Here is a 112,820-nt window from a genome sequence, read left to right as displayed (position 1 = left end):
ACTTAGGTTACCCTTTCCTTACTTGGCGCCCCGGACGGTCCCGGGGCGCCAATGTGCCGATGTGTGCCGACGCCCAGCGGCCGGCCGGCCGCTGACACGAACGCCGCACACGCAGGACCGGCCGGCCGACCACTACCGCGCCCCGCCGGCGAACGGGATCTCCGCTCCGCCGCCCGCACGGTGCTCGGGTCGAAGGGATGGCCGCGGGCCCCGGGGCCGCCCGACGCCTTCTAGGTCATCCGCCCGATGCCCGCCGACCGCCTTACTCCGCAGCATGAGCCGCACGGAGCGGGTGCGGAGCACGAGGCGGAGGAGGACGGGCGGCATGGGTGGCGCGGGCGGTTCGGCGGTGGGGCGGGTCCTGCGGGACCGGACGGCGGGGCGCTGTCTGGCGGGGGTGGTCGTCTCCGGGTTCGGCACGTCGGCGATGTGGCTCACGGCGGGCATCTGGGTCAAGTCGCTGACCGGGTCGAACAGTCTGGCGGCGCTGACGGTGTGCGCGATGTGGGCCCCGGTGCTCGCCGGGCCCGCGCTCGGCGCGCTCGCGGACCGGATGGACCGGCGGGGGCTGCTGGTCCGGGTCAACCTGGCGGTGGCCTGCCTGCTGGCCACGCTGGTGCTGGTCGACTCGGCCGGCACGGTCTGGCTGGTCTTCGTGGTGCTGGTGCTCTACGGGGCGGCCGGCGTGCTCCTCGACGCGGCGGAGGCGGCGCTCGTCGCCCGTACCGTGCCCGCCTCGCTGCTGGCGGACTTCAACGGGCTGCGGATGACCGCCAACGAGGGCATGAAACTGGTCGCCCCACTGGCGGGCGCGGGCCTGTACACACGGTTCGGTGGCCCGGCGGTGGCCCTGCTGGACGCGGCGACCTGTGCCCTGGCCGCCCTGGTCTTCGCCCGTCCGCCGGTGCGGGAAGCTCCTCGGGACCCGGCCCCGGCGGCGGCCCGGCGCGATGAACTCGCCGTCGGGCTGCGGCGGATACGCGCCTCGGCCGTGCTGCGCCCGCTGGTCGCGGCGGGGGCGGCGACGATGCTGCTGGCGGGGGTGAACGGGGCCGTGACGTTCGCGTACGTCGACGATGTGCTCGGCCGGGCGCCGGCGTACGCGGGGGTGCTGTACGCGGTACAGGGCGCCGGTTCGGTGGCGGTGGGGCTGCTGGTGGGGCCGTTGCTGCGCCGGCTGCCGGAGCGGGTGTTCGCGGCGGGCGGGATCGCGCTGTTCGCGCTCGGGGTGGGTGCGCGGACGGTGTCGCCGGACGGGGTGGCCCCGGCGGCGAGCGCGGCGATCGGTTTCGGACTGCCGTGTGTGCTGATCGCGGCGATGACTGCGGTGCAGCGGGAGACCCCGGACGCGGTGCTGGGGCGGACGGCGGCGACGGCGGGTTCGCTGATGACGGCGCCCAACGCGGTGGCCCTGGCGCTGGGGGCGGGGCTGGTCGCGGTGGTGGACGTACGGGTGCTGACGGCGGTGGCCGGGGCGGCGGGGGTGCTGGCCGCGGTGGTGCTGGCGTCGGGGGCGCGACGACACCACCGCCGTACCCCCGCGCCACCCCGGCCGTGAAGCGCGACACCGCCGTACCCCCGTCTCACCCCAGCCGTGAGAGCGCCGCGGTGACCGCTTTCAGGTCCGGGCCCGAGGCGAGTCCCGCGTGGTACAGGCGCAGTTGGTCCGCGCCGAGCGAGGCGGCGTGGGCCGCGTCGCGCTCCAGGGTGCGCGGGCTGCCGCCCATCCCGGTGACGATCCCGAAGTTGGCGGCGCGCACCCCGCCCCGCCCGGCGAACGGCCCGAGGACCGCCTCCCGGGCGGCGTCGGACCCGGTGCAGGGCAGCACCACACCGTCGGCCACGGCCAGGATGTGGTCCGCCTCGACGCCGACGTTGGCGCCGGTGCGGTACGGGGCGGGGTCGGCGTGCAGCAGCACCTGGAAGCCGGGCGGGGCCTCGGCCCGCACCGCGGCGACGGCGGCTTCCTGGAACGCGCGGGCGGCCCGGCCGCGCCACCGCAGCGTGGCGTCCGCGTGTTCGGGCCCGAGCAGCTTCTCGATGCCGTCCCGGCCCGACTCCGGGGAGCCCGCGCCGGACCAGGCCGGTTCCAGCGCGCGGCGTACGGCGGCGGCCAGTGCGCCGGGATCGGCGCCGCCCTCCTCGTAGCCCTGGCGGCACTCCGGGCAGAAGCACAGCGACATCAGATACTGCGCGGCGTCGCCGAGGCCCACCCCGGCTACCTTGTCGTGGGCGTGCAGATGGACGAAGCCGTACCAGCCGCAGGACTCCAGTTCGGTGCCGCGCGTGCCGGGCCGGGCGGCGGCCTCCGCCGCGAGGTCCACGAGGTGGTCGCGTACGGCGCGGCGGGCGATGCAGGGGGCCCACGGGTAGCGGTCCCCGTAGGCGTTGACCACGGAGGTGTCCGGGTGCTCCGCGCCGAGCCGTGAGTTGTGCGCGAGGACCACCCAGCTGTGCACCTCCAGGCCCGCGGCGGCCAGCGCCTCGGCGGCCTCCCCGTACGGATCGTCGCCGGGTGTCCAGCTCTGGCGGTACGGGGCGAGACGGCGTCCGGCCCAGCGGTCCGGGTCCGGCGGGTAGAGGACGGCGGCGTGCTCGGCGGTGACGATGCGGTGGGCGGGGTGGCGGGGGGTCAGGGCCCGGGTGGAGTGGTAGGCGGAGGCGAGGGTGACCTGCCGGACGCCGAGGTCCGCGATCCGGGCGGCGGCGTCCGGGTCGCCGACGACGTCCCACGGGTAGAGGAAGACGCCCGCCTTCACGCCCGGCCCCCCGAGGTGGTGTGCTCCTCCAGCAGGGCGCGGCCGCTCGCGATGATCTCGATGAGGTCCTTGACGTGTGCGGCGGGCGGTTCGGTGAGCGGGGTGCGTACCTCGCCGACGTCCAGGCCCTGGAGCCGGACTCCGGCCTTGACCAGGGAGACGGCGTATCCGCGGCCCTTGGCGCGTAGTTCGACGAGCGGCCGGTAGAAGTGGTCGAGCAGTGCGTCGACCAGGGCGTCGTCGCCGGAGTCCAGGGCCCGGTAGAAGGCCAGGGCGATGTCCGGGGCGAAGGCGAAGACGGCGGAGGAGTAGAGGGTGACGCCGATGCCCCGGTAGGCGGGGCCGGTGAGTTCGGCGGTGGGCAGCCCGTTGAAGTACAGGAAGTCGCCGCCGGGCCGGTGGGTGCGGACCGCGCTGACGATGCGCTGCATGAGGTCGAGGTCGCCGTGGCCGTCCTTGAGCCCGATGATGCCGGGGGTGCGGGCCAGGGCGACGACCGTCTCGGGGGTGAAGATCGCGTTGTCGCGCTGGTAGACGATCGTCTCCAGGCCGGTGGCCGCCGCGAGCGCCGCGTAGTGGTTCAGCAGCCCTTCCTGGTCGGCGACGACGAGATAGGGCGGCATGGCGAGAAGCCCGTCCGCGCCGGCCTCCTCGGCGGCCCGCGCGAACCGGACGGCGAGCGCCGTGCCGTAGCCGGCCCCGGCGACGACCGGGATCTGTCCGGCGGTCTCCTCGACGGCGGCGGCGACCGCGAGGCGGAACTCCTCGGGGGTCAGCGCATGGAACTCGCCCGTGCCGCAGCAGGCGAAGACCGCGGCGGCTCCGGCATCGATCCCGGCCCGCACATGGGCCCGGAAGACGTCGAGGTCGACGGCGCCGTCCGGCCCGAAGGCGGTCACGGGGAAGAAGAGCGGCCCGGCGACTTCGCTGAGCCGGGCGGCAAGGGGGGCTGAGGTCACGGGCGCTCCCTGAGCAGATTCAGGCGTGCACAATTCTGATCGGTGTCCATATTTCTGAACACCGTCACGCTAAGGCAGCTTCCGATGGCGGGTCAAGGCGGACGCAAGCTCTTGACGCACCTCACCTCCCCTCCCTAACTTGTCCACGCATGTGAATGCCAGCCAGGATTGCGCACAGCGCGCCTCGCGTACGCCCCGAGGAGACCCCCGTATGACCGCTCCCCGTACCGTCCTGCTCACCGGCGCCGCGGGCGGCCTCGGCACCCTGATGCGGGGGCTGCTGCCCGCGTACGGCTACGACCTGCGCCTCCTCGACCTGGTCCCGGTGGACGGCGCGCCCGACGCGATCACCGCCGACCTCAACGACCGGAAGGCGCTGCGCGAGGCCGTGCGCGGGGTGGGCGCGGTCATCCACCTGGCAGGTATCTCACTGGAGTCCACGTTCGACAAGATCCTCCGCGCCAACATCCAGGGCACGTACGAGCTGTACGAGGCCGCCCGCGAGGAGGGCGTCCGCCGCATCGTGGCCGCCTCGTCCAACCACGTCATCGGTCACACCCCCCGCCCCGGTCCGGGCGATCCGCTCATCGCGCTGGACACCCCGCGCCGCCCCGACACCTTCTACGGCCTGTCGAAGTGCTTCGGCGAGGACCTGGCCCAGCTCTACTGGGACAAGCACGGCGTCGAGACCGTCTCGGTACGGATCGGGTCCTGCTTCCCTGAGCCCACCTCGGTGCGGATGCTGTCGGTCTGGATGAGCCCCGGCGACGGCGCTCGGCTGTTCCACGCGGCCCTCACCGCCGAGGACGTCGGCCACACCGTCGTCCACGGCTCCTCCGCCAACACCCGCCTGTGGTGGGACCTGACCTCGGCACGGGCCCTGGGCTACGCACCGCAGGACGACTCGGAACCGTACGCGGCGAAACTCATCGCCGAACAGGGCGAGCTGGACCCGGACAATCCGGCGCACGCCTGCGTGGGCGGCCACTTCCTGACCGACCCGCCGATCTGGCAGCACTGAGTCCGCCCGGAAATCCGGGCGACGCGGGAGCGGCCGGGAGGGCAGGATACGGACATGCCGCGACCTTCCGGATTCCAGTACGAACAGCAGGGCGACCAGAGCGTCACCATCACCCACCAGGGCCGCCCGGCGGGCACCCTGCGCGGCGGGCGGGCGGAGAAGTTCCTGGCCGAGGTGACATCGGGCGACGCGCAGCTGGTGATGGCGCGCTGGACGGGCGCGTACAAGCACGGCAACGAGCGCACCGCCCGCAACCACCCGCGCAACCGCCGCTGAGGCGCTTCCGGGCCGCCGGGTGAACCGCTGCCGGACGGCCGAAAAGCCTCTGGCGGACAGGCACCGGGGCAAGGCAGCGGACGGACCGAAGGTAAGGGAACGGCAAAGCCGGGTCGTTCGTTACCCCGTTCATGACCGCTATGACCCCCGGCTCGAACATTCCTCTCTCCGCCGCCCGCGTGGCGGTGGACGTCGCCGCTCCGGTGCGGCTCGACGTCTCGGGCCTGCTGCTCACCGCCGACGGCAAGGTGCGCTCCGACGACGACTTCATCTTCTACAACCAGCCCTCAGGCCCCGGTGTGACCTACCGCTCCGGCGGGGGCTCCGCACCGGACGCGATCGTGGTGGACACCGCGGCCGTCCCGCCGGGCGTCGAGAAGATCGTCGTCACCGCGAGCCCGGACGCCGCCGGCCAGACCTTCCAGGGCATCGAGCCCACCGCCACCGTGCGCAACGCGGACGACGGCAGCGCGCTCGCCACGTTCACCCCGCCGCAGCTGGGCGCCGAGACGGCGCTCGTGGTCATCGAGGTCTACCGGCGCAACGGCGCCTGGAAGGCCCGCGCGGTCGGCCAGGGCTACGCCAACGGGCTGGCCGGCATCGCCACGGACTTCGGCGTCTCGGTCGAGGAGCCCGCCGCCCCGGCCGCCCCGCCGGTGCCGGTGGCCCCCGCCCCGGTCGCTCCGCCCGCGCCGCCGGCCGCCGCCCCCGTCGACCCTCGGATCGCGCCGCCCGCTCCCCCGGCGGCCCCCGCCGCGCCCGCGGGCTCCGGGAAGATCAACCTGGACAAGGGCCGGGTCAGCCTCCAGAAGAACCAGACCGTGTCCCTCGTCAAGGGCGGCGCCCCGCTGCTCTCGCGGGTCAGGATGGGGCTGGGCTGGGAGCCCGCGTTCCGCGGCAAGGACATCGACCTGGACGCGTCGGTGATCGCGTACGGCCCCAACCGCAACCACCTGGACAGCTGCTACTTCGGCAAGCTGACCATCCTGAACGGGGCGATCAAGCACTCCGGCGACAACCTCACCGGTGAGGGCGCGGGCGACGACGAGACGATCGTCGTGGACCTGGGCCGGATCCCGGCCGAGGCGACGGGCCTGGTCTTCACGGTGAACTCGTTCACCGGCCAGAAGTTCAACGAGGTCGCCAAGGCCTACTGCCGGCTGATCGACGACGCGTCCGGCGAGGAGCTGGTCCGCTTCGATCTCACCGGCGCCGAGCCGCAGACCGGCGTGATGATGGCCAAGCTCATCAAGCAGTTCACCGGCGAGTGGGAGATGACCGCGATCGGCGATTTCGTGAAGTCGCGCACCGTGCGGGGCATGGTGAAGCCCGCCGCCCAGGCCCTGTAGCCACCGTGGGCCCTCCGCCCGGAGGGTCACAACGGAGTCCGGGGCGCCTGAATCTCTTCAGGCGCCCCGGATCCGGAGAAGGCGGACGCTGCCCAGGAAGGGCACGGGACTCGTCTCGCGTCTCAGAGCTTGGTCAACTTGGAGTACGGGCTCAGGATCCTTCCCTGACGCCCCGAGAAGTCGATGAGGACTGCGTCGTTGTCGCCCTCGACAGCAAGAATCCTGCCGAGCCCGAACTGGTCGTGCGACACCCTGTCGCCCACATCGAAGCATTCGACCGGTGGGGCCTCCTGGGCCGGGCGGTTGAAGGGACTGGAAGGCAGGTGACGCCGGGATCCGGCTGACTGTTTCATTACGTCGAGTATGCGCCCTGTGAAGGCCCGACGCCATGCCCGCCGGTGCCCGGGGCCCCAGAAGTGCCGGATTCGTAATCAGCGCTCACCACGGCCAGTCAGCGCTTCCGCCCGCCTCCAGCAGCGGAACCATGCGGAACGCCGCGTCGGAAAGCCCCCCGAACGTGTGGCGGTTTCCATCGCCGGACGGGGCGTGGCCGAGGCGGTATCCGGCCAGATTCCAGGTGTAGACGGGCACCGTGTCCGGAACGCTCCGGGTCGCGTCGCCATCCCGGGTGTACGAGGCCTGCTCGTCGGTGACGACGATCACCCGGTCGTGGTCCCGGTAGTGCCGCCGTACCGCCTCCGCCGTGTTCGTACCGCCCAGGTCGCCGAATCGGTCCAGGACCCGCAGGACGGATTCGCCCCGGCGGAAGGACACCGGCGCGCTGGTCGTGCCGAACTGCACCAGGTCCGCGTCGGCGGCGCGCAGCGCCAGTGCCGCCCCGAAGACGGCCGCGGCGTCGGCCCGGTTCAGCCGCGAGCGCTCGGAGAGCGACGCCCACATCGAACCGGAACGGTCGACCAGGACCAGGGTGCGGCCGGGCAGCGCGGGCACCTGGCCCAGCGAGTGTCCGAGGGCCCGCTCCAGCGGGTGGGCCCAGCGGAGCGACGGCGCGTGCCGGTACGCGGCGAGGTAGCGGAAGGGGAACTGCCGCGACACGGCCACGGCCTCTGCGTCGCTGATCCGGGCCGCGGCGAGCGCGGCGACCTCGTCCCGTACGCCGGCCTCGTCGAAGTTCCGGAGGTTCCGGACGAGCGCCATCGTGCCCATCGACGGAATCACCGCCTCCCACACCGCCGCGTCCATCGGCCCCTGCAGCCAGCCCGCCAGCGCTTCCCAGGTCATCCCGGCCTCGGCCAGTCGCTCCGCGCCGCCGGGTCCGGTGACGACGGGGCGGCGCTCGGCGACCGGCAGCTCCATCAGCTCCCGGTGGGCGCTCAGGGTGCGGTCGGCGGCGGGCGGCTCGGCGCTCTCCGGCCGGTGCCTGCGGTCCAGCGCGTACCGGAACAGCTCGCCCTGCCAGGGCTTGGCGGGGTCGGGCGCGGCGTGCACCAGGTTGAGCACATCGCCGAACCGGAAGCCCTTGGACGCGGTGTCGTACTTCAGCAGCGCGCGGCCGGTGTAGAGGCGGCGCACGGCGTCGGCGGCGCCCCGCTTCACGGGCTTCGGCAGGGCGCGCCCGTAGCGGGAGGTCCAGTAGCCGAGCAGTTCGCCCGGCTCGTCGGCGCGCAGCAGTACGGAGTCGATGACCTGCCGGTTGGTGGGCCCCTCGGTGCGCCCGGCCGCCAGCCGCGCCGCCACGTACTCCGCGCCGCCGACCAGCGAGGCGGTCCGCATCTGCCCGTCGCGGCGCAGCCAGTGGAGCAGCCCCGCGGTCCACTCCGGGTCCTCCACGGCGAGCCGGCGCACGAGCGCGGCGAAGCGGTCGTCGCGCCGGTCCCCGCCCTCGTAGGCGGTGTCCTGGGCCACGAAGTCGGCGACGGCGAGCAGGAAGAGCTCGGAGCGGGCGTCGCGCACCTGTCCGATGCCGCCCTGGTGGTTGGGCGCGAGCGCGCCGGTGGTCGTGACGGGCGAGGTGGGCCCGGACCGGGCCGACCGGGGCCGGTGGGTACGGAAGTTGAAACGAGCCATGAGAAGAATTCCCCCGAATTCCTGGGGAAGGGCGCGGCGGCGGAACGGGGTGCCCGAGATCAGGAGTCGGCGACGGAGAACAGCCCGATGCTCTGACCCACTGAGCTACCGGCCGAAGCCGGGCGGGACTCGAACCCGCGACCGTCGGATCCAGAAGTATCCGTCGCCTGCGCACCGGGCACCCCGGCGCTCGCGCCTCCCGAGATCACCAGTGGCTGCGGCACATTTCGTTGGAAGGAAGGAGCCGCCGCCTTCGCACCGGGAGGTGCATGTCCATGACCTTAGGGAACGGCCCGCCCGCACGCGACGGAATTTCGGGGTGCAACCGAACCGATGGGCGCGGGCGTCGCACAGAATGGTTCCGGGGTGATCGTCCCCGGCCCGGACCGGCGGAGCGGAACATCGACACGGACCGGCGGCACGGACCAACGCCACGAGGGGGCGCACGGGATGGAGCAGGTCGCGCGGTACCGGCTCGTGGCGCTGCTCGGCGAAGGCGGTATGGGCCGGGTCCATCTGGCGCGTACGGCGTCGGGCCGGCTGGTGGCGGTGAAGACCGTCCATGAACACCTCGCCGCCGACCCGCAGTTCCGGGAACGGTTCCGGCGCGAGACGCTCGCCGCGCGGGCGGTCGCCGGCCCCTTCACGGCCGCGGTGCTGGACGCCGACCCCGGTGCCGTACGGCCGTGGCTGGCCACCGAGTTCTGCGCCGGTCCGACGCTCACCGAGACTGCCGGGGCGCTCGGGCCGCTGGACGCCGGGCCGCTGGCCGGGCTGGGGGCGGCGCTCGCGGAGGCGCTGGCGAGCATCCACCGGGCCGGGCTGGTCCACCGCGATCTGAAGCCGTCGAACGTGATCCTCACCCGGGGCGGCCCCAAGGTCCTGGACTTCGGCATCGCCCGGCGGGCGGCCGACGAGACCCTCACGGACACCGGGGAGGTGATCGGCTCCCCCGGGTTCATCGCCCCCGAACTGCTGACGGCCGACGACGAGCCGTCCCCTGCCGCCGATGTGTTCGCCCTCGCGGCCCTGCTCGCCCGGATGGCGACGGGCCGGGCCCCCTTCGGCTCCGGCCCCGCGCACCAGGTGCTGTACCGGACGGTGCGGGGCGAGGCCGATCTGGACGGGGCGCCGACGGACGAGTGGCGCGCGTTCCTCGCCTCCTGCCTGACGGGCGACCCGGCGGAGCGCCCCACGGTGGCCGAGGTGCTGAGCTGGTGCGCGCAGCGGTCACCGGCCGACGCGTGGTGGGAGCGGGATCCGGTGTCCGGCCTGGTCCGCGACCACGAGAACAGCGTCGCGGCGCTGGTGGCGGGCGACGGGCCCGAAGCGCGCGACCGGGGAGCCCGGGCCGACGCGGCGACCGCCGTACCCTCTCCGGCCGATACCGATGCCGGTGCCGGTGCCGATCCCACAGCCGTACCCGATCCGGGACCTGATCCGGCTCCCGCCGATGCCATCCCGGCCCCCGCCGACGCGGCACCCGGCCCCGCGACGCCCGCGACCGCGCCCACCCCGGCCGACGCCGTCCCGTACCGGACCCGCCCCGCCGTCCCGCCGCAGGACGCCGTCCCGTACGACAGAACGCCGGGCCGGGGCCCGACCAGGCGGCGGCTGCTCGCGTTCGGCGGGGTCGCGCTCGTGGCGGGCGGGGGCGTCGGCGGCGCGGCGCTGCTCCGGCTCACCGAGAAGGACGACCCGACCGGGTCGCGGCGGCCCGCACCGCCGCCGGGGACGCGCTGGAGCCGGGGCCGTCCGCTGTGGACCAGGACCGTCGGCGAACTCGGCCACACCGGCCGGGTGCTGCGCCACGGCAGCGCGCTCCTCATCACGGACGAGGCCGCGGTGACCGCGCTCGACGCGGCCACCGGCGCGGTGCGCTGGCGGTATCCGGCCCGGGGCGTCACGGCCGTCCGGCCGCTCGGCGAGCTGGTGCATCTGCTGCGCTCCGGGCTGCTCTTCGCACCGGAACTCCTCACGCTCGACGCCCGGACCGGCAACCGGCGCTGGTCGGCCGTGCCGGTCCGGCCGATCGAGGCCCGGACGTCGGACGCCCCCGACGGCCAGTCGGCGTTCTTCGCGGTCGACGGCGCGACGACGGCCCTGGTGACCTACGCCTCCGACGCGAGCCTGTGGGAGAAGCGCACCCTGGGCGAACGCCCTTGGCGGGCCTACGGATTCGACTCGCGTACGGGAAAGGCCCGCTGGTTCCACGAGGGGACGCGGGCCGCGGTGACCGGCATCGACGCGGCGGGCGGGCGGCTGGCCGTCGGGCTCCGCCCGCCGACCCGTTCCGGTGCTCCCGCCGAGGAACCGTTGCTCGTGCTGCGGACCTCCGGAGCGGCACCGGTGAGGGAGTCGGAGATACCCGGCGGCGCCCCGTACCCGCACGCCCACCCCGGCGCCTCGGGCACCCGGTACTACGCGAGCGGCAGCCGGGTCGTCCCGGTCGATCTGGCGACCCGGCGCACCGCCTGGCGCCGGAAGCTCGACGGATCGCCCACGGTCACGCCCACCGCGGTCGGCGGTGCGGTGTACGCCGCGACGCCGGGCGGGGTCACCGCGCTGGACGCCCGGAGCGGCCGGATCCGCTGGAGCCGCACCGACATCGGGCGGCTCGACGGCGACGACGGCAACAGCATCGAGGCCGACGGGCCGCCGCTGGTGGCGGACGGCACGCTGTACGCCACCGGGCCGCAGCCGGGCGACGGCGAGAAGGCCGGGGAGGGCGCGCGCTGGGGTGTGCACGCCCTGGACGCGGCCCGGAACCGCCGGCTGTGGTCGGTGCCCGTCGAGGCGGACGGGGCGCTGCGGGCCGCCGCGGGCGGGGGCCTCCTCCATGTCTGCGTCGGCGGGACCGTGCAGACCTTCACCGGGCCGGAGTCCGCGTGACGGGCCCCCTGCTCCCCGGCGACCCCGAACGGCTCGGCTCCATCCGGCTGCTGGGCCGGCTCGGTGCGGGCGGCATGGGCACCGTCTATCTGGGCCGGACGCCCGGCGGGCTGACGGTCGCGGTGAAGACGGTGCACGAACACCTGGCGGCCGACCCGCACTTCCGTGAACGGTTCCGCCGCGAGGCCGCCGCCGCCCGCGCGGTGACCGGTGCGCACACCGCGGCGGTGCTCGACGCGGATCCGGAGTCGTCGCGGCCGTGGCTGGCCACCGCGTATCTGCCGGGCGTCACGCTGCGGCACGCGGTGGCGGCGACCGGACCGCTGGAGCCCGCCGCCGTACGGTCCTTGGGCGGGGCGCTCGCCGAGGCTCTGGAGGCCGTCCACCGGGCGGGGCTCGTCCACCGCGACCTGAAGCCGTCGAACGTGCTGATCACCGCCGACGGGCCCCGGGTCATCGACTTCGGGATCGCCCGCGCGATCAGCGACCACGGGCTGACCGGGGCGGGCGATGTCATCGGCACTCCGGGGTTCATCGCCCCGGAACAGATCACCGGAACCGTCGTCACCGGGGCGGCCGATGTGTTCGCGCTCGGGGCGGTCCTGGTGTTCGCCGCCATCGGGGGCAGCCCGTTCGGTTCGGCGACCCCGGCGGTGCTGCTCTACCGGGCCGTCCATGAGGAGCCCGACCTCACCGACGTACCCGAGGAGGTGCGGGAGGTGGTGACGGCCTGCCTGGCGAAGGACCCCGGCCGCCGTCCGACGGTGGGCCAGGTGCTGCGGGCCACCACGGATCCGCGTCCGCCGCTGTGGTGGCGCACGGATCCACTGCGCTCGCTGGTCCTGGGCGAGGCGGCGGAGCACGCTCCCGGGAAACCGGCCGAGGAGAGCGGCGGGCCCGACGCCTCGGCCCCGGAATCGGCCCCCGCGACAGGCGGCGGGCACGACTCCCCCGCCCCGGAAACACAGCCCGCGACAGGTCCGACACAGCCGGCCCCCGAGCCCGCCCGCACCCGCCCCCTGCCCTCGCCGCCTCCCACGGTCACCGGGGAGAGTCCGGCCGCGCGGCGCGGGGAGCCGGCCCGGCGCGGTCTGCTGCTGGCCGGAGGCGGCGGACTCGCCTCGCTCCTCGCGTACGCCTTCCTGCGCGGCGGCGGCGAGGACGACCGGGAGCAGCAGGTGGAGGACCCGCTCCGGGTGCGGCCGGGCAGCACCCGGCCGGGTGCGCTGCGCTGGACCCTGGCCCCCGAGGACGACCGCACCACCGTGGACGCGCTGCGGGTGACCGGGGGTGCGCTGCTGGTGCACGGCGTCGCCGCCCAGGACGTCGGCGGCGCGGGCGGCGGTGGCGGTTACGTCAGCGCGCGACGGGTCCGCGACGCCGGGCGCCGGTGGCTGGCCGACGCCGAGGAGACCGCGCCGACGCAGTGGGGCGTGTCCGGGTCCGTGCTGGCGGCGGCGGACGTGGGGCTGGACGCGGTCGACCTGGCGACGGGCGCGGCGCACGGCACACGGGCGGAGCGCCCGACTCCGCTGTGGTTCACCGTCGCCTCCGGAGTCCTGATCTCCGGTTCCGCGACGATGAACGGCGACGGACCGACGCTGAACGCCGTGGATCTGCGCACCGGTGCGCGGCGCTGGACCGGGGGCACGGCGGAAGCGCGGCCGCCCGCCGTGCTGGACCGGTCGGTGCTGCTGGCCGACGACGGCGGTGACGACATCCGGTGCGTGGACGCGGTCAGCGGTGAACTCCGCTGGACGTACGAGGGGTTCGAGGGCCCGGTGGCCGCACTGGCGGCGGTTGTGGAGGCGGGCTGTTTCGCGCTGCTGGGCGGCGACGGCGCGCTGCACTTCGTCCGGGCGCGGGACGGCCGCCGTCTGGCCGCCGCCGTGCTGAAAGGCGGGGTGAGTTCCGGATCCAGCGCGCTGGCCGCCGTCGGCTCCACGGTGCTGGTGGCCACCGGGGGCCGGGTCCACGCCTACGCGCCCACCACCGGCCGCCCGCTCTGGTCGGCGGGCACGGTGGGCCTGGACACCAGCTGGCCCGCGGGCACGGGCGGCGTCCGGTCCCCGGTGACGGCCGGCGGATCGCTGCTGCACTGGGCGCGGGCGGGCGTCCTCCAGTGCCTCGACCTCCGCAGCGGCGAGGAGCGCTGGGCGGCGACGCTCGGCGGAGTCGGCCAGCTGCCGCCGGCCGTCGCCGGGGGCACGGTGTACGCGGCCACCGGCGAGCTGTGCCGGGCGCTGGAGGTGAACCGGGGCGCGGTGCAGCGCAGTTGGGCGGTGAGCGACATCAGGGACCTGGCGGCGGACAGCTCCGGCTGGTACGCCCGCATCGGCACGACGGCGATCCGGGCGTACCACCACACGGCTACGGCGCCACGGGGCTCCTGAGGCGGCTGGGTGTCGACGTCTGCTTGGCAAGAGCAGCGCTCTCCGCCTGAGCACCGCTCCGGGCGGGGCTCCTGAGGCCCGGGTCTCTCAACCCCCCGCGCGCGAGCGGGCCTTGAACGCCGCCTTGCGGGCGTCCTTCGCGGCCTTCTTGTCGCTGTGCAGCCGGCCCATGGCCTCCAGCACATCGGCGGTGGCCGGGTGGTCGACGCGCCAGACCTCGTCGAAGAAGCCGCTGTGCTGCGCGGAGAGGCCCTCGACCAGGCCCTGGAGCTCGTCCAGCTCGCCGTCCGCGTCCAGTTGGGCGGCGATGGTGTCGATGGCCAGCCAGAAGATCATGTCCTCCGGCGGGGCGGGCACATCGGCCGCGCCGCGCTCCGCGAGCCAGACGCGGGCCAGGCCGCCGAGTTCCGGGTCGCCGAGCACCGCGCGTACGGCGGGCTCCGCCTCCGGGCCCGCGAGGGCGAGAGCCTGCTGGCAGTGGAGGCGGCGCAGCGGCGCGCCCTCGTCCGTGCCGCGTGCGGCGGCCAGCAGCTCGGCCGCGGCCGCCACCGCGCCGTCGGCGCCGTACCCGTCGAGCCAGAGCTTGACCTCGGCGCGGGCGGCGGACTCCGGGTAGTGGGCGACGCCGTCGAGGAGGGCGTCGGCGCCCTTGCCCGCGAGGTCGCCGACGGCGGGGGCGTCCACCCCGGCCTCCAGCATCCGGGCCCGGATGCCGTACAGACCGAGGGGGGTGAGCTTGACCATGCCGTACCGGGTGACGTCCTCGTCGTCGGCCCCGGCGGCGTCCACCGACGCCTCGCCCTCCTCGACCAGCAACGCCTCGTCGACCGGCCGGTATGCGACGATCCCGATGGGTTCGAGGAGCCGGAACTGGTCGTCGAGGCGCATCATCGCCTCCGACACCTGCTCCAGGATGTCGTCGGTGGGCTCGCCCATGTCGTCGGGGACGATCATCGAGGCGGCGAGGGCGGGCAGCGGGACCGGGCCTTCGCCCGCGCCGTTGTCCGCGAGGGTCAGCAGGTAGAGGTTGCCGAGGACGCCGTCGAGGAATTCCGCCTCGGCCTCCGGATCCCAGTCCAGCGCGTCGAAGTCGACCGAGCCGTCCTCGCCGACGAGGTCCGCGAAGTCGTCCAGGACGGGCGCGGTGGCGTCGGCGTGCACGGCGTCCAGGCCGTCGAGCCAGATACCGAGAACGTCCTGCGGGGAGCCGGAGGTGAGCAGCGCCAGGTTCTCGCCCGCGGTGACGGTGCCCTCGCCGTCCTCGCCGTCCTCCTCCGGGTCGGTGACGTCGAGGAGGCCGGTGTCCACGGCGAGCCGCCAGGCCTCGCTGGCGTACGCGGCGCCGTCCTCGTCGGCCGCGAGCCCGAGGTGCTCGGCGGCCGCCGGGAGCTGCGCCTCGACGAGTTCGCCGCCCGCGCCGACCCGGGTGTCCGGTCCGGCCCAGCGGGCGAGCCCGACGGCCCGGACGAACAGCGGAGCCGCGAGCGCGTCCCGCGCCAGTTCGGCCTCGGAGTTCAGCCGCACCGGCGGCAGGGAGGGGCGCTCTGCGGACATCGGGGGTTCTCCTCGGTGCGGGCTCGGGGGCGTACGGGGTGCGTACGCGGTTCAGCCGCCCAAGCCTAGACGCAAGGGGAGGTCTGACGCCCGCCGCTTCTCCGCATGCCGCCCGCCCGCGCGGCTAGGCGCCCGCGCCCGGTGCCATGCTGAGCGCGGGGGTGTAGCGGTTCACGCCGCCTCCGGTCATGCCCGGGTACTTCTGGACGCGTTCCCAGAGCGGGGACGGGGATCCGACGCCTTCGCCGGGTGCGGCGAGGGCCGCGATGTGGTGTTCGGCGCTCTCCCACTCGGCGTAGTTGAGGACCCGGGTGCCGTCGGTGCTCGTGTGGAAGTGCGCGGCGATACCGCCGGCGGGCAGTTCGGCCTCTTCGCCGAGCGCCTCGAACACGGCGTCCACCCAGTCGCGTTGCCGGTCCGGGTCGGGCCCGTCGAACTCGACGTCGACGATGACGACGCAGCCGGTCTCCCGGGTGTCGCCCTCGGCCCGGAGTCCGGAGCGGTACAGCTCGTACGTGTGCAGGGCGAGGCGTTCGATGCCGGGGACGGCGGCGTCGATCTCGGCGTTGCGGCCGTCGCGGGCCTCGCGTACGAAGTCCTGGAAGGCCTGTTCGCCGGTCCACTGGGAGTAGTGGAGCAGGGTCGCGCCGTCCTCCCCGGCGTGGACGCTGTAGGAGAGCAGTCCGGGGTGCGGCCATTCCCGGCTCTCCCAGGTCTTCCGGATGGCGTCGACGGCCTCTCGTTGCCGTTGCGGCGTTCCGACGTTCCAGGTGCTGGCCTTGGCGATCCGGGCGTCGGTGCGGGCCGGGTCGGGGCGGTCGGTGAAGTGCGTGGTCATGGCGGTGCTCCCCTCGTCACGCGCGCCGGTCGGTGCGTCGTGGTCACCACCGTCACACCTCAAGTCCGGTCGAGGTCAAGGGCGTTCCCGTGGGCGCGCCCGCGTGTTCCGTTCGCCCACGGCGTGATCGGCCGCGGGTGCGGTCGGTGGCGGCCGGGAAGGCTGGCCGGCATGACCCTTTCCGTGGCCCACCTGAGCGACCCGCACCTCACCACAGGCTCCGCGGCGGCGGCCCCGGCGGCGGGGTTGCGGGCCGCCCTGCGCCGGGTGCTGACTCTGGACCCGCTGCCGGACTGTGCCGTGATCACCGGTGATCTCACCGAGCGCGGAGAGCCGGGCGAGTACGCGGCGCTGCGCGAGGAGGTCGGCGCGTTCCCGCTGCCGCTGCATCTGGTGGCGGGCAATCACGATGCGACACAGGCCCTGCTGGACGCGTTCGGCGGGACGCGGTTCCTGGGCGGGGGGACGCTCACGTCGTACGTGGTGGAGCACCCGGCGCTCACGGTCGTGGTTCTGGACTCGCGGGTGGCCGGTGCGCCCGGCGGGCGGCTGGGCGCCGGACAGCTGTCCCGGCTGGACCGGGCCCTCGCCCGGCGGCCCGGCGTACCGGCCCTCGTCTGTCTGCACCACCCGCCGGTCCCGGTCGGCATTCCGTTCCTGGACGCGATGGGCCTGTCGGACGGACCCGCGCCGGCCGAGGTGGTGGCCGCGCACCCCCGGGTCGTCCGGGTGCTGGCGGGCCATGTGCACCGCCCGGTCACGGCGCCCTTCGCGGGCAGCACGGTGGCCGTAGCGCCGAGCACGTACCGGCAGAGCGGTCTGGTGCTGCGGGAGGGTCTGCCGGGCTATCCCGACGAGCCCCCGGCCTTTCTGCTGCACCTGCGGCCCGAGGCTCCGCCGGGCGGGCCGCCCGGGTCTTCACCGGGTGCGCCGCCCGGGGCTTCACCGGGTGCGCCGCCCGGGTCTTCACCGGGTGCGCCGCCCGGGGCTTCGCCGGGCGCGGCCTGGGTCACCCACACCGTTCCCACCGCCCCCGCCGCACCGCGGCACTGAAGTCCGCTGCTCAGCCGCCGAGTTCGGTGCGCCAGGCCGTGGTGTTGAGTTCGTCCATCAGCCGGATGTCATGACCCTCCAGCGGGAAGACCCGCACCGGGAGGCCGGGGGCGGCGGAGATCGCCAGGGCGTCGCCCTCGATGAGATCGCCGCCCTCGGGGGTGGAGACCCAGGCCAGGATCGACTTCACGGTGAGGCCGGGGTCCAGCAGCAGCTTCTTCGGGCCGGGGTCGCCGCCGAAGTACGAGCCGTCCTCGTTGACCTTGACGGGCAGGGGTCGGCCGTCCTCGCCGAGCGCCCGGACCCAGGGGTAGCCGTCGACGGCGTAGGGCTTGTGGCCGCAGTTGGTGAGGGTGAGCACGACGGCCCGGTGCATCATTCCGGTCTCCACCGGGCCCATGTCCACCACGACTCCGGAGGCGGGGCACTTCCCGGGCGGGGCGGAGGTCGGGCCGGTCTGCGCGGGTGCGCCGTAGCCGGGCGCGCCGGCCCCCGGCGTGGGGGTCGGGGGCAGCGTCTCGGCGCGGACGAGGCCGGGCCGGGAGGCGGAGACGGTCGGCGTGGGGTCCGGCTCCTCGCCCTCGCCGGCCGGGACCAGGAAGCCGGAGCAGCCGGTCAGCGCCGTCAGCGTGGCCGCCAGCAGGACGGCCGAGGCCCGTCTCCGTACTCGTACGCACACACCCATGTCCCCCACCCCTCACCACGCGGCCCGGCCCCGCGAACCTGTCGTCCGTGCGTTCGATCATGTCAGACGCGGCCGCCCGCCTCGGGAGACTCTTCAGTGTCCCTTGCCGATCACTCCAAGAAGATCTAAGTGGACCTACGAGGTTCCAGGAGCCGACACTTCGGGCATGACCGCCACCGCACCGCGCCCCTTCGGCCGCGCACTCTGCGCCATGATCACGCCCTTCACCGCCACCGGCGCCCTGGACCCGGACACCGCCCGTGCGCATGCCGCGCGCCTGGTGGCCGAGGGCTGCGACGGGATCGTCCTCAGCGGCACCACGGGCGAGTCGCCCACCACGACGGACGCCGAGAAGTCCGCACTGCTGCGGGCCGTCCGGGCGGAGGTCGGCGACGGGGTGCCGCTGCTCTCCGGCATCGGCAGCCCGGACACCGCGCACACCCTGCGCCTGGCGCGGGAGGCCGAGGAGGCGGGCGCGGACGGGTTGCTGGTGGTCGGCCCGTACTACAGCCGCCCGCCGCAGGCCGCCGTCGAGGCGTACTTCCTGCGGGTCGCGGAGTCCACCGGTCTGCCGCTGATGCTGTACGACATCCCCGGCCGCACCGGCGTCCGGATCGAGCCGGAGACCCTGCTGCGACTGGCGGAGCACCCGCGGATCGTCGCGGTGAAGGACTGCTCCTACGACCTGCTCGGCGCGACGAAGGTGCTGGCCCGCACCTCACTGGCGTACTACTCGGGCTGCGAGGAGCTGAACCTGGCGCTGTACGCGGTGGGCGGCGCGGGTTACGTCAGTACGGTCGCCAACGTGGCCCCGCGCCAGGTACGGGCGCCCCTGGACGCGTTCGACGCGGGCCGCGCCGACGAGGCGGCCAGGCTGAACGGCCTCACGGCCCGGCTCGTCGAGCTGATGATGGCGAGCGGTCTGCCCGGGACCGTCACGGCGAAGGCCCTGCTGGACGGCGGCCCGGTCCGGGAACCGCTGCAGCCCGCCGGGCGCGGGGCGACCGACGGGCTGCGGAAGGCGTACGAGGCACTCCTCGCGGCCTGAAAAGGCGAGCGGGTCAGTTGTGGGCGTGCAGGACCTCGTTCAGCCCGCCCCACACCGCGTTGTTCGGGCGGGCCTCGACGCTGCCGGTGACCGAGTTGCGGCGGAAGAGGATGTTCGAGGCGCCGGACAGCTCGCGGGCCTTGACGACCTGACCGTCCGGCAGCGTGACACGGGTGCCCGCGGTGACGTACAGACCGGCCTCGACGACGCACTCGTCGCCGAGCGCGATGCCGACGCCCGCCTCCGCGCCGATCAGGCAGCGCTCACCGATGACGATGCGGACGTTGCCGCCGCCGGAGAGGGTGCCCATGGTGGAGGCGCCGCCGCCGATGTCGGAGCCGTCGCCGACGACGACGCCCGCGGAGATCCGGCCCTCGACCATGGAGGTGCCGAGCGTGCCCGCGTTGAAGTTGACGAAGCCCTCGTGCATGACGGTGGTCCCGGCGGCGAGGTGCGCGCCGAGCCGGACCCGGTCGGCGTCGGCGATGCGTACGCCCTTGGGGGCGACGTAGTCCGTCATGCGCGGGAACTTGTCGACCGAGGTGACCTGGAGGTGCAGGCCCTCGGCGCGGGCGTTGAGGCGCACCCGCTCCAGGTCGTCGACGGCGACCGGGCCGAGCGAGGTCCAGGCGACGTTGGCCAGGAAGCCGAACTGCCCGTCCAGGTTCAGTCCGTGCGGCTTGACCAGGGTGTGGCTGAGCAGGTGCAGACGCAGGTAGACGTCGTGCGCGTCGAGAGGCTTGTCGTCGAGCGAGGAGATGACCGTGGACACGGCGACGATCTCGACGCCACGCCGGGCGTCCACGCCGATCGCCTTGGCGGCGCCCTCGCCGAGCCGGTTGACGGCCTCGTCCGGGGAGAGCCGCGTCGTACCGGCCGGGCCGGGGTCGGAGGTCAGCTCGGGGGCGGGGAACCAGGTGTCGAGGACGGTGCCGTCACCGGCGACGGTGGCGAGGCCGGCGGCGACGGCGCCGGTGGTACGGGCAGAGCCCTGGGAAGTCGTGTCGGTCATGAACAGCAACCTAACCGGCCGGGGCCCGCTCGGGCGAACCGGTCTCAGCGTGCGGCCCCTTCCCTGCCACCCGCGCCCCCTCCCCCGGACCGGGCAGCCGCCGCGCCGCCAGCACCGCCGCTCCCGCGCCCGCCGCGAACAGCGCGCAGAGCGGCCAGAGCAGGGCGGGAGCGGCGGCGTACAGGGCGGCGCCCAGCGGCGGGGCGATCACCTGGCCGCTGATCGAGGCGCCGGCGTACAGGCTCTGGAAGCGGCCCTGGGCGTGGCCGGGCGCCTGGTCGGCGACGTAGGCGGTGGCGGGGGTCTTGTAGAGGATCTCGCCGAGGGTCAGCGAGACCATCATGGTGACGGCGAGGAGCACGCCCGCGCCGGGGATCAGGACGGCGTGGCCGAGCCCGACGAGCAGCATCCCGACGCCGACGAGGCCGAGCGGGGCGCGCCGGCGCAGGGCGTGGGCGGCGGGCAGTTCGAGGCAGAGGATGACGCCGCCGTTGACGGCGAGGAGCCAGCCGTAGAGCTGGGTGGAGTGCCCGTGGTCGGCGAGGAAGACGGGCAGGGTCGAGTACTGCTGCCGGTAGACGAGGTCGATCACGACGATCGCGGCGAGCAGCACCAGGACGGCGGGCCTGGACCGCAGTTCGCGCCAGAGACCCGGGGCGTCCGGGTCGTGGGCGGGTGCGGAGTGGACGCTGCCGCGGGCGGGCAGGATCCGGGCGGCGTAGAGGGCGAAGAGCAGGGTGCCGATGCCGTCGGCGACGAAGAGCCAGTCGTACGAGAACCGGGTGGCGACCAGGGCGCCGAGCGGCGGGCCGACGGCGAAGCCGCCGTTGGCGGCGAAGCGGAAGAGGGCGAAGCTCTGGCGGCGGCTTCCGCCCGCGGGCACGGAGACCGCGACGAGGGCGGCGTTGGCGGCCCGGACGACGCCGGCCGCGTACTGGGCGACCGGCAGCACCGCGTACAGGGCGGCGACCGGCAGGGCGGGCAGGACGACGAGCGCCGCCCCGCTGACGCAGGCGCCGGTCAGCAGGGCACGGCGATGGCCGATGCGGTCGCCGAACCAGCCGCCGGTGAAGTTCCCCGCGACCAGGCCGACGCCGCCCACGCCGCTGATCACTCCGGCCTGGGTGACGGTCAGACCGCGCGGCCCGACGAGGTACACGAAGAGATAGACGAAGGTGAAGCTGACGACGGCGTTGAGGAACGCCCCGAGCGCCAGCAGCCGGACCGTCCTTGGCACCCCACGCACCATGCCCATCCCCCGCCCCCTCCGTACGACTCCCGCATCCCCAGTGAGTTCCTTATGGGAACGGACTATGGCAGCATGATTGCATCGGGGTCAACCGAAAAGGACCCCGGGCGGGGCGGGGCGGACGGCGGCCACAACCGGAGGAACGACATGCCTCAGCGCACCAGCCTGGCCGACGCCGACTGCTCGATCGCCCAGGCGCTCGACGTCGTGGGCGACTGGTGGACCCTGCTGATCGTGCGGGACACCGCGCGTGGGGTGCACCGGTTCGACGCCCTCCAGCAGGAGTTGGGCGTCTCGCGCAAGGTACTGACCGAGCGGCTGCGACTGCTGGTCGACGCGGGGGTGCTGTCGCGGGAGCCGTACCAGGACCGCCCGGTCCGGTACGAGTACCGCCTCACCCCGCGCGGCCGGGCGCTGCTGCCCGTGCTGATCGCGCTCCAGGACTGGGGCGACACCTGGGTGCTGGGGGAAGGGGAGACGATGGCGACGACGGCGGAGGCCTCACGGGAGGCGGCGCGGGTGCTGGCACTGAAGGGGACACGGCTGCCGGAGCTGCTGCTGCCGGGGAACGACGGCCGGCTCCGCGACCCGGTCGCCGACACCCCGTACACCGTCCTGTACTGTTTTCCGAGCGCCTACGCCACCCGCGACGCCTATCCGCCGGGCTGGGCGGGGATCCCGGGGGCGAGCGGCTGCACCCTCGAATCGTGCACGTACCGCGACCAGCTGGCCGAGTTCACGGCGGCGGGCGCGACCGTGCACGGAGTGTCCGCGCAACGCCCGGACGAGCAGCGCGCGTTCGCGGAGAAGGAGGGGCTGCGCTTCCCGCTGCTCTCGGACGCGGACCTGGCGCTGACGGCGGCGCTGCGGCTGCCGACGTTCCGGGCGGCGGGCGTGAGCAGGCTCAAGCGGCTGACACTGGTGGTGGACCGGGAGCGGACGATCCGCGAGGTGCTGTACCCGGTCACGGACATCGGGGCGAGCGTGCACGAGGTCCTGGAAGCGGTCCGCCGCCCGGCCTGATCGGCAGGGCACCCCTCAGGGGCCGGACCGGGTGCCGCCCTCGGCACGGACGCCGCCGTCGACGATCCGGGCCAGCATCTCGCGGGTGCCGGACGCGTCGAACGTGCCGCCGGTCAGCAGGACCTGGAGGCAGACGCCGTCCATCAGCGCGACGAGGGCCCGCGCGGTCCGCGGGTCGGTGCGGCGGGACAGCAGTTCGACGGCCTCCTCGGTCCACTCGGCGGCGACGGGGCGCAGCGCGGGGCGGCGCAGGGCCGCGAGGTACAGCTCGTACTCCAGCTCGATCGCCCCGCGCTCGCCCGCGAACCACCTCTCCAGCAGCCGGGCCAGCTCCTCCGCGAGGCCGACGGGCCCCTGGGATATGGGCCCCGGCGCGGCCAGCACCTCGCTGCCGCGCAGGGCCTGGACGAAGTTCTCGTTGCACCGGCGCAGGGCGGCGACCAGGAGTTCGTCGAGGGAGGCGAAGTGGTACGTGGTCGAGCCGAGCGGCACATCGGCCTCGGCGGCCACGGTGCGATGACTGAGCCCGGCCATGCCGTCGGCCGCGATCACGCGGAGCGCCGCGTCGATGATCCGCGTGCGCCGCTCGGGGTCGTACCGCCGGGCCATCAGTGGGCCCCGCCCAGATTGAGGACGACGACCCCGGCCACGATCAGGGCGATGCCCGCGATCTTGACCAGTCCGCTGGACTCCCCCAGGAACAGGATCCCGATGAGGGCCACGGCCGCGGTGCCGACGCCGGCCCAGATGGCGTACGCGGTGCCCACGGAGAGGGTCTTGAGGGTCTGGGCGAGCAGGGTGAAGGCGATGAGGTAGCCCACCACGGTGCCGAGCGAGGGCCAGAGCCGGGTGAAGCCCTCGCTGTACTTCATGGCCGTCGTCCCGGCCACCTCCGCCGCGATGGCGGCGGCCAGCAGTCCGTATGCGTATCCCATGTGTACGACTGTACCCAACGTTGCGTACGGCCGTACATATCATCGGCCCACGCCAGGGGCGCTACGGTGTGCCGACCGACAACACGGCCCGGCGACGGGCCGACGACACGACGGAGACGCAGTGGCGCAGGACGCAGGGTGGGGCGGTGGCCCGTACGGGGGCGCGCCTCACGGTGGGGGACCCTTCGACGGAGGCGCGCAGGGACCGGCCGGGGGCTGGCACAGCGGATGGGCCGCACCGCCCAAGCCCGGGGTGATACCCCTGGCGCCGCTGAGGATCTCGGACATGCTCAGCGGCGCCTTCTCGACACTCGGGCGGTACTGGAAGCCGCTGATCGGCATGGCGCTGACGCTCTTCGGCGCGGCGACGCTCGTGATGATCGTCGCGCTGGTGGTGGCCGGATCCGCCGTCGCCTCCCACTGGGACGAGCTGACGTCCAGCTCCCCCGACGCTCCGGACGCGTCGGAACTGGTCCCGCTGGGCGTCGCGTTCGGCGTACTGATGATCATCGGCATCATCGTCTACCTGCTGGCTTCGGCCGTGGTGCAGGCGGCGGTGCCGGTGGTGCTCCAGGAGGCGGTCCTGGGCCGCCCGATCCGCTTCGGCGCCGTTTGGCGCCGCTCGTGGTCGCGGGTCTGGTCGATCATCGGCACGGTGTTCCTGACCGGGCTGATCGCCGTCATCCCGATGACGCTCTTCATGACCGCCTTCGCCGGGCTGATGATCTACATCGTCTCGCTGGGCGACGAGGACGGCATCCTGCCGCTGATGTGGTTCGGCGTCATCGGCACCCTGCTCGTCGCCCCGGTGGCGATCTGGCTCTGGGTGCGGTTCTCCCTGGCCCCCACGGTCGTGGTCTTCGAGAACCAGCGCCCGGTCGCGGCCCTGCGCCGCTCGGCCCAGCTGGTACGGGACAGCTGGTGGCGGGTCTTCGGTGTCGGCCTGCTCGCCTACGCGATGGCGTCCATGATCGGCTACATGATCCAGATGCCGTTCCAGATGGTCGGTATGCTTCCGGGCCTGTTCGACCCCGCGGACATCGACGCCGACCCGAGCGGCGGACAGCTCATCGCCGTGTTCGGCGGGCTGATCCTGCTGTCGTTCGTCAGCCAGATGATCGCCCAGCTGTTCACGGCGATCTTCCCGCCGCTGGTCGTCGGCCTGCTGTACGTCGACCGCCGGATGCGCACGGAGAACCTGGGCCCGGTGCTGGCCGAGGCGGCGGGATCGGTGCTGCCCGAGCAGTACGGTCCGCCGCCCGCCCACGCCTGAGCGACCGGGAACGGCGAACGGCCGTGCCCACCGGGGTCACCGGTGGGCACGGCCGTTCACATGATGCTCGGAATCGCGGGATCAGACGTTGAACCCCAGCGCGCGCAGCTGCTCGCGTCCGTCGTCGGTGATCTTGTCCGGGCCCCACGGCGGCATCCAGACCCAGTTGATCCGGAGCTCGTTGACGATGCCGTCCGTGGCGGACTTCGCCTGGTCCTCGATGACATCGGTCAGCGGACAGGCCGCGGACGTCAGGGTCATGTCGAGGGTGGCGATGTTGGCGTCGTCGACGTGGATGCCGTAGATCAGGCCCAGGTTGACGACGTCGATGCCCAGCTCGGGGTCGACGACGTCGTAGAGCGCCTCGCGGACCTCCTCCTCGGAGGCCGGCTTCATGGTCACGGTCTCGTTGTCGCTCATGCGGTCTTCCCTTCGGACAGCGCCTTGGCCGTCGCGTCCTTCCACGCCATCCAGCTCAGCAGCGCGCACTTGACCCGGGCGGGGTACTTGGAGACGCCGGCGAACGCGACCGCGTCCTCCAGCACCTCCTCCATCGCGTCGTCCGGCTCCAGCTGGCCCTTGGACTGCATCAGCTCCAGGAAGGTCTCCTGGATCTTCTGCGCCTGGGACAGCTCCTTGCCGACGAGCAGATCGTTCAGCACGGAGGCGGAGGCCTGGCTGATGGAACAGCCCTGGCCCTCGTAGCTCACGTCGGCGATGGTCTCGCCGTCGTACTTCACCCGGAGCGTGATCTCGTCACCGCACGTCGGATTGGTGTGGTGCACCTCGGCGTCGCCGTCCCGCAGGCCGCGCCCATGGGGGTGCTTGTAGTGGTCCAGGATCACTTCCTGGTACATGGATTCCAGCTTCACCAGTCAGCCCTCAGCCGAAGAAGTTCCGGACGTGCTCCAGACCGTCCACCAGGGCGTCGACCTCGGCGGGCGTGGAGTACAGATAGAACGACGCTCGCGTCGTCGCGGGAATTCCGTACCGCAGGCAGACCGGACGCGCGCAGTGGTGACCGACCCGGACCGCGATGCCCAGCTCGTCGAGGACCTGGCCCACGTCGTGCGGGTGGATGTCGCCGAGCGTGAAGGAGATCGTGGCCCCGCGGTCCTCGGCCGTCGCCGGGCCGATGATCCGCAGGTCCGGGACCTCCAGGAGGCGCTTCACCGCGTACTCGGTGATCGCCTTCTCGTGCTGGTGGATCTTCTCCATGCCGATCGCCGAGAGGTAGTCCACGGCCGCGCCGAGGCCGACGGCCTGGGCGATCGGGGGCGTACCGGCCTCGAACTTGTGCGGCGCCGGGGCGTACGTCGACGAGTGCATCGACACGGTCTCGATCATCTCGCCGCCGCCGAGGAACGGAGGCAGGTCCTCCAGGAGCTCCTGCCGTCCCCACAGCACGCCGATGCCCGTCGGGCCGACCATCTTGTGACCGGTGAAGGCCACGAAGTCGGCCTGGAGCGCCTGCACGTCGAGCACCATGTGCGGGGCCGCCTGCGAGGCGTCGATGCAGACCAGCGCGCCGACCTGCTGGGCGCGGCGGATGATCTGCTCGACCGGGTTGACGGTGCCGAGGATGTTGGAGACCAGCGTGAAGGAGACGATCTTCGTCTTCTCGGTGATGATCTCGTCGATGTTCGACAGGTCGAGGCGGCCGTCGTCGGTGATGCCGAACCACTTCAGCTTCGCGCCGGTGCGCTGCGAGAGCAGCTGCCACGGCACGATGTTGGAGTGGTGCTCCATCTCCGTGGTGACGATCTCGGTGTCGCGGTCCACCCGATAGGGCTCGTCCGCCCAGCCGAGCATGTTCGCCACGAGGTTCAGCGACTCCGAGGCGTTCTTCGTGAAGATCACCTCGTCGCGGCTGGGTGCGTTGATGAAGGCGGCGACCTTGTCGCGGGCGCCCTCGTACAGCGCGGTGGCCTCCTCGGCGATCGTGTAGACGCCGCGGTGCACATTCGCGTTGTGCCGCTCGTAGTACTCGTTGAGCGCGTCGAGGACCTGACGCGGCTTCTGCGAGGTCGCCGCGGAGTCCAGGTAAACGATCTTCTTGCCGTCGTGGACCGTGCGGTCCAGGATCGGGAAGTCCTTGCGGATCGCCTCGGTGTCGAGGAGGCCGGTGAGCCCCTGTCGGGCGTCAGTCACGCGGAAGCGCCACCCTTCGTGTAGGCCTCGTAGCCCTCGTTCTCCAGCTGGTCGGCCAGCTCGGCACCGCCGGACGCGGCGATGCGGCCGTTGGCGAAGACGTGCACGAAGTCGGGCTTGATGTACTTCAGGATGCGGGTGTAGTGCGTGATCAGCAGGGTGCCGACCTCGCCGGTCTCGCGGACCCGGTTGACGCCCTCGGAGACGGTCTTGAGCGCGTCGACGTCCAGGCCGGAGTCGGTCTCGTCCAGGACGGCGATCTTCGGCTTGAGGAGCTCCAGCTGAAGGATCTCGTGGCGCTTCTTCTCACCGCCGGAGAAGCCCTCGTTGACGTTGCGCTCGGCGAAGGCCGGGTCCATCTGGAGCCCGGCCATCGTCTCCTTGACCTCCTTGACCCACGTACGCAGCTTGGGGGCCTCGCCGCGGATCGCGGTGGCGGAGGTGCGCAGGAAGTTGGAGACCGAGACACCGGGGATCTCGACCGGGTACTGCATGGCGAGGAACAGGCCGGCGCGGGCCCGCTCGTCGACGGACATCTCCAGGACGTCCTCGCCGTCCAGGGTGACCGTGCCACTGGTGATCGTGTACTTGGGGTGACCCGCCAGCGAGTACGCGAGGGTGGACTTGCCGGACCCGTTGGGGCCCATGATGGCGTGGGTCTCGCCCTGCTTCACGGTCAGGTCGACGCCCTTGAGGATTTCCTTCGTGGCGTTGTCGGCCTCGACGGTGACGTGCAGGTCGCGGATTTCAAGCGTTGCCATGGGTGACTCAGGACTCCTGGGTGACGGAGACGAGCACATCGTCCCCTTCGATCTTTACGGGGTATACGGGGACGGGGCGCGTCGCGGGAAGGCCGGACGGCTTGCCGGTGCGGAGGTCGAACGACGATCCGTGCAGCCAGCACTCGATCGCGCAGTCCTCCACCTCGCCCTCCGAGAGGGAGACGTTCGCGTGCGAGCAGATGTCGTTGATCGCGAACACCTCGCCCTCGGTGCGGACGACGGAGACCGGTGTGCCGTCGAGCTCCACCCGCTTGGGGGTGTCGTCCTCCAGCTCACTCAGCGCACAGGCTTTGACGAAGGCCATCAGACGGACGCCTTCAGCTCGGTCTCGATCTTGTCGAGCAGACGCGCTTCCACGTCCGGCAGGCCGATCTGCTGGACCAGCTCGGCGAAGAAGCCGCGCACGACCAGACGGCGGGCCTCCTCGGCCGGGATGCCGCGGGACTGGAGGTAGAAGAGCTGCTCGTCGTCGAAGCGGCCGGTCGCCGAGGCGTGGCCCGCGCCGACGATCTCGCCGGTCTCGATCTCCAGGTTGGGTACCGAGTCGACCCGGGCGCCGTCGGTGAGGACGAGGTTCCGGTTCATCTCGTAGGTGTCGGTGCCCTCGGCCGCGGCCTGGATGAGGACGTCGCCGATCCAGACGGCGTGCGCGCCGTCGCCCTGGAGGGCGCCCTTGTACACCGCGTTGGACTTGCAGTGCGGGGTGTTGTGGTCGACCAGGAGGCGGTGCTCCTGGTGCTGGCCCTTGTCGGTGAAGTACAGCCCGAAGAGCTCGGCCTCGCCGCCGGTGGCCGCGTACGCCACCCGGGGGTGCAGGCGCACGACGTCGCCGCCGAAGGTGACGACGATCGACTTGAAGGAGGCGTCCCGGCCGACCAGCGCGTTGTGCTGGCCGACGTGGACGGCCGTGTCGTCCCAGTCCTGGACGGAGACGACGGTCAGCTTCGCGCCGTCGCCCAGGACGTAGTCGACGTTGGCGGCGAGCACCGCGTCACCGGTGTGGTCGATGACGACGACGGCCTCGGCGAAGGCGCCGAGCTCGATGAGCTGGTGGCCGTAGGCGACGCCGCCCTCGCCGTGCACGGTGATCCGGACCGGCTCGGTGAGCACGGCTTCCTTGGCGACCGTGACGACCGAGGCCTGCTCGAAGGAGCTGTACGCCTGGGCGGCGACCCGGTCCACCGGGGTGCCGGCCTTGCCGAGCCGGGAGTCGTCGCGGCCGACGGTCTCGACCGTGACGCCCTCGGGCGCCTCGATGGCGACCTTCACGCCGCCGCCGTTCGCGACCGCGGTGCCGTCGTGCAGCCCGCGCAGCCGCTCCAGCGGTGTGAAGCGCCACTCCTCCTCACGGCCGTGCGGGACGGGGAAGTCCGCGACGTCGAAGGACGGGGGTGCGCTCATGCGGGTGGCGACGGTCGACTCGGCGGCCACCGCGATGGAGCCGGCGGTGGTGGAGCCCGCCGGAGTGTTCTGAGCCTCAGCCATGGCTGTCGTAGTGCTCGCTTTCTTAAGTCAAGAACTCGGGGGATTCGGTGGGGCGGGGACGGCCGCGAACGGCCGTCCCGGTGGTCCTCGGGCGAGGACCTAGCCGACCGAACCCTCCATCTGCAGCTCGATCAGCCGGTTGAGCTCCAGGGCGTACTCCATGGGCAGCTCCTTGGCGATCGGCTCGACGAAGCCGCGCACGATCATCGCCATGGCCTCGAACTCGGTGAGTCCGCGGCTCATGAGGTAGAAGAGCTGGTCCTCGGAGACCTTGGAGACGGTCGCCTCGTGGCCCATCGACACGTCGTCCTCGCGGACGTCGACGTAGGGGTAGGTGTCCGAGCGGGAGATCGTGTCGACGAGCAGAGCGTCGCAGAGGACGTTGGACTTCGCGCCCGGCGCGCCCTCGCCGATCTCGATCAGTCCGCGGTAGGACGTACGGCCGCCGCCTCGCGCCACCGACTTGGAGACGATGTTGGAGGAGGTGTTCGGCGCCATGTGGACCATCTTGGCGCCGGCGTCCTGGTGCTGGCCCTCGCCCGCGAAGGCGATGGACAGGGTCTCGCCCTTGGCGTGCTCGCCCATCAGGTAGACGGCCGGGTACTTCATGGTGACCTTGGAGCCGATGTTGCCGTCGACCCACTCCATGGTCGCGCCCTCGTAGGCCACGGCCCGCTTGGTGACCAGGTTGTAGACGTTGTTCGACCAGTTCTGGATGGTCGTGTAGCGGCAGCGGCCGCCCTTCTTGACGATGATCTCGACCACGGCGCTGTGCAGCGAGTCCGAGGAGTAGATCGGGGCGGTGCAGCCCTCGACGTAGTGGACGTAGGCGTCCTCGTCGACGATGATCAGCGTCCGCTCGAACTGGCCCATGTTCTCCGTGTTGATACGGAAGTAGGCCTGGAGCGGGATGTCCACGTGGACGCCCTTGGGCACGTAGATGAACGAGCCGCCGGACCACACGGCCGAGTTCAGCGAGGCGAACTTGTTGTCACCGACGGGGATGACGGTGCCGAAGTACTCCTTGAAGAGCTCCGGGTGCTCCTTCAGCGCGGTGTCGGTGTCCATGAAGATGACACCCTGCGCCTCCAGCTCCTCGTTGATCTGGTGGTACACGACCTCGGACTCGTACTGCGCGGCGACACCGGCGACGAGGCGCTGCTTCTCCGCCTCGGGGATGCCGAGCTTGTCGTACGTGTTCTTGATGTCCTCGGGCAGGTCCTCCCAGGAGGCCGCCTGCTTCTCCGTGGACCGCACGAAGTACTTGATGTTGTCGAAGTCGATGCCCGACAGGTCGGAGCCCCAGTTCGGCATGGGCTTCTTGTCGAAGAGCCTGAGGCCCTTGAGCCGCAGCTTCAGCATCCACTCGGGCTCGTTCTTCTTCTCCGAGATGTCGCGGACGACAGCCTCGGACAGACCGCGCTTCGCCGCCGCGCCTGCCGCGTCGGAGTCGGCCCAGCCGAATTCGTACGTACCCAGACCCTCGAGCTCAGGGTGGGCAGTCTCCGTGGGGAGCGTCATGCGGGGTTCCTCCCGGCCGTGCTTGCAGATGCTGAATGGGTGGTCTGTGGGGGTGCCGCGTGGCCACTGCGTGGCACGTACGTCGTGCACACTCCGTCGCCGTGGGCGAGGGTGGCCAGACGCTGCACATGGGTCCCGAGGAGGCTGGAGAAGAATTCCGTCTCCGCCTCGCACAGCTGTGGGAACTGCTCGGCGACATGCGCCACCGGGCAGTGGTGCTGGCACAGCTGCTCGCCCTGCTGCGGGCCCGGCGCACTTCGCGCCATAGCAGCGTACCCGTCGGCCGACAGGGCCTTGGCGAGGGCCTCGGTGCGGGCTTCGGGCACCGCGGCCTCGACCGCGGCGCGATACGCCTCGCCCATCGCGGCCATCCGGGCGCGGGCGAAGGCGAGGACCGCCTCGTCGCCCCCGGACTCGGCGATGAAGCGCAGGGCGTCGGCCGCCAGCTTGTCGTAGGACTGGTCGAAGGCGTCCCGGCCGCAGTCCGTCAGGGCGAACACCTTGGCGGGCCTGCCGCGGGTCCGCGCGCCGTAGACCCGCTGTTCACGGGCTTCCACCACATCGTCGGAGACGAGGGCGTCCAGATGGCGGCGGACGGCGGCCTGGGTGAGGCCGACGCGCTTCGCGAGGTCCGCGACGGTGGAGGGGCCGTGGTCCAGGATGGAGCGCGCGACCCGGTTGCGCGTCGAGCGCTCACCGGTCGCGAGTTCCTCCTGAGGAGCCCGTCCGTCGTATTTCACAACACCATTGTTGCGTAATTCCTTCACCCCTGACAACCACGGTCCGGAACGATCTACGGTGTGGTTCGTCACTTAGGGTTACCTAATCTGGCCCCGGGAGCCGCCCCCTCCGGGACCCTGCCTAGACTTACGCGCCATGGAGAACGAGCCCGTCGTACAGGTCAGGGGCCTGGTGAAGCGGTACGGCACGAAGACCGCGGTGAACGGCCTCGATCTGATGGTCGCGACCGGCGCGGTGACCGCCGTCCTCGGCCCGAACGGCGCCGGGAAGACCACCACGATCGAGACCTGCGAGGGCTACCGCCGTCCCGACACGGGCACCGTACGGGTCCTCGGACTCGACCCGGTCGCCGACGCGGAGCGGCTGCGTCCGCGGATCGGGGTGATGCTCCAGTCCGGCGGCGTCTACTCCGGCGCCCGCGCCGACGAGATGCTGCGCCACATGGCCAGGCTGCACGCCCACCCGCTCGACGTGGACGCCCTGATCGAGCGCCTCGGCCTCGGCGACTGCGGCCGCACCACCTACCGGCGGCTCTCCGGCGGCCAGCAGCAGCGCCTCTCCCTGGCCATGGCGGTCGTCGGCCGGCCCGAGCTGGTCTTCCTGGACGAGCCGACCGCCGGGCTCGACCCGCAGGCCCGCCGCTCCACCTGGGACCTGGTGCGCGAGCTGCGCTCCGACGGGGTGTCCGTCGTGCTCACCACCCACTTCATGGACGAGGCCGAGACCCTCGCCGACGACGTCGCGATCATCGACGCGGGCCGGGTCATCGCCCAGGGCAGCCCGGAGCAGCTCTGCCGGGGCGGCGCGGAGAACACCCTGCGCTTCACCGGCCGCACCGGGCTGGACCTCGGCTCCCTCGTCAAGGCGCTGCCCGACGGCTCCGTGGCCGCCGAGCCGCTGCCGGGGACGTACCGGATCACCGGGGACATCGACCCGCAGCTGCTGGCAACCGTGACCTCCTGGTGCGCCCAGCACGGCGTGATGCCCGAGGGCATCTCGGTGGAGCGGCACACCCTGGAGGACGTCTTCCTCGAACTGACCGGCAAGCAACTGACCGGCAAGGAGCTGCGCGCATGAGCGCCGGTACGTACACCCCGCGCCCCGGGGCCGCCCCGCTCCCCCGGATGATCGCCGCGCAGACCGCGCTGGAGACCCGGATGCTGCTGCGCAACGGCGAGCAGCTGCTGCTGACGGTGATCATCCCGACGCTGCTGCTGGTGCTGTTCAGCGCGGTCGACATCGTGGACACCGGCTCGGGCGCGTCGGTCGACTTCCTGGCCCCGGGCATCCTGGCGCTCGCCGTGATGTCCACGGCCTTCACCGGCCAGGCCATCGCCACCGGCTTCGAGCGCCGTTACGGGGTCCTCAAGCGGCTCGGTGCCTCCCCGCTGCCCCGCTGGGCGCTGATGACCGCGAAGACGCTGTCGGTGCTGGTCACCGAGGTGCTCCAGATCGTGCTGCTGACGGTCATCGCCTTCGCGCTCGGCTGGTCGCCGCACGGCAACCCGCTCGCCGTACTGCTGCTGCTCGTCCTCGGCACCGCCGCGTTCTCCGGACTCGGGCTGCTGATGGCCGGGACACTGAAGGCGGAGGCGACACTCGCCGCCGCCAACCTGGTCTTCCTCCTGCTGCTGGTCGGCGGCGGAGTCATCGTGCCGCTGGACAAGTTCCCGGACGCGGTGCAGTCGGTGCTGGGGCTGCTGCCCGTCTCGGCGCTCTCCGAAGGGCTGCGGGACGTCCTGCAGCACGGCGCGTCGATGCCGTGGGCCCAGGCCGGGATCCTGGCGGTGTGGGCGGTGCTGGGGCTCGGCACGGCGGCGAAGTTCTTCCGCTGGGAGTAGCACGCGGCGTCGGGGACCTTCACGGGCAAGCCGTCACGAACCACCCCTCGTGAAAACGCGCACAAGCCTCGTCCTACGATGGTCCGCGTGGAAACCCCCATCTCCCTCATCGCCAAGCGCTGGACGCCGTCCACCAAGGTGGTGAAGCGCGCCGCGCTCTCCGCCGTCGTGATGAGCGTCTTCATCATCGTCACCGGCGGGGCCGTCCGGCTCACCGGTTCCGGTCTCGGCTGCGACACCTGGCCCAAGTGCACCGACGACAGCCTGTTCGCGACGCCCGAGCAGGGGCTGCACGGCGCGATCGAGTTCGGCAACCGGATGCTGACCTATGTGCTGTCGGCGGCGGTCGGCTGGGCGATCATCGCCGTCAGCTCGATGAAGCCGCGCCGCCGCAAGCTGACCCGGCTGGCCTGGCTGCAGTTCTGGATCGTGCTGGGCAACGCCGTCCTCGGCGGGATCACGGTCTGGGCGGGACTCAACCCGTGGACGGTGGCCGGGCACTTCCTGCTGGCCAACGTGCTCCTGGCGGTCACCGTGATCACCTGGGTGCGGATCGGCGAGGGCGACGGCCCGCCGCGGCCGCGGACCCCGCTGCCGGTACGGCGGTTGGCCTGGGCGATCGTGGCGACCACGGTGGTGCTGATCGTGCTGGGCACCTCGGTGACCGGTTCCGGCAAGCACGCCGGTGACAGCAGCGACGTACCGCGCATGCCGTGGGACTGGTCGGCCGCCGCCCATGTGCACGCCATCGCCGCCTGGGTGGTCTGCGCCCTGGCCATCGCGATGTGGCTGGCCCTGCGGGTGGTCGACGCGCCCGCCGACACCCGGGCCCGCGCCCGCGACCTGCTGCTCGTGCTGCTCGCCCAGGGCGCGATCGGATACGTCCAGTACTTCAGCGACGTCCCGGAGGTCCTGGTCGGCGTCCATATGTTCGGCTCGGCCATCATGTGGATCGCCGTGGTCCGGCTGGTGCTGAGCATGCGCGAGCGCGGCGACGACGTGCCCGCCCCGCTGCCCGGCCCGTCCGCCGAGCAGCCGGAGACGGCACCGGCGACGGCCGTCTGAAGCAGACACACGTACGGCGGGTGAGGGGCGGCGGGCCGGGGGGCCGCCGCCCCTCACCGCTGCTCACTCCAGCCCGTACACCCGGCGCGCGTTGCCCGACCCGATCATCGTGGCGACCCGGGCCGCGTCCTTACGGGTCCAGGCGCCGTCCGCGACCCAGTCGCCCAGCACCCGCCCGAGCGCCTCGCGGAACTGCCGCGCGCCCACCAGATGCAGCTCCGGCAGTCCCTGCGCCCCGCTGGAGAACAGCAGTTTGCCGAACGGCGCGAGCTCCATGATCTCCGCGAGCACGCCGGCCGCCCGCGCCCCGGTCCGCGTCGCCACGGCCCCGAGGTCCGCGTAGACATGCGGGTGCCGCCCGGCCAGCACTGCGGTCTGCCGGTGGTACGGGTAGCCGTGCAGGAGCACCAGATCGCAGCCGTGCCCCTCGGTCGCGGCGGCAAAGTCCGCGAAGCGGGCCGGATCCGCGGCGCCCAGGCGCAGTTGGAGCGGCAGCCCGCACGCGACCGCGGACCAGCGCAGATGGTCCAGCAGCTCCGGCTCGACGGACGCCGGACGGCGGTCCCGGTCCCCCGCGCCCCGGCGGGCGTCCCGGCGCTCCGCCTCCCGCCCGGCCAGCCACCGACCGGCCGCCGCCCGCACCCGGACCGGGCCCGGCGGCTCGGGGCCGGCGTAGGGGGCGCTGAAGGGGCCGCCCGTGCCGTCGGAGGTGAACGCGACGGCCGAGGAGGCGGCGGTGTGCACGGCCTCGCCCAGGTTGACGAGGAAGGCGTCGACAGTGCCGGAGGTGTCGGCGACCTGTTCGGCGAGGACCTCCAGCCGGACGATCTCCCGGCCCTGGGAGCCGGCCGCCGAGGCCAGCTCGGCCGGTCCCGTGAGGTCGCCGGCCGGTCCGGTGTCGACGAGGTGGGCGGAGACCCCGGAGGCGCGCAGCAGGCGGCGGGAGGTCTCGGCGACGCCCAGCTCCCGGCGGCGGGCCAGGTAGTGGGCGGGCAGGCAGTGCGCTTCGAGGCCGAGCGGCGGCGGGCACCAGCGGCGCACCGCGAAGCCGGTCTGGGTGTCGAAGAAGGTGGTGCCGGGGGCGGGCGGAGCGCCGTCGGCGGCGGTGAGCCGGGCCTCGAAGGTGCCGAGGCCCAGCTCGGTGCGCAGGACGCCGTGGCAGTTCTGGTCGACCAGGTCGGCCACGGGCACGGGGTCGGTCATCCGGGGCTCCCTGGGACGGCGTGCGTATGCACGGCCTAACGGGTGAGCCCCCGGGCGGGACACCGTCCGAGGCGGAAGCCTCAGCGGTCGTTGGACGGGCCGCCGACCTGGATCCCCGCCATCCGGGACCACTCGTACGGGCCGGTGCGGACCTTGAGGGCGAACTCGCCGTCGAACTCCTCGTGCATCGTGATGCCGGATTTCGTGGCCGCGCTCTCGGCCACCGCGTAGGTCGGGGCCACCAGGTCGCCCCAGGCGCCGTCCTGGCCGACCAGGACGATGCGGGCGCCGGCCTCGCCGATGTAGGCGAGCTGCCCCTCCGCTCCGCCGTGTTCCTTGGCGAAGGCGCCGATCTGGTGGGCGAGCTTCGTCGCCCTGCGCTCCGCGCGCGCCGCCTTCCAGGCGTCCGTCCGCGAGGTCTGCCCGGTCTCTGCTGCGTCTGCTGCCGTCTCTGCCATGAACAGGATGCTACCGACGGGTAGATGAACTGGCGACGGGCGGGTCACGTGGCTTGTGCCACGCGACCCGCCCGTACGGCCGTAAGGAAGGAGCTCAGCGGAGGAAGGGGTCCACCGCGACGGCGAGGAAGAGGAGCGAGACGTAGGTGATGGACCAGTGGAACAGCCGCATCTCCTTGAGCTTGGCCCCGGTCACCCCGGCCTTGGCCCGGTTCTGCAGGCCGTGCGCCTCCCAGAGCCAGGCGCCGCCGGACAGCAGCGCCACCGCGGTGTAGAACCAGCCCGTGTAGCCGAGCGGGGTGAGCAGCAGCGAGACCGCGACCATCACCCAGCTGTAGAGGACGATCTGCCTGGCGACCACCCGGTTGGTGGCGACGACCGGGAGCATCGGGACGCCGACCCGGGCGTAGTCGTCCTTGACCTTCATCGACAGCGGCCAGTAGTGCGGCGGCGTCCAGAAGAAGATGACGGCGAAGAGGATGACGGCGGCCCAGGAGACCGTGTTCGTCACGGCCGACCAGCCGATGAGGACCGGCATGCAGCCCGCGATGCCGCCCCAGACGATGTTCTGGGAGGTGCGGCGCTTCAGCAGCATCGTGTAGACGACGACGTAGAAGAGCAGCGCGCCGAGCGCCAGGGCGGCCGAGAGCCAGTTGACCAGCAGTCCGAACCAGAGCGTGGAGAACACCGCGAGGCCGATGCCGAAGGCCAGGCATTCGCGGGGGCTGACCATGCCCGTGACCAGCGGGCGCTGGGACGTGCGGTCCATCAGCGCGTCGATGTCACGGTCGATGTACATGTTGAGCGCGTTGGCACCGCCGGCGGAGAGATATCCGCCGATGGTGGTCGTGAGAACGAGCCACAGGTCGGGTACACCCTGGGCGGCGAGGAACATCACCGGAACGGTGGTGATGAGCAACAGCTCGATGATCCGTGGCTTGGTAAGCGCCACGAATGCCTTGACACGGGCCCCGAACGGGCGATGGCCCCCTGGGCTGGGAGTCAAGGCGACCCCTGCGGGTCGGGACTCGACGGCCGTCACGCACACCCCTGACAGAGAAATCCCAGCAAGCTCCGGGCGAGGAGGCCCGGTGAAGACTTGCGCGAACCCGACCACTGTAGACGTTGCGGATACACCGTCCTTCGCGGGGGTGGGGTCGTGTTGAGGGTGACTGTTCGCCGGATGGACGTTCCGTCGGGAGGCGAACTCCACCGGTCGCCCACACCCTGGAAAGTGCTCGGAAACTGTGCCTGGCAACGGGGGTAGGCTCGACAGCGCCCGGTGCGGTAACAGTCACCGGTTTACAACAGTGGAGAGGAGCCCTGACTCAGGGTGAGCATCAAGCCGACCACCACAGACCTCCAGTGGACCGATGTGGACCAGCGGGCCGTGGACACCGCCCGTGTTCTCGCCGCGGACGCCGTACAGAAAGTCGGAAACGGCCACCCGGGCACGGCCATGAGCCTCGCGCCTGCCGCGTACACCCTCTTCCAGAAGGTGATGCGGCACGACCCCGCGGACGCCGAGTGGACCGGCCGCGACCGGTTCGTCCTCTCCGCCGGCCACTCCAGCCTGACCCTCTACATCCAGCTCTACCTCGCCGGATACGGCCTGGAGCTGGACGACCTCAAGGCCTTCCGCACCTGGGGTTCGAAGACCCCGGGCCACCCGGAGTACGGCCACACCACCGGCGTCGAGACGACGACCGGCCCGCTGGGCCAGGGTGTCGCCAACGCGGTGGGCATGGCGATGGCCGCCCGCTACGAGCGCGGCCTGTTCGACCCCGAGGCGGCCCCCGGCACCTCCCCGTTCGACCACATGGTGTGGGTCGTCGCGGGTGACGGCTGCCTCCAGGAGGGCATCTCGGCCGAGGCGTCCTCGCTGGCCGGGCACCAGAAGCTGGGCAACCTGGTCCTCCTCTGGGACGACAACCACATCTCGATCGAGGGCGACACGGAGACCGCGGTCTCCGAGGACACCCTCAAGCGGTACGAGGCGTACGGCTGGCACGTCCAGCGTGTCGACCAGCTGCCCAGCGGCGACCTGGACCCGGCGGGCCTGTACGCGGCGCTGCAGGCGGCCAAGGCCGAGACCGAGCGTCCGTCGTTCATCGCGGCCCGCTCGATCATCGCCTGGCCCGCCCCGAACGCCCAGAACACCGAGGCCGCGCACGGCTCGGCGCTCGGCGACGACGAGGTCGCGGCGACCAAGCGGGTCCTCGGCTTCGACCCGGAGCAGACCTTCGAGGTCTCCGACGAGGTCATCGGCCACACCCGCCAGGCCCTGGACCGCGGCCGCGAGGCCCGCGCCGAGTGGGACAAGTCGTTCGCCGCGTGGCGCACGGCCAACCCGGAGCGCGCCGCCTCCTTCGACCGGATCGCCGCGGGCGAGCTGCCCGAGGGCTGGGAGGAGAAGCTCCCGGTCTTCGAGCCCGGCAAGGGCCTGGCCACGCGTGCCGCGTCCGGCAAGGTGCTCCAGGCGCTCGGCGAGATCGTGCCCGAGCTGTGGGGCGGCTCCGCCGACCTCGCGGGCTCGAACAACACGACGATCGACAAGACGTCGTCGTTCCTCCCGGCGGGCAACCCGCTGCCGGAGGCCGACCCGTACGGCCGGACGATCCACTTCGGCATCCGTGAGCACGCGATGGCCGCCGCCATGAACGGCATCGCGCTGCACGGCAACACCCGCGTCTACGGCGGCACCTTCCTGGTGTTCTCCGACTACATGCGCAACGCGGTGCGGCTCTCCGCGCTGATGCACCTGCCGGTGACGTACGTGTGGACGCACGACTCGATCGGCCTCGGCGAGGACGGTCCGACGCACCAGCCGGTCGAGCACCTGGCCGCGCTGCGCGCCATCCCCGGCCTGAACATCGTGCGCCCGGCCGACGCCAACGAGACCGCCATCGCCTGGCGCGAGATCCTGCGCCGCTACACCAAGGTGTTCGGCAAGGGCGCCCCGCACGGTCTGGCGCTGACCCGGCAGGGCGTGCCGACGTACGAGGCGAACGAGGACGCGGCCAAGGGCGGTTACGTCCTGTTCGAGGCCGAAGGGCCCTCCGGGCAGCACACCGAGCCGCAGGTGCTGCTCATCGCGACCGGTTCCGAGGTCCATGTCGCCGTCGAGGCGCGCGAGCAGCTCCAGGCGGCCGGGGTGCCGACCCGGGTGGTCTCGATGCCGTCGGTCGAGTGGTTCGAGGAGCAGGACCAGGCGTACAAGGACAGTGTGCTGCCGCCGTCGGTCAAGGCGCGCGTCGCCGTCGAGGCGGGCATCGGCCTGACCTGGTACCGGTACGTGGGCGACGCCGGCCGGATCATCTCGCTGGAGCACTTCGGGGCCTCGGCGGACGCGAAGGTGCTGTTCCGCGAGTTCGGCTTCACCGCCGAGAACGTGGCCGCCGCCGCGCGGGAATCTCTCGCCGCCGCCACGCGCTGACGCCGGTATACACGACTAGTAGGAGATGCAACTCATGACAGACGCACTCAAGCGCCTCTCCGACGAGGGCGTGGCGATCTGGCTCGACGACCTGTCGCGCAAGCGGATCACATCCGGCAATCTGGCCGAGCTGATCGACCAGAGCCATGTCGTCGGCGTCACCACCAACCCGTCGATCTTCCAGAAGGCGATCTCCTCCGGCGACGGTTACGAGCAGCAGCTCACCGACCTCGCCGCCCGGAAGGTCACCGTCGAGGAAGCGCTCCGCATGATCACGACGGCGGACGTCCGCGACGCCGCCGACATCCTGCGCCCGGTCTTCGACGCCACCGACGGCCAGGACGGCCGGGTCTCCATCGAGGTGGACCCGCGTCTGGCGCACAACACCACGGCCACCACCGCCGAGGCCAAGCAGCTGGCCTGGCTGGTGGACCGGCCGAACACGCTCATCAAGATCCCGGCGACCGAGGCCGGTCTGCCGGCGATCACCGAGACGATCGGCCGGGGCATCAGCGTCAATGTGACGCTGATCTTCTCGCTGGAGCGCTACCGCGCGGTCATGGACGCCTACCTGGCGGGCCTGGAGAAGGCGAAGGCCGCGGGCCTGGACCTCTCCAAGATCCACTCGGTGGCCTCGTTCTTCGTGTCCCGGGTGGACACCGAGATCGACAAGCGTCTGGACGCCATCGGCTCGGACGAGGCGAAGGCGGCCAAGGGCAAGTCCGCGCTGGCCAACGCGCGGCTGGCCTACGAGGCGTACGAGGAGGTCTTCTCCTCCGACCGCTGGGCGGCCCTGGACAAGGCGCAGGCCAACAAGCAGCGTCCGCTGTGGGCCTCCACCGGCGTCAAGGACCCGGCGCTGAAGGACACGCTGTACGTCGACGAGCTGGTGGCGCCGAACACGGTGAACACCATGCCGGAGGCGACGCTGGACGCGGTGGCCGACCATGGAGAGATCACCGGTGACACCGTCACCGGCGGCTACGACCAGGCGCGCGCCGACCTCGACGCGATCAAGAAGCTCGGCATCTCGTACGACGACGTCGTGCAGGTGCTGGAGGACGAGGGCGTCGAGAAGTTCGAGGCGTCCTGGAACGACCTGCTCAAGTCGACCGAGGCGGAGCTTTCGCGCCTCGCCCCCTCGGAGGGCTGACCACTTTGTCTGCTGTTCCCGGAGCCAACCCGCTCCGTGACGCACAGGACCGACGGCTCCCGCGTATCGCGGGGCCGTCGGGCCTGGTCATCTTTGGCGTCACGGGCGATTTGTCCCGTAAAAAGCTGATGCCTGCCGTCTACGACCTGGCCAATCGCGGCCTGCTTCCGCCGGGCTTCTCGCTCATCGGTTTCGCGCGCCGCGACTGGGAGGACGAGGACTTCGCGCAGGTCGTCCACGACGCCGTCAAGGAGCACGCCCGTACGCCGTTCCGCGAGGAGGTCTGGCAGCAGCTCATCCAGGGGATGCGCTTCGTCCAGGGCAACTTCGACGACGACGAGGCGTTCGAGACCCTCAAGGCGACCATCGAGGAGCTCGACAAGGCACAGGGGACGGGCGGCAACTTCGCCTTCTACCTCTCCGTGCCTCCGAAGTTCTTCCCCAAGGTCGTCCAGCAGCTGAAGAAGCACGGCCTGGCCGACCAGAAGGAGGGCTCCTGGCGGCGTGCCGTCATCGAGAAGCCGTTCGGTCACGACCTGGCCAGCGCGCAGGAGCTCAACCAGCTCGTACACGACGTCTTCCCGCCCAACGAGGTCTTCCGGATCGACCACTACCTGGGGAAGGAGACGGTCCAGAACATCCTGGCGCTGCGGTTCGCCAACACGATGTGGGAGCCGATCTGGAACCGGTCCTACGTCGACCACGTACAGATCACGATGGCCGAGGACATCGGCATCGGCGGCCGGGCCGGCTACTACGACGGCATCGGCGCCGCCCGCGACGTCATCCAGAACCACCTGCTCCAGCTGCTGGCGCTGACCGCGATGGAGGAGCCCGGCTCCTTCCACCCGAAGGCCCTGGTCGCCGAGAAGCTCAAGGTGCTCACCGCCGTCGAGCTGCCCGAGGACCTCGGTGCGCACACCGTGCGCGCCCAGTACGAGCACGCCTGGCAGGGCGGCGAGGAGGTCCTCGGCTACTGCGAGGAGGACGGCATCGACCCCAAGTCGACGACCGACACCTACGCGGCGATCAAGCTGACGATCAACAACCGCCGCTGGGCGGGCGTGCCGTTCTACCTCCGGACCGGAAAGCGGCTCGGCCGCCGGGTCACGGAGATCGCGGTCGTCTTCAAGCGCGCCCCCTATCTGCCCTTCGAGTCGGGCGCGACCGAGGAGCTGGGCGGCAACGCGCTGGTCATCCGGGTCCAGCCGGACGAGGGCGTCACCGTGCGCTTCGGCTCCAAGGTGCCCGGCACCTCGATGGAGGTCCGGGACGTCACGATGGACTTCGCGTACGGCGAGTCGTTCACGGAGTCCAGCCCGGAGGCGTACGAGCGGCTCCTCCTGGACGTCCTGCTCGGCGACGCCAACCTCTTCCCCCGCCACCAGGAGGTCGAACTCTCCTGGACCATCCTCGACCCGATCGAGGAGTACTGGGAGAAGCACGGCAAGCCCGCGAAGTACGCGGCCGGCACCTGGGGTCCGGCCGAGGCCGACGAGATGCTCGCACGTGACGGACGGAGCTGGAGGCGGCCATGAAGATCGATCTCACGGAAACCACGTCCAGCAAGATCAACCAGGCGCTGGTCTCGGCCCGCCGGGCGATCGGCACCCCCGCCATCGGCATGGTGCTCACGCTGGTCATCGTCACCGACGAGGAGAACGCGTACGACGCGCTCAAGTCGGCCGGTGACGCCTCCCGCGAGCACCCCTCGCGGATCATCGCGGTGATCAAGCGGGTCAGCCGCTCGCCGCGGGCCCGCCGGGACGCCCGGCTCGACGCCGAGGTCCGGGTCGGCTCGGACGCCGGGACCGGCGAGACGGTCGTCCTGCGCCTCCACGGCGAGCTGGCCAACCACGCCCAGTCGGTGGTCCTGCCGCTGCTGCTGCCGGACGCCCCGGTCGTGGTGTGGTGGCCCGAGGACGCCCCCGCCGACCCGGCGAAGGACCCGCTCGGGGCGCTGGCCCAGCGCCGGATCACCGACTCCTACTCCGCCGAGCACCCGATCGAGGAGCTGGCGGTGCGGGCGGCGACCTACAGCCCCGGCAGCACCGATCTGGCCTGGACCCGGATCACGCCGTGGCGCTCGATGCTGGCCGCCGCACTGGACCAGCAGCCGGCCGAGGTCATCGCCGCGACCGTCGAGGGCGAGAGCGACAACCCGAGCTGCGAGCTGCTGGCCATGTGGCTCGCGGACCGGCTCGGCGTCCCGGTGGAGCGCACGCTCTCCCAGGGCCCCGGTCTCACCGCGGTCCGGATGGAGACGAAGAACGGCGTCATCGTCCTGGACCGGGCCGACGGCTCGCTGGCCACGCTCTCCATGCAGAACCAGCCGGACCGCGCGGTGGCGCTCAAGCGCCGGGACACCGCCGAGCTGCTGGCGGAGGAGCTGCGCCGGCTCGACCCGGACAACACCTACGCCTCGGCGGTGAAGTTCGGCGTCGACAAGCTGCACGCGGGCGGCGAGGTCACGGCCAAGCCGGTCGACAGCGCCGCGGACAAGGCGGACAAGGCCGCCGAGCCCAAGGCTCCCGCCGCGAAGAAGGCCCCGGCCAAGAAGGCGGCCTCCAAGTGACGCCTCCTCAACTGGGCGTCCACCGCGACAAGGAGCTGATGGCCCAGGCCGCGGCGGCCCGGCTGATCACGAGGATCGTGGACGCCCAGGCCTCCCGGGGCCATGCCTCGGTGGTGCTGACCGGCGGGCGCAACGGCAACGGCCTGCTGGCCGCGCTCGCCGCCGCGCCCGCCCGGGACGCGGTCGACTGGTCGCGGCTGGACCTGTGGTGGGGCGACGAGCGGTTCCTGCCCGAGGGCGACCCGGAGCGCAATGTCACCCAGGCCCGTGCGGCGCTGCTCGACGCGGTGGATCTTGACCCGGCCCGGGTGCACGCGATGCCCGCGTCCGACGGCCCGCACGGCGACGACGTGGATGCCGCGGCGGCCGGTTACGCCGACGAACTGGCCGCCGCCGCGGGTCCCGAGGACCACGGCCCGGTGCCCACGTTCGACGTGCTGATGCTGGGCGTCGGCCCGGACACGCATGTGGCCTCGCTCTTCCCGGAGCTGCCCGCGGTACGGGAGACCGAGCGCACCGTCGTCGGTGTGCACGGGGCTCCCAAGCCGCCGCCGGTGCGCGTCTCGCTCACGCTGCCGGCGATCCGCGCGGCGCGCGAGGTGTGGCTGCTGGCCGCCGGCGAGGACAAGGCGGAGGCCGCGGCCATCGCGCTGTCCGGGGCCGGGGAGATCCAGGCCCCGGCGGCGGGTGCGTACGGCCGCAGCCGCACGCTGTGGCTGCTCGACGCGGCGGCGGCCTCGCAGCTGCCGCGCGCGCTGTATCCGCCCGCCTCCGCCTGAGCGTTCACCCCCGAAGGCCCGGTCCGCTTCTCCTTGGCGGTCCGGGCCTTCGTCGTGAAAGGCTCGCGCCATGGTGCATATCGGAACCGTGGTGATGGGTGCGACCGACGTGGGCAGGGCGGCCGCTTTCTGGAAGGCGGCGCTCACCTACACCGAGCGCGAACCGGGCACGGACGACTGGGTGGTGCTGGTCCCGGTCGAAGGGCCCGGCGTCGGCGTGTCGCTGGGGCGCTCCACCTCCCCCGTGCAGGAGGTCCCCCGGGTCCACCTCGACCTGTACTCCGACACCCAGGAGGCCGAGGTGGAACGGCTCATCGGGCTCGGGGCGGCCAGGGTCGCGTGGGACCTCTATCCGCCGGACCCGGACTTCGTGGTGCTCGCCGACCCCGAGGGCAACCGCTTCTGCGTCATCGACACGACGCACGGCGGCTGACCGGCCTCAGACGTCCTTCGAGGAGCGCTCCAAAAAAGGCTCCAGCAGCCCGGGGACGGCCTCGGCGGCGAAGGTGAGGCCCTCGGAGGCATCGGTGTCGTACGCCGTGTACGCGCCCCCTCCGGCGGCCGTGGTGGCCGTGATGGTCAGCAGCCCGGCCCGGCGCTGGAAGACCGACTGCCTGACCGTCCAGCCGATCACGCCGGCCCGCTCCAGGGCGGCCGTGGAACGGCGGACCGTGCCGGAGCGGGTGACCAGATAGCGGCCGGAGAGCGTGTGTCCGAGCGCCCGGTACGCGTCCAGGGCGAGCACCACCGCCACGGGGACGGCCGCCACCGCACAGCCGAGCGCGATCCACAGCAGCACCGGCGTGAGCAGCGCGCCGAGGAGCGTCAGGATCAGGACCGGGCCGAGGACCGCGGCGAGCGCCCAGCGCAGCCGGCGGCCCCGGGCGGCGCGCGGGTGCGGGGTGAGCGCGGCGCCGGTCGGGGTGTCCTCCTCGCGCAGGACGTCGGCGGCGACGGCGTCGGCCCGGGTCCGGGGCGCGGCCGGGAGCAAGGTGTTGTGGTCGGCGTTCCTGGCCTCATGGTCCTTGGCCAGGCCGGTGGTGATGGCGTCGAGGCGGGCCGCGCCGAACAGCCGGACGCCCAGCGGCTCGACCAGGTCGACGCCGCGCAGCCGGGCCTCCTCGACGGAGATGGACCGGGAGGTGAACAGTCCGCGCCGGACCCGCAGGGTGCCGCCCGGCTCGCGCTCCAGGCGGTAGTTCCACCACATCTCGATCCAGAGGCCGAGCGCTCCGACGACGCCCGCGACCAGGGCGGCCAGGACCAGGACGATGATCACCCAGAGCAGCGGGGTCTCCCGGAAGCGGTCGCCGACCCACTCGATGACCTGGCCCTGGGCCCCGACCCAGTCGCTGACCTGCATCACGGCCCCGGCGGCCGCCCCGCCGAGCATGGGGGCGACGAAGGAGACCGGGGCGTAACGGATCCAGCGGGGGTCCAGGACGGCCAGTTCACCCTCGCGGTGGACGCCGGGCGGTGCGGTGGCGGCGCGCTCCAGGAGGAGGCGGCGCAGTCGTTCGCCCTCGGTGCGGGTGACCGGGTCCAGTTCGAGGGTGGACTCGGAGCCCTGTTCGCCGGTGCCGATCCTGACGGTGACCAGGCCCAGGAGGCGCAGCAGCAGGTTGGCGGTGAGGTCGACCGTACGGATGCGGCTGCGGGCCAGGGAGCGACGCTTGACGAGCAGCAGGCCGGTGTGGAGGTCGACGCGCTCCTCGCCGATCCGGTAGCGGGTGCGGTGCCAGCGGACCCGGTCGGCGCCCGCCGCGGCCCCGACGACCAGGGCGGCTCCGGCGAGCACCTGGAGCACGGCGACGGGGAGGCTGAACCAGCGGGTGAGCCCGAGCGAGACGGGGATGGCCGCGCCCGCGACGACCCCCGCCACGACGAGGGCGGTGACCAGGACCGTACGGGGGGCGAGGCGGTGCCAGTCGGCGGGCGGGGCAGCGGTGCTCATGTGGCGTCGCCGGGGGTGTCGCGGGTGATCCGGGTGAGTTGCCCGGCGAGGTCGGCGGCGACCTCGTGGTCCAGCCCGGCGATCCGTACCGCGCCCTTGGCGGAGGCGGTGGTGACCGTGACGGTGGCGAGCCGGAAGAGCTGCTCCAGCGGGCCGCGCACGGTGTCCACGGTCTGGATCCGGGACATCGGGGCGATCCGCCACTCCTGCCAGAAGAACCCGGTGCGGACGTACACCGCTTCCTCGGTGACCTCCCAGCGGTGCGTACGGAACCACCACAGGGGGAAGAGGACGGCGACCGCCGTGCCCGCCACGGCCAGGACCGCGGCGGGCAGCAGCAGCCAGAAGCGGGCGGGCCCGATCAGCGCGCCCAGCACCACGAGCGGCACGACGGGCACGGCCGTCAGCAGCAGCCACTGGACCCGCCACCAGCCGACGGCCCGCTCGTTCAGCGTGTTGCGCGGCGGCCGCAGCACCACCGCCGTCCCCTCCCCCTGTGGCATCGGCTCAGCGCCCGCGCAGCGTGCGGTAGGCGTCGACCAGGGCGGCGGTGGAGCTGTCGAGCTGCCCGGCGTCCGCGCCGCCGTCACCGGTCAGCAGCGGCTCGATCTTCTTGGCGAGGACCTTGCCCAGCTCGACGCCCCACTGGTCGAAGGAGTCGATGTTCCAGATGGCGCCCTGGACGAAGACCTTGTGCTCGTACAGCGCGATGAGCTGGCCGAGGACCGAAGGGGTCAGCTTGTCGGCGAGGATCGTCGTCGTGGGGTGGTTGCCCCGGAACGTCTTGTGCGGGACCAGTTCCTCGGGCACGCCCTCCGCCCGGACCTCCTCGGGCGTCTTGCCGAAGGCCAGGGCCTGGGTCTGGGCGAAGAAGTTGGCCATCAGCAGGTCGTGCTGGGCGATCAGCCCGGGCAGCAGGTCGTGGACCGGGGCGGCGAAGCCGATGAAGTCCGCCGGGATCAGCTTGGTGCCCTGGTGGATCAGCTGGTAGTACGCGTGCTGCCCGTTGGTGCCCGGCGTGCCCCAGACGACCGGCCCGGTCTGCCAGTCCACGGGGTTGCCGTCGCGGTCGACGGACTTGCCGTTGGACTCCATGTCGAGCTGCTGGAGATAGGCGGTGAACCGGGAGAGGTAGTGGCTGTAGGGCAGCACCGCGTGCGACTGGGCGTCGAAGAAGTTGCCGTACCAGACACCGAGGAGGCCGAGGAGGAGCGGGGCGCTCTCCTCGGGCGGGGCGGTGCGGAAGTGTTCGTCGACGAGGTGGAAGCCGTCGAGCATCTCGCGGAAGCGGTCCGGGCCGATGGCGACCATCAGCGAGAGGCCGATCGCCGAGTCGAAGGAGTAGCGGCCGCCGACCCAGTCCCAGAACTCGAACATGTTGGCCGTGTCGATGCCGAACTCCTCGACCTTCTCGGCATTGGTCGACAGGGCCACGAAGTGCCGGGCGACGGCGTCCTGACCGGCCTTCAGCTCGGTCAGCAGCCAGTCCCGGGCGGAGGTGGCGTTGGTGATGGTCTCGATCGTCGTGAACGTCTTCGAGGCGATGACGAACAGCGTCTCGGCCGGGTCGAGGTCGCGGACGGCCTCGTGCAGGTCGGCGCCGTCGACGTTGGAGACGAAGCGGACGGTGAGCGCGCGGTCCGTGAAGGAGCGCAGCACCTCGTACGCCATGGCGGGGCCGAGGTCGGAGCCGCCGATGCCGATGTTGACGATGTTCTTGACGGGCTTGCCGGTGTGACCGGTCCACTGCCCCGACCGGACCTTCTCGGCGAAGCCGGCCATCTTGTCCAGGACGGCGTGCACGGCCGGGACGACATTCTCGCCGTCAACCTCGATCACCGCGTCGCGCGGGGCGCGGAGCGCGGTGTGCAGGACCGCCCGGTCCTCGGTGGTGTTGATCTTCTCGCCGCGGAACATCGCGTCCCGCAGCTCCGCGACCCCGGTGGCGGCGGCGAGCCCGCGCAGCAGGCGCAGCGTCTCGTCGGTGACCAGGTGCTTGGAGTAGTCGAGGTGGAGGTCGCCGACCCGGAGGGTGTAGGCGGTGCCGCGGTCCGGCTGCCGTGCGAACAACTCGCGCAGCTGGGGGGCGCCGAGCCCCTCACGGTGCTCGGCGAGAGCCGTCCACTCGGGCGTCTGGTTGAGCTTGGTTCGGCTTGCTGCGTTCATCCGGGATATCAGCCCACTTCTCACTCGTCATCAGCATCCCCGCTGCCCCACAAACCTAATTGATCGAGGAGCCGGACGGCGTGGAGGAGGGCGGTGGCGCGGGAACGCGATACGGCCGGACACCCGTGAGGTGTCCGGCCGGTGAAACGACTGGGTGGTCCGTGGAGCCGTACCGCGGTGGAGTTTCAGATCTCGCCGCGGAGCTTGGCCAGCGCCTCGGCGAGGATCGCCTCGCCGTCCTCGTCGCTGCGCCGCTCGCGTACGTACGCCAGATGCGTCTTGTACGGCTCGGTGCGGGGCGGGTCGGGCGGGCTGTCCTTGTCCTGGCCGGCCGGGAAGCCACAGCGCGGGCAGTCCCAGATGTCCGGCACCTGCGCGTCATGGGCGAAGCTCGGCTGCGTCTCGTGCCCGTTCGAGCACCAGAAGGAGATGCGGGCGCGAGGCGCGGACTCGCCCCGCTCCGCCTCCCCCATCGGCCCCGCTCCGACCCGGCTTCCCCGGATCGCGTTGCCACTTGCCACGGTCGTAACTCCCTGCGTGAGTCGAGCGATGCCCCAGTCTACGTAAGGCCCAACGCGCGTCCAGTGGAAGGAGTTATACCGTCACCGGCAGGCGCGGACGACGGTCAGCTGTCCAGCTTGACGAGCAGACCGAGTACCACGACGCACGCGAACCAGACCAGACCGACCACGACGGTGATGCGGTCGAGGTTACGTTCCGCGACGGAGGAGCCACCGACGGAGGACTGCATTCCGCCACCGAACATGTCGGAGAGGCCGCCGCCCTTGCCCTTGTGCATGAGCACCAGCAGCATCAGCAGCAGGCTGAAGACGATCAGAGCGATCTGGAACGCCAAAACCACGGCTGGTCCCTACTTTCCGGAATTCTTGACTACTGCCTGTACGTACAGCGGGGGCCGCAGGGGTGGCAACCCCCTCGGCCCCCGCAAGGGTACGACGGATCGGCGCTACCGCATACTCACTGGTCGCGGAAGCGGACGATCTTGACGAACTCGTCGGCGTCCAGCGCGGCGCCGCCGATCAGGGCACCGTCCACGTCGGGCTGCGCCATGATGGCCGCGACGTTGCCGGACTTCACCGAGCCGCCGTACTGGATACGGACGGCGTCGGCCAGTTCCTGCGAGTACAGCTCGGCCAGCCGGCCGCGGATCGCGCCGCAGACCTCCTGGGCGTCCTCGGGGGTGGCGACCTCGCCGGTCCCGATGGCCCAGACCGGCTCGTAGGCGATCACGATGGACTCGGCCTGCTCGGCCGGGATGTCCTTCAGGGCGCCGTCGAGCTGCCCGAGCGTGTAGGAGACCTGGTCACCGGCCTTGCGGATGTCCAGGCCCTCGCCGACGCACAGGATCGGGGTCAGGCCGTGCTTGTAGGCGGCCTTCACCTTGGCGTTGCAGATCTCGTCGCTCTCGCCGTGGTACTGGCGGCGCTCGCTGTGGCCGACGGCCACGTAGGTGCAGCGCAGCTTGGCGAGCATGGGGCCGGAGATCTCACCGGTGTACGCGCCGGAGTCGTGCGCCGAGATGTCCTGGGCGCCGTACTTGATCTTCAGCTTGTCGCCGTCGACCAGGGTCTGCACGGTGCGCAGGTCGGTGAAGGGCGGCAGGACGGCGACCTCGACGTCCTCGAAGTCCTTGTCGGCCAGCGCGAAGGAGAGCTTCTGGAGATGGGCGATGGCCTCGAGGTGGTTGAGGTTCATCTTCCAGTTGCCCGCCATCAGCGGGGTGCGGGTGGTCATGAAAGGTCAGTCCTCCAGTGCGGCGAGCCCGGGAAGCGTCTTGCCCTCGAGGTATTCGAGGCTCGCGCCACCACCGGTCGAAATATGTCCGAAAGCATTCTCGTCGAAGCCCAGGATGCGGACGGCCGCGGCGGAGTCGCCACCGCCGACGACGCTGAAGGCCGGGGAGTCGACGAGCGCCTGGGCGACCGCGCGGGTGCCGTCGGCGAAGTCGGGGTGCTCGAAGACGCCCATCGGGCCGTTCCAGAAGACGGTGGCCGCGTCGGCGAGCTTCGAGGCGTAGAGCTTGTTGGTCTCCGGTCCGTTGTCCAGGCCCATCTGACCGGCCGGCATGGCGTCGGCGGCGACGGTGGTGGGCTGGGCCGGGGCCTTGGTCTTCAGGTCGGGGAAGACGGGGGCGACCACGACGTCGACGGGGAGGACGAACTCGACGCCCTTCTCCTCGGCGCGCCGCAGGTACTCCCGCACGGCCGGAATCTGGTCCTCCTGGAGCAGCGAGCTGCCGACCTCGTGGCCCTGGGCCTTGAGGAAGGTGTACGCCATGCCGCCGCCGATCAGGATGCGGTCGGCCCGCTCCAGCAGGTGGTCGATCACACCGAGCTTGTCGGAGACCTTGGCGCCGCCGAGGACGACCGCGTACGGCCGCTTCACCTCGGTGGTGAGCTTCTTCAGGACGCCGACCTCGGTGGCGATGAGGTAGCCCGCGTAGTGCGGCAGCCGGGCCGGGAGGTCGAAGACCGAGGCGTGCTTGCGGTGTACGGCGCCGAAGCCGTCGCCCACGTAGACGTCGGCGAGCTCGGCCAGCTGATCGGCGAAGGCGCCGCGCTCGGCGTCGTCCTTGGAGGTCTCGCCGGCGTTGAAGCGGAGGTTCTCGATGACGGCGACCTGGCCGTCGGCGAGGCCGGCGACCGTGGCGCGGGCGGACTCGCCGACCGTGTCGGTGGCGAAGGCGACGTCGGCGCCGAGGAGCTCGCCCAGGCGGGCGGCGGCGGGCGCCAGCGAGAAGGCCGGGTCCGGGGCGCCCTTGGGGCGGCCGAGGTGCGAGGCGACGACGACGCGCGCGCCGGCCTCGGCGAGCTTGGCGACCGTCGGGAGAACGGCGCGGATACGGCCGTCGTCGGTGATCCTGGTGCCGTCCAGCGGCACATTGAGGTCGGCGCGGACGAATACCCGCTTGCCCGCGACCCCTTCGGCGAGAAGTTCGTCGATCGTCTTCATCTGGTCTTCCGTTACTCCTTGCAAGGACGGATGAACATGCTAAGAGGCTCGACCGGCGCGTCGTTGCGCCGGTCGAGCCTCTTACTCACATCGTTGTGCCTGCCGACCCGAGGATCAGAGCTGCTCGCCGACGAAGACCGTGAGGTCGACGAGGCGGTTGGAGTAGCCCCACTCGTTGTCGTACCAGCCGAGGATCTTCACCGAGTTCCCCTCCTGGACCATGGTCAGGGAGGAGTCGAAGGTGCAGGACGACGGGTCGCCGACGATGTCCGAGGAGACGATCGGGTCCTCGGTGTACGTCAGGAAGCCCTTGAGGGCGCCGTCGTCGGAGGCCTTCTTGAACGCGGCGTTGACCTCGTCCTTGGTGACCTCGCGCTGGAGGGTGACGACCAGGTCGGTGGCGGAGCCGGTCGGGACCGGGACGCGCATCGCGATGCCGTCGAGCTTGCCCTTGAGCTGCGGGAGGACCAGGGCGGTGGCCTTGGCGGCACCGGTGGTGGTCGGGATGATGTTCTCGGCGGCGGCGCGGGCGCGGCGCAGGTCCGAGTGCGGGAAGTCCAGGATCCGCTGGTCGTTGGTGTACGCGTGGACCGTCGTCATCAGGCCCTTGACGATGCCGAAGTTCTCGTCGAGGACCTTGGCCATCGGCGCCACACAGTTGGTGGTGCAGGAGGCGTTGGAGATGACGTTGTGCTTGGCCGCGTCGTACTGGTCCTGGTTGACGCCCATCACGATGGTGATGTCCTCGTCCTTGGCCGGAGCCGAGATGAGGACCTTCTTGGCGCCGCCCGCGATGTGCTTCTCGGCGTCGGCCTTCTTGGTGAAGATGCCGGTCGACTCGATGACGATGTCGACGCCCAGCTCACCCCAGGGGATGTCGGCCGGGTTGCGCTCCGAGAGCACCTTGATGGTGTGACCATCGACGGTGATGGTGTCGGCGGTGTGGCTGACCTCTGCCTTGAGACGACCCAGGATGGTGTCGTACTTCAGCAGGTGGGCCGTGGTCGCAGTGTCACCCAGGTCGTTGACAGCCACGATCTCGATGTCCGCACCCTGCTCGAGCAGCGCGCGGAAGTAGTTGCGACCGATGCGGCCGAAGCCGTTGATGCCTACGCGGATCGTCACGAACCGATCTCCTCGTTAGGTACGCCGGTTTTCGACGCCGGCGAGTTGTATAGGGATGTCCCCGACCGCTTCCGACCCTACCTCTCCAAGGGCTCGGGAGTGACATCGAGAGGGCCCTAGCGCGCCACCGGACATGGCCGGAGGCCCGTACTCGCCAGTAGGAGCACGGACCTCCGTCACGCCCGCCGGGACGTTGGTCCCGGCGGGTCCGGGACAAACGTCCCGCGCTCGCCGTAGAGTCGGCCGGTCAGCCGACCAGGCCGTCGGCGAGCTCGTCGCTGAGCGTCGACTCGGTGCCGGGGATGCCGAGATCCTGGGCCCGCTTGTCGGCCATCGCCAGCAGCCGGCGGATCCGGCCGGCGACCGCGTCCTTGGTCAGCGGCGGGTCGGCGAGCGCGCCCAGCTCCTCCAGCGATGCCTGCTTGTGCTCCATGCGCAGCCGTCCGGCGGCGGCGAGGTGCTCGGGGACCTCCTCGCCGAGGATCTCCAGCGCCCGCCCGACCCGGGCCCCGGCGGCGACCGCCGCGCGGGCCGAGCGGCGCAGGTTCGCGTCGTCGAAGTTGGCGAGCCGGTTGGCCGTGGCGCGGACCTCGCGCCGCATCCGCCGCTCCTCCCAGGCGAGCACCGCGTCGTGCGCGCCGAGCCGGGTCAGCAGGGCGCCGATCGCGTCGCCGTCGCGGACCACCACCCGGTCCACGCCGCGCACCTCGCGGGCCTTGGCGGCGATGGAGAGCCGACGGGCCGCGCCGACCAGGGCGAGGGCCGCCTCGGGGCCGGGGCAGGTGACCTCCAGCGAGGAGGAGCGGCCGGGCTCGGTGAGCGAACCGTGGGCGAGGAAGGCTCCGCGCCAGGCGGCCTCGGCGTCGCAGGTGGCCCCCGAGACCACCTGCGGGGGCAGCCCGCGGATCGGACGGCCGCGGCCGTCCACCAGACCGGTCTGGCGGGCCAGCTGGTCGCCGCCCGCCACCACCCGTACGACATAGCGCGAGCCGCGCCGCAGCCCGCCGGGGGCCATCACGATCAGCTCCGAGCTGTGCCCGAAGATCTCCAGGATGTCGCGCTTGAGGCGGCGGGCGGCGTTGCCGGTGTCCAGCTCCGCCTCGATCACAATCCGGCCGCTCACCAGGTGCAGCCCGCCCGCGAACCGAAGAATCGCCGAGACCTCTGCTTTCCTGCAGCAGGTCCGGGTGACGGGAAGATGAGAGATTTCGTTCTTCACCGCTGGCGTCATCGCCATGGGCCGATCCTTCCATGCATCCGAAAAATACGGTCGTACGCGGCGGCCAACAGCTCCTGATCATGGACCGGAACGCCGTCGGGCGATGCCACCGGCGCCAGCTCGACCGCGGCTCCGAGCCGTTCTGCGGCATCGGCGAGGGACTCACGGTCGGGCACGGCGGCCTCATCGGCCAGCACCACGTCCAAGGCGAGTTTAGGGGCGTGTCGTCCCAAAACCTCCAAATGACGCTGCGGTGAGAAGCCTTCTGTTTCACCGGGCTGGGGCGCGAGGTTCAGCGAGAGGACCTTGCGGGCCTTCGTGGTGACCAGGGCGTCGAGCAGTTCCGGCACGAGCAGGTGCGGGATCACGGAGGAGAACCAGGAGCCGGGACCGAGCACCACCCAGTCGGCGTCCAGGACCGCTTCCACGGCCTCCGGGACGGCCGGCGGGTCGGGCGGGACCACGTGCACGGACTGCACCTCGCCGGGCGTGAGCGCCACGGTCGCCTGGCCGCGCACGGTGACGATCGCGTCGGGCAGGTCGGGGTCGTGGCCCTTGACCAGCGCCTGGAGCTCCAGCGGGACGGCCGACATCGGCAGCACCCGCCCGTGCGCGCCGAGCAGCTTGCCGACCAGGTCGAGCGCCTGGACGGGGTCGCCGAGCTGTTCCCACAGGGCCACGATCAGCAGATTTCCGACCGCGTGTTCGTGGAGGTCGCCCTTGGACTCGAAGCGGTGCTGGATGACCCGGGACCAGGTGCGGCCCCAGTCGTCGTCGCCGCACAGCGCGGCGAGCGCCTTGCGCAGGTCGCCGGGGGGCAGTACGCCCAGCTCCTCGCGCAGCCGGCCGCTGGAGCCGCCGTCGTCGGCGACGGTGACCACGGCCGTGAGGTCGCCGGTGATCCGGCGCAGCGCCGCCAAGGACGCCGAGAGACCCATGCCGCCGCCGAGCGCGACGACCTTGGGCTGGGCACCGCGCTTGCGGCCCGAGATCGCCGAGGTGGCGCGGCTCAGACGCCGCATCCGCAGATTGCGTCCGGTCACTCTCGCCCCATGTCCCGGTGCACGAGGACGGTCTCGACGCCTTCGGCGGCGAGGCGGGCCGAGAGCTTCTCCGACATGGCGACGGAACGGTGCTTGCCACCGGTGCAGCCCACCGCGATGGTGACGTAACGCTTGCCCTCGCGGCGGTAGCCGGCGGCGATCAGCTGGAGCAGTTCGGTGTACTGGTTGAGGAATTCCTTGGCGCCCGGCTGGTCGAAGACATAGTCGGAGACCTCCGGGTTGACGCCGGTGAAGGGGCGCAGCTCGGGGACCCAGTGCGGGTTGGGCAGGAAGCGGCAGTCGACGACCAGGTCGGCGTCGACCGGCAGGCCGTACTTGTAGCCGAAGGACATCACCGTGGCCCGCAGCTCCGGCTCCGACTCGCCCGCGAACTGGGCGTCCATCTTGGCCCGCAGCTCGTGCACGTTGAGGCTGGAGGTGTCGATGACCAGGTCGGCGTCGCCGCGCAGCTCCCGCAGCAGGTCGCGCTCGGCGGCGATGCCGTCGACGATGCGCCCGTCGCCCTGGAGGGGGTGCGGGCGGCGGACCGACTCGAAGCGGCGCACGAGGGCGTCGTCGGAGGACTCCAGGAAGACGATCCGCCGGGTGACGTGCTTGGCCTCCAGATCGGCGAGGGATTCTCGGAGGTTGTCGAAGAAGCGCCGGCCGCGCACGTCGACGACGACGGCGATCCGGGCCACGTTGCCCTGCGAGCGGGCGCCGAGCTCCACCATGGTGGGGATCAGCGCGGGCGGCAGGTTGTCGACGACGAACCAGCCGAGGTCCTCCAGACACTTGGCGGCGGTGCTGCGGCCGGCGCCCGACATCCCGGAGATGATCACCAGCTCGGGGATGGCCGCCTCACCCGTCTCGTTCGGGGTGTTCGTACTCACGTCTGCTGCTCCGTCTGCTCGGTCTGCGGTGTGCTGTGCGGTCTCGTGGCTGTTCTCGGTCATGAGCTGCCCCCGTCGTCCTCTTCAATGATCTCTCCTGTGGCCGTGTTCACGGCAGGCGCCGCGGGAGCGGTCGAGGCGAGGGCCACGGCCACCGATTCCGCCGTCCTTCGCCCTATCCCGGGAACCTCGCAGATCTCGTCGATTGTCGCCTGCCGGAGCTTCTTCACCGAGCCGAAATGCTTGATCAGAGCCTGCTTCCGGGTCTCGCCGAGGCCGGGGACGTCGTCGAGGGGGCTGGAGCGGACGCGCTTGGCGCGTTTGGCGCGCTGGTAGGTGATGGCGAAGCGGTGGGCCTCGTCCCGGACGCGCTGGAGGAGGTAGAGGCCCTCGCTGGAGCGGGGCAGGACCACGGGGTCGTCGTCGCCGGGGAGCCAGACCTCTTCGAGGCGCTTGGCGAGTCCGCAGACGGCGATGTCGTCGATGCCCAGCTCGTCCAGGGCGCGCTGGGCGGCGGCGACCTGCGGCTGTCCGCCGTCGACGACGACGAGCTGCGGCGGGTAGGCGAACCGCTTGGGCCGGCCGTCGTCCTCCCGGGGCTCGCCGTCCTCGGGGGCCGGGGCGGGCGCGGGCGCGGGGACGGGGCCGGTGGCGGCGGGCCCGGGGACGGGGCCGGTGGCGGCGGGCCCGGTGGCCGGGGCGTCCGCCGGCTGCTCCTCCCACTCCCCCGTGCGCTCCTTGTCCTGGAGGTAGCGCTTGAAGCGGCGGCCGATCACCTCGTGCATCGAGCGGACGTCGTCCTGGCCCTCGAAGCCCTTGATCTGGAAGCGGCGGTACTCGCTCTTGCGGGCGAGGCCGTCCTCGAAGACCACCATGGAGGCCACCACGTCGTCGCCCTGGAGGTGGGAGATGTCGTAGCACTCGATGCGCAGCGGGGCGGTGTCCAGGCCGAGCGCCTCGGCGATCTCCTCCAGGGCGCGGGAGCGGGTGGTCAGGTCGGAGGCGCGTTTGGTCTTGTGCAGCCCGAGCGCCTGCTGGGCGTTGCGCTGGACGGTGACCATGAGGTCCTTCTTGTCGCCGCGCTGCGGGATGCGCAGGCTGACCTGGGAGCCCCGGCGCTCGGCGAGCCACTGGGAGACCGCTTCGGTGTCCTCGGGCAGGGCGGGGACCAGGACCTCCTTGGGGACGGCGTCGCCGCGCTCCTCCCCGTACAACTGCTGGAGGGCGTGCTCGACGAGGCCGGAGGTGTCGACCGCCTCGACCTTGTCGGTGACCCAGCCGCGCTGGCCGCGCACCCGGCCGCCGCGTACGTGGAAGATCTGGAGGGCCGCCTCCAGCTCGTCCTCGGCGACGGCGATCAGGTCGGCGTCGGTGGCGTCGGCCAGGACGACGGCGCTCTTCTCCATGGCCCGCTTGAGGGCCTCGGCGTCGTCGCGGAGGCGGGCGGCCCGCTCGTACTCCATCTCCTCCGCCGCCTGCATCATGTCCTTCTCCAGGCGGCGGATGTAGGTGCCGGTGCGCCCGGCCATGAAGTCGCAGAAGTCCTCGGCCAGCTCGCGGTGTTCCTCGGGGGTGACCCGGCCGACGCAGGGGGCCGAGCACTTGCCGATGTAGCCCAGCAGGCAGGGGCGGCCGGTGCGCGCGGCGTTCTTGAACACCCCGGCGGAGCAGGTGCGGACGGGGAAGACTCGGAGCATCAGGTCGACGGTCTCGCGGATCGCCCAGGCGTGGCCGTACGGACCGAAGTAGCGCACGCCCTTCTTCTTCGCGCCACGCATGACCTGGACGCGGGGGAAGTCCTCGTTGAGCGTGACCGCGAGATACGGATAGCTCTTGTCGTCGCGGTACTTGACGTTGAACCGGGGGTCGAACTCCTTGATCCAGGAGTACTCCAGCTGGAGCGCCTCGACCTCGGTGGAGACGACCGTCCATTCGACGGAGGCGGCGGTGGTGACCATCGTGCGCGTACGCGGATGGAGGTTCGCCAGGTCCTGGAAGTAGTTGGCCACGCGCTGGCGCAGGTTCTTGGCCTTCCCGACGTAGATCACCCGGCGGTGCTCGTCGCGGAATTTGTAGACCCCCGGGGAGTCGGGGATCTGTCCCGGCTTGGGGCGGTAGCTGGAGGGGTCTGCCATGTCTCACACCCTACTTGCGGGCGGTGACAGTGCGTCGTCCTCGGATGGTGCGGGGGGCGGTGCCCGTGCTCCGGGGTGCCGTGGGGTGTTCGCACCCCGGAGCGCGGGTCCGCGGGTCCGGTCGAGCCGCCGCTCAGGCGTCCGTGGCCGGGGATCGCCCGGTACGGCTCCGGCGGCGTACGGCGGCCGCCCCGCACAGCGCCAGGGCGAGCAGCGCCCCGGCTCCGGCGGTGGTGGAGACGGCGGTCAGGGCCGTGTCCGGCGATCCGGACGCCGCTCCGGCGAGCGCGGGGCCGGCGGCGTTGTCCGGGGCCTGACCGGCGGCCGGGCCCTGGACCGGGCCGGGGGCGGGTGCCGGTCCGCCGGCCGCCTCGGGGCCGTAGCCGCCCGCCTTGCCGGAGCGGGCGTACCCGGAGCCCGGCAGCTTGTCGCCGTAGGCCTTCCGGACCCGGGTCCGGAAGGCGTCGAGCGTGGTGCCCTTCGCTCCCACGGCGGTCGTCGCGTCCTCGTCGAGCGGGAGGACCCGGGAGCCGTCGTGGACGTACCAGGCGTCGATCTGCGGTTCGCGGAACACGGTGCCGCCGGGCAGGGCGCGGGCCCCCTGTGCGGTGTAGCGGGCCTCGTCGTCGCCGGTGGCGATGTTCACCACCTGCCAGTCGCCGCTGCTGTCGGCTCCGGCCGGGACGGTCCACAGGGAGGCCTTCTGCCCGTCGGACGAGACGGCGGTGGTGGCCAGGTAGTCCAGGGTGCTCGGGGCGGCCCCGGGCTTTCCGGCGACGAACGCGGCGGAGAGCGTACGGACGGGAACCGCCTTCCCCGTGATCCGGGGGGCCGCCTTCGCCCTGCTCACCGCGGACTCCCGGGCGAAGAACCGGGACAGGGTGTCCAGCGTCGCCGGCTCGGTCGCGGCCTCGTGAGCCGCTTCGAGGGTGGCCGGGGTGAGCTTCGGCGCGGCCGCCGGGCCGTCGTCGGCGAGGGCGGGGGCGGCGGCGGTGAACAGGACGGCGCCGGTGAGGGCGGTGACGACGGCGATGCGCCGGGCGGTGGTGCTGGTGCGCCGGGCGGTGTCGGTGCGCCGGGTGGTGGAGTTCATGTCCTCACGCCCCGATCCGGTAGAGCGAGTGGGTCCAGGAGAACTCGTTGTTGTTGACGTACCAGGCGTGCGAGGCCCAGTTGTAGCGGCTGCTGGAGGGCCATGGATCGCCCCAGTAGACCCAGCTGTTGGCGTCGTCGTACCCGTAGACGACATGCATGTGGCCGCCGCCGGACGACCACTGGATACGCGTCTCGATGGGGCGCTGGGCGGATATCTCGGCCCGCACGGTCGGGTAGCGCAGCCAGCCGGTGACGTAACTGCCGGGGCTGATCCCGGCCCAGGACAGGCCGGTCTGGGCATTGCCGAGCGTGGCCTGCCAGTTGGGGCACTGGCTGTTCTGGCTGCGGTTGAAGGAGGCGTTGCAGAACTGGTTCTGGGAGTAGCCGCGGCCGAACCAGGAGGCGATGGTGTTGCCCGCGGCGGCCCAGCACCAGTTGGTCTGCTGCTGTGCCTGCATGGTGATGTCGAGCCGCTGGGCGGCGGCGACGGTGGAGCCGGCTCCGGCCGGCGACTGGGCCGCGGTGGCGGTGCCCGCGGGGACGGCGAGCAGGAGGGCGGCCAGAAGGGCGGTGAACGAGAACCTTCCGGGCCTGACTCTTCGGTTGCGCATGGCGTTCCTCCCAAGGCGGGGGGGGCGGGGATCGGAGGAGCGCGTCCGGACGCTGACGATGAGCATCCGGCGTTGTCCGGAGCAGGTCAACACGCTTCAATGCGAGGTGACATCACGGTGTGAACGGCACGGCGTCCGTGTGAACGGCCCCGCCCCGGTCACCTGCTCCCCCGCATCCCCCCGGGGCGGTGTCGCCACTCCCCACGTGAACGTTCACCGGAGGCCCGCCATGCGGCAGACCGAGACCGAACTGGCGCAGGTACTGCGGACCGGACCGTTCCATCTGGCGTTGCGCACCGCTCTGTCCGTGCGCGGGCTGCCGCTCCAGCGGGTGCAGCACCATCTTGCGCACCGGGGCGTCAAACTCGGGGTGACCAGTCTCAGCTACTGGCAGCAGGGGGTGCGCCGCCCCCGGCGGGCCGAGTCGCTGCGGGCGGTGCGGGCGCTGGAGGAGGTCCTCGCGCTGCCGGACGACTCGCTGCTCCGGCTGCTGCGCGACGGCGACGCCCCGGCGGAGGGCGACCGTCCGGCGACCCGTTCGTACCGCTCGCTGATGGAGGCGTCGGGCTCGGTGGAGCGGCTGCTCGCGGCGATGGAGTCACCCGTGGACGGCGGGCTGCACACCGTGGGGCACCAGGAGCGGGTACGGATCGGGACGCGGCGCGAGCTGGCGGGCCGCACGTCGCGGCATGTGGTGCGCGCGCACCGGGACGGCGTCGACCGCTATCTCGCGGTGCACCGGGGCGACCCCGGCTGCGATCCGTCGCGGATCACGGTGCGGGCCCTGGAGAACTGCCGGACGGGCCGGGTGCGCTGGGACCGGGAGGCGGGGGTGCTGGTGGCGGAGCTGCTCTTCGACACCCGGCTGCGGTCCGGCGAGACGTATCTCTTCGGCTACGGCTTCGAGGACGGTACGGGCGGGACCAGCGGTGAGTACGTGCGCGGCTTCACCTTCGGGGGCGGCCAGTACGTGCTCCAGGTCGGCTTCGACGAGGGAGCGCTCCCGGTGCGGTGCCGCCGGTTCGCCCAGGCGTCGGCCGGGGCGGTGCGCGGGGCCCGCGGCGACCTCACACTGACCGGCCGGCACCGGACCGTGCACCTGGTGGAGGAGGGCGTACGGCCGGGCCTGATCGGGATCGACTGGGACTGGGAGTGAGCGCCCCTGCGCGCGGGTCCCGGGCGTCGCGGTCCGTCAGGCGTCGGGGCCCGCGACGAGCTTTCCGCCCTCGGCGGTGACCGGGACGGCGGGCAGCGGCACGGTGGCCGGGCCCTTCACCGGCTGGCCGGTGGTCACGTCGAAGCGGCTGCCGTGGCAGGGGCAGTGGCCCTCGGTGCCCTCGACCTTGTCCAGGACGCAGCCGCCGTGGGTGCACTGGGCGGAGAACGCCTTGTACTCGCCCTTCGCCGGGCAGACGACGACCAGGCGCTGCTCGCGGTAGAGCTTGGCTCCGCCGACGGGCACCTCGGAGGCGGCCCCGAGGTCGACGGGTGCGGTGGGCGTGGGGTTCTTGGCGTGGCCGAGCTTGGAATCGGTGGAGCAGGCGGCCGCTCCCAGCCCTGCGGCGCCGGCGAGCGCGGCACCCTTCAGCACGGTACGGCGGGCGGCGGGCAGACCGGGCATGCGGGCTCCACGGGTCGTTGTTCGGGGTGGATCACGGCGGATCCCAGGGTGGATCGGGTCGCCGGACGGGCGGGGCGGCGACGGCGGCCCTGCGTGCCGGTGACAGAACCGACGATACCGGCGGGGACCGGAAGCCCTGCGACCGGGCCGGACCGCCTCCCGCGGACGCGCGACGGCGGCCCCCTTCGTCCTGCGGGGGCCGCCGTCGTCGCTCCTTCGCTCAGGCCTTGCGAGCGCGGGTGGTCTTCTTCGCGGCGGCCTTCTTGCCGGTGGCCGCCTTGGCCGTACCGGCCTTGGCGCCCGTGGCGTTCGCCTCGGCGCCGGTGGCCTTCTTGGCCGCCGTGGCGTTCGCCTCGGCGCCGGTGGCCTTCTTGGCCGCGGCGGCCGTCTTCTTCGCCGGGGCGGTCTTGCGGGCGGCCGCCTTGCGGGCCGTCCCGCGTCCGGAGGGCACCGCCGCCTCGCTGATCCGGTCCGCGTCCAGGATGGACTGGAGGAACTTCCCGGTGTGGCTGGCGGGCACCGAGGCGACCTGCTCCGGCGTTCCCTCGGCGACCACCAGGCCACCGCCGTTGCCGCCCTCGGGGCCCATGTCGACGACCCAGTCGGCGGTCTTGATGACATCGAGGTTGTGCTCGATGACGATCACGGTGTTGCCCTTGTCCACCAGGCCGGAGAGCACGGTGATCAGCTTGCTGATGTCCTCGAAGTGCAGACCGGTGGTCGGCTCGTCCAGGACGTAGACCGTGCGGCCGGTGGAACGCTTCTGGAGCTCGCTCGCCAGCTTGACGCGCTGCGCCTCACCGCCGGAGAGGGTCGGCGCGGACTGGCCCAGCCGCACATAGCCGAGGCCGACCTCGTTGAGCGTGCGGAGGTGACGGGCGATCGTCGGGACGGCCTCGAAGAACTCCAGGCCCTCCTCGATCGGCATGTCCAGCACCTCGGCGATGGACTTGCCCTTGTAGTGGACCTCCAGGGTCTCCCGGTTGTAGCGCGCTCCGTGGCAGACCTCGCACGGGACGTACACATCGGGCAGGAAGTTCATCTCGATCTTGATGGTGCCGTCGCCGGAGCAGTTCTCGCAGCGGCCGCCCTTGACGTTGAAGGAGAAGCGGCCCGGCAGATAGCCGCGCACCTTCGCCTCCATCGTCTCGGCGAAGAGCCTGCGGACGTGGTCGAAGACTCCGGTGTACGTCGCCGGGTTGGACCGGGGCGTCCGGCCGATCGGCGACTGGTCGACGTGCACGACCTTGTCGACGAGGTCGTCGCCGTCGACCCGGGTGTGACGGCCGGGGACCGACTTGGCGCCGTTCAGCTCGCGGGCCAGGTGGGTGTAGAGGATGTCGTTGACCAGGGTCGACTTCCCGGACCCGGAGACGCCGGTGACGGCGGTGAGGACGCCGAGCGGGAAGGAGACGTCGATGTCCTGGAGGTTGTTCTCCCGGGCGCCGTGCACGGTGAGGCTGCGGGCCGGGTCGACCGGGCGGCGGATGTCCGGCGTCGGGATGGACCGCTTGCCCGCCAGATACTGGCCGGTGATCGACTCCTTGTTGGCCAGCAGCTCCTTGAGCGAGCCGGAGTGGACGACCTTGCCACCGTGCTCACCGGCGCCGGGGCCGATGTCGACGACCCAGTCGGCGACCTTGATGGTGTCCTCGTCGTGCTCGACCACGATGAGCGTGTTGCCCATGTCGCGGAGCCGGACCAGGGTCTCGATCAGCCGGTGGTTGTCGCGCTGGTGCAGGCCGATGGACGGCTCGTCCAGGACGTACAGCACGCCGACCAGGCCGGAGCCGATCTGGGTGGCGAGCCGGATGCGCTGGGCCTCGCCGCCGGACAGGGTGCCGGCCGCGCGGTTCAGCGACAGATAGTCCAGGCCGACGTCGACGAGGAACTTCAGCCGCTCGTTGACCTCCTTGAGCACCCGCTCGGCGATCTTCTTGTCGCGGGCGTTCAGCTTGAGGCGGCCCAGGAACTCGGCGCACTCGCTGATCGACATGGCGGCGACCTCGGCGATGGACTTCTCCATCACCGTCACCGCGAGGACGATCGGCTTGAGCCGGGTGCCCTCACAGGTCGGGCAGGGCACCTCGCGCATGTAGCCCTCGAAACGCTCCCGGCTGGAGTCGCTCTCGGCCTCGGTGTGCCGCCGCTTGACGAACTGCACCGCGCCCTCGAAGGCGGGGGTGGTGTAGGCGCGCTCGCGCCCGTAGCGGTTGCGGTAGCGGACCTCGGTCTGGATCTTGTGGCCGAAGAGCAGCGCCTTCTTGGCCCGCTGCGGCAGCCCGGCCCAGGGGATGTCCGTACGGAAGCCGAGGGCTTCGGAGAGCGCGCCGATCAGGCGGCCGAAGTACTCCTTGGTGTGGCCGTGGGACCAGGGGTGGATCGCGCCCTCGTCGAGGGACTTCTCCTCGTCCGGGACGATCAGCTCCGGGTCGACCTCCATGCGGGTGCCGATGCCGGTGCAGTCGGGGCAGGCGCCGAAGGGCGAGTTGAAGGAGAAGGAGCGCGGCTCCAGCTCCTCGAAGGAGAGGTCGTCGTACGGGCAGTAGAGGTGCTCGGAGTACATCCGCTCGCGCTCGGGGTCGTCCTCGGGGAGGTCGACGAAGTCGAGCACGACCATGCCGCCGGAGAGACCGAGCGCGGTCTCGACCGAGTCGGTCAGCCGGCGCTTGGCGCTGTCCTTGACGGTGAGGCGGTCGACGACCACCTCGATGGTGTGCTTCTCCTGCTTCTTGAGCGTGGGCGGCTCGGCGAGCTGGATGGTCTCGCCGTCGACCCGGGCGCGGCTGTAGCCCTTGGTCTGGAGATCGGAGAAGAGGTCGACGAACTCGCCCTTGCGCTCGCGCACCAGCGGCGAGAGGACCTGGAAGCGGCTGCCCTCGGGCAGGCCGAGGACCTTGTCGACGATGGCCTGCGGGGACTGGCGGGAGATGGGGCGGTGGCACTCGGGGCAGTGCGGCTTGCCGATCCGGGCGAAGAGCAGCCGGAGGTAGTCGTAGACCTCGGTGATGGTGCCGACCGTCGAGCGCGGGTTGCGCGAGGTCGATTTCTGGTCGATGGAGACCGCCGGGGAGAGGCCTTCGATGAAGTCGACGTCCGGCTTGTCCATCTGGCCGAGGAACTGCCGGGCGTACGAGGAGAGCGACTCCACGTAGCGGCGCTGGCCCTCCGCGAAGATCGTGTCGAACGCGAGGGACGACTTGCCCGACCCGGAGAGCCCGGTGAAGACGATGAGGGAGTCGCGGGGCAGGTCGAGCGAGACGTTCTTCAGGTTGTGCTCGCGCGCGCCACGGACGATGAGACGGTCGGCCACGCCGGTCCGCACCTTTCTAGAGAGAAGCTGGGGGAACTGAGCCCCTCTCCCAGGGTATGGGGGGCGCCACAGCGGTGTAGGAAGCTTTCGATTCCGAGCGTATAGCACGCACATTCGATTTACGGCCGGCCTTCGACTCCTTCACCCGAATGAGTGGCGGAGCTAGGCTCGGTCGCATGATTGATCATGCGCACGACCTGGGAGCTGTACGCGGGGCGACCGAACGGCTGCTCGACGCAGTCCGCAAACTGGACAACGCCTCGGTCGCCGGGGCGTCACGGTTGCCCGGATGGAGTCGGGGCCATGTTCTGGCCCACCTGTCACGTAACGCCGACGCGCTCGGAAATGTTCTCCGGGGCCTCCCGATGTACGCGAGCAGCGAAACCCGGGACGCCGACATCGCCGACGGCGCCCCCCGCCCGGCGGACGAGCAGCTGGCCGACCTGCGGGAGAGCGCGGACGGCTTCCTGGCGGTCGCCGCCGAACCGGCCGACTGGTCCCGCACGGTCACCCTGCGCAACGGCGTGACGGACTCCGCGGCCCGGGTGCCCTTCCGGCGGCTGATCGAGGTGGAGATCCACCACGTCGACCTCGGCATCGGCTACGAGCTGGAGGACCTGCCCGCGGAGTTCGTGTCGCGGGAGATCGCGTTCCTGACGGACCGCTTCTCGGGCAACCAGGATGTGCCCGCGACCGCGCTGACCGATCAGGACGGCCGCACCTGGAGCACGGGCGGCGGCCCGCCGAGCGCCCTGGTGACGGTGCAGGGGCCCGCCGTCGAGCTGATGGGCTGGCTCTGCGGCCGCCGGGACGGCTCCGCCCTGACGGTGGCCGGAGGCCCGCTGCCCGCCCTGCCCCCGCTATAGGCTGAGCCGTATGACGTACAGCGGAGCGGTGAAGGTCGGCGGACCGGCGAGCGTGCACGAACTGACGGATCTGATGATCTCGAAGGTCGCCGTCGGCGGGATGAACAACAACGCCTATCTGCTGCGCTGCCGGGCGACCGGCGAGCAGCTGCTGATCGACGCCGCCGCCGAGCCGGAGACCCTGCTCGCGCTGATCGGTGACGACGGCATCGCGTCCGTCGTCACCACCCACCGGCACGGGGACCACTGGCAGGCGCTGGCCGAGGTGGTCGGGGCGACCGGCGCCCGGACGTACGCGGGCCGCCACGACGCCGAGGGCATCCCGGTGCCGACCGATGTCCTGGTCGAGGACGGCGACACCGTGACCGTCGGCCGGGTCGAGCTGACCGCCCGCCGTCTGACCGGTCACACCCCGGGCTCCATCGCGCTGGTCTACGACGACCCGCACGGCGCCCCGCACCTGTTCACCGGGGACTGCCTCTTCCCCGGCGGGGTCGGGAACACGCATGACGACCCCGAGGCCTTCGCGAGCCTCCTGCACGACGTCGAGACGAAGCTGTTCGACCGGTTGCCCGACGAGACGTGGGTCTATCCGGGCCACGGGCACGACACGACGCTCGGCGCCGAGCGGCCCCAGCTGCCCGAGTGGCGCGCCCGCGGCTGGTAGCCCGCCACAGTTCCTGGATCACGCGAAAGCGGCCGGGGTGGACGGCCTTCGCCGTTTCCACCCCGGCCGCCGCCGTGGTGTCCCTGTGCCGCTCCGGGCGGCCCCGGGTCAGCCGCTGATGCTCTTGCTCTCCTCGTCGGCCGGGCCGGCGGTCTCCGCCTTCGCGGCCTCCTCCGCCTCGGCCGCCACCTGCTTCTTGCTGGCGATGAGGCTGGTGATCGTGGTGATCACCAGGACGCCGCCGATGACGCTGAGCGAGAAGGGGATGGAGATCTCGGGCGTGTTCACCCCGGACTCGTGCATGGCGTGCAGCACCAGCTTGACGCCGATGAAGCCGAGGATCACCGACAGGCCGTAGCTGAGGTGGACCAGCTTCTTCAGCAGACCGCCGATGAGGAAGTACAGCTGGCGCAGACCCATCAGCGCGAACGCGTTGGCCGTGAAGACGATGTACGGGTCCTGCGTCAGGCCGAAGATCGCCGGGATGGAGTCCAGCGCGAACAGCACGTCCGTCATACCGATGGCGAGCATGACCACCATGAGCGGGGTCAGGATGCGCTTGCCGTTCTTCTGGATGAAGAGCTTCGTGCCGTGGTACTGGTCGGCGACGCCGAAGCGGTGCTCGATCTTCTTGAGGAGACGGTTCTCCTCCCAGTCGTCCTCGTCCTCGTCGGCCCGGGCCTCCTGGATGAGCTTCCAGGCGGTGTAGATCAGGAACGCGCCGAAGATGTAGAACACCCACGAGAAGTTCGCGATCACGGCGGCGCCGGCGGCGATGAAGATCGCCCGGAGCACCAGGGCGATGAGCACACCGATGAGCAGCACGCGCTGCTGGAGGTGTGAGGGCACCGAGAACTTCGCCATGATCAGGACGAAGACGAAGAGATTGTCGACGCTCAGCGACTTCTCGGTGATGAATCCTGCGAAGAACTCGCCGGAGGCCTGGCTCTCGCCGAAGACCATGAGGCCGACTCCGAAGAGGACGGCCAGCGCGATCCAGACGATCGTCCAGATTCCGGCTTCCTTGGTCGACACGTCATGGGGCTTGCGCCCGATGAAGAAGTCGACGGCGATCAGGGCCGACAGACCAAAGATGGTCAGGGCCCAAACGGTCCATGAAACGTCCACTGCGCCTCCGGCAGTTCGCTACGGCAACTGGATCAGCGTCGTCGCTGCCGGAGGTCTCTTCCATCCCTGCGCGCGGTGTGCGCGCCTGGACCGGCGCCCCGGGACCGAAGAACGGTCCGTATTGACGGGACGTCGCGTAAGGAGTACTCCCCTCCGTGCCCCGAACAGTACAGGAATCACCAAGAAAAGGTAAAGAGAAGAGTAAAGAGTTCGCCAAAACCACAGGTCAGGGCAGTTTGCCATTAACGGCCGGCGGCTCGGCGGGCAGCGGCCACCGCCGCGAGGACCTGCTCCAGGACACGGCTGCCCGGCGGGATCGCCGACGGCTCGTACGTCCAGGCGTGCCCGACCCAGGGGTCGGCGAGGTGGCTGTCGGCGACCGGTGTGATCCGCAGCAGCGAACGCCACAGCGGGTCGAGGACCGGCCCGTACGCACTGGCCTCCTCCCGGTCGGCGACCATCAGGAGATGCACTCCGACCGAGGGGCCCTCGTCGGCGAGATAGCGGAGCTGGGTGACGGCCCGGTCGTCGAAGCCGTGCGGGAAGTCGTTGACCACCAGGAGCTGTTCCCCGGTGTCCAGGTCGGGCGGCAGCGAGTCGGCGGCCCCGGCCCGCACCGCCATCTGCACCAGGTCCACCCGCCGGGTGAGGTGGGCGAGGACCGAGGCCACTCCGCCGGGTCCGGCGGCGGGCGGCCCGGCGAGGACGCCCGCGTCGACCAGCGGCGCGAGCGGACCGGCCGCCGAGCCCGCCGGGTCGATGACGTGCACCGCGAACTCCCCGGGCGGATACACCGCGAGCAGCCGCGCCGCGTGGGCGACCGCGGTCTCCATGGCCAGCCGGCGCAGCCGGTCCGTGTCGATCAGGGCGGCCGCCTCGGACGCCGCCCGGCCGCTGTCCACCCAGATCCCGCGCTCCAGCGGCAGCCGGACGAGCAGCGGGATGCGCAGGTCGGTGCGCTCGGGAAGATGGAGGTCGCCGATGCGCAGGGCCATCGGTATCTCCATGGGGATGCGGTGGGCGTGCCAGACGGGGTTGCCCCACCCGGCGTACGCGGCCGGCAGCGCGGGTTCGACGACGGCCGACTCGGCGGCCAGCTGGGCCAGATCGCGGTCGAGGGCCTCCCGGGCCCGTGAGGTCAGCTCGTCGCGCTTGGCGCGGGCCGTCTCGCGGGCGCGGTCGCCCGCGCCGCCGATCCGGTTGCGCGGGTCGGACAGGGCCCGGTCGAGCTCCTGGTCCATCCGGGACTCGGCGAAGTCGACGGCGCTGCGGTAGGCGGCGACGGCGCGGGCCAGGTCCTCGAACATGCCCCAGATCTGGTTGTAGAGGCGCTCGTCCATCGACCAGCCGGTGGCGTCGCCCGCGACCGGCTGCGCGGGCTGTCCGGGCTGGGCCGGGGGCGCGGTGGGCGGCGGCGTCGGAGGCGCGGCGTGCTGCCGGCCCGGGTGCGCGTAGTTGATGGGGCCGGCACCGGAAGGCCCGGCGGCGGCCGGGCCCGGGGCGGGGTGCGGCTGGGCGGTCTGCGCCGGTCCGGTGGTGGCCGGGTCGGTCAGCGGCTCGGGGGGATCCGGGGCCGGGGGCGGCGTGGGCGGGCGGCGGTCGGCGGCGCCCGTCGTGTGCCGTACGCGGTCACCTCCCGGGGTCCGGGGCGGTGGCGGGGCCACCGAGCGGGCCAGGCTCCGGGTGACGGCCTCATGGATGGATCCGGCCAGCCCGGCGGCCTCGGCCACCCCCTGGTCGGCGAGCATCTCGGCGAGCCCGCCGGCGTACCCCTGGCCGACAGCGCGGACCTTCCAGGCGTCCTGGCGGCGGTAGAGCTCCAGGGCGCTGACGGCGGACTCGGCGTCCAGGCCGGTCAGCGTGAAGGTGGCGATCTCCGCGCCGTCGAGACCGGTGACGGCGACGAAGGGGGCGGGGACGGCGCCGAACCGGGTCGGGTCGCCGACTCCGACGGGGAGCGCGAGCAGCACGGTGACCCGGTGGACGCCGTCGGGCAGGGCCTCCAGGTCCACGGCGAGCCGGTGGTCGGCCGCCGCCTGCTGGGAGACCTCCAGGCCGGGGAGCTGGGGCGAGCCGGGGTGGGCGATCCACTCGACGCCGCCCACCGTGCCCCGTTCGTCGCCGAGGGTGGCTCCGGCCACGACGGGCGTGCCCGCCGATACCCGGATCTCCAGACGGGTCTGGGGCAAGGTGTGGTTCTGCCCCCGGACCAGTTCGGCCGTCATTGCCCTGTCCCCCTCGACGATGGCCCGCGCGCCCGTGGGCGCGGTGCCGTGCGATGCCGCGTTCGTGCCGTATGCGTTGGTGCCGTGTGCGTTCGCGCCTGTGCCGCGCGTGGGGCAGCTCCCGGCGGCCGGTGCCGCCGGGAGCTGCTCCTGCCCGTTTCGGTGCCGGTCGTCGCCGACCGGTCCGGGTCCTACAGGTGCGGGAGGATCGACGGCATCAGGTCCTGGAAGGTGCGGCCGTTGGCCGGGTTCCCGAGGGCCGTCATCTGCCATCCGTTGCCCACGCGGTGCACCTTCGCCATGATCTGGGCGGTGTACTGGCCGCCGCCGTCGAGCGTGTACCGGGCGAGCTCCTGGCCGTTGGTCTCGTCGACGATGCGGCAGAAGGCGTTCTGGACCTCCTGGAACGTCTGCCCGGTGAAGGAGTTCACCGTGAAGACGATCTGGTCGATGTGGACCGGCACGCGCTGGAGGTCGACGAGGATCGCCTCGTCGTCGCCGCCGGAGCCCGCGCCGCCGACCAGGTTGTCACCGGTGTGCTTGACCGAGCCGTCGTCGCTGACGAGGTGGCGGAAGAACACGACGTCGACCGGCTGCTTGTCGGCGAAGAGCACCGCCGAGGCGTCGAGGTCGACCTCGCGGGTGCGCGAGCCGAACAGGCCGCGGCGCGGAGCCGCCTGCCAGCCGAGCCCCATCCGTACCGCGGTCAGGGTCCCCCCGTCGCTCTTCTGCAGGCTGATGGCCTGACCCTTGGTCATATTGACCGTCACGCGCTGTCCCCTCTCGGCATTGCCCCGCAACCATCCGTGTGCGGTTTCCCCGCACCCTACGCATTCCACCCCGGGCGGCAGCAGGCTCGGTCCGTTTTTGTGTCGGTCTTGCAACACACCGGGCGGGGCCCGCCCGGTGCGGCGGAAGCGGCGCCGGAACCCGTGCCGGGACCGGTGCGGGAATCGGCAGCGAAGCCGGCCGCGATGCCGGAAATCAGGCGAGGCCCGCTTCCTTCATCTGACGCAGTTCCTTCTTCAGTTCACCGACCTCGTCGCGCAGCCGGGCGGCCACCTCGAACTGCAGGTCCGCCGCGGCGGCCCGCATCCGGTCGGTCATCTCCTCGATGATCCCGGCCAGCTCGGCGGCGGGCCGGTCGCTGACCACCGCGCCGGGCGAGGCCGCCCTGCCCTTCGCCCCGCTCTTGGCGGCCTTGGCGCCGAGCGTGGGCACCGGGGTCTTGGCCTCCTTGCCCTGCCGGTACCCGGTGCCGAGGAGCTGCTCGGTGTCGACCTCCTCGCGGGCGATGGTCGCGACGATGTCGTTGATCTTCTTGCGCAGCGGCTGCGGGTCGAGGCCGCGCTCGGTGTTGTAGGCGATCTGCTTCTCGCGGCGGCGGTTCGTCTCGTCGATCGCCTGCGCCATGGCCGGGGTGATCTTGTCGGCGTACATATGGACCTGGCCGGAGACGTTGCGCGCGGCGCGGCCGATGGTCTGGATGAGCGAGGTGCCGGAGCGCAGGAAGCCCTGCTTGTCGGCGTCGAGGATGGCCACCAGGGAGACCTCGGGAAGGTCGAGGCCCTCGCGCAGGAGGTTGATGCCGACGAGCACGTCGTACTCGCCGGAGCGCAGCTCGCGCAGCAGCTCGATGCGGCGCAGGGTGTCGACGTCGCTGTGCAGATAGCGGACCTGGATGCCGAGCTCCAGGAAGTAGTCGGTGAGGTCCTCCGACATCTTCTTGGTGAGCGTGGTGACCAGGACCCGCTCGTCGCGCTCGGTGCGCTTGCGGATCTCGTGGACCAGGTCGTCGATCTGGCCCTCGGTGGGCTTGACCACGACCTCGGGGTCGACGAGGCCGGTGGGGCGGATGATCTGCTCGACGAACCCGTCGCCGCGCGAGAGCTCGTACTTGCCCGGAGTGGCGGAGAGGTAGACCGTCTGGTCGATCCGCTTCAGGAACTCCTCCCACTTCAGCGGCCGGTTGTCCATGGCCGAGGGCAGCCGGAAGCCGTGGTCGACGAGGGTCCGCTTGCGGGAGGCGTCGCCCTCGTACATCGCGCCGATCTGCGGGACGGTGACGTGGGACTCGTCCAGGACGAGGAGGAAGTCGTCCGGGAAGTAGTCGAGGAGGGTGTTGGGGGCGGTGCCGGGGGCGCGGTCGTCGAAGTGCATCGAGTAGTTCTCGACGCCGGAGCAGGTGCCGATCTGGCGGAGCATCTCGATGTCGTACGTGGTGCGCATCCGCAGCCGCTGGGCCTCCAGCATCTTGCCCTGCTTCTCCAGCTCGGCCAGGCGCTGCTCCAGCTCCTGTTCGATGCCGCTGACGGCCTTCTCCATGCGCTCGGGCCCGGCGACGTAGTGGCTGGCGGGGAAGACGTGGACCGTGGGGTCCTCGCTGATGATCTCGCCGGTCAGCGGGTGGAGCGTGGACAGGGCCTCGATCTCGTCACCGAACATCTCGATGCGGATGGCGAGCTCCTCGTAGACCGGGAAGATCTCGATGGTGTCGCCCCGGACCCGGAAGGTGCCGCGGGTGAACGCCAGGTCGTTGCGGCTGTACTGCATCTCTACGAAGCGGCGCAGCAGCTGGTCGCGGTCGATCTCCTCGCCGACCTTGAGCTGGACCATGCGGTCCACGTACTCCTGCGGCGTACCGAGGCCGTAGATGCAGGAGACGGAGGCGACCACGACGACGTCGCGCCGGGTGAGCAGCGAATTCGTCGCCGAGTGGCGCAGCCGTTCGACCTCCTCGTTGATGGAGGAGTCCTTCTCGATGTAGGTGTCCGACTGCGGGACGTACGCCTCGGGCTGGTAGTAGTCGTAGTACGAGACGAAATACTCCACCGCGTTGTTCGGCAGGAGCTCACGGAACTCGTTGGCCAGCTGCGCGGCGAGCGTCTTGTTCGGCGCCATCACCAGGGTGGGGCGCTGCAGCTTCTCGATCATCCAGGCGGTGGTCGCCGACTTGCCGGTGCCGGTCGCGCCGAGCAGGACGACGTCCTTCTCATCGGCGCGGATGCGCCGCTCCAGCTCGGCGATGGCCGCCGGCTGGTCGCCGCTGGGCTGGTAGGGACTGACGACCTCGAAAGGCGCCACCGAACGTTCGATCTTGGAAACGGGCCGCATGCAACCACCGTACGGCTCGCCACTGACAACGGCCCCGGATCAGCGGTACCGCGGCCCTCCCGCACCCTCGCGGACCATGCTCCGCGGGTGGTGCGCGGCCCGCGGGTACGGGTGGGGTTCGCCCGTCATGGCCCGGGGGTCGAACAGGAGCACGACGGCGGCGAGGAGCAGGAAGCAGGCGGGTCCGGCCAGCATCGGGCCGATGATCTCGGCGGGCCGGTCGCGGGGCAGGACGTCGGCCAGGTCGTCCGGCAGGGTGGGCGGCAGGTGCAGATGCACATCGAGCGCGGCCATACCGGTGTAGTGCATACCGGTCACCGCGACGGCCATCAGAACGCTCGCGCCGAGGCCGGAGAGTGCTCCCCGCAGGCTCACGGCCGCCCAGAGCGCGCCGGTGGCGGCGACGCCGGCGATCAGCACCGAGAGGACCACGAGGGGCGTGTCGTACGCGAACCGGGCGTCCATGCGCATGCCCGCCATGCCGAGATAGTGCATCGAGGCGATACCCAGGCCGGTGATGGTGCCTCCGGTGATCAACGCCATGCGGGTCGCGCCCCGGTACCCGACAATGAAGATGCCGATGCCGATCATCACCACGGCCACGGCCAGGCCGGAGAAGGTGAGGGGCTTGTCGTAGGAGATCGGAGCCTCCTCGACGGTGAAGCCCGTCATCGCGACGAAGTGCATGGTCCACACCCCGGAGCCGATGGAGAGCGAGCCCAGCGCCAGCCAGCCGGCCTGGTAGGAGCGTGCGGTACGGAGGGACCGGGTGGTGCAGCGGAGTCCGAGGGCGGCTCCCAGGGCGGCCATGAGGAAGGCCGCGACCGGAGTCACCAGGCCGTAGGTGAATCCGTCGACTGTTCCCTGCATGCGTACACGCCCTTCGAGAATGCCCGGGGTCGAGGAGGGTCCCCAAGGGGCGAGTCCCGGCAGGCAGACAAAGAAAGCACATTTTATCGGCACGGTGTACTGCCGTGCTCCGCGGTGGTACCCGGGACCGAAGGTTCCGTTCATTCCGCGGCCACCGCAGCCCCGCCGGGCGTTGGCGGGCCGCTGTCACTCTCTGCGTGTCCGCACACTCCCGACGTGAGGAGTCCCCGTGTTCGTCCGTACCGCAACCGCCTCCACCACGGCCGCCGCCCTGCTCGGCGCCGGCGCCCTGCTGCTGCCCGCCGAGCGGCCCGAGGCCCCGGAGCGGCAGACGGCCCCGGTCGTCGTGGCGCACCGGGGGGCATCGGGCTACGCGCCGGAGAACACCCTCGCCGCCGTCGACGCCGCGGACGCCCTCGGCATCGACTGGGTCGAGAACGACGTCCACCGCACCCGCGACGGCGTGCTCGTCGTGCTGCACGACACCGATCTGAAGCGCACGACGGACGCCGAGCAGGTCTTCCCCGACCGGGCGCCGTGGGCGGTCAAGGACTTCACCGCGGCGGAGCTGGCGAAGCTCGACGCGGGCAGCTGGTTCGGAGCGCAGTTCACCGGGGCCCGGATCCCGACCCTCACCCAGTTCCTGAACCGCCTGGAGCGCAACCGGCAGAAGCTGCTCCTGGAGATCAAGAGCCCGGCGACCTACCCGGGCATCGAGCGCGACATCGTCCGGGTGCTGGGCCGGTCGGGGTGGCTGGACCGCTCCCACGTACGGGACCGGCTGGTCATCCAGAGCTTCGGCGCGGACAGCGTGAAGAAGGTGCACACGCTGCGCCCGGACATCACGACCGGTTTCCTGGGCACTCCGGCGGTGGCCGACCTGCCCTCGTACGCGGCGTTCACCGATCAGATCAACCCCTCGTACGCGACGATCGGCGCCGACTACGTGGCGGCCGTCCAGCGGCTCAAGGGCCCGCACGGCAAGCGGCTGCGGGTGAACACCTGGACGGTCAACAAGGCGGCGGACGCGGTGAGGGCCCGTGACTTCGGGGTCGACGGGATCATCACCAACTTCCCCGACGTGGTGCGCGACGCCACGAGCTGACCCGCCGCTCCGGCGTCACGTCGGCGGTCCCGGCGGTCCCGTTTCCGCCGCCGGACCGCCGCTGTCAGTCCCCGGTCGTACGGTGGTCGGCATGAACGATTACGGGACCGGCGACGGGCCGGCCGTCGAGTGGGCCGTCGTGGACAGCGGCATCGGCCCGCTGCTGCTCGCCGCGACCGGGTCCGGCCTGGTGAGCGTGTCCTTCCACGCCCGTCCCGACGTACGGGACGCGATGCTCGGCCGGCTGCGGGCCGGATTCGGTACGGAGCCGGTGGAGGCGCCCGGCTCGGCTCGGCTCGCCGAGCCCATACGCAGGCTCGCGGCGTATTTCGCGGGCGAGCGGGAGGACTTCGACCTGGCTCTGGACTGGTCGCTGACCTCGGGCTTCCACCGTGAGGTGCTTCGCGAGCTGGCGTCCGGGGTGCCCTACGGGACGGTCGTCGGGTACGGGGAGCTGGCGGCGCGGGTCGGCCGACCGGAGGGCGCGCAGGCGGTGGGGGCCGCCATGGGGGCCAACCCGCTGCCGGTGGTGGTGCCGTGTCACCGGGTGGTGGAGAGCGGCGGCGGCCTGGGCGGGTTCGGCGGCGGTCCGGAGACCAAGCGACAGCTGCTGGCGCTGGAGGGGGTCCTGCCGGAACCGCTGTTCTAGGGCGTGCCAGGCGTCGTCCGGCAGGCGGCGGTTTGACGACAGGTCCTAAGGGGGTGATCCGACGACAGGCCCTGGCCGGGCTGGTTCTCACCCGCCCGGGTGCACGGCGGCGGCCGGGCGATGGCACACTGCGCCGGTGACGCGACCCCTCTCCCTCCCACAGGTCCCGGCCGCCGGGCTGCCCGCGCTCCAGCGTCGGACGTCGGCCGTGCTCATCGTCAGCCAGATACTCGGCGGCCTCGGCGTGGCCATCGGCATCGCCCTGGCCCCGATGCTGGCCGTCGAGGTGAGTGGGTCCGAGGCGCTGTCCGGGCTGGCGCCGACCTCTTCGGTCGTCGGCACGGCGCTGCTGTCACTGCCGCTGGCGGCCCTGATGACCTCCCGGGGCCGCCGGTCCGGCCTGGTGCTCGCCTATCTGATCGGTGCGCTGGGTGGTGGGCTGGTGGTCCTGGCCACGATGCTGCCCAGCTTCCCGCTGCTGCTGCTCGGCATGGCCGGGTTCGGCGCGGGGTCGCTGGCCGGTCTCCAGGCCCGGTTCGCGGCGGCCGACCTGGTGGGGCCGGAGCGGCGGGGGCGGGCGATCTCCACCGTCGTCTGGGCCACCACGATCGGCTCGGTGCTGGGGCCCAACATCTCGGCCCCGGCGAGCCGGCTGTTCCGCGGTACGCCGGTGCCCGAGGCTGCCGGGCCGTTCCTCTGCTCGGCCGCGGTGTTCCTGCTCGCCGGGCTCGTCGTGGCGCTCGCGCTGCGCCCGGATCCGCTGCTCACCGCCCGGGCCCTGGCTCCGGAGGGCCCGGTGGGGCCGCCGAAGCGGTCGCTGCGCGCCGGGGTCGAGGCGGTGCGGGAGTCGCCGATGGCGCGGCTGGCCCTGGTGACGGTCACCGTGTCGCACACCGCCATGGTGTCGATCATGGTCATGACCCCGGTCGACCTGGGCCGGCACGGCGCCGACCTCCAGCTGATCGGGCTCGTCATCAGCGGGCACATCGCCGGCATGTACGCGTTCTCGCCGGTGATGGGGTGGCTGGCCGACCGGTTCGGCCGGCCGGCCGTGATCGGGCTGGCCGTCGGGCTGCTGAGCCTCGCCGCGCTGCTCGCGGGCACCGCCGGGCCCCGGCACGGGCAGACCGCCGCGGGCCTGTTCGTGCTGGGCCTCGGCTGGTCGGCCGGGATGATCGCCGGTTCGGCGCTGCTCACCGACGCGGTGCCGCGGTCCGCCCAGGCGGCCGTGCAGGGGCTGTCGGACCTGACGATGAGCGCGGCGGCAGGCGTCGGCGGGGCGGCGGCCGGGGTGATCGTCGCCCAGTGGGGTTACGGCAGCCTGAACGCGATCGGCGCCGCCCTGTTGCTGCCGGTCGCCGCGCTCGCCCTGCGCCGGGGTCTGCGGCGGCCGGGAGACCTCAACGGCTCGGGAGACGTCAGAGGCTGATGTGGTACGCCTTGCGGAGCGTCTCGTGAACGGTCCAGGTCGTCCGGTCGCCCTCGCGCAGGACGCACGCGTCCCCCGGGCCGATCTCCAGCGTCGCCCCGCCCTCGACCGCGACCGTCGCCCGGCCGCTGACGACCACGAACAGCTCGTTCGCCTCGGTGTCGGTGACCACTCCGGGCGTGATCTGCCAGATGCCGCGGATCTGCTTGCCGTCGGGCGATTCCCACAGCGCCTTCCCCGTCACCACGGGATCGCCCGAGACGATCTGCGCCGGATCGAGGGGTTCCGGTACGAGCTCGGCGTCCGGGATGTGCACGGCGAAGGAGGCGGGGACCTGGTCGTTTGTCGTCATGGCCGGTCACCTTAGCGACCGCTTCCGGCCATCGGGTGACCAGGACCCGCCGGAGAACGTCCGCCCCTGGTTTGCGCCCCTTCCGCCCGCGACAGGGATGGGGGCATGCCACAGAACTCACCAGAACCCTACGAGCCGGTGCTCTCGGCGGAGGTGCGCGCCGGCCTGAACGCCGGTCTGCCCGTCGTGGCCCTGGAGTCGACGATCATCGCGCACGGTCTGCCGCGCCCGCGCAACCTGTCCGTGGCTCTGGAACTGGAAGGCCTCGTCCGGTCCGCCGGAGCGGTCCCGGCGACCGTCGCCGTGCTGGACGGGGTGGCCCATGTCGGCCTGAGCGAGGACCGGTTGGAGCGGGTCGCCGGCGATCCGGCGGTACGCAAGCTCGGGCACCGCGATCTCGCCCCGGCGCTCGCCTCCGGGGCGAGCGGGGCGACGACGGTGTCCGCGACGGCGTTCCTGGCGGCACGGGCGGGTGTCGGCGTCTTCGCGACTGGCGGGCTCGGCGGCGTACACCGGGAATGGGCCGAGAACCAGGACGAGTCGGCCGATCTGCGGCTGCTCGCCCGCACCGGGATCACCGTGGTCTGCGCGGGCGTGAAGTCGATCCTCGACGTCCCGGCGACCCTCCAGCGGCTGGAGACCCTCGGCGTCCCCGTCGTCGGCTACGGCACCGGCCACTTCCCCGGCTTCTACCTGAGCAGTTCCGGCGAACCCGTCGACTGGACGGTGCACAGCCCCGAGGAGGTGGTGGAGGTGATCCGGGCGAAGGAGGCGCTGGGCGGCCCGGCGGCCGCGCTGATCGTCGCCAACCCCGTACCGGAGCACGATCAGTTGGATCCGGAGCTGCACGACCGGGTGCTGGCGGAGGCGCTGGACGCGTGCCGGGAGCGGGGCATCTCGGGGCAGGGTGTCACACCGTTCCTGCTGGACCAGCTGATGCGGCGGACCGGGGGTGCGTCGCTGGAGGCGAACCTCGCGGCCGTACGCGGAAACGTGGCTCTCGCGGCGCGGATCGCCGTCGCGGCGACGGGCGCCCGGTGAGCCCTGCGGCGGCGGGCGGTGGGCTGCTGGTGGTGGGTGACGTGGTCACGGACGTGGTGGCGCGGTACGGATCGGCGCTCGCCCACGGTACGGACACGGTGGCCCGGATCCGTACGGTGCCGGGCGGCGCGGGGGCCAATGCCGCCTGCTGGGCGGTGCGTTCGGGCTGTCCGGACGTCCGGCTGCTGGCCCGGGCGGGTGCGGAGTCCGCCGACTGGCACCGTCGGGCGCTGGAGCGGGCGGGGGTGCGGGCGTTCCTGGCGGTGGACGACGAGCTTCCGACGGCGACCGTCATCGCGCTGGTCGACGCGGCGGCCGAGCGTACGTTCCTGACGGACGGCGGGGCGGTGCTGCGGCTCGCCGCCGAGGACTTCGCGCCCTCGATGCTCGACGGCGTCGGGCGGCTGCATCTCTCCGGCTACCTCCTGTTCGCCGCGACGAGCCGGGCCGCCGCCCTTCTCGCCCTGCGCAGCGCCGTGGAGCGGGGCGTTCCGGTGAGCGTGGATCCGGCGTCGGCCGGGTTCCTCGGCGAGCTGGGGCCGAAGCGGTTCCTGGAGTTCGCAAAGGGGGCGGAGCTGCTGCTGCCTAACGCGGACGAGGCCCGGCTCCTCACCGGGCTGCCGGGACCCGAGGCCGCGGCGGCGGAGTTGAGCCGGTGGTTCCCGCGCGTCGTCGTCACCCTGGGCGCGCGGGGTGCCGTGGCGGCCGCCCGGGGTGAGGTCATCGGCCGCGTCACCGCCCCGCCGGTGCGCGAGCCGGTCGACTCGACGGGGGCGGGCGACGCGTTCACCGGCGGGTTCCTCGCGGCTCTGCTGGCCGGGGCGGACGACCTGACCGCGGCCGCCGAGGGCTGCCGGGCCGGTGCTGCGGCGGTGGCCACGGTGGGCGGGCGGCCACCGGCGCGCTGAGCACGGGTGGCGCACCGCGCGTACGGCGAGAACCGCCGCCGGCCCCGACTGCGCGGTTCACCCGCCCCCGGGCAGCCCCGACCAGGCCGGGTGCGACGGATCGTCCGCCCGGACCACCACGTCCGCCCGCTCCGAGGGCGCCACCTCCTCCTCGTACCGGGCGAAGGCGGGCAGGGTCCAGCGCTCCGGCTCCCGTGTGCGTCGCCGCAACGCCCCCGGGGACAGCCGCAGATGGACGCTCAGCGCGAACGGGAACCAGTGGCCCAGCAGGAACGGCCCGTGCACGACGACGACGCCGCCCTCGGGCAGCGCGTGGTACGGGGTCCGGGTCGCCCGGTCGGTCGCCGGGTCCCACAGATCGGGCAGCACCCGGCCGGAGCCGCCCGCCTCCAGCGGCCCGAACACCTCGCGCCACAACGCCCCGGTGTCGAACCAGCCGTCGACGTAGGCGTCCGGGTCCTGCTTGCCGTACTCGAAGCGCAGGCTCGCCGGGCGCAGGAAGCCCTCGGTGGAGACGACGAGGACCGGGCGGCCGAGCAGCCGCAGCTCCTGGGCGACGCGTTCGGCGCACTCGCCGGTACGGGCGGCCGGGGCTCCGTCGATGCCGAGGGCGAGCCAGGGCCCGCCGTCGGCCGCGGACAGCCCGTCGCCGTACCGGGCCAGCTCGTCGGCCAGCCGTTCCCAGGTGATCGCTTCGAGTCGCACGGCTCCATCATCGCCGGATCCGTGCGCGGCCGCCCCGCGAGAGCTCCGGCCCCCCGGAACCCGGCTCAGGCCCCCCGCAGTTCGGCGGCGAGCGGGCTCTCGCCGGACACCTCGACGCGGCCGTCCTTCACCGCCTCCGCGAGCCCCGCCCCGCCCTGCGCGAGCTCCAGGCAGACCCCGGCGTCGAGGACGATCCGGGCGTCGGGGCGGTCGGCCGGGCCGTATCCGTACACCGGGCCGTACGCCTCGCCGCCCGGCAGCACGCTCCCCGCTCCCCCGCCGACATGGAGATGGAACTCGCCCTCGTCGAGCCGGACTTCGAGGACGCCCTCCTGGGTGAGTCCGGTGAGGGCGCCGAGCAGCGGCAGCGCGAACCAGTGGGCCCGCACCGCGTCGGTCGGGCGGCGCTCGGCGAGGGCGGGCGCGCCCCACGCGGCGAGGGCGGCGAGGACGGGCCGCAGACCGTGACCGCGTTCGGTCAGCTCGTAGACCGACGCCGCCGACGGGGGCGGCAGTTTGCGGCGCAGGGCCAGCCCGCTCTGCTCCATGTCCTTCAGGCGGGAGGCCAGCACGTCCGTGCTGACGCCGGGCAGATCGGCGTGCAGGTCCGTGTACCGGCGGGGGCCACCCAGCAGTTCACGGACGATCAGCAGCGTCCACCGGTCGCCGACGGAGTCGAGGGCGCGGGCGGTGGCGTCGAACTGGTCGTAGCTCCGGCGACGGACGGGGCGTGCTGCTGGCTGCTGCTGACGTGGCATGCGACGCAGTCTAGACATGTTGTTGGACTTTCCAAGCTGAAGCTTGGTAAAACCAAGTATCGCAATTCGGCTCGGGAGGCAGCGCATGGAGTTCCGGCAGTCCAGCAAGCTCAACGAGGTCTGCTACGAGATCCGGGGCCCGGTCATCGAGCACGCCAACGCCCTGGAGGAGGCGGGCCACAGCGTGCTCCGGCTCAACACGGGCAACCCCGCGCTCTTCGGTTTCGAGGCTCCCGAGGAGATCGTCCAGGACATGATCCGGATGCTGCCCCAGGCGCACGGCTACACCGATTCGCGCGGCGTCCTCTCGGCCCGGCGGGCGGTCGTCCAGCGCTACCAGGCCATGGGGCTGACCGAGATCGGCGTGGACGACGTGTTCCTCGGCAACGGGGTCTCCGAGCTGATCTCGATGGCGGTGCAGGCGCTGCTGGAGGACGGCGACGAAGTACTGATCCCGGCCCCGGACTTCCCGCTCTGGACGGCGGTGACCACGCTCGCGGGCGGCAGGGCCGTGCACTACATCTGCGACGAGGAGTCCGACTGGAACCCGGACCTCGCCGACATGGCGTCGAAGATCACCGACCGGACCAAGGCCGTCGTGATCATCAACCCGAACAACCCGACCGGTGCGGTCTATCCGCGCGAGATCCTCGAAGGCATTCTGGATCTGGCCCGTCGGCACAACCTGATGGTCTTCGCGGACGAGATCTACGACCAGATCCTCTACGACGGGGCCGAGCACCACAGTGCGGCGGTCCTCGCCCCGGATCTGGTCTGCCTCACCTTCAGCGGCCTGTCGAAGACGTACCGGGTGGCCGGGTTCCGCTCCGGCTGGATGGTGGTGTCCGGCCCGCGCCAGCACGCCCGCAACTATCTGGAGGGCCTGACCATGCTGGCCTCCATGCGGCTGTGCCCCAACGCGCCCGCGCAGTACGCCATTCAGGCCGCGCTCGGGGGCCGGCAGTCCATCAAGGAACTGGTCGCCCCGGGCGGCAGGCTCCACGAGCAGCGCGACCGGGCCTGGGAGCGGCTGAACGAGATCCCGGGCGTCTCGTGCGTGAAGCCGAAGGGCGCGCTGTACGCCTTCCCGCGCATCGATCCGAAGGTGCACGAAATCGTCGACGACGAGAAGTTCGTGCTGGATCTGCTGCTGCGGGAGAAGATCCAGGTGGTGCAGGGCACCGGCTTCAGCTGGCCGCGCCCGGACCACTTCCGCATCCTGACCCTTCCGTACGCTGATGATCTCGACGCGGCGATCAGCCGGATCGGCCGCTTCCTGAACGGATATCGCCAGTGACCTGTGCCCTCTGCCGCGTCCCCGTCCACACCCAGTTCGTCACGCGGGAGCTGGTGGGGGCGATCGTGGAGGGCGGGCTGGATCCGGCCGAGGACCCGGGCTGGGCGGAGTCGGGGGCGTCCTCGCCCGCCGAGTACGCGCGTTGGGCAGGTCATCTGTGCGGTATGACCTGCCTGCGCATGGCGCTCGGCGCCGACGCCCCGTCGCTGTTCGCGCTGCGCGACGGGGCGCTGAAGTACGGGGCGTACACGCAGGATGTGGACGGCACGATCCGGGGCCTGGTCTACGCCCCCTTCGCGGAGTACGTCGGCGAGGTGCACGGGCGCGAGGCCACGGTGCACCGGCACCTGGACGTGGCGGAGATCCCCGGGCTGCTGGACGCGGACCGTACGGTGCTGGCCTCCGTCCACTACGGGATCCGGCACCCGGAGCGGCCCGCTCCGGGGCGGGGCGGGCATCTGGTGCTGGTGACCGCGCGGACGGCCGACGGGTCCGGCGTCCACTTCCACAACCCGTCGGGGACGGACGTCGGGACGCGGGCGGCCGTGCTGCCGCTGGCGGAGTTCGAGCGGTTCTTCGCGGGGCGGGGCGTCTCGCTGGCGTGACGCGCCCATGTCCGGGGGCCTGTGGAAACGGGAGCGGGCCCGGAGGCGTAGCCGGCCTCCGGGCCCTGTGAATGCCGCCCATCTGGCACGCCGGCACGTTTAAGGGTCCGGGTCAGTCATGATGTCGTCGCGTCCTGCCTTTGGACCACCGCAGATCGGAGCTCTGCGGGCCGGACTTGAACCGGCATCTCGACGCGCGCGGGCCCGGGCCCGTTCGATCCGGCGATCGGCGGCGAATGCTGAGTCTGGAGCAAGAGTCTGAGATTGACGGCGGCTGCCTCTGCCTGCTTGGGCTACTCCGGCCCGTGCCGGAGGGAGGAATCGAACCTCCACTGGTACCGCGCCTTCACGACAAGCTTCAGTTTCAGCTTGCGCTCCTCGCGCACCCCGGCCCCCTTGATCGGCGGCCGGGGAATCCATGGTCGGTCACCCGAAGAGGTAACCGAATACCGCATCACCCACCCGCTGGTCGGTGACGTCCGTGCCGTTGGCCTCCTCGCGGGCGAACTTGACCGCCTGCTGGAGCTTCTCGATCCGGTCCAGCAGTTCGTTGACGCGCCGCGCGGGCAGCGCACCGGAGAACTTCACGGTCGTCCAGTACCCGATCGGGACGTCCTCGTAGTACACCTCGACCTGCGCCGGGTGCTTCTCGGTGGCCTCCGCCTTGACGTGGTTGCGGGGCACCTTCTTCGTACGGAGCGTGCGGACCGGCTCGGTCTTCCAGGAGTCGGTCGACGGGTCCTGCACCCATGCCTCGGCGGCGTCCAGCACGGGAAGCTTGCGGATGAAGGTGTTCAGGTCGGTCAGCTGCTTCTCCAGGAAGAGCAGATACGACACCGGCACCTCGCTCACCAGCACCCGGCCGTCGACCTTCACATCGGCCCGGGCCGAGCAGTTCGCCCAGTCCTTCGTGGCGGTCACGTCGAAGAGCCGGGTCAGCGTGGCCGCGGTGTCCCGCAGCACGTCCTCCGCCTTGACCTGGACCAGCGTCGACTCGGGCGGAAGCTGCTCGCCCTCCTCGTCCTTGGGCTGGTAGGTCCGGGAGATCCCGGCCAGCAGTCCGGTCTTCTGGAGGCCGTGATGTGCCGCCGTCAGGTCCTGGTGTGCCTTGGACTTGACGCCCTTCTCCACTGCGATGATCTGATTGAGTTTCGCCACGTCGAGGACGCTAACAGGGACAACTCACCGGTGGCCAAGGGTTTTACCGTACGTAGTGGGGGTCGTCGTCCCCGGCGGTGTCCGGGACGGAGTCGCCGGCGAGCAGGGCTTCGAGGGCGGACACGGGGTCGGGGTCCGGGGCGGCGCGCGGCCACCAGTCGTCGGCGCCGGGGTCGGACTCGTAGCCGTACCAGCGCATGTCCTGGCCGAAGCGGAGCTGGAGCGAACCGGCCGGGTGGGTCAGGTGGTTGCGCCAGGGCGTGAAGCGCGGGAACCCGGCGGCGGCGAGCGCGGGCCTGGCCCGGTCGAAGGGCCCGGCGGGCGGGTCCCAGGGCGTCTCCAGGACCGCGAGGCCCCCGGCATCGCCCTGCCGCCAGGCGGCGACGGCGCGGGCGAGGTCGGTGGTGGTGCGGCCGGTGGCGTACGCCAGCTCGCGGTAGAGCGCGCGGGTGGTGGCGGTGAGCCCGGCCGTCGGCCGCGAGGCGGCGAGGCGGACCGCGTCCTGCCAGGCGGTGAACCCGGCCAGCGGATCGCGTCCCGTGGTCAGCAGGGTGTGGGCGCGGGCGGCGGCGTCGGTGGCGAGGTGGTCCAGGCCCAACGGGTCACGGGCGCCGGGCAGATCCGGGTACGAAGGCGGCTGGCCGGGATGCGGCGGGACCGGGAGGGGCGCCGGGAGCGGAGGCAGGAAGCGTCCGGCGAACGCCTCCTCGGCTCCGACCGACGGCACGGCGGGGGCGGCGGGGCGCTCGCGGGCGGAGTGCTCGGCGTTGCGCCGGCCCAGCTCCTCCAGCAGCTCGCGCTCGCCCCGGCCGCGCATCAGCAGCAGGACGAACGGGTCGCTGTCGAGCAGCAGTGCCGTCTGGAAGCAGAGCGCGGCGACATGTTTGCAGGGCCGCCCGTGGTCGGGGCAGGTGCAGCTGGGGTCGAGGTCGTCGGCGGCGGGCAGCAGCCGGACACCGGCCTCCTCCGCCGTACGGGCCAGGGAGTGGGGCATCTCCTTGGCGAGCAGCGCGGACAGATGGCCGGGTTGCTCGGCGACCGCGTCGAGCAGCGCCTCCCAGCCCGGGTCGGCGAAGGTGCGCAGTCGCAGTTCGGCGCGGTAGGGGCGGGCCCGGCTGCCGTGCACATAGGCGACGACGCGGCCCGGGGTGACGGTGATCGCGGCGACCTGGCCGTCGTCGGCGTACGCACGGCCGCGGGCGAGCCGGGCCTCGTCCATCGACAGCGACTCCAGGGCGTCCACCCAGGCCCGGCCCCACCAGCTGTCCGCGTAGGGCTCGCCCTCGGCGGAGGTGCGGGCGGGCACCGCCTCGAAGGTACGCCGCAGATCGTCCGGGCCGATCCGGGCGCGCGGGGCGGACCTGCGGGCGGCGGGGCCGGTGGTCGGGCGCGGGGCCGGGCGCGGGCTCATCCGGGGACTCATGCGGGCCTCCGCAGCGATACGAGGTCGGCGAGGTCCCGGTCGCTCAGCTCGGTCAGGGCGCTCTCGCCGCTGCCGAGCACCGCGTCCGCCAAAGCCCGCTTGGACTCCAGCAGTTCGGCGATCCGGTCCTCCACCGTGCCCTCGGCGACGATCCGGTGGACCTGGACGGGCTGGGTCTGGCCGATGCGGTACGCCCGGTCGGTGGCCTGCTCCTCCACGGCCGGGTTCCACCAGCGGTCGAAGTGGACGACGTGGGCGGCGCGGGTGAGGTTCAGCCCGGTGCCGGCCGCCTTGAGGGAGAGCAGGAACACCGGGACCTCGGCGGCCTGGAAGCGGTCCACCATCCGCTCCCGCTCGGGCACCGGCGTACCGCCGTGCAGGAGTTGGGAGGGGATCGCGCGGGAGGCGAGGTGTGCGGAGAGGAGCTTCGCCATCGACACGTACTGGGTGAAGATCAGGACCGAGCCTTCCTCGGACAGGATCGTGTCGAGCAGTTCGTCGAGGAGGGCGAGCTTGCCTGAGCGGCCCGCGAGCCGGGTGGGCTCCTCCTTCAGATACTGGGCGGGGTGGTTGCAGATCTGCTTGAGCGAGGTCAGCAGCTTCATGATCAGGCCCCGGCGGGCGATGCCCTCCGCCGCCTCGATCTGCGCCATCGTCTCGCGGACGGCCGCCTCGTAGAGCGTGGCCTGCTCACGGGTGAGTGGGACGGGGTGGTCGGTCTCCGTCTTGGGCGGCAGCTCGGGGGCGATGCCGGGATCGGACTTCTTGCGCCGCAGGAGGAAGGGCCGCACCAGCCGGGACAGCCGTTCCACCGCCTCCTCGTTGCCCAGGCCCGCGGCGGTGTCGGTGTTCTCCACGATCCGGGCGTGCCGGGCCCGGAACGCCTTGAGCGGGCCGAGCAGTCCGGGAGTGGTCCAGTCGAGCAGTGCCCAGAGCTCGGAGAGGTTGTTCTCGACGGGGGTGCCGGTGAGGGCGACCCGGGCCGGGGCGGGGATGGTGCGCAGCGCCTTGGCGGTGGAGGAGTGCGGATTCTTGACGTGCTGCGCCTCGTCGGCGACGACCAGGCCCCAGCTCTGCTCGGCGAGCTGGGCGGCACTGGAGCGCATGGTGCCGTACGTGGTGAGGACGAAACCGCCGTCCGGATCGCTCAGGGTGCGGTCCGTGCCGTGGAAGCGGCGCACCGGGACGCCCGGCGCGAAGCGGTTGATCTCGCGGTGCCAGTTGCCGAGGAGGGAGGCGGGGCAGACCACCAGGGTGGGCGAGGGGTGCGCGCGGTGCAGGTGGAGGGCGATGAGGGTGATCGTCTTGCCGAGGCCCATGTCGTCGGCGAGGCAGCCGCCGAGCCCGAGCGAGGTCATCCGGTCCAGCCAGGCCAGGCCGCGCAGTTGGTAGTCGCGCAGGGTCGCGTCGAGACCGGGCGGCGGCGCGATCGTCAGGTCCTGGCTGAGGATCCGCGTACGGAGGGCGGCCAGCGCCCCGGCGGGAACGGCGTCCACCCGCTCACCGTCCACCTCGGCGCTGCCGGTCAGTGCGACGGCCAGCGCGTCCACCGGGTCCAGGAGCCCCAGCTCCCGCTTGCGCGCCTTGCGTACGAGGGCGGGGTCGACGACCACCCACTGGTCACGCAGCCGCACCACCGGGCGGTGAGCCTCGGCCAGGAGGTCCATCTCGGCCTCGGTCAGCCGCTCGTCCCCCAGGGACAGCTGCCAGTCGAAGGCGAAGAGGTGCTCGGCGTCGAAGAAGGACGTGCCGTCGGTGGCCGATCCGGGCGCGGGCCGGACGACGGCGGCCGCGGTGAGCGAACGGGCCAGCTCGCGCGGCCAGCGGACCTCCACCCCGGCGGCGGCCAGCCGGGATCCGGCGTCGCTCAGCAGCTCGTACAGCTCGTCCTCGGTAATCGCGAGCACATCGGGGACGGGCTGCCCCAGGAGCCGTTCCAGCGGGGCCCAGACGCGGGCGGCCCGGCGCAGCGCCAGCACCGCGTCAACCTGGGCGCGCGGCCCGAACGGCTCGCCCGCCCCGCCGTTCCACAGGGCCGCCGCGTCCACCACGTACGTCGGGTCGGCGAGGCTGTGGACCTGCACGATCGCCGCGGCGGCGGGGCGGACCGCCGGATCGTCCGGATGCTCGGGGCGGGCGGCTGCGTCGGCGGCCTCCGCCTCCTCGCGGGCGGCCGTGACCGCGTAGGTGTCGGCGGTGTCGAACAGCTCGTACGCGGAGAGGTCCAGGCGCAGCGAGACCCGCACGCCCGCGTCCAGGCCCGAGGCCACCTCGACGGCCCAGGCCGCGGCGTGGGGCAGATGCTGGGCCTCACGGGCGGCGAACGGGGCGCCCATAGCGAACGCGGCGGCGGGTGTGCGCGGCAGTGTGTCGGCGACGGCGTCCAGGAACGCGCCGATCAGGGCCTCGGGGTCGGGGAGCCGGGGAGGCGCGGAAGCGGGGACCGGCACCGCGTGCCCCTCGGGCGGCAGCGCGGCGGCGACCGCCCGCAGATGCGCGACGTCCTCGGCGTCCCTCGGGCCGGCCCGCCAGGCGTCGTGGCCGTCCGCCGTGAGCCCGGGGAGGAGCCTGCCCCGGGCGACGAGCTGGAGAGCGTGCAGCGCGGCCGCGCCCCAGCAGCGGGCGGCGGGATGGGCGGACGCCTGATGACGGGCCCGGACGAGCACGGGCAGCGCGTCGGCCACGGACAGCAGAACCGCGGACACCTCGGCGGTGCGGACGCGCCCGGGGCCCGCCGCCGGGTCCGGCCGGACGACCGTGAGCCGGGTGGTGGTGTACGGGACGGAGTCGGGGCGGCCGGTGGCGTCCCCGTACCCGGAGGGTGTGCCGCTGCTGCCCTGCGCGCCGTCGTCGTGCCACGGGTCGTCGCCGTCCGCGTGCGGGTCCCAGAACGCGATGCGGCCGTCCCTGGGCACCGGGCCGGGGAGGAAGACCGCCGCGCGGCGCAGCAGGCGGCCGATGTCGGCGGCGCCGGCCGCGCCCTCGGCACCCCGTGCCCCGCCCTCATGGGCCCGCGCCGTCATGTCCGCCACCCCCTCCCGCCTGATCCGTGGTCTCCGTCGGCACGGAATGTGCTGACTCCGCGAGTCTAGGCGGGAGGTCTGACACTGCGGACAGCCACGGCATCTCCCCAGCTCAGCGGCGTAGAGGCCGGTCGGTCACCGGTCTGGATCCGCGAGTGGACCCACCACGCTCAGTGATGGGCGAACGGCTGCTCCGGGGCGGCCGGGGCCTGTGGGGCGGCAAGGTAGGCGGGTGGTGCGGCAGGTTCGTCGCCGTCGCGCCCTGTCTCCGCCTCCCTCCCCGGCCCTTGCCGGGCCGCCGCCTCCGCCGCCGGTGACGGTTGCTGCTGCGCGCGTTCCAGGAACCGGAGCAGCTCCACCGGGAAGGGCAGCACCAGCGTGGAGTTCTTCTCCGCCGCGACGGCCACCACGGTCTGCAACAGCCTCAGCTGGAGCGCGGCGGGCTGGGCGGACATCTCACCGGCCGCCTGCGCCAGCTTCTTCGAGGCCTGGAGCTCCGCGTCGGCGTTGATCACCCGGGCACGCCGTTCGCGGTCGGCCTCGGCCTGGCGGGCCATGGATCGCTTCATGGTCTCCGGCAGCGAGACGTCCTTGATCTCCACCCGGTCGATCTGCACACCCCAGCTGACCGCCGGGCTGTCGATCATGACCTCCAGCCCCTGGTTCAGCTTCTCGCGGTTGGACAGCAGATCGTCCAGATCGCTCTTGCCGATGATCGACCGGAGCGAGGTCTGGGCCATCTGCGAGACGGCGAACCGGTAGTCCTCCACCGCGATCACGGCGTTCGTCGGGTCGACGACCTTGAAGTAGATGACGGCGTCCACGCGGACGGTGACGTTGTCCCGGGTGATGCCGTCCTGGGCGGGCACCGGCATGGTGACGATCTGCATGTTGACCTTGCGCAGCCGGTCGATGCCCGGCACGACCATCGTGAAGCCCGGCCGCCGCACGTCCTCCCGCAGCCGGCCGAGCCGCAGCACGACGCCCCGCTCGTACTGCCGGATCACCCGCGCCGCCGAGGCCACGTACAGCGCCGCGGCGCAGAGCACCGCCACCAACGCGATCACCAGCTCCTGAGCCATGGCGACCCCCTGAGAGGAAGGGCGGTGGTCGAATGCCCGGCCACATAACACCTTTTGCCATTTTATGCCCTATTTGCATGCATGGTGAACCCCATCCGGCCGCACGGTGACCTCCGGCGGACGGCGGCTCGCCCGGTCGGCCGCGCACAGGATGCCGGGGCGGCCCCGGGCGGGCAGGGTGGCCAGCGCCAGCACGTCTTTCCCGACGTACCGATCGCCGGACGAGCAGACGAGGACCCGCCCATGTCCGTGACCGCCACCGTTCACCGCCGACGCCGCCTCGGGATCGCCGCCGGCGCCACGCTCCTCGCTCTCGCCGCCACGGGCTGCTCCGGGCTCGGTCGCACCGCCGTGGGCCCGGTGACGTACACGACGGAGCGCGAAGCGGTGCTGCAGGTGAACAGCCCGTCGGTACGCGGCTGCCACCGGATCGCCCCGGCGGGAGCCCACGAGGTGGAGAACGGGACGCTGGTCGACGTGATCCTCTACCGCACGCGGAACTGCACGGGCGGCGGGACGACCTATGTGCCGACCAGGTTCAGCGATGTGACGGCGCCGGGCAGCGGCCCGTGGCGCAGCTACAGCTTCGTGCACTGAGGAGCGCCACGGCCGGTCACAGCGCGGGGCGGGCCAGCAGCCAGGTGCCGTCGTCGGTGAGGGTGCGGTCCACCCTCAGTCCGGCCGCCGCGAGATACCCGGCGAGGTCCTCGTCGGACAGCTCCCGCGACAGGAAGGTCTGCGTCCACCGCGCGTCGTCGAAGTGATACTCCGCGCGCACCGAGCGCACGCCGTCGCCCACCGGCTCCGCCGAGACGATCCGGACCAGCCCGCCGGACGGGTCGGTCCGCTCCCACGGCAGCTCCGAGCGGTGCGCCACGCCCTCGCGCTGGACGAGGACGATCCCGTCGTCGCGCACATGGGCCCGGCAGACGCGCAGCATCCCGTCGCGCACCCGGTGCTCGCCCGCGTGGACCAGGAAGGAACCGAGGAGCACCACGTCGAACCGCTCGTCGCCCAGGTCCAGCGACTCGATCGGGCTGCGCACCGTGCGCGCCCCGACGATCTCCTGCAGCATCTCCGGCGACTCGTCCACCGCCGTCACGTCGAAGCCGCGCCGCACGAGCGGGTGCGTCACCCGGCCCGTCCCGCAGCCCAGTTCCAGGATGCTCGCACCGGCGGGGGCCACGCCCGCGATCACGTCCGGCTCCTCGCCGACGGCCAGCCGGCGATACAGCTCCACCGCACACCCGTCCGGGGTGATCGCTCCGGGACCGGTCCCCGCATACCCCTCGCGTACCAGTGATTCGCCCATGCCGGACGAACGAGCCGTCGCCGGGCACGGTTCCCCGCCCCGCCGCTGTTCCGTCCGCAGCCGGGTGGGTCCATGCTGGTGAGTGAGGTGATCGCCATGCGTACGGGCAGTGAACCCGTGACCGCCCGCAGTCCGCTGCGGATGCGGCTCTGGCTGAGCCTGTGGGGAATGGCCTGGGCGCTCTTCGGCCTCGTGGCCTTCGCGCTGAACGGGCGGCCCGGCTGGGCGGCGGCCTGCGCGGTCGTGCTGCTGTTCGCGGTGGTGGACCTAGGCGTGATCACGTACCGCATGCGCCAGGGCCGGCACTACCAGCCGGGCCGTGCCGTCCCGCCGTACGAACCGGACCACAGCGACGGCCGCCCGCGCCGGATGGGACCCGGCGCCGACGGCGGGCGGCCGGACCAAGGACGAACCGGCCCCTCCGGGCGCCCCTGACGCCCCTGCCCTCAGGCCCGCTCGTCGAACTTCGCGGCCCGCAGGTACTCCGGCTTCGGGTCGAGCGCCGCCGCCAGGCGGAAGTGCCGAGTCGCACGCTCGGGGCGGCCGGCTCGCTCGAAGGTGCGGGCCAGCGCGAAGTGGGCGAACGCGTTGTCCGGCTCGCGCTCCAGCACCAGCTCGAATTCCAGCTCGGCGGGGCGCAGTTGGGCGGCGGCGAAGAAGGCGCGGGCCCGCAGCAGCCGGGCGGCGGTGTTCTCCGGGTGGGCGGCGATCACCGAGTCGAGGAGCTTGACGGCGCCCCGGGGGTCCCGGGCGTCGAGCAGGTGCTCGGCCGCACGGAAGTCGATGACGTCGGTCTCCGGATTCCTCTCGGGCACGGTCGCGTCCCTTCCTCTTCTCGCGATCTCCTCGCGCGGGTCCGCCATCGCTTCCCCGCGCGTGTGCAACGCCCGCCCCGGCCGCGGTATTCCGGGGGGCGCGTACGCGTACGCGGGCTCAGCCGGCGGAGGCCCTGCGGACCAGCTCGTCCCAGACTTCGCGGACCTGCGCGTCCAGCGCCTCGCGCGGCCCGTCGTTGTCCACGATCAGGTCGGCCACGGCCCGGCGCTCCTCGCGGGTCGCCTGGGCGGCCATCCTGGCCCGGGCGTCGGACTCGGTCATGCCGCGCAGCGTCACGAGCCGGTGGAGCTGGGTATCGGCGGAGGCGTCGACGACCACGACCAGGTCGTAGAAGGGGGCGAGCCCGTTCTCGGTGAGGAGGGGCACGTCGTGGACGACGACGGCGTCCTCGGGGGCCGCGCGTTCCAGCTCGGCGGCGCGAGCGCCGACCAGGGGGTGCACGATCGCGTTGAGCGCGGCCCGGCGTTCGTCGTCGGCGAAGACGAGCGCGCCGAGCGCCGGACGGTCCAGGGCGCCTTCGGCGGTCAGGATGCCCGGCCCGAACTCCTCGACGACGGCCGCGAGTCCGGGCGTCCCGGGCTCGACGACCTCACGGGCGATCCGGTCGGAGTCGATCAGGACGGCGCCGTACTCGACGAGCAACCGCGACACTTCGCTCTTGCCGGCACCGATGCCGCCGGTCAGGCCCACTTTCAGCATGGGCCGCAGCCTACGGGCCGGGCCCGGGCGCTCAGCCCTCGCCCTCCCGCTCGGCGAGGAAGCGCTCGAACTCGCGGCCGATCTCGTCGGCGGACGGCAGATCGACCGCCTCGGCGACGAGGTTCCCGCGCGTCTCGGAGCCGGCGACGGCGTCGTACTGGTGCTCAAGGCCCTCGACGAGGGAGACGAGCTCCTCGTCGCCCTGGCCGATCTGCCGGTCGATCTCGGTCTGGGTGCGGTGCGCCTCGGTGCGCAGGGAGTGCGCGAGGGCGGGCAGCACCAGACCGGTCGCGGCCGTGATGGCCTCCAGCGCGGTCAGCGCCGCGTCCGGGTAGGAGGACCGGGCGACGTAGTGCGGTACGTGGGTGGCGACGCCGAGGACGTCATGGCCGGACTCCATCAGCCGGTACTCGACGAGGGCCTCGGCGGATCCGGGCACCTGGGCCTCGTCAAAGGGGCTGCGGTGGCCGGGCATCAGGTCGGTGCGGTTGCCGTGCGGGGTGATGCCGACGGGGCGGGTGTGCGGGACGCCCATCGGGATGCCGTGGAAGTTCACCGCGAGCCGGACGCCGAGGCGCTCGACGATCTGCTCGACGGCGGCGGCGAACCGCTCCCACTCCACGTCCGGCTCGGGGCCCGACAGCAGCAGGAAAGGCGCTCCGGTGGCGTCCTGGACCACCCGGACCTCCAGGGTCGGGGCCTCGAAGGACGTCCAGCGGTCGCGCCGGAAGGTGAGCAGGGGCCGCCGTGCGCGGTAGTCGACGAGCCGGTCGTGGTCGAAGCGCGCGACGACCTGGTGCGGCAGTGTCTCCAGCAGGCCGTCGACGATCTGCTCGCCGGTCTCGCCCGCGTCGATGTAGCCGTCGAAGTGGTAGAGCATGACCAGGCCGGCCGACTCCTGCGCCAAGGCCATGTCGACGACGGCCAGGCCCTTCGGCTCCCATTCGTACAAACTCTGCGGATCAGGCACGGTTACCGCTCCTCCTCGTGTTCCTTGGCAAGAACGCGACCGGTGGCACCAGCATTCCCCGCATGTGGACCTTTCCCCGGAACGAGCGGATGACGGTACGTCAGACGCGCACGCCGCGTGAGTGTTTCACCGCGCCCGGAACCGCCCGCCGATCCTGGTCCAGACCTTGACGCGCCTCGTCGCCATCCCTACCGTCACTGGGCAACACGTTCAGAAACACGTTCCATGTTCATGTACGGGAACCCTGGACCCCTTCGACGGGAAGGCACCCCCATGCGCACCCGCTCCCCCCTCACCGTCCTGCTCGCCGCCGCCCTCGCCGCGGGCGGTCTCACCCTGGCCGGCGCCGGGCCCGCGAACGCCGCGGTCATCGACGTGAGCACCGCCGCCCAGCTCAAGGCGGCGCTCACCACCGTCTCCCCCGGCGACACGATCCGGCTCGCCGACGGCACGTACACCGGGAACTTCAAGGCCACCCGGCCCGGCACCTCCGGGGCCCGGATCACCCTCACCGGCTCCAGCAGCGCGGTCCTGACGGCGGGCGGCGGCTACGGGCTGCACCTCAACGGCGCCTCGTACTGGACCGTCCAGGGCGTCACCATCAAGGGCGGCCAGAAGGGCATCATGGCCGACGCGGCGAACGGGGTCGTCATCGACTCGGTGACCGTGCGCGACCTCGACATGGAGGGCGTCCACTTCCGTAGGTCCAGCAGGGACGGCGTCCTGAAGAACTCCCGGATCCACGACACCGGGCAGAACGGGCGCGGCATGGGCGAGGGGGTGTACGTCGGTTCGGCCGGCGATCTCTCCGACCGCAGCGACAACGTACAGATCCTGAACAACACCATCGGCCCCGACGTCGGCGGCGAGTCCATCGACATCAAGGAAGGCACGACCGGCGCGAGGATCATCGGCAACACCTTCGACGGCCACGGACTGACGGGCGCCAACTACGACGACTCCTGGGTCGATGTGAAGGGCAACAACGTCCTGGTCGAAGGCAACAAGGGGTCCCGCACCACCAACAACGGCTACGAGACGCACACCCAGCAGAGCGGCTGGGGATGCGGCACCGTCTTCCGGAACAACTCCTCGAACCTGACCGGGGCCACCGGCGACAAGCAGCTCGCCATCAATGTCACCAACAACAGCTCCCGTTGCCGCACCACCGTGTATGCCGACAACACCGTCACGGGCGGCAAGGGGCTGACCAACATCGCCGTGACGCCATGACGGACTGAAGGCTGAACATGCGAGTGAGGCCCGCCCCCGAAGGGAACGGGCCTCACTCAACGCTCTACAGCTACTGCAGCCGATGAGCCGCCGGGGTCAGAGCGTCAGCTCTGGCCGCCCGCGAGCTTCTCGCGCAGCGCGGCAAGGGCCTCGTCCGACGCCAGGGCGCCGGAGTTGTCCGCCGACTCCGAGGAGTACGAACCGCCGCCGCCACCGCTGCCGCCGGAGGCGGCCGGAGCAGCGCCGGCCGGGGCCGCAGCGCCCTCGGCCGCAGCGGCCTCGTCGGCCTCGCGGGACTTGATGACCTGGGCCTGGTGCTGCTCGAAGCGCTGCTGCGCCTCGGCGTACTGGGTCTCCCAGACCTCACGCTGCGCCTCGAAGCCCTCGAGCCAGTCGTTGGTCTCGGGGTCGAAGCCCTCGGGGTAGATGTAGTTGCCCTGGTCGTCGTACGACGCGGCCATGCCGTACAGGGTCGGGTCGAACTCGACCGAGGCCGGGTCGCCACCGAAGGACTCGTTGGCCTGCTTCAGCGAGAGGCTGATGCGGCGGCGCTCGAGGTCGATGTCGATGACCTTGACGAAGATCTCGTCGTTGACCTGGACGACCTGCTCCGGGATCTCCACGTGGCGCTCGGCCAGCTCGGAGATGTGGACCAGACCCTCGATGCCCTCGTCGACGCGCACGAACGCACCGAAGGGAACGAGCTTGGTGACCTTACCCGGGACGACCTGACCGATCTGGTGCGTCCGGGCGAACTGCTGCCACGGGTCTTCCTGCGTCGCCTTGAGCGACAGGGAGACGCGCTCGCGGTCCATGTCGACGTCGAGGACCTCGACGGTGACTTCCTGGCCGACCTCGACAACCTCGGAGGGGTGGTCGATGTGCTTCCAGGACAGCTCGGAGACGTGCACGAGACCGTCGACGCCACCCAGGTCCACGAAGGCACCGAAGTTGACGATCGAGGAGACGACGCCGGAGCGGACCTGGCCCTTCTGCAGGGTGGTGAGGAACGTCTGGCGGACCTCGGACTGGGTCTGCTCGAGCCAGGCACGGCGGGACAGGACCACGTTGTTGCGGTTCTTGTCCAGCTCGATGATCTTGGCCTCGAGCTCCTTGCCCACGTAGGGCTGGAGGTCGCGGACACGACGCATCTCGACGAGCGACGCCGGGAGGAAGCCACGGAGGCCGATGTCGAGGATGAGACCACCCTTGACGACCTCGATGACGGTACCGGTGACGATGCCGTCCTCTTCCTTGATCTTCTCGATGGTGCCCCAGGCACGCTCGTACTGAGCGCGCTTCTTCGAGAGGATCAGGCGGCCTTCCTTGTCCTCCTTCTGGAGAACCAGGGCCTCGATCTCGTCGCCGACCTTGACGACCTCGTTCGGGTCGACGTCGTGCTTGATCGAGAGCTCGCGGCTCGGGATGACACCTTCGGTCTTGTAACCGATGTCGAGGAGAACCTCGTCCCGGTCAACCTTGACGATGACACCATCAACGATGTCGCCGTCGTTGAAGTACTTGATCGTCTCGTCGATCGCCGCGAGGAACGCGTCCGCGTCGCCGATGTCGTTGACCGCAACCTGCGGAGTGGTGGCGGTGGTCTCGGTGCTGCTCGTCATGTGGGAAAGGGCTCCGGTACGGACAGAGAGTCGTAGGTACTGCTACGCCGAAAGCCCGTATCGCCTCTGCAGAAGCCGGACAGCCTGGAAAGCGCCATCCGTTTCCGGAGAGACGCCTCGACAACCGAGGGGACATGCAACAGACGCGAGCGCGGCCTGCTAGGTCTGAGGCGCGCAGGCTCGCAGCGCAACTTGTAGCATACGGGGGCAGCCGGACAGGGTCAATGCGCGAAGGCGCACACCCGGGGCACATCGCCCCAATCCCGGCACAACTCATGTTCTCCGAGGCCAGATCGGGCCGAGAACACTACGGCACAGCGCTGCGGACGCACGTCCGTACCTCCGGGGTGCGCCCCCTGGTACGTACCGCGCGCGGCGGGTGAAGGCAAACTACAACGACGGGCACGATGAGCCAAGAGATCCACGGAACCCACTCCTCCAAACACCCGGAACCCCCGGAGCACCCGGGGCTCTCGGCACCCGAGGAGTCCGCAGAGCCCGAGGCCACCCGCCGCGCGGCGGACGGCGCGGAGAGCAGCCGGGCCAGCCGCGGCTGGTGGGACCGGAACGCCGACGAGTACCAGTCGGACCACGGCGGCTTCCTGGGGGACGACCGTTTCGTGTGGGGTCCGGAAGGGCTGGACGAGGCGGAGGCCGCGCTGCTGGGGCCCGCCTCCGCCCTCAAGGGCCTCGATGTCCTGGAGATCGGGGCCGGGGCGGCCCAGTGCTCGCGCTGGCTGGCCGGCCAGGGCGCCCGCCCGGTCGCGCTCGACCTCTCGCACCGCCAGCTCCAGCACGCCCTGCGGATCGGCGAGGGCCTGCCGCTGGTCGAGGCGGACGCGGGCCGGCTCCCGTTCCGGGACGCCTCCTTCGACCTGGCCTGTTCCGCGTACGGGGCGGTGCCGTTCGTCGCCGACCCCGTCCAGGTCTTCCGTGAGGTCCACCGGGTGCTGCGGCCCGGCGGGCGCTGGGTGTTCTCCGTGACGCACCCGATCCGCTGGGCGTTCCCGGACGAGCCCGGCCCCGAGGGCCTTTCCGTCGCCGCCTCCTACTTCGACCGCGTCCCCTATGTGGAGCAGGACGAGAACGGCGACGCCGTCTATGTGGAACACCACCGCACGCTGGGCGACCGGGTCCGGGACGTGGTGGCGGGCGGTTTCCGGCTGGTCGATCTGGTGGAACCGGAATGGCCTGCCTGGAACGACCAGGAGTGGGGCGGCTGGTCCCCGCTGCGCGGCAATCTGATCCCGGGCACGGCGATCTTCGTCTGCGAGCGGGACTGACCGTCCGCACCCGATGCGCCCGTACGACACTGGGGGCGTGATCCGTACCGAAGCCCTGGCCCGCCTCCCCGTCCGCACCGCCGTGCCCGCCCTGGAGCGTGCGCTCGACGACCGGGGCGTCGCCGTCCTGTGCGCCCCGCCCGGCACCGGCAAGACGACGCTGGTGCCGCTGGTGCTGGCCGGGCTGACCGGCCCGGGCCCGGTGCGCCGGGTCGTGGTCGCCGAGCCGCGCCGGATCGCCGCGCGGGCGGCGGCGCGGCGGATGGCCTGGCTGCTGGGCGAGCGGCCGGGCGAGCGGGTCGGGTTCACGGTGCGCGGCGAGCGTGTGGTGGGCCCGGAGACCGTGGTGGAGGTCGTGACCACCGGGGTGCTGCTCCAGCGGCTCCAGCGGGACCAGGAGCTGGCCGGGGTGGACGCGGTGATCATCGACGAGTGCCACGAGCGGCATCTGGACGCGGACACGGTGGCCGCGTTCCTCCTGGACGTACGCGAGGCGATCCGGCCCGATCTGCGGCTGGTGGCGGCGTCCGCGACCACGGACGCCGAGGGCTGGGCACGGCTGCTGGGCGATGCCCCGGTGGTCGAGGCCGAGGGCGTCTCGTATCCGGTGGAGGTCCTCTGGGCGCCGCCCGCGCGGCCGGTGAAACCGCCGCACGGTATGAGGGTCGATCCGGCGCTGCTGGCGCATGTGGCGGCGACCGTGCGGCGGGCGCTGGCCGAGCGGGAGGGCGATGTGCTCTGTTTCCTGCCCGGTGTCGGCGAGATCGCGCGGGTGGCCGGGCAGCTCGCCGGGGTGGACGCGGAGGTGCTGCAGGTGCACGGGCGGGCTCCGGCCGCCGTGCAGGACGCGGTGCTGGCCGGTTCTTCCGAGGGGCGGCGGGTGGTGCTGGCGACCTCGGTGGCGGAGTCGTCCCTGACGGTGCCGGGCGTGCGGGTCGTCGTCGACTCGGGTCTCGCGCGCGAACCCCGTACCGACCATGCCCGGGGCCTGAGCGCCCTGACGACCGTACGGGCCTCCCAGGCGGCAGGCCGGCAGCGCGCCGGGCGGGCGGGGCGGGAGGCTCCGGGGGCGGTGTACCGGTGCTGGGACCGGGCCGAGGACGGGCGGCTCGCGCGCTTTCCGTCGCCGGAGATCAAGGTCGCCGACCTCGCCGCGTTCGCGCTCCAGGCGGCGTGCTGGGGCGATCCGGGCGCTTCCTCGCTCGCCCTGCTGGACCCGCCGCCCGCCGGGGCGATGGGCGCGGCCCGTCAGGTGCTGGAGGCGATCGGCGCGGTGGACGGCGAGGGCCGGGTGACCGACCGGGGCGTACGGATGTCCCGGCTCGGCCTGCACCCCCGGCTGGCACGGGCTCTGCTGGACGGTGCGCGGGAGGTCGGGGCGCGGCGGGCCGCGGAGGTGGTGGCCCTGCTGAGCGAGGAGCCGCCGAGGGAGTACGGGGACGATCTGGCGGCGGCGCTGCGGAGCGCCCGCCGGGGCCGGGACGGGTATGCGGCGCGCTGGAAGCAGGAGGTGCGCCGCCTCTCGGCCCAGGTGAGCGGGGTGGGCGCCGCCGAAGGCCGCACCGATGACGCCGTCGTGGGGCTCGTCGCCGCGCTGGCTTTTCCGGAACGGGTGGCGCGGGCCCGGGGCGACGGGGCCTTCCTGATGGCGTCGGGCACGGGCGCGGAGCTGCGGGACGGCTCACGGCTGCGCAGCGCGCCCTGGCTGGCGGTGGCGGTCGCGGACCGGCCCTCCCACGCGGCCTCCGCGCGGGTGCGGCTGGCGGCGGTGGTCGACGAGTCCACCGCGCTGCTGGCCGCCGGGCATCTGCGGGTACGGGGCGAGGAGGTCCGCTGGGTGGACGGCGAGGTGGTGGCCCGGTCCGTGGACCGGCTGGGGGCGGTGGAGCTGGCGGTGCGGCCGCTGAAGCAGCCCGATCCGGAGCTGGTGCGCGGGGCCCTGGTGGAGGGGTTGCGGCGGGAGGGGCTCGGGCTGCTGCGGTGGACCCGGGACAGTGAGCAGCTGCGGCTGCGGCTGGCGTTTCTGCACCGGGTGCTGGGGTCGCCGTGGCCGGACGTCTCGGACGAGGCGCTGCTCGCGGAGACCGGGGCGTGGCTGGAGCCGGAGCTGTCGCGGGCGCGGCGCCGCCCGGACCTGGGCCGGATCGACGCGGGCCAGGCGTTGCGGCGGCTCCTGCCCTGGGCGACCGGGGAGGGAGCCCGGCTGGACGAGCTGGCGCCGGAGCGGATCGAGGTGCCGAGCGGTTCGCGGATCCGGGTGGAGTACGGCGGTGAGCAGCCCGTGCTGGCGGTGAAGCTCCAGGAGCTGTTCGGGCTGGCCGAGACGCCGCGGGTGGCCGGGGTGCCGGTCCTGGTCCATCTGCTCTCCCCCGCCGGGCGGCCCGCGGCCGTGACGGCGGACCTGGCGTCGTTCTGGCGGGAGGGCTACACGGCGGTCCGCGCGGAGCTGCGCGGCCGCTACCCGAAGCATCCGTGGCCGGAGGACCCCGCGACCGTACCGGCGACGCGGTTCACCTCGGCCCGGCTCAAGCGTTCGTAGGGCTCCCCGGCCGCGGACTCCCCGGCTGCCGGGACCGCGCCTCCAGCCACAGGGCCAGTGCGAACAGTCCGAGGCCGAGGCCGAGGAAGCCCCAGGGCAGGTACGAGGTGAGGAGGAGGACCAGGACGCGCTGGGACTTGACCAGGTCGACGGTGTCCACGATGTAGTCCTCGCGCATCTTCACATGGCCGGAGAACGCGGTGACGGTGTCCTCGGACATGCCCATCTTCTTGGCGTTGCGCAGCTCTTCCTCGTGGATCTCCTCGCCGTTGACGGGCGCCCCGGTGACCGGGTCGACCCAGAACATGCGCTGGGTGGTGTACCAGCGGGTCATGCCGGTCTGTGCGATCTGCTCGGCGGTGATGCCCTTGATGGGCATCTTCTTCGGCATCGGGACCTCGGTCCACGGGATGGTCTGCTCGAAGTAGTAGACCTCCAGGCCGCGGAAGGTGCGGGTGCCCTTGTAGTGGATGGGGGCGGTGGTGCGGCTCTGGGCGTCGAAGTACTCGTAGTCCCGTTTCTCGGTGAGGAAGGGCCACTTGAACTCGATGCCTTCGCGCCGGACCGGGTCGCCGTCGACCATCTCTCCGGTGGCGTTGACGGGGGCCTGGGTGTGGGCGTCGAAGATGTAGCGCTCGGGTATTTCGGAGACCATCTTGCCGTTGGGGCCCTGGATGTAGGAGAGCGCGTCCCAGACGACGACGTCGCGGCCGGCGCTGCGTTCGATCTTCTCGGACTCCTCGACGTTGCCCTTGAGCGTCTGGACGATGGTGACCTTGTCGACCTTCCTGGCCTTGAGGGTGGTGTAGTCGAGGAGCGTCGCGGGGGACGCCTCCAGGACGACTTCCTGGTACTGGCTCGGCGGGACCTTCGCCAGGCGCGGGAAGGCGTACCAGCGCAGCAGCGGTGACAGGGCTGCGAAGAACACGGCGAAGGCCAGGAGTACGAGACCGGCTCGGCGGCGCATGGTGGTGACCTCTCCCTCTGCGGCGGCTATCTCTTCGGGCCCGGGACGGTGGTCAGGAGGGGTTCGGGCGAGGTCTCCCCGGCCGGTGAGCCGACGGCGGAGATGGTGAACACGAGCGCGAGGGCGGCGGCCAGTCCGATGGCGGCGGCGACGAGGGCACGCATGCTCGGCCTCCCGGGGCGGTGGTCCGACGACGGCGATCTGATGGGCCGTCAGGGCTGGGGCACCGTAGCAACCGGGGCGCGATATGAGAACACAGCGGACAGCCCCTCCGCCGGGTGGTGGAGGGGCTGTGCGGCAGCTGTGCGGTGCGGCGGTCTCAGGCCTCGGGGGTTTCCGTCTTCCCCGGCGCCGGCTCCTCCGGGGCGGTCTCCTCGGGCGCCGTCTCCTCCGGGGCCTGGATGGTGAGCTCGATGACGACCGAGGCGCCGCCCTCGGTGGTGAGGCGCAGTTCGAAGGTGCCCTCGGTGTCGTCGGCGAAGATCTCCGGGAGCCGGAGCACACCGTCGGCGTCCGTCGTCAGGGTGGTGAGGCTACGGACCGGCTTGCCGTCCGCGTCCTTGAAGTACGGGCCCTTGTCGTTGTCGAAGAGCCCCAGCGGGTCCTTGACCATCGTGGCGGTGACGGCCACTCCGGCCGCGGCTGCGTCCTTGTAGGTGGCCTTGACGGTGACGGCGTTCGCGAACTTCTCGCCGGGCGCGGCGACGAGCTCCTTCTCGTCGGTGCGGGCGATCGCGTCGGCCTGGCGGGCGGTGACGGTCGCCGCGTAGGTCAGGGTGCGCGGCCTGCCGACTCCGGCGACGGCGGTGACCGTGAACTCCCCGGCCTTCTCGCCGGCCTGGAGCGCCGGTGCGGTGGCGGTGCCGTCGGACCCGGTCGTCACCTTGACGGTCTTCTTGCCGCCGGCGAAGAGCGTGCCGGTGTCGCCGGTGACGGTGAAGGTGACGGGGACCTTGGCGAGCGGGGCGCCGAGGGCGTTCCGGGCTCGGACGGAGACCCGCTCGTCGAACTCCTGGCCCGCGGTGGCGCGCAGCGGTCCGGTGCCCGCGTTCTCCAGGGAGCCGAAGGTCTCGGCCGGCGGCGTCGGCTTGGGGGTGGGCGGCTTCGGGGTGGGCGGCTTCGGCGTCGGGCTGGTGGAGCCGCCGCCGGGCTTGGAGGGGCCGGGGCTCGGCTTTCCGCCCGGCTTGCCCGGGGAGGGCGTCGGGCTCGGGGTGGCGCTGGGGCCGGTGCTCGGGCCAGGGTTCGGGGAGGGGGTGCTCGGGGTGGTGGGCAGCGTTCCGGTGCCGTCGGGGATCTCGTGCGTACCGCGCTGGTAGTACGAGAACCAGGAGCGGACGGTGCGCAGATACTCCGTTGAACGGTTGTAGCTCAGCACCGCCCGGTCGAGGTCGGCGGCGATGGCCAGATCGCGGTCGTTGGCGCAGAGGTAGCGGCCGGCGGCGAGCGCCGCGTCGTAGATGTTGTTGGGGTCCTTGCGGCCGTCGCCGTTGGCGTCCTGGCCCCAGGAGGCCCAGGTCGAGGGGATGAACTGCATCGGGCCGACCGCACGGTCGTGGACCGCGTCGCCGTCGTACGCCCCGCCGTCGGTGTCCTTGATCAGCGCGAAGCCCTGGCCGTTGAGGGCCGGGCCGAGGATCGGGGAGGTGGTGGTGCCGTCGGCGTTGACGCGCCCGCCGCGGGCCTGGCCGGACTCGACCTTGCCGATCGCCGCGAGGAGTTGCCAGGGCAGCCGGCAGTTCGGGTCGGTGGTCGCGACGGTCCGCTCGGCCTGCTTGTACGCGGCCAGGATCGAGGCCGGAATGCCCGCTTCCGCACTGCCGGTGGCCGGGAGATTGCTGGAGGATCCGGGCTTGTCGGGCGTGACCAGGGGCGGAAGGTCCGTGTAGTAGGGCGAGTTGCCGGTCGCGGCGCCGTCGTTGTCGGCGCTCGCGGTGTCCTTGCCCGCCGCCTTCGGGTCACCGCTGCCCGCGGATCCGTCGGCCAGGGTCGCCGCGGGCGCCTGCGAGGCCGCGAGCGCCGCCACGGCGGCCGCCGCCACCGCGGTGGTCGTGGCCCCCTTGCGCAGACGTCGGCGAATGTGCGCTGCCATACGTTCCGGTCCCTCCCCCTCGAAGGCTGCTCGCGCTCCCCAGCGCGAGGACTCCAGCGACCCTACGGCACCTTGTGTCGCCCGGACACCGAGCCCTGACCGCTTCTTACGGTTTTCTCACGTTCCCGTTCGCACGTTGTCCGGTAGGTCACGGAAGGGTGCCCTGACGGTCCCGCATACTTGCCGCCATGCCGTTCACGCTCAGTCATGCCGCCGCCGTGCTCCCGGCGATCCGCCGGAACGGGACCGCCCGATGGCCGCTGTTCCCCTCGGCGCTCGTGGCCGGTTCGTTCGCGCCCGACATCACCTACTTCGCGGACACGGTGATTCCCGGGGCGATGGAGTTCGGTTCGTTCACCCACACCTTCCTCGGGGTGGTCACGGTGAACGTGGCCATCGCCGCGGTGCTGGTGGCGGTGTGGGCGCTGCTGCGGGAGCCGCTGGTGGCGCTGTTGCCGGCACGGGTACGGGGCCGGGTGCACGCCTTCGTCCGGGGGCAGCGGTGGACGCGCGCCTCCTTCGTTCCGTCCGGCTGGCTGTGGTTCGCCGTCTCCGGCGCGCTGGGAGCTGCCACCCATGTGGTGTGGGACGCGTTCACCCACCACAGCCGGTGGGGGACGGAGCTGGTGCCGGTGCTCAGCCGCAGCGTCGGCGGCCACCCGGTGTTCCAGCTCGTCCAGTACGGGAGTTCGGCCCTGGCCCTCGTGGTCATCGGCTGGTTCGCCGCCACCGGGCTGCGCCGCACCGCACCGGCCCCCGCGCCCGCCGAGGTGCCGGTGCTCGGCCGCCGGGAACGGTGGGGTGCGCTCGGGCTGCTGACCCTGTGCGTGCTGGCCGGCGTCGTGCACCGGTGCGCCCGCTGGTACGCCCACTTCGGCCGGGTGGACACCCCGCTCGACATCATCCCGACGGCCTGTTTCGGCGCGGGCGCCGGGCTGGCGGCCGGGCTGCTGCTGTACGGGGCGTGGATGCGGCTGCGCCCGGGAGCGCGGGGCTCGGGCCGGGCCGGGTCCGTGCCGGAGGAGTCCCGTACCGGAGAGCCGGCCGGCCGGGCGCGGTAGCGACAAGGAGCAAGCGACGAGCGGCCTGAGGGCGGCAGCGGAAATGAGGGCGGGCCCGGAACCGGGGCACGGTTCCGGGCCCACACCCCGTGACGCGGGTGCCGGTGGCTCAGTGCGCGGCGGACTCCCAGTCCTTGCCGACGCCGACCGAGACGTCCAGCGGGGCGCGCAGCTCGACGGCGTGGGCCATCTCGTGGCGCAGGATCTCCTCGACCTGCTTCCGCTCGCCCTCGGCGATCTCCAGGACGATTTCGTCGTGGACCTGGAGCAGCATCCGCGAGGCCAGCTTCGCCTCGGTCAGCGCCTTGTCCACCCGCAGCATCGCCACCTTCACGATGTCCGCGGCGGTGCCCTGGATCGGGGCGTTGAGCGCCATCCGCTCGGCGGCCTCGCGGCGCTGGCGGTTGTCGCTGTTGAGGTCGGGGAGATAGCGGCGGCGGCCGAGGATCGTCTCCGTGTAGCCGGTGGCCCTGGCCTCCTCGACCACCCGGTGGAGGTAGTCCCGTACCCCGCCGAACCGCTCGAAGTAGGTGTCCATCAGCACCCGGGCCTCGGCGGGGTCGATGTTCAGCTGCTGGGAGAGGCCGAACGCGGAGAGACCGTAGGCCAGGCCGTAGGACATGGCCTTGATCTTGCGGCGCATCTCCGCGTCCACCGCGTCCTTCTCGACGCCGAAGACCTGCGAGGCGACCGTGGTGTGCAGGTCCTCGCCGGAGGTGAACGCCTCGATCAGACCGGCGTCCTCGGAGAGGTGCGCCATGACCCGCAGCTCGATCTGGCTGTAGTCCGCCGTCATCAGCGTCTCGAAGCCCTCACCGACGACGAACCCGCGGCGGATCGCCCGGCCCTCGTCGGTGCGGACCGGGATGTTCTGCAGGTTGGGGTCGGTGGAGGAGAGCCGGCCGGTCGCCGCGACCGTCTGGTTGAACGTGGTGTGGATCCGGCCGTCGGCGGCGATCGTCTTGATCAGGCCCTCGACGGTGACCCGCAGCTTGGCCTGCTCACGGTGGCGCAGCATCAGGACCGGCAGCTCGTGCTCGGTCTGCGCGGCCAGCCAGGCCAGCGCGTCCGCGTCCGTGGTGTATCCCGTCTTGGTCTTCTTCGTCTTCGGCAGACCCAGCTCGCCGAAGAGGATCTCCTGGAGCTGCTTGGGCGATCCGAGATTGAACTCGCGGCCCACCGCCGCGTGCGCCTCCTTCACCGCCTGCTGCACGGTCCCGGCGAACTGCTGCTCCATGGACTCCAGATGGGCCCGGTCCGCGGCGATCCCGTGCCGCTCCAGCCGGGCCAGCAGGATCGAGGTCGGCAGCTCCATGTCGTACAGCAGCTCGGTCGCGTTGACCTCCTTCAGCCGGGTCGTGAACGCGTCGCCCAGGTCCAGCACCGCGCGGGCCTGCGCCATCAGGGCGTCCGCTTCGGCCCGGTCGTCCGCGCCGAAGGCCAGCTGCCCGTCGGATGCGGCGGCCGGGGCCAGCTCGCGGCCCAGATACTCCACGGCCAGCGCGTCCAGGGCGAACGAGCGGCGGCCCGGCTTCACCAGATACGCGGCGAGCGCGGTGTCCATCGTGACGCCTTCGAGCCGCCAGCCGTGCTCGGGCAGCACCCGCATCACGTTCTTCGCGTTGTGCAGGACCTTCGGCCGGGCCGGGTCGGACACCCAGGCGGCGAACGCCTGCTCGTCGGCCTCCTCCAGCTGCGACGGGTCCAGCCAGGCGGCGGCCCCGTCGGCGGCGGCGAGGGCGATCTCGGTGACCGTGCCGGCCCCCAGCGACCAGGTGTCCACCGTCATCACGCCGAGTGGCTGCGCGCCGTGCTCCTCCAGCCACGGGGCGACCTCGCCGGAGCCGAGCACCGCCCCGTCCAGCTCGATCCCGGCGGCGGGCGCGGGCGGCTCGGCCTCCGCCGCACCCGGGTCGACGGCCAGCAGCCGCTCGCGCAGGCTCGGGTTACGGATCTCCAGTATGTCCAGGACACCGGTGACCGCCGTGCGGTCGTACGGAGCGCGCTCCAGCTCGGCCGGGGTCTTCGGCAGCTCCACGTCACGGACCATCTCGGTCAGCACGCGGTTCATCTTCACCGCATCCAGGTGGTCGCGGAAATTCTGCCCGGCCTTGCCCTTGACCTCCTCGGCCCGCTCGACGAGCTCGGCGAAGGAACCGAACTGGTTGATCCACTTCGCGGCCGTCTTCTCACCGACCCCGGGGATGCCCGGGAGGTTGTCCGACGGGTCGCCGCGCAGGGCGGCGAAGTCCGGATACTGCTGCGGGGTGAGTCCGTACTTCTCGACGACCTTCTCCGGGGTGAACCGGGTCAGCTCGGAGACCCCCTTGGTGGGGTAGAGCACGGTCACGTTGTCGGTGATCAGCTGGAAGGAGTCCCGGTCGCCGGTGACGATCAGGACCTCGAACCCGGCCGCCTCGGCCTGGGTCGCCAGCGTCGCGATGACGTCGTCCGCCTCGAACCCGTCCACCGCGAACCGGTCCGCGTGCATCGCGTCCAGCAGCTCGCCGATCAGCTCGACCTGCCCCTTGAACTCGTCGGGAGTCTTGGAGCGGTTCGCCTTGTACTCCGGGAACTCCTGGGCACGCCAGGTCTTGCGGGACACGTCGAACGCGACCGCGAAGTGCGTGGGCGCCTCATCACGCAGGGTGTTCGCCAGCATCGACATGAAGCCGTACACGGCGTTCGTCGGCTGCCCCACCGCCGTCGTGAAATTCTCCGCGGGCAGGGCGAAGAACGCCCGGTACGCCAGGGAGTGCCCGTCCATGAGGAGCAGGCGCGGTCGGTTGTCTGCCGTCTTCTTCGATGCCGTCTCAGCCACGCCCCCGATCCTGCCACGGACCACTGACAATCCGGACCGGCACGACTTCCGCGGGGCCGTGACAGGATCGATGGTGAGGACATGAACATGAGTACGCCGCCACGTGGAAGAGCGCTCGAAGGGGAGCAGCATCATGGCCACCAAGCCGCCGACCGGTGACCCGGTCCAGGACGCCCCGCAGGTCGAGGCGGCCCCGCACGCCGCCGCCGGACTGCCCGCCGTCGCCCACTCCCTGCGCATCGCCCAGCAGCAGATGGGCGTGCGCCGCACCGCGCAGACCCTTCTCAAGGTCAACCAGAAGAACGGGTTCGACTGCCCCGGCTGCGCCTGGCCCGAGGGCGACAAGCGGCACACCGCCGAATTCTGCGAGAACGGCGCGAAGGCCGTCGCGGAGGAGGCGACGCTGCGCCGCGTCACCCCCGACTTCTTCGCCGCCCACCCGCTCGACGACCTCGCCGGGCGCAGCGGCTACTGGCTGGGCCAGCAGGGCAGGATCACCCACCCGGTGTACCTCCCGGAGGGTGCCGACCGGTACGAGGCCATCACCTGGGACCGGGCGTTCGCGATCATCGCCGAGGAGCTGACCGCGCTCGACTCCCCCGACGAGGCCCTCTTCTACACCTCGGGCCGCACCAGCAACGAGGCCGCGTTCCTGCTCCAGCTCTTCGCCCGCGAGTTCGGCACCAACAATCTGCCGGACTGCTCCAACATGTGCCACGAGTCGTCCGGCTCGGCGCTCACCGAGACCATCGGCATCGGCAAGGGCAGCGTCTCGCTGGAGGACCTCCACCAGGCCGACCTGATCATCGTCGCCGGCCAGAACCCCGGCACGAACCACCCCCGGATGCTCTCCGCCCTGGAGAAGGCCAAGCAGTCCGGAGCGAAGATCATCTCGGTGAACCCGCTGCCCGAGGCCGGCATGGAGCGGTTCAAGAACCCCCAGACCCCGCACGGCATGATCAAGGGCACCCCGCTCAACGACCTCTTCCTGCAGATCCGCATCGGCGGCGACCAGGCGCTCTTCCGTCTCCTCAACAAGCTGATCCTGGCCACCGAGGGCGCGGTCGACTCCGCGTTCGTCGCCGAACACACCCACGGTTACGAAGAGTTCGCCAAGGCCGCCGAGGCGGCCGACTGGGACGAGACGCTGAGGGCCACCGGCCTCACCCGCGCCGAGATCGAGCAGGCCCTCGCCCTCGTCCTCGCGTCGAAGCGCACCATCGTCTGCTGGGCAATGGGCCTCACCCAGCACAAGCACTCCGTGCCCACCATCCGCGAGGTGGTCAACTTCCTTCTGCTGCGCGGGAACATCGGCCGCCCCGGCGCCGGGGTCTGCCCGGTGCGCGGCCACTCCAACGTCCAGGGCGACCGCACGATGGGCATCTTCGAACGGCCCGCACCGGCCTTCCTCGACGCCCTCGACAAGGAGTTCGGCATCACCTCGCCACGCCACCACGGGTACGACGTGGTGCGCTCCATCCAGGCGCTCCGCGACGGCGAGGCGAAGGTCTTCTTCGCCATGGGCGGCAACTTCGTCGCGGCCACCCCCGACACCGCCGTCACCGAGGCCGCGATGCGCCGCGCCCGCCTCACCGTCCACGTCTCGACCAAGCTCAACCGCTCGCACGCCGTCACCGGGACCCGCGCCCTGATCCTGCCGACGCTCGGCCGCACCGACAAGGACGTCCAGGCGGGCGGCAAGCAGTTCGTCACCGTCGAGGACTCCATGGGCATGGTCCACGCCTCCCGCGGCAACCTCACCCCCGCGAGCCCCCATCTGCTCTCGGAGCCGGCCATCGTCGCCCGCCTCGCGCGCGCGGCCCTCGGCGCCCGCTCCCGTACCGACTGGGAAGCCTTCGAACGGGACTACGCCACCATCCGCGACCGCATCTCCCGCGTCGTCCCCGGCTTCCAGGACTTCAACACCCGCATCGCCCGGCCCGGCGGCTTCACCCTCCCGCACGCCCCGCGCGACGAACGCCGCTTCCCCACCGCCACCGGCCGCGCCAACTTCACCGCCGCCCCCGTCGAGTACCCCGAACTCCCCGACGGCAGGCTCCTGTTGCAGACCCTGCGCTCCCACGACCAGTACAACACCACCATCTACGGACTCAACGACCGCTACCGGGGCATCAAGGGCGGCCGTCGCATCGTCATGGTCAACCCCGAGGACGCCGCCGCCCTCGGTCTCACCGACGGCGCGTACACCGACCTCGTCAGCGAGTGGAAGGACGGCGTGGAGCGCCGCGCGGAGGGCTTCCGCATCGTCCACTACCCCACCGCCCGGGGCTGCGCCGCCGCCTACTACCCCGAGACCAATGTCCTGGTCCCCCTGGACTCCACGGCCGACACCAGCAACACCCCGGCCAGCAAGTCGGTCGTCATCCGCTTCGAGGAGCCCCGGAGCACCCCCGGCGACGACTGAAAACCGCCACTCCCTAAGCGTCCGCTCAGCCGTCTGATAAGAACAGTGCAGACACCAACGAACCAGCGCAGCCGAACGGAGCCGGACCCATGGGCGAGCACACCGCACCCCTCTTCCCGCAGGAAGTCATCGACGAGTACGCGGCACTCGGCGTCGACCTGCCCGCCCTCTTCTCCGCCGGCCACCTCGGCGAGCGCATGGGCGTCACCATCGTCGAGGCATCCGCCGACCGCGTCGTCGGCACCATGCCCGTCGAAGGCAACACCCAGCCCTACGGCCTCCTGCACGGAGGCGCCTCCGCCGTCCTCGCCGAAACCCTCGGATCCATCGGCTCCATGCTCCACGGCGGAGCCGCCAAGCTCGCCGTCGGCGTCGACCTCAACTGCACCCACCACCGGGGCGTCCGCAACGGCCTCGTCACCGGCGTCGCCACCCCCGTGCACCGGGGCCGCTCCACCGCCACGTACGAGATCGTCATCACCGACGAGCAGGACAAGCGGGTCTGCACCGCACGCCTCACCTGCCTGCTCCGCGACGCCCCCAAGCCCGAAGCGGGCTGAACCACCGCAGCACACGAAACGGCCTGCCGACCGACGTCGGCAGGCCGTTCGCCGTACCGGCAGCGGTTCCGCCACGTACGCCACCGGCGCCGCCACTCGCCGACCACCCTCCGCGACCACACCGCGACTCCGGCGCATCCCCCACCACGGCCACACCGCATTCCGGACTGCGCATCCCCATATCCGAAGCGCATAAGGGAAGTTGACGGAAACCCACGGTCAACACCCTTGACGGCCAACCTCGTTCCATGACCTGCTTCAACAGCGCCACCGGCCCGGCAAGGCAACACACATATCCCACACATGTAACACTGCGTAATTTTTGTGCAGTACACGAAAAAGCCCACACCCCCACCCCCGCACCCCCGGCCGGCCACCCCCCGCCGCCCTCGCACCCCGATCCGCGCGACAGCACCAAGATCACCCCAAGCCCCTTAGCAGAGCTGCGCGTTCTCACCATGCGGGCACTGCGCAGTCCAGGCGAAACCCGCACATCCCCTCACAGGAACCTCAAGCCTTGCTCAAGGGCATAACAAGAGAGTCACATCCGCAGCCGACCCATCCCGATGGCCCCCGGCTGCGCTTAGAGTCACGGCCAGTCACCGCGCCGCCGGGCGCGTCTGCTGCACGGCCCTGTACCAACCCAGTACGGCCCGGCGATGATCACGGCACCTCATGCCCGAGGAGCGCCGCGCCAGGGAAAGGACCCTCTCGTGCGACACCGTTCTTTGCTCATACTCACCGCAGTGCTCACCACCGGAGCACTGACGCTCACCGCCTGCGGGTCGCGCGACGAAGGAAGCAAGGACAGCGGAGACAAAGGTGGCAAGACCACCGTCGTCATCGGCGTCGACGCGCCCCTGACCGGCTCCCTCTCCGCGCTCGGCCAGGGCATCAAGAACTCCGTGGACCTCGCGGCCAAGACCGCGAACAAGAACAACGAGGTCCCCGGCATCGAGTTCAAGATCGAAGCCCTCGACGACCAGGCCGTCCCCGCCTCCGGACAGGCCAACGCCACCAAGCTCGTCGGCAACCCCGACGTCCTCGGCGCCGTCGGCCCGCTGAACTCCGGCGTCGCCCAGTCCATGCAGGGCGTCTTCGACAAGGCAGACCTCACCCAGGTCTCCCCCGCCAACACCAACCCCGCCCTCAGCCAGGGCGACAGCTGGGGCAAGGGCGACCCGAAGCGCGTCTTCAAGACCTACTTCCGTACCTGCGCCACCGACGTCGTCCAAGGCAAGTTCGCCGCCCAGTACCTCTACAACGACGCCAAGAAGAAGAAGGTCTACGTCGTCGACGACAAGCAGACCTACGGCGCCGGCCTCGCCGCCATCTTCTCCGCGGAGTTCGAACGCCTCGGCGGCAAGGTCATCGGGACCGACCACGTCACGGTCAAGGAGACCGACTTCTCCAGCACCGCCGACAAGGTCAAGAGCTCCGGAGCCGACTCCGTCTACTACGGCGGCCAGTACCCCGAGGGCGGCCTGCTCTCCGACCAGATCAAGAAGACCGGCGCCAAGATCCCCACCATGGGCGGCGACGGCATCTACGACCCCGCCTTCATCAGCGCCTCCGGCGAAGCCAACGACGGCGACCTCGCCACCTCCATCGGCTACCCCGTCGAGGCCCTCCCGACCGCCAAGAAGTTCATCGAGGACTACAAGGCCGGCGGCTACAAGGACCCCTACGCGGCCTACGGCGGCTACTCCTACGACGCGGCATGGTCCATCATCCAGGCCGTCAAGGCCGTCGTCGCCGACAACGACGGCAAGCTCCCCGAGGACGCTCGCGCCAAGGTCACCGAGGCCATGTCCAAGGTCTCCTTCGACGGCGTGACCGGCAAGGTCGCCTTCGACGAATTCGGTGACACCACCAACAAGCAGCTCACCGTCTACGAGGTCCAGAAGGGCGCCTGGAAGGACGTCAAGAGCGCCACGTTCGAGGACTGATCGCCGCAGCACAGCCCCGCCCCACCTGACCCCATCCGCGCGAGGGCGCAAACAGCGCCCTCGCGCGGAGTCATATCCGACAAGCTCATCGGAGGCCCTGCGGTGCACGAACTGCCGCAACAGCTGGCCAACGGCCTCGCCCTCGGCGCCCTCTATGGCCTCATAGCCATCGGGTACACCATGGTGTACGGCATCGTCCAGCTCATCAACTTCGCCCACGGCGAGATCTTCATGATCGGGGGCTTCGGCGCCCTCACCACCTACCTCATGCTCCCCAGCGGCACCACACTCCTCGTGGCCATCCCGCTCATGATCATCGGTGGAGCCATCGCCTCCGTCACCGTGGCCACCGCCGCGGAACGGTTCGCCTACCGGCCCCTGCGCGGCGCCCCCCGACTCGCCCCGCTCATCACCGCGATCGGCCTCTCGATCGTGCTCCAACAGCTCGTCTGGGGCTTCTACCCCGACGCGAAGAAGCCCCTCAGCTTCCCCGAATTCGGCGGCGACTCCTTCCACCTGCTCGACAACCTCTACCTCCAGCGAGCCGACGCCTTCATCCTCGTACTCGCGCCCCTGTGCATGCTGGCCCTCGGCACGTTCGTCTCCAAGAGCCGCAGCGGACGCGCCATGCAGGCCACCGCGCAGGACCCCGACACAGCCAAGCTCATGGGCATCAACACCAACCGCATCATCGTGATGGCCTTCGCCATCGGAGCCGCCTTCGCAGCCGTCGCAGCCGTCGCCTACGGACTCGACAAGGGCCAGATCGGCTGGGAGATGGGCTTCCTCCTCGGACTCAAGGCCTTCACCGCCGCCGTCCTCGGCGGCATCGGCAACATCTACGGAGCCATGGTCGGCGGCGTCGTCCTCGGACTCGCCGAAGCCCTCTCCATCGCCTACATCGAAGAAATCCCCGGCATGCAGCAGCTCGGCGGCGGCGCTTGGGCCAACGTCTGGGCCTTCGTCCTCCTCATCGTCGTCCTCCTCGTCAGGCCACAAGGCCTGCTCGGCGAGCGCGTCACGGATCGGGCGTGATACCGATGACCACCAAGACCAACCAGACCACGCCCGTCCTCGCCATCCCCGCAGCCCGCGCGGTCACCGCAGCCGGAGCCGCACTCACCCTCGCCTCCACCTTCCTCGCCTGGACCTGGACCGCCGAATTCCCCGGCGACCTCACCGTCACCGGCTACCCCGGCGGCCTCCAGGTCCTCACCCTCGTCGGCGCAGCCATCACCCTGCTGTTCACCCTCTCCGGGTACGGCGTCAAGGGCCTTCGCTGGCTCACCCCCGGCGGCACCAACAGCCCCGTCCGACTCGCCGCCCTCGGCGTGCTCGGCACCATGGGCTTCACCTTCGCCGCCATCGCCATCGAACTCGGCGGCATCGTCAACCTGGAACCCGGAGCCTGGATCGGCCTCGTCGGCGCCATCATCACCGTCGCCGCCTCCCTCGGCCTCCCCCACGACCAGGACATCACCGACACCACCACCCCCACCCCCCTGGAGCGATTCCTCAACAGCCTCCGCGCCCCCACGCCCGGACGCCCCAAGGAACTCCCCTCCTGGGCCGAGATCCTGATCATCGTCGCCGCCTTCGGCATCGGTCTCTACGTCGTCACCTACGGCATCGACACCGAATACCCCGAGCTCTTCGTCGGCTACCTGATCGTCTCCGGCTTCGCGGTCGCCGCGCTCTTCAAGGCCGGCCTCATGGCCCGCCTCTCCGCGCTCACCACCAAGTACCGCACCATCGCCGTCGCCGCCGCCTTCGTCGCGGCAGCCGCCTTCCCCTTCACCCAGACCACCGACCAGTTCACCCTCATCGCGGTCAACATCCTCATCTTCGCGACCGTCGCACTCGGACTGAACATCGTCGTCGGCCTGGCCGGACTCCTCGACCTCGGATACGTCGCCTTCCTCGGCGTCGGCGCCTACACAGCCGCCCTCGTCTCCGGCACCACCGCATCCGCCTTCGACGTCCAATTCCCCTTCTGGGCCTCCGTCCTCACCGGCGCCGCCGTCTCCCTCATCTTCGGCGTCGTCATCGGAGCACCCACCCTCCGCCTCCGCGGCGACTACCTCGCCATCGTCACCCTCGGCTTCGGCGAGATCTTCCGCATCGCCGTCGGCAACCTCGACGGCGTCTCCGGACCACAGATCACCAACGGCCCCAACGGCGTACCGAACATCCCCGACCTCAACTTCTTCGGGTACGACTTCGGCGAATCCCACACCGTCCTGGGCTTCGAACTCGGCTCCTACGCCAACTACTACCTGCTCATGCTGCTCGCGATGATCCTCGTGGTCCTCGTCTTCAGCCGAGCCGGCAGCTCCCGCATCGGCCGCGCCTGGGTCGCCATC

The 112,820-nt window shown here is 71.9% G+C and carries 99 protein-coding genes and 1 pseudogene (1 of these 100 only partly in view); 40 read left to right on the top strand and 60 right to left on the bottom strand.

All coding sequences use genetic code 11. The annotated features are described in order from the left end of the window. Positions 1–325 precede the first annotated feature (325 nt). Positions 326–1,558, top strand: a complete 1,233-nt coding sequence (locus tag AC0VY3_RS10950; RefSeq protein WP_103510689.1) for an MFS transporter — start codon at positions 326–328, stop codon at positions 1,556–1,558. Between the two features lie 25 nt (positions 1,559–1,583). Here the strand turns inward: AC0VY3_RS10950 and AC0VY3_RS10945 are convergent, their stop codons facing one another. Together AC0VY3_RS10945 and AC0VY3_RS10940 are read right to left on the bottom strand one after the other, a co-directional pair. Continuing rightward, complete coding sequence (locus tag AC0VY3_RS10945; RefSeq protein ID WP_103510690.1) at positions 1,584–2,759, bottom strand: hypothetical protein; 1,176 nt, start codon at positions 2,757–2,759, stop codon at positions 1,584–1,586. Continuing rightward, positions 2,756–3,718 (bottom strand): 5-dehydro-4-deoxyglucarate dehydratase, encoded by a 963-nt coding sequence (locus AC0VY3_RS10940; RefSeq protein WP_103510691.1) that lies wholly within the window; start codon positions 3,716–3,718, stop codon positions 2,756–2,758. The genes AC0VY3_RS10945 and AC0VY3_RS10940 overlap by 4 nt, the downstream gene beginning before the upstream one ends. Before the next feature lie 211 nt (positions 3,719–3,929). Here AC0VY3_RS10940 and AC0VY3_RS10935 point away from each other — a divergent pair, with 211 nt between their 5' ends. The 3 genes from AC0VY3_RS10935 to AC0VY3_RS10925 all read left to right on the top strand — a co-directional run bounded on the left by AC0VY3_RS10935 (position 3,930) and on the right by AC0VY3_RS10925 (position 6,364). After that, complete coding sequence (locus tag AC0VY3_RS10935; protein ID WP_103510692.1) at positions 3,930–4,739, top strand: NAD-dependent epimerase/dehydratase family protein; 810 nt, start codon at positions 3,930–3,932, stop codon at positions 4,737–4,739. A 54-nt stretch (positions 4,740–4,793) separates the two neighbouring features. Beyond that, complete coding sequence (locus tag AC0VY3_RS10930; protein WP_103510693.1) at positions 4,794–5,015, top strand: hypothetical protein; 222 nt, start codon at positions 4,794–4,796, stop codon at positions 5,013–5,015. A gap of 131 nt (positions 5,016–5,146) precedes the next feature. Continuing rightward, positions 5,147–6,364 carry a TerD family protein gene (locus AC0VY3_RS10925; RefSeq protein WP_475549514.1) on the top strand — a complete coding sequence of 406 codons (1,218 nt, stop codon included), beginning with the start codon at positions 5,147–5,149 and terminating at the stop codon, positions 6,362–6,364. 122 nt (positions 6,365–6,486) lie between these two features. Here AC0VY3_RS10925 and AC0VY3_RS10920 read toward each other — a convergent pair whose 3' ends face one another. Beyond that, positions 6,487–6,717 (bottom strand): hypothetical protein, encoded by a 231-nt coding sequence (locus AC0VY3_RS10920; RefSeq protein WP_003969918.1) that lies wholly within the window; start codon positions 6,715–6,717, stop codon positions 6,487–6,489. 85 nt (positions 6,718–6,802) lie between these two features. Further along, entirely contained in the window at positions 6,803–8,392 is a 1,590-nt protein-coding gene (locus AC0VY3_RS10915) for a TROVE domain-containing protein (protein WP_475549513.1), read from the bottom strand. A 450-nt stretch (positions 8,393–8,842) separates the two neighbouring features. Here AC0VY3_RS10915 and AC0VY3_RS10910 point away from each other — a divergent pair, with 450 nt between their 5' ends. Both AC0VY3_RS10910 and AC0VY3_RS10905 read left to right on the top strand, forming a co-directional pair. After that, positions 8,843–11,284: a protein kinase domain-containing protein gene (locus AC0VY3_RS10910; protein WP_475549512.1), complete on the top strand. Its 2,442-nt coding sequence runs from the start codon at positions 8,843–8,845 to the stop codon at positions 11,282–11,284. After that, entirely contained in the window at positions 11,281–13,677 is a 2,397-nt protein-coding gene (locus AC0VY3_RS10905; protein WP_475549511.1) for a protein kinase domain-containing protein, read from the top strand. The genes AC0VY3_RS10910 and AC0VY3_RS10905 overlap by 4 nt, the downstream gene beginning before the upstream one ends. 87 nt (positions 13,678–13,764) lie before the next feature. On the opposite strand, the gene AC0VY3_RS10900 is transcribed toward AC0VY3_RS10905, so the two are convergent. Together AC0VY3_RS10900 and AC0VY3_RS10895 are read right to left on the bottom strand one after the other, a co-directional pair. Next, positions 13,765–15,231: a hypothetical protein gene (locus AC0VY3_RS10900; protein WP_242740629.1), complete on the bottom strand. Its 1,467-nt coding sequence runs from the start codon at positions 15,229–15,231 to the stop codon at positions 13,765–13,767. Positions 15,232–15,355: 124 nt separating this feature from the next. Further along, on the bottom strand, positions 15,356–16,069 hold the full coding sequence (locus AC0VY3_RS10895) for an antibiotic biosynthesis monooxygenase (RefSeq protein ID WP_103508270.1): 714 nt from the start codon (positions 16,067–16,069) through the stop codon (positions 15,356–15,358). A gap of 171 nt (positions 16,070–16,240) precedes the next feature. Here AC0VY3_RS10895 and AC0VY3_RS10890 point away from each other — a divergent pair, with 171 nt between their 5' ends. Then, positions 16,241–17,122, top strand: a complete 882-nt coding sequence (locus AC0VY3_RS10890; RefSeq protein WP_475549510.1) for a phosphodiesterase — start codon at positions 16,241–16,243, stop codon at positions 17,120–17,122. Positions 17,123–17,132: 10 nt separating this feature from the next. On the opposite strand, the gene AC0VY3_RS10885 is transcribed toward AC0VY3_RS10890, so the two are convergent. Continuing rightward, a complete protein-coding gene (locus AC0VY3_RS10885) occupies positions 17,133–17,807 on the bottom strand; it encodes a DUF4232 domain-containing protein (RefSeq protein WP_475549509.1) in 675 nt (224 codons plus the stop codon). Positions 17,808–17,973: 166 nt separating this feature from the next. On the opposite strand from AC0VY3_RS10885, the gene dapA reads away from it, so the two are divergent. Then, on the top strand, positions 17,974–18,855 hold the full coding sequence (gene dapA / locus AC0VY3_RS10880; RefSeq protein ID WP_475549508.1) for a 4-hydroxy-tetrahydrodipicolinate synthase: 882 nt from the start codon (positions 17,974–17,976) through the stop codon (positions 18,853–18,855). Positions 18,856–18,868: 13 nt separating this feature from the next. On the opposite strand, the gene dapD is transcribed toward dapA, so the two are convergent. Further along, positions 18,869–19,867 (bottom strand): 2,3,4,5-tetrahydropyridine-2,6-dicarboxylate N-succinyltransferase, encoded by a 999-nt coding sequence (gene dapD, locus AC0VY3_RS10875; protein ID WP_103508272.1) that lies wholly within the window; start codon positions 19,865–19,867, stop codon positions 18,869–18,871. A 10-nt stretch (positions 19,868–19,877) separates the two neighbouring features. Beyond that, positions 19,878–21,122, bottom strand: coding sequence for an MFS transporter (locus AC0VY3_RS10870; protein ID WP_103508266.1), 1,245 nt, complete (start codon positions 21,120–21,122; stop codon positions 19,878–19,880). A gap of 141 nt (positions 21,123–21,263) precedes the next feature. Here AC0VY3_RS10870 and AC0VY3_RS10865 point away from each other — a divergent pair, with 141 nt between their 5' ends. Further along, positions 21,264–22,139 carry a winged helix-turn-helix transcriptional regulator gene (locus tag AC0VY3_RS10865; RefSeq protein ID WP_475549507.1) on the top strand — a complete coding sequence of 292 codons (876 nt, stop codon included), beginning with the start codon at positions 21,264–21,266 and terminating at the stop codon, positions 22,137–22,139. A gap of 15 nt (positions 22,140–22,154) precedes the next feature. Here AC0VY3_RS10865 and AC0VY3_RS10860 read toward each other — a convergent pair whose 3' ends face one another. Together AC0VY3_RS10860 and AC0VY3_RS10855 are read right to left on the bottom strand one after the other, a co-directional pair. Next, entirely contained in the window at positions 22,155–22,748 is a 594-nt protein-coding gene (locus tag AC0VY3_RS10860) for a TetR/AcrR family transcriptional regulator (protein ID WP_103508264.1), read from the bottom strand. After that, positions 22,748–23,074, bottom strand: coding sequence for a DMT family transporter (locus tag AC0VY3_RS10855; protein WP_097967761.1), 327 nt, complete (start codon positions 23,072–23,074; stop codon positions 22,748–22,750). Before AC0VY3_RS10855 ends, AC0VY3_RS10860 begins: the two co-directional genes overlap by 1 nt. Before the next feature lie 286 nt (positions 23,075–23,360). Here AC0VY3_RS10855 and AC0VY3_RS10850 point away from each other — a divergent pair, with 286 nt between their 5' ends. Then, positions 23,361–24,347 carry a DUF7847 domain-containing protein gene (locus AC0VY3_RS10850; RefSeq protein WP_103508263.1) on the top strand — a complete coding sequence of 329 codons (987 nt, stop codon included), beginning with the start codon at positions 23,361–23,363 and terminating at the stop codon, positions 24,345–24,347. An 81-nt stretch (positions 24,348–24,428) separates the two neighbouring features. Here AC0VY3_RS10850 and AC0VY3_RS10845 read toward each other — a convergent pair whose 3' ends face one another. From AC0VY3_RS10845 to AC0VY3_RS10810, 8 genes are all read right to left on the bottom strand, one after another. Further along, positions 24,429–24,767: a metal-sulfur cluster assembly factor gene (locus AC0VY3_RS10845; RefSeq protein WP_007448467.1), complete on the bottom strand. Its 339-nt coding sequence runs from the start codon at positions 24,765–24,767 to the stop codon at positions 24,429–24,431. After that, entirely contained in the window at positions 24,764–25,219 is a 456-nt protein-coding gene (gene sufU / locus AC0VY3_RS10840) for a Fe-S cluster assembly sulfur transfer protein SufU (RefSeq protein WP_103508262.1), read from the bottom strand. The genes AC0VY3_RS10845 and sufU overlap by 4 nt, the downstream gene beginning before the upstream one ends. 10 nt (positions 25,220–25,229) lie before the next feature. After that, positions 25,230–26,498: a cysteine desulfurase gene (locus AC0VY3_RS10835; RefSeq protein ID WP_103508261.1), complete on the bottom strand. Its 1,269-nt coding sequence runs from the start codon at positions 26,496–26,498 to the stop codon at positions 25,230–25,232. Then, on the bottom strand, positions 26,495–27,259 hold the full coding sequence (gene sufC, locus AC0VY3_RS10830; RefSeq protein WP_018957647.1) for a Fe-S cluster assembly ATPase SufC: 765 nt from the start codon (positions 27,257–27,259) through the stop codon (positions 26,495–26,497). Before sufC ends, AC0VY3_RS10835 begins: the two co-directional genes overlap by 4 nt. Before the next feature lie 7 nt (positions 27,260–27,266). Then, positions 27,267–27,584, bottom strand: a complete 318-nt coding sequence (locus tag AC0VY3_RS10825; protein ID WP_014156911.1) for a bifunctional 3-phenylpropionate/cinnamic acid dioxygenase ferredoxin subunit — start codon at positions 27,582–27,584, stop codon at positions 27,267–27,269. Further along, a complete protein-coding gene (gene sufD, locus AC0VY3_RS10820) occupies positions 27,584–28,765 on the bottom strand; it encodes a Fe-S cluster assembly protein SufD (RefSeq protein WP_103508260.1) in 1,182 nt (393 codons plus the stop codon). The genes AC0VY3_RS10825 and sufD overlap by 1 nt, the downstream gene beginning before the upstream one ends. Positions 28,766–28,864: 99 nt before the next feature. Continuing rightward, positions 28,865–30,286, bottom strand: coding sequence for a Fe-S cluster assembly protein SufB (gene sufB / locus AC0VY3_RS10815; RefSeq protein WP_103508259.1), 1,422 nt, complete (start codon positions 30,284–30,286; stop codon positions 28,865–28,867). Further along, positions 30,283–31,026: a helix-turn-helix transcriptional regulator gene (locus AC0VY3_RS10810; protein ID WP_103508258.1), complete on the bottom strand. Its 744-nt coding sequence runs from the start codon at positions 31,024–31,026 to the stop codon at positions 30,283–30,285. Before AC0VY3_RS10810 ends, sufB begins: the two co-directional genes overlap by 4 nt. A gap of 136 nt (positions 31,027–31,162) precedes the next feature. Here AC0VY3_RS10810 and AC0VY3_RS10805 point away from each other — a divergent pair, with 136 nt between their 5' ends. From AC0VY3_RS10805 to AC0VY3_RS10795, 3 genes are all read left to right on the top strand, one after another. Beyond that, positions 31,163–32,104: an ABC transporter ATP-binding protein gene (locus AC0VY3_RS10805; protein WP_475549506.1), complete on the top strand. Its 942-nt coding sequence runs from the start codon at positions 31,163–31,165 to the stop codon at positions 32,102–32,104. Further along, positions 32,101–32,868 (top strand): ABC transporter permease, encoded by a 768-nt coding sequence (locus tag AC0VY3_RS10800; protein ID WP_103508256.1) that lies wholly within the window; start codon positions 32,101–32,103, stop codon positions 32,866–32,868. The genes AC0VY3_RS10805 and AC0VY3_RS10800 overlap by 4 nt, the downstream gene beginning before the upstream one ends. A gap of 78 nt (positions 32,869–32,946) precedes the next feature. Continuing rightward, positions 32,947–33,933: a COX15/CtaA family protein gene (locus AC0VY3_RS10795; protein ID WP_475549505.1), complete on the top strand. Its 987-nt coding sequence runs from the start codon at positions 32,947–32,949 to the stop codon at positions 33,931–33,933. 63 nt (positions 33,934–33,996) lie between these two features. On the opposite strand, the gene AC0VY3_RS10790 is transcribed toward AC0VY3_RS10795, so the two are convergent. The 3 genes from AC0VY3_RS10790 to AC0VY3_RS10780 all read right to left on the bottom strand — a co-directional run bounded on the left by AC0VY3_RS10790 (position 33,997) and on the right by AC0VY3_RS10780 (position 36,642). Then, on the bottom strand, positions 33,997–35,136 hold the full coding sequence (locus AC0VY3_RS10790) for an amidohydrolase family protein (RefSeq protein ID WP_475549504.1): 1,140 nt from the start codon (positions 35,134–35,136) through the stop codon (positions 33,997–33,999). Positions 35,137–35,216: 80 nt separating this feature from the next. After that, positions 35,217–35,594 carry a hypothetical protein gene (locus AC0VY3_RS10785; protein WP_103508253.1) on the bottom strand — a complete coding sequence of 126 codons (378 nt, stop codon included), beginning with the start codon at positions 35,592–35,594 and terminating at the stop codon, positions 35,217–35,219. Positions 35,595–35,688: 94 nt separating this feature from the next. Next, positions 35,689–36,642, bottom strand: coding sequence for a heme o synthase (locus tag AC0VY3_RS10780; protein ID WP_181010784.1), 954 nt, complete (start codon positions 36,640–36,642; stop codon positions 35,689–35,691). Between the two features lie 285 nt (positions 36,643–36,927). On the opposite strand from AC0VY3_RS10780, the gene tkt reads away from it, so the two are divergent. The 6 genes from tkt to AC0VY3_RS10750 all read left to right on the top strand — a co-directional run bounded on the left by tkt (position 36,928) and on the right by AC0VY3_RS10750 (position 43,970). After that, positions 36,928–39,030: a transketolase gene (gene tkt, locus AC0VY3_RS10775; protein ID WP_475549503.1), complete on the top strand. Its 2,103-nt coding sequence runs from the start codon at positions 36,928–36,930 to the stop codon at positions 39,028–39,030. Positions 39,031–39,064: 34 nt separating this feature from the next. Then, the gene (gene tal / locus AC0VY3_RS10770) at positions 39,065–40,183 is read left to right on the top strand and encodes a transaldolase (RefSeq protein WP_103508251.1); all 1,119 of its coding nucleotides are present in this window, start codon (positions 39,065–39,067) and stop codon (positions 40,181–40,183) included. Positions 40,184–40,188: 5 nt separating this feature from the next. Continuing rightward, positions 40,189–41,721 (top strand): glucose-6-phosphate dehydrogenase, encoded by a 1,533-nt coding sequence (gene zwf, locus AC0VY3_RS10765; protein ID WP_103508250.1) that lies wholly within the window; start codon positions 40,189–40,191, stop codon positions 41,719–41,721. Next, positions 41,718–42,758: a glucose-6-phosphate dehydrogenase assembly protein OpcA gene (opcA, locus tag AC0VY3_RS10760; RefSeq protein WP_103508249.1), complete on the top strand. Its 1,041-nt coding sequence runs from the start codon at positions 41,718–41,720 to the stop codon at positions 42,756–42,758. The genes zwf and opcA overlap by 4 nt, the downstream gene beginning before the upstream one ends. Further along, positions 42,755–43,537 carry a 6-phosphogluconolactonase gene (pgl, locus tag AC0VY3_RS10755; RefSeq protein WP_475549502.1) on the top strand — a complete coding sequence of 261 codons (783 nt, stop codon included), beginning with the start codon at positions 42,755–42,757 and terminating at the stop codon, positions 43,535–43,537. The genes opcA and pgl overlap by 4 nt, the downstream gene beginning before the upstream one ends. A 70-nt stretch (positions 43,538–43,607) precedes the next feature. Continuing rightward, complete coding sequence (locus tag AC0VY3_RS10750) at positions 43,608–43,970, top strand: VOC family protein (RefSeq protein WP_242740613.1); 363 nt, start codon at positions 43,608–43,610, stop codon at positions 43,968–43,970. Positions 43,971–43,976: 6 nt separating this feature from the next. Here AC0VY3_RS10750 and AC0VY3_RS10745 read toward each other — a convergent pair whose 3' ends face one another. From AC0VY3_RS10745 to AC0VY3_RS10680, 14 genes are all read right to left on the bottom strand, one after another. Then, the gene (locus AC0VY3_RS10745; RefSeq protein WP_475549501.1) at positions 43,977–45,491 is read right to left on the bottom strand and encodes a PH domain-containing protein; all 1,515 of its coding nucleotides are present in this window, start codon (positions 45,489–45,491) and stop codon (positions 43,977–43,979) included. Next, a complete protein-coding gene (locus AC0VY3_RS10740) occupies positions 45,488–45,994 on the bottom strand; it encodes a PH domain-containing protein (RefSeq protein WP_475549500.1) in 507 nt (168 codons plus the stop codon). Before AC0VY3_RS10740 ends, AC0VY3_RS10745 begins: the two co-directional genes overlap by 4 nt. Before the next feature lie 4 nt (positions 45,995–45,998). Continuing rightward, positions 45,999–47,657 (bottom strand): glucose-6-phosphate isomerase, encoded by a 1,659-nt coding sequence (gene pgi / locus AC0VY3_RS10735; protein WP_475549499.1) that lies wholly within the window; start codon positions 47,655–47,657, stop codon positions 45,999–46,001. 185 nt (positions 47,658–47,842) lie between these two features. Next, a complete protein-coding gene (locus AC0VY3_RS10730) occupies positions 47,843–48,178 on the bottom strand; it encodes an RNA polymerase-binding protein RbpA (protein WP_078566397.1) in 336 nt (111 codons plus the stop codon). 104 nt (positions 48,179–48,282) lie between these two features. Further along, positions 48,283–48,519 (bottom strand): preprotein translocase subunit SecG, encoded by a 237-nt coding sequence (gene secG / locus AC0VY3_RS10725; RefSeq protein WP_030078776.1) that lies wholly within the window; start codon positions 48,517–48,519, stop codon positions 48,283–48,285. 116 nt (positions 48,520–48,635) lie between these two features. Further along, positions 48,636–49,412, bottom strand: coding sequence for a triose-phosphate isomerase (gene tpiA / locus AC0VY3_RS10720; protein WP_475549498.1), 777 nt, complete (start codon positions 49,410–49,412; stop codon positions 48,636–48,638). 6 nt (positions 49,413–49,418) lie between these two features. Then, positions 49,419–50,630, bottom strand: a complete 1,212-nt coding sequence (locus AC0VY3_RS10715) for a phosphoglycerate kinase (RefSeq protein ID WP_475549497.1) — start codon at positions 50,628–50,630, stop codon at positions 49,419–49,421. Positions 50,631–50,744: 114 nt separating this feature from the next. Then, positions 50,745–51,755 (bottom strand): type I glyceraldehyde-3-phosphate dehydrogenase, encoded by a 1,011-nt coding sequence (gene gap, locus AC0VY3_RS10710; RefSeq protein ID WP_006123685.1) that lies wholly within the window; start codon positions 51,753–51,755, stop codon positions 50,745–50,747. A gap of 247 nt (positions 51,756–52,002) precedes the next feature. Continuing rightward, entirely contained in the window at positions 52,003–52,992 is a 990-nt protein-coding gene (gene whiA / locus AC0VY3_RS10705; protein ID WP_030078784.1) for a DNA-binding protein WhiA, read from the bottom strand. Next, positions 52,983–54,017: a gluconeogenesis factor YvcK family protein gene (locus AC0VY3_RS10700; RefSeq protein WP_103508241.1), complete on the bottom strand. Its 1,035-nt coding sequence runs from the start codon at positions 54,015–54,017 to the stop codon at positions 52,983–52,985. The genes whiA and AC0VY3_RS10700 overlap by 10 nt, the downstream gene beginning before the upstream one ends. Beyond that, positions 54,014–54,973, bottom strand: a complete 960-nt coding sequence (gene rapZ / locus AC0VY3_RS10695; protein ID WP_103508240.1) for an RNase adapter RapZ — start codon at positions 54,971–54,973, stop codon at positions 54,014–54,016. Before rapZ ends, AC0VY3_RS10700 begins: the two co-directional genes overlap by 4 nt. Continuing rightward, on the bottom strand, positions 54,970–57,045 hold the full coding sequence (uvrC, locus tag AC0VY3_RS10690; protein WP_475549496.1) for an excinuclease ABC subunit UvrC: 2,076 nt from the start codon (positions 57,043–57,045) through the stop codon (positions 54,970–54,972). Before uvrC ends, rapZ begins: the two co-directional genes overlap by 4 nt. Before the next feature lie 133 nt (positions 57,046–57,178). Further along, on the bottom strand, positions 57,179–58,138 hold the full coding sequence (locus tag AC0VY3_RS10685) for a hypothetical protein (protein WP_475549495.1): 960 nt from the start codon (positions 58,136–58,138) through the stop codon (positions 57,179–57,181). A gap of 4 nt (positions 58,139–58,142) precedes the next feature. Beyond that, on the bottom strand, positions 58,143–58,751 hold the full coding sequence (locus AC0VY3_RS10680; RefSeq protein ID WP_475549494.1) for a papain-like cysteine protease family protein: 609 nt from the start codon (positions 58,749–58,751) through the stop codon (positions 58,143–58,145). A gap of 229 nt (positions 58,752–58,980) precedes the next feature. Here AC0VY3_RS10680 and AC0VY3_RS10675 point away from each other — a divergent pair, with 229 nt between their 5' ends. Then, complete coding sequence (locus AC0VY3_RS10675; protein WP_475549493.1) at positions 58,981–59,907, top strand: hypothetical protein; 927 nt, start codon at positions 58,981–58,983, stop codon at positions 59,905–59,907. Positions 59,908–59,943: 36 nt separating this feature from the next. Here AC0VY3_RS10675 and AC0VY3_RS10670 read toward each other — a convergent pair whose 3' ends face one another. Then, complete coding sequence (locus AC0VY3_RS10670; RefSeq protein WP_103507551.1) at positions 59,944–60,372, bottom strand: Rieske (2Fe-2S) protein; 429 nt, start codon at positions 60,370–60,372, stop codon at positions 59,944–59,946. Positions 60,373–60,592: 220 nt separating this feature from the next. Beyond that, positions 60,593–63,685, bottom strand: coding sequence for an excinuclease ABC subunit UvrA (gene uvrA, locus AC0VY3_RS10665; RefSeq protein WP_475549492.1), 3,093 nt, complete (start codon positions 63,683–63,685; stop codon positions 60,593–60,595). 176 nt (positions 63,686–63,861) lie between these two features. Between uvrA and AC0VY3_RS10660 the strand changes: the two genes are divergently transcribed. Then, entirely contained in the window at positions 63,862–64,551 is a 690-nt protein-coding gene (locus AC0VY3_RS10660) for a maleylpyruvate isomerase family mycothiol-dependent enzyme (RefSeq protein WP_475549491.1), read from the top strand. A 10-nt stretch (positions 64,552–64,561) separates the two neighbouring features. After that, positions 64,562–65,218: an MBL fold metallo-hydrolase gene (locus AC0VY3_RS10655; protein ID WP_475549490.1), complete on the top strand. Its 657-nt coding sequence runs from the start codon at positions 64,562–64,564 to the stop codon at positions 65,216–65,218. Positions 65,219–65,326: 108 nt separating this feature from the next. Here the strand turns inward: AC0VY3_RS10655 and AC0VY3_RS10650 are convergent, their stop codons facing one another. The 5 genes from AC0VY3_RS10650 to AC0VY3_RS10630 form a co-directional block, all read right to left on the bottom strand. Then, complete coding sequence (locus tag AC0VY3_RS10650; protein ID WP_098026947.1) at positions 65,327–66,346, bottom strand: TerC family protein; 1,020 nt, start codon at positions 66,344–66,346, stop codon at positions 65,327–65,329. 242 nt (positions 66,347–66,588) lie between these two features. Next, on the bottom strand, positions 66,589–68,571 hold the full coding sequence (locus tag AC0VY3_RS10645) for a TerD family protein (protein ID WP_475549489.1): 1,983 nt from the start codon (positions 68,569–68,571) through the stop codon (positions 66,589–66,591). Between the two features lie 191 nt (positions 68,572–68,762). Further along, entirely contained in the window at positions 68,763–69,341 is a 579-nt protein-coding gene (locus tag AC0VY3_RS10640) for a TerD family protein (RefSeq protein ID WP_030079532.1), read from the bottom strand. 214 nt (positions 69,342–69,555) lie between these two features. After that, positions 69,556–71,685, bottom strand: coding sequence for an excinuclease ABC subunit UvrB (gene uvrB / locus AC0VY3_RS10635; RefSeq protein WP_103508543.1), 2,130 nt, complete (start codon positions 71,683–71,685; stop codon positions 69,556–69,558). Between the two features lie 39 nt (positions 71,686–71,724). Continuing rightward, the gene (locus tag AC0VY3_RS10630; protein ID WP_103508544.1) at positions 71,725–72,555 is read right to left on the bottom strand and encodes an MHYT domain-containing protein; all 831 of its coding nucleotides are present in this window, start codon (positions 72,553–72,555) and stop codon (positions 71,725–71,727) included. A 229-nt stretch (positions 72,556–72,784) separates the two neighbouring features. Here AC0VY3_RS10630 and AC0VY3_RS10625 point away from each other — a divergent pair, with 229 nt between their 5' ends. From AC0VY3_RS10625 to AC0VY3_RS10615, 3 genes are all read left to right on the top strand, one after another. Next, positions 72,785–73,660 carry a glycerophosphodiester phosphodiesterase family protein gene (locus AC0VY3_RS10625; RefSeq protein WP_103508545.1) on the top strand — a complete coding sequence of 292 codons (876 nt, stop codon included), beginning with the start codon at positions 72,785–72,787 and terminating at the stop codon, positions 73,658–73,660. A 91-nt stretch (positions 73,661–73,751) separates the two neighbouring features. After that, on the top strand, positions 73,752–74,309 hold the full coding sequence (locus AC0VY3_RS10620; protein WP_475549488.1) for a methylated-DNA--[protein]-cysteine S-methyltransferase: 558 nt from the start codon (positions 73,752–73,754) through the stop codon (positions 74,307–74,309). A 208-nt stretch (positions 74,310–74,517) separates the two neighbouring features. Further along, positions 74,518–75,738: an MFS transporter gene (locus tag AC0VY3_RS10615; RefSeq protein ID WP_103508547.1), complete on the top strand. Its 1,221-nt coding sequence runs from the start codon at positions 74,518–74,520 to the stop codon at positions 75,736–75,738. On the opposite strand, the gene AC0VY3_RS10610 is transcribed toward AC0VY3_RS10615, so the two are convergent. Then, positions 75,728–76,090 (bottom strand): cupin domain-containing protein, encoded by a 363-nt coding sequence (locus AC0VY3_RS10610; RefSeq protein ID WP_006123706.1) that lies wholly within the window; start codon positions 76,088–76,090, stop codon positions 75,728–75,730. The two genes, AC0VY3_RS10615 and AC0VY3_RS10610, sit on opposite strands and share 11 nt — an antisense overlap. Before the next feature lie 105 nt (positions 76,091–76,195). Here AC0VY3_RS10610 and AC0VY3_RS10605 point away from each other — a divergent pair, with 105 nt between their 5' ends. Both AC0VY3_RS10605 and AC0VY3_RS10600 read left to right on the top strand, forming a co-directional pair. Continuing rightward, on the top strand, positions 76,196–77,131 hold the full coding sequence (locus AC0VY3_RS10605; protein WP_103508548.1) for a pseudouridine-5'-phosphate glycosidase: 936 nt from the start codon (positions 76,196–76,198) through the stop codon (positions 77,129–77,131). Next, positions 77,128–78,039: a carbohydrate kinase family protein gene (locus AC0VY3_RS10600; RefSeq protein WP_475549487.1), complete on the top strand. Its 912-nt coding sequence runs from the start codon at positions 77,128–77,130 to the stop codon at positions 78,037–78,039. Before AC0VY3_RS10605 ends, AC0VY3_RS10600 begins: the two co-directional genes overlap by 4 nt. 57 nt (positions 78,040–78,096) lie before the next feature. Here AC0VY3_RS10600 and AC0VY3_RS10595 read toward each other — a convergent pair whose 3' ends face one another. Beyond that, positions 78,097–78,744, bottom strand: a complete 648-nt coding sequence (locus tag AC0VY3_RS10595; RefSeq protein WP_103507695.1) for a nucleoside/nucleotide kinase family protein — start codon at positions 78,742–78,744, stop codon at positions 78,097–78,099. Positions 78,745–78,809: 65 nt separating this feature from the next. Next, positions 78,810–79,502 (bottom strand): winged helix-turn-helix transcriptional regulator, encoded by a 693-nt coding sequence (locus AC0VY3_RS10590; RefSeq protein ID WP_475549486.1) that lies wholly within the window; start codon positions 79,500–79,502, stop codon positions 78,810–78,812. An 85-nt stretch (positions 79,503–79,587) separates the two neighbouring features. Here AC0VY3_RS10590 and AC0VY3_RS10585 point away from each other — a divergent pair, with 85 nt between their 5' ends. Together AC0VY3_RS10585 and AC0VY3_RS10580 are read left to right on the top strand one after the other, a co-directional pair. Continuing rightward, entirely contained in the window at positions 79,588–80,799 is a 1,212-nt protein-coding gene (locus AC0VY3_RS10585) for a pyridoxal phosphate-dependent aminotransferase (RefSeq protein ID WP_103507697.1), read from the top strand. Continuing rightward, positions 80,796–81,404: a cysteine peptidase family C39 domain-containing protein gene (locus AC0VY3_RS10580; protein ID WP_475549485.1), complete on the top strand. Its 609-nt coding sequence runs from the start codon at positions 80,796–80,798 to the stop codon at positions 81,402–81,404. The genes AC0VY3_RS10585 and AC0VY3_RS10580 overlap by 4 nt, the downstream gene beginning before the upstream one ends. A gap of 306 nt (positions 81,405–81,710) precedes the next feature. On the opposite strand, the pseudogene AC0VY3_RS10575 reads toward AC0VY3_RS10580, so the two are convergent. The 5 genes and pseudogenes from AC0VY3_RS10575 to AC0VY3_RS10555 all read right to left on the bottom strand — a co-directional run bounded on the left by AC0VY3_RS10575 (position 81,711) and on the right by AC0VY3_RS10555 (position 88,090). Then, positions 81,711–81,796, bottom strand: a pseudogene (locus tag AC0VY3_RS10575). Between the two features lie 34 nt (positions 81,797–81,830). Next, positions 81,831–82,562 carry a DUF7873 family protein gene (locus AC0VY3_RS10570; protein ID WP_103507699.1) on the bottom strand — a complete coding sequence of 244 codons (732 nt, stop codon included), beginning with the start codon at positions 82,560–82,562 and terminating at the stop codon, positions 81,831–81,833. 43 nt (positions 82,563–82,605) lie between these two features. After that, positions 82,606–83,985 (bottom strand): SWIM zinc finger family protein, encoded by a 1,380-nt coding sequence (locus AC0VY3_RS10565; protein WP_374935454.1) that lies wholly within the window; start codon positions 83,983–83,985, stop codon positions 82,606–82,608. Then, entirely contained in the window at positions 83,982–87,008 is a 3,027-nt protein-coding gene (locus AC0VY3_RS10560) for an SNF2-related protein (protein WP_475549484.1), read from the bottom strand. The genes AC0VY3_RS10565 and AC0VY3_RS10560 overlap by 4 nt, the downstream gene beginning before the upstream one ends. A 170-nt stretch (positions 87,009–87,178) precedes the next feature. Further along, the gene (locus AC0VY3_RS10555) at positions 87,179–88,090 is read right to left on the bottom strand and encodes a slipin family protein (RefSeq protein WP_103507702.1); all 912 of its coding nucleotides are present in this window, start codon (positions 88,088–88,090) and stop codon (positions 87,179–87,181) included. Positions 88,091–88,333: 243 nt separating this feature from the next. On the opposite strand from AC0VY3_RS10555, the gene AC0VY3_RS10550 reads away from it, so the two are divergent. Continuing rightward, positions 88,334–88,687, top strand: a complete 354-nt coding sequence (locus AC0VY3_RS10550) for a hypothetical protein (protein WP_030079569.1) — start codon at positions 88,334–88,336, stop codon at positions 88,685–88,687. Between the two features lie 16 nt (positions 88,688–88,703). On the opposite strand, the gene AC0VY3_RS10545 is transcribed toward AC0VY3_RS10550, so the two are convergent. Next, positions 88,704–89,402 carry a class I SAM-dependent methyltransferase gene (locus tag AC0VY3_RS10545; protein WP_475549483.1) on the bottom strand — a complete coding sequence of 233 codons (699 nt, stop codon included), beginning with the start codon at positions 89,400–89,402 and terminating at the stop codon, positions 88,704–88,706. 72 nt (positions 89,403–89,474) lie between these two features. Between AC0VY3_RS10545 and AC0VY3_RS10540 the strand changes: the two genes are divergently transcribed. After that, positions 89,475–89,837 (top strand): DUF6343 family protein, encoded by a 363-nt coding sequence (locus tag AC0VY3_RS10540; RefSeq protein ID WP_475549482.1) that lies wholly within the window; start codon positions 89,475–89,477, stop codon positions 89,835–89,837. A gap of 11 nt (positions 89,838–89,848) precedes the next feature. Here the strand turns inward: AC0VY3_RS10540 and AC0VY3_RS10535 are convergent, their stop codons facing one another. From AC0VY3_RS10535 to AC0VY3_RS10525, 3 genes are all read right to left on the bottom strand, one after another. Beyond that, complete coding sequence (locus AC0VY3_RS10535; RefSeq protein ID WP_103507705.1) at positions 89,849–90,217, bottom strand: tetratricopeptide repeat protein; 369 nt, start codon at positions 90,215–90,217, stop codon at positions 89,849–89,851. A 118-nt stretch (positions 90,218–90,335) separates the two neighbouring features. Beyond that, positions 90,336–90,938, bottom strand: a complete 603-nt coding sequence (gene coaE, locus AC0VY3_RS10530; protein ID WP_475549481.1) for a dephospho-CoA kinase — start codon at positions 90,936–90,938, stop codon at positions 90,336–90,338. A 31-nt stretch (positions 90,939–90,969) separates the two neighbouring features. Continuing rightward, on the bottom strand, positions 90,970–91,908 hold the full coding sequence (locus tag AC0VY3_RS10525) for a PAC2 family protein (RefSeq protein WP_103507707.1): 939 nt from the start codon (positions 91,906–91,908) through the stop codon (positions 90,970–90,972). A 273-nt stretch (positions 91,909–92,181) separates the two neighbouring features. Between AC0VY3_RS10525 and AC0VY3_RS10520 the strand changes: the two genes are divergently transcribed. Beyond that, positions 92,182–93,141, top strand: coding sequence for a right-handed parallel beta-helix repeat-containing protein (locus tag AC0VY3_RS10520; protein WP_475549480.1), 960 nt, complete (start codon positions 92,182–92,184; stop codon positions 93,139–93,141). 104 nt (positions 93,142–93,245) lie between these two features. On the opposite strand, the gene rpsA is transcribed toward AC0VY3_RS10520, so the two are convergent. Continuing rightward, positions 93,246–94,763: a 30S ribosomal protein S1 gene (rpsA, locus tag AC0VY3_RS10515; protein WP_003969826.1), complete on the bottom strand. Its 1,518-nt coding sequence runs from the start codon at positions 94,761–94,763 to the stop codon at positions 93,246–93,248. A gap of 407 nt (positions 94,764–95,170) precedes the next feature. On the opposite strand from rpsA, the gene AC0VY3_RS10510 reads away from it, so the two are divergent. Together AC0VY3_RS10510 and hrpB are read left to right on the top strand one after the other, a co-directional pair. Beyond that, positions 95,171–96,046 (top strand): class I SAM-dependent methyltransferase, encoded by an 876-nt coding sequence (locus AC0VY3_RS10510; protein ID WP_475549479.1) that lies wholly within the window; start codon positions 95,171–95,173, stop codon positions 96,044–96,046. A 37-nt stretch (positions 96,047–96,083) separates the two neighbouring features. After that, the gene (gene hrpB, locus AC0VY3_RS10505; RefSeq protein WP_475549478.1) at positions 96,084–98,585 is read left to right on the top strand and encodes an ATP-dependent helicase HrpB; all 2,502 of its coding nucleotides are present in this window, start codon (positions 96,084–96,086) and stop codon (positions 98,583–98,585) included. Here hrpB and pgfA read toward each other — a convergent pair. The 3 genes from pgfA to AC0VY3_RS10490 form a co-directional block, all read right to left on the bottom strand. Beyond that, entirely contained in the window at positions 98,572–99,552 is a 981-nt protein-coding gene (gene pgfA, locus AC0VY3_RS10500; protein WP_475549477.1) for a cell envelope lipid trafficking protein PgfA, read from the bottom strand. The genes hrpB and pgfA overlap by 14 nt on opposite strands. 26 nt (positions 99,553–99,578) lie before the next feature. Beyond that, positions 99,579–99,716 (bottom strand): SPW_0924 family protein, encoded by a 138-nt coding sequence (locus AC0VY3_RS10495; RefSeq protein WP_106973016.1) that lies wholly within the window; start codon positions 99,714–99,716, stop codon positions 99,579–99,581. A gap of 155 nt (positions 99,717–99,871) precedes the next feature. Then, positions 99,872–101,641, bottom strand: a complete 1,770-nt coding sequence (locus AC0VY3_RS10490) for a lytic transglycosylase domain-containing protein (protein WP_475549476.1) — start codon at positions 101,639–101,641, stop codon at positions 99,872–99,874. A gap of 188 nt (positions 101,642–101,829) precedes the next feature. Here AC0VY3_RS10490 and AC0VY3_RS10485 point away from each other — a divergent pair, with 188 nt between their 5' ends. Further along, complete coding sequence (locus AC0VY3_RS10485; protein ID WP_103507308.1) at positions 101,830–102,702, top strand: DUF4184 family protein; 873 nt, start codon at positions 101,830–101,832, stop codon at positions 102,700–102,702. A 109-nt stretch (positions 102,703–102,811) separates the two neighbouring features. On the opposite strand, the gene polA is transcribed toward AC0VY3_RS10485, so the two are convergent. Next, positions 102,812–105,523, bottom strand: a complete 2,712-nt coding sequence (gene polA, locus AC0VY3_RS10480; RefSeq protein ID WP_103507309.1) for a DNA polymerase I — start codon at positions 105,521–105,523, stop codon at positions 102,812–102,814. Between the two features lie 133 nt (positions 105,524–105,656). On the opposite strand from polA, the gene AC0VY3_RS10475 reads away from it, so the two are divergent. From AC0VY3_RS10475 to AC0VY3_RS10455, 5 genes are all read left to right on the top strand, one after another. Further along, positions 105,657–107,948 (top strand): FdhF/YdeP family oxidoreductase, encoded by a 2,292-nt coding sequence (locus AC0VY3_RS10475; protein ID WP_475549475.1) that lies wholly within the window; start codon positions 105,657–105,659, stop codon positions 107,946–107,948. An 89-nt stretch (positions 107,949–108,037) separates the two neighbouring features. Next, complete coding sequence (locus AC0VY3_RS10470) at positions 108,038–108,508, top strand: PaaI family thioesterase (protein WP_103507310.1); 471 nt, start codon at positions 108,038–108,040, stop codon at positions 108,506–108,508. Between the two features lie 713 nt (positions 108,509–109,221). After that, a complete protein-coding gene (locus tag AC0VY3_RS10465) occupies positions 109,222–110,457 on the top strand; it encodes a branched-chain amino acid ABC transporter substrate-binding protein (protein WP_103507274.1) in 1,236 nt (411 codons plus the stop codon). A gap of 102 nt (positions 110,458–110,559) precedes the next feature. Continuing rightward, on the top strand, positions 110,560–111,492 hold the full coding sequence (locus AC0VY3_RS10460; RefSeq protein ID WP_103507273.1) for a branched-chain amino acid ABC transporter permease: 933 nt from the start codon (positions 110,560–110,562) through the stop codon (positions 111,490–111,492). Positions 111,493–111,497: 5 nt separating this feature from the next. Further along, a protein-coding gene (locus tag AC0VY3_RS10455) for a branched-chain amino acid ABC transporter permease (RefSeq protein WP_103507272.1) crosses the window boundary here: on the top strand, positions 111,498–112,820 show its 5' portion. It continues 444 nt past the right edge of the window; the window shows 1,323 of its 1,767 coding nt (coding positions 1–1,323); its start codon is at positions 111,498–111,500; the stop codon falls past the right edge of the window.

The organism is Streptomyces sp. iso_384 (assembly GCF_056172905.1).
This window is presented reverse-complemented; position numbering and strand designations above follow the sequence as displayed.

Excerpts from the sequence above, each read along its gene's own strand:
- pgfA (WP_475549477.1), bottom strand. The coding sequence starts at position 99,552 with ATGCGCCGCCGAGCCGGTCTCGTACTCCTGGCCTTCGCCGTGTTCTTC.
- AC0VY3_RS10680 (WP_475549494.1), bottom strand. The coding sequence starts at position 58,751 with ATGCGCAACCGAAGAGTCAGGCCCGGAAGGTTCTCGTTCACCGCCCTT.
- AC0VY3_RS10845 (WP_007448467.1), bottom strand. The coding sequence starts at position 24,767 with ATGAGCGACAACGAGACCGTGACCATGAAGCCGGCCTCCGAGGAGGAG.
- AC0VY3_RS10565 (WP_374935454.1), bottom strand. The coding sequence starts at position 83,985 with ATGAGTCCCCGGATGAGCCCGCGCCCGGCCCCGCGCCCGACCACCGGC.
- AC0VY3_RS10740 (WP_475549500.1), bottom strand. The coding sequence starts at position 45,994 with ATGCCACAGGGGGAGGGGACGGCGGTGGTGCTGCGGCCGCCGCGCAAC.
- AC0VY3_RS10490 (WP_475549476.1), bottom strand. The coding sequence starts at position 101,641 with ATGGCAGCGCACATTCGCCGACGTCTGCGCAAGGGGGCCACGACCACC.
- sufD (WP_103508260.1), bottom strand. The coding sequence starts at position 28,765 with ATGGCTGAGGCTCAGAACACTCCGGCGGGCTCCACCACCGCCGGCTCC.
- AC0VY3_RS10925 (WP_475549514.1), top strand. The coding sequence starts at position 5,147 with ATGACCGCTATGACCCCCGGCTCGAACATTCCTCTCTCCGCCGCCCGC.
- AC0VY3_RS10550 (WP_030079569.1), top strand. The coding sequence starts at position 88,334 with ATGTCCGTGACCGCCACCGTTCACCGCCGACGCCGCCTCGGGATCGCC.
- AC0VY3_RS10620 (WP_475549488.1), top strand. The coding sequence starts at position 73,752 with ATGAACGATTACGGGACCGGCGACGGGCCGGCCGTCGAGTGGGCCGTC.
- coaE (WP_475549481.1), bottom strand. The coding sequence starts at position 90,938 with ATGCTGAAAGTGGGCCTGACCGGCGGCATCGGTGCCGGCAAGAGCGAA.
- AC0VY3_RS10610 (WP_006123706.1), bottom strand. The coding sequence starts at position 76,090 with ATGACGACAAACGACCAGGTCCCCGCCTCCTTCGCCGTGCACATCCCG.
- AC0VY3_RS10900 (WP_242740629.1), bottom strand. The coding sequence starts at position 15,231 with ATGTCCGCAGAGCGCCCCTCCCTGCCGCCGGTGCGGCTGAACTCCGAG.
- AC0VY3_RS10865 (WP_475549507.1), top strand. The coding sequence starts at position 21,264 with ATGCCTCAGCGCACCAGCCTGGCCGACGCCGACTGCTCGATCGCCCAG.
- rpsA (WP_003969826.1), bottom strand. The coding sequence starts at position 94,763 with ATGACGAGCAGCACCGAGACCACCGCCACCACTCCGCAGGTTGCGGTC.
- AC0VY3_RS10470 (WP_103507310.1), top strand. The coding sequence starts at position 108,038 with ATGGGCGAGCACACCGCACCCCTCTTCCCGCAGGAAGTCATCGACGAG.
- AC0VY3_RS10745 (WP_475549501.1), bottom strand. The coding sequence starts at position 45,491 with ATGAGCACCGCTGCCCCGCCCGCCGACTGGCACCGCCTCGCCCCCCGT.
- AC0VY3_RS10885 (WP_475549509.1), bottom strand. The coding sequence starts at position 17,807 with ATGGGTGTGTGCGTACGAGTACGGAGACGGGCCTCGGCCGTCCTGCTG.
- opcA (WP_103508249.1), top strand. The coding sequence starts at position 41,718 with ATGAAGATCGATCTCACGGAAACCACGTCCAGCAAGATCAACCAGGCG.
- AC0VY3_RS10585 (WP_103507697.1), top strand. The coding sequence starts at position 79,588 with ATGGAGTTCCGGCAGTCCAGCAAGCTCAACGAGGTCTGCTACGAGATC.
- AC0VY3_RS10910 (WP_475549512.1), top strand. The coding sequence starts at position 8,843 with ATGGAGCAGGTCGCGCGGTACCGGCTCGTGGCGCTGCTCGGCGAAGGC.
- AC0VY3_RS10935 (WP_103510692.1), top strand. The coding sequence starts at position 3,930 with ATGACCGCTCCCCGTACCGTCCTGCTCACCGGCGCCGCGGGCGGCCTC.
- AC0VY3_RS10920 (WP_003969918.1), bottom strand. The coding sequence starts at position 6,717 with ATGAAACAGTCAGCCGGATCCCGGCGTCACCTGCCTTCCAGTCCCTTC.
- tpiA (WP_475549498.1), bottom strand. The coding sequence starts at position 49,412 with ATGACCACCCGCACCCCGCTGATGGCGGGCAACTGGAAGATGAACCTC.
- AC0VY3_RS10800 (WP_103508256.1), top strand. The coding sequence starts at position 32,101 with ATGAGCGCCGGTACGTACACCCCGCGCCCCGGGGCCGCCCCGCTCCCC.
- dapA (WP_475549508.1), top strand. The coding sequence starts at position 17,974 with ATGACCGCCACCGCACCGCGCCCCTTCGGCCGCGCACTCTGCGCCATG.
- AC0VY3_RS10475 (WP_475549475.1), top strand. The coding sequence starts at position 105,657 with ATGGCCACCAAGCCGCCGACCGGTGACCCGGTCCAGGACGCCCCGCAG.
- AC0VY3_RS10645 (WP_475549489.1), bottom strand. The coding sequence starts at position 68,571 with ATGACGGCCGAACTGGTCCGGGGGCAGAACCACACCTTGCCCCAGACC.
- uvrC (WP_475549496.1), bottom strand. The coding sequence starts at position 57,045 with ATGGCAGACCCCTCCAGCTACCGCCCCAAGCCGGGACAGATCCCCGAC.
- AC0VY3_RS10850 (WP_103508263.1), top strand. The coding sequence starts at position 23,361 with ATGCTCAGCGGCGCCTTCTCGACACTCGGGCGGTACTGGAAGCCGCTG.
- AC0VY3_RS10795 (WP_475549505.1), top strand. The coding sequence starts at position 32,947 with ATGGTCCGCGTGGAAACCCCCATCTCCCTCATCGCCAAGCGCTGGACG.
- rapZ (WP_103508240.1), bottom strand. The coding sequence starts at position 54,973 with ATGACCGAGAACAGCCACGAGACCGCACAGCACACCGCAGACCGAGCA.
- AC0VY3_RS10495 (WP_106973016.1), bottom strand. The coding sequence starts at position 99,716 with ATGCGTGCCCTCGTCGCCGCCGCCATCGGACTGGCCGCCGCCCTCGCG.
- AC0VY3_RS10520 (WP_475549480.1), top strand. The coding sequence starts at position 92,182 with ATGCGCACCCGCTCCCCCCTCACCGTCCTGCTCGCCGCCGCCCTCGCC.
- whiA (WP_030078784.1), bottom strand. The coding sequence starts at position 52,992 with ATGGCGATGACGCCAGCGGTGAAGAACGAAATCTCTCATCTTCCCGTC.
- AC0VY3_RS10890 (WP_475549510.1), top strand. The coding sequence starts at position 16,241 with ATGACCCTTTCCGTGGCCCACCTGAGCGACCCGCACCTCACCACAGGC.
- pgi (WP_475549499.1), bottom strand. The coding sequence starts at position 47,657 with ATGAACGCAGCAAGCCGAACCAAGCTCAACCAGACGCCCGAGTGGACG.
- AC0VY3_RS10485 (WP_103507308.1), top strand. The coding sequence starts at position 101,830 with ATGCCGTTCACGCTCAGTCATGCCGCCGCCGTGCTCCCGGCGATCCGC.
- AC0VY3_RS10855 (WP_097967761.1), bottom strand. The coding sequence starts at position 23,074 with ATGGGATACGCATACGGACTGCTGGCCGCCGCCATCGCGGCGGAGGTG.
- AC0VY3_RS10860 (WP_103508264.1), bottom strand. The coding sequence starts at position 22,748 with ATGGCCCGGCGGTACGACCCCGAGCGGCGCACGCGGATCATCGACGCG.
- AC0VY3_RS10655 (WP_475549490.1), top strand. The coding sequence starts at position 64,562 with ATGACGTACAGCGGAGCGGTGAAGGTCGGCGGACCGGCGAGCGTGCAC.
- AC0VY3_RS10545 (WP_475549483.1), bottom strand. The coding sequence starts at position 89,402 with ATGGGCGAATCACTGGTACGCGAGGGGTATGCGGGGACCGGTCCCGGA.
- sufB (WP_103508259.1), bottom strand. The coding sequence starts at position 30,286 with ATGACGCTCCCCACGGAGACTGCCCACCCTGAGCTCGAGGGTCTGGGT.
- AC0VY3_RS10930 (WP_103510693.1), top strand. The coding sequence starts at position 4,794 with ATGCCGCGACCTTCCGGATTCCAGTACGAACAGCAGGGCGACCAGAGC.
- AC0VY3_RS10590 (WP_475549486.1), bottom strand. The coding sequence starts at position 79,502 with ATGCCACGTCAGCAGCAGCCAGCAGCACGCCCCGTCCGTCGCCGGAGC.
- AC0VY3_RS10630 (WP_103508544.1), bottom strand. The coding sequence starts at position 72,555 with ATGCAGGGAACAGTCGACGGATTCACCTACGGCCTGGTGACTCCGGTC.
- AC0VY3_RS10750 (WP_242740613.1), top strand. The coding sequence starts at position 43,608 with ATGGTGCATATCGGAACCGTGGTGATGGGTGCGACCGACGTGGGCAGG.
- AC0VY3_RS10950 (WP_103510689.1), top strand. The coding sequence starts at position 326 with ATGGGTGGCGCGGGCGGTTCGGCGGTGGGGCGGGTCCTGCGGGACCGG.
- AC0VY3_RS10660 (WP_475549491.1), top strand. The coding sequence starts at position 63,862 with ATGATTGATCATGCGCACGACCTGGGAGCTGTACGCGGGGCGACCGAA.
- dapD (WP_103508272.1), bottom strand. The coding sequence starts at position 19,867 with ATGACCGACACGACTTCCCAGGGCTCTGCCCGTACCACCGGCGCCGTC.
- AC0VY3_RS10605 (WP_103508548.1), top strand. The coding sequence starts at position 76,196 with ATGCCACAGAACTCACCAGAACCCTACGAGCCGGTGCTCTCGGCGGAG.
- AC0VY3_RS10560 (WP_475549484.1), bottom strand. The coding sequence starts at position 87,008 with ATGACGGCGCGGGCCCATGAGGGCGGGGCACGGGGTGCCGAGGGCGCG.
- tal (WP_103508251.1), top strand. The coding sequence starts at position 39,065 with ATGACAGACGCACTCAAGCGCCTCTCCGACGAGGGCGTGGCGATCTGG.
- AC0VY3_RS10895 (WP_103508270.1), bottom strand. The coding sequence starts at position 16,069 with ATGACCACGCACTTCACCGACCGCCCCGACCCGGCCCGCACCGACGCC.
- AC0VY3_RS10915 (WP_475549513.1), bottom strand. The coding sequence starts at position 8,392 with ATGGCTCGTTTCAACTTCCGTACCCACCGGCCCCGGTCGGCCCGGTCC.
- AC0VY3_RS10825 (WP_014156911.1), bottom strand. The coding sequence starts at position 27,584 with ATGGCCTTCGTCAAAGCCTGTGCGCTGAGTGAGCTGGAGGACGACACC.
- AC0VY3_RS10670 (WP_103507551.1), bottom strand. The coding sequence starts at position 60,372 with ATGCCCGGTCTGCCCGCCGCCCGCCGTACCGTGCTGAAGGGTGCCGCG.
- AC0VY3_RS10790 (WP_475549504.1), bottom strand. The coding sequence starts at position 35,136 with ATGACCGACCCCGTGCCCGTGGCCGACCTGGTCGACCAGAACTGCCAC.
- sufC (WP_018957647.1), bottom strand. The coding sequence starts at position 27,259 with ATGGCAACGCTTGAAATCCGCGACCTGCACGTCACCGTCGAGGCCGAC.
- AC0VY3_RS10805 (WP_475549506.1), top strand. The coding sequence starts at position 31,163 with ATGGAGAACGAGCCCGTCGTACAGGTCAGGGGCCTGGTGAAGCGGTAC.
- AC0VY3_RS10510 (WP_475549479.1), top strand. The coding sequence starts at position 95,171 with ATGAGCCAAGAGATCCACGGAACCCACTCCTCCAAACACCCGGAACCC.
- uvrB (WP_103508543.1), bottom strand. The coding sequence starts at position 71,685 with ATGCGGCCCGTTTCCAAGATCGAACGTTCGGTGGCGCCTTTCGAGGTC.
- AC0VY3_RS10675 (WP_475549493.1), top strand. The coding sequence starts at position 58,981 with ATGCGGCAGACCGAGACCGAACTGGCGCAGGTACTGCGGACCGGACCG.
- AC0VY3_RS10870 (WP_103508266.1), bottom strand. The coding sequence starts at position 21,122 with ATGGGCATGGTGCGTGGGGTGCCAAGGACGGTCCGGCTGCTGGCGCTC.
- AC0VY3_RS10555 (WP_103507702.1), bottom strand. The coding sequence starts at position 88,090 with ATGGCTCAGGAGCTGGTGATCGCGTTGGTGGCGGTGCTCTGCGCCGCG.
- AC0VY3_RS10715 (WP_475549497.1), bottom strand. The coding sequence starts at position 50,630 with ATGAAGACGATCGACGAACTTCTCGCCGAAGGGGTCGCGGGCAAGCGG.
- AC0VY3_RS10685 (WP_475549495.1), bottom strand. The coding sequence starts at position 58,138 with ATGAACTCCACCACCCGGCGCACCGACACCGCCCGGCGCACCAGCACC.
- AC0VY3_RS10785 (WP_103508253.1), bottom strand. The coding sequence starts at position 35,594 with ATGGCAGAGACGGCAGCAGACGCAGCAGAGACCGGGCAGACCTCGCGG.
- AC0VY3_RS10540 (WP_475549482.1), top strand. The coding sequence starts at position 89,475 with ATGCTGGTGAGTGAGGTGATCGCCATGCGTACGGGCAGTGAACCCGTG.